Here is a 115,343-nt window from a genome sequence, read left to right on the forward strand (position 1 = left end):
GCTCGTGACCTATTGGGAGCTTACACAGATGGGTGGAATATGGACATATGTGAAACAGCTGGCTGACAGGCTAATGGCTCTTGGCGTAGAGGTGGATATTATGGGCACCAACGGAGCCAAAAATGAAGTGTACATTCGCAATCTCAATCGTTCTTTCTCCAAAGATAAGGTATGGCCCATGCTTCAAGCCAAACTTAATCCGACAGATTTGCCCCAGTTCACTGCCGATTCTCTCGTGGCTTATTATGAATTGAACAGGTATGCCTTTGAAATGGGAGCCGCCTATCTGGGCGTTGACCATTACGATGTCATCCATGCGCAAGATCCGGTAGCAGCCGTCGCGATGAGACGTATTTTAAACCGCAACACACCAATGGTAACCAGTTACCACGGAGCACTTGCGCGCGAAACTTTCTATGATGCTCAAAACACTGACCCGCAACTTACTCTAACTGCTTATTTACAATCCACACGCGGTCGTTACTTCACCTCTTTGGAAGAGCGTAGCGCTGCACAATCGGAGCTCATCTTGGTTTCCAGCCATTGGATTAAAAGCACACTGACCGAACTCCATGTTCCTGAGTGGAAATTCCGCTTGATTCCGTATGCTATTGATCTGCCAGCCTACCGCGCTCAAGCAGCGGTCAAGTTTCGTCAGCGTAAGCCAGCAGGCAAAAAAGTAATTGCTTATACAGGAAGGCTAGAGTATATCAAGGGAGTACACGTATTGATTAACGCGCTCTCCAGTCTGAAGAAAATCCGTTCGGATTGGGTCTGTTGGATTGCTGGTGAAGGGAATCTAAAAAATGAATTGTATGTGCAGGCCATGAAGGCAGGTATAGATTCTGATATCGTATTCTGGGGCAAACTGGCGAACATACCTTCGTTCCTGCGCCATGCCGACATTTATGTACAGCCCAGCTTACAGGATACGCAGCCCTTCTCCGTCACAGAGGCGCAACTTGCCGGACTGCCTGTCATTGTAAGCGGTACGGCAGGTATGCCCGAGATGGTCCAGCCTGAACATACCGGCTGGGTCGTGCCACCACAGGATGCAGAATCACTTGGCGCATTGTTAAATGCTCTTTTGCAAGATAAAGCCACCCGTACAAAGGTAGGCGCAGCAGCCAAAGCTTGGGCTGAGCAACATCGTTCGCTGGAAGAGATGGGATTGCGTACACTGCATGTCTACCAGGAAGCCATTCAGTTGGGAGGTCAGAGAATATGACATTACTTGTCCCCAGTGATTTGTATAATCGTTGGTTCTCCACCCCTGTGTCTACAACGCATATCGAGGTGGATTACGCTGTAATGAACGAATTAATGAGGAAGCTGCCCAAAGGGTATGTTTTCCCTGATCCGGCAACCATGCACGTTCTCACATCTGAGAAAAATTAGAGTCAATTAACTTAACAAACAAAATAAACAAGAGGATATTCGTTCGTGCCGCACTCCCTTAACGGCAACCGAATACCCTCTTTTTTGCGGCGGTTCATTGTCTATCATTCGCGCTTCCAAGACTTCTAGCCTCTACTTCCAGTAACCACCAACCTGCAGCAGATTGAGCAATATGGGCCGATGCTTAGCCTGGACAAGTTCCATCTCAGCTTTCAAAGCTTTGAAGTGTTTCTTGGTTCCCATCGATTCATGAACCCGATAACACATCAGAGGCTCATCGTAATAGAACAACTCATAGAGTGGAAAAAGACGAAGCCACATCTCATAGTCATGCGTGTAGCGAAATTCGGTGTCAAACATGCCGAACTTTCGAAATGCATCCATCTCAAGCATCACGGTGCAACCATTTATTGGGCAGCCTTCGGTCAGCACCTGAAGCATCTCCAGACGACTCCCTACTTCTGGTCTCACCGTGTCCATCCATTCGCTGTTCGCATCTACATAATGATAAGCCCCGTGACAGAACGAAGCCTTAACGTCAAGCATGAACTTCAGTTGTTTCTCTACCCGGTCCAGCAACATCACATCATCGGAGCTGAGCCAGACAAAGTAATCACCTGTCGCTCGCTTGATTCCCTCGTTTAACGCGGTTGCCGTTCCACCATTCTTTTTTCGAATATAGCGAATGCGATCCATGAATGGTTGAAGCCGCTCCACATGCTTCTTAGAGCCATCATCCACCACAATGACCTCAATATGCGGATACGTCTGGTGAATGGCGCTGTGCACAGCCTGATCAATGTACGCGCAATTATAAAAAGGAATGACAATTGATACTTTCGGCTCCATCCGGTCCTCCCCTTTCTCCGCGTGAATAATACCATTCTCCCTATTATATGAGGATTGCTTCTTGAGGTATCAGGCATCTGCTGCATAGCGACGTATAAATTACGCACATGGAGTATTTTGCATCAATCCAAAAAGCGGCTTTCAATCAGTAAGATCTAGATCGAAATGCTTATAAATAAAGAGGGCGTTATTCGGCCAGCTCGCGGCCTCCATAACCCCCACCAAAGTTCTTTACCCTCCCATGGCAGCGATCCGCTGCAACAAGGGCTCCCGATATCTGGACCATACCATGGAGGCCTCCCGGCCGATGGCATCCGAATGGCGTAACGTGCCCATTCCCCCATGCCGTCGATATGCCGTAAGCGATTCGTTCAGATATGGAAAACGGTGACCGTTCAGCAGAATACGCATCCATAGATCCAAATCATGCGTATAAGGCAACAGTTCATTAAACAAGCCCACTCCACTAAAGAGATCCTTGCGAATCATCACAGTACAGCCGTTCACCGGATTGCCGTATACGAAGAGGCGCAGCCAATCCGGTTCGGCCATCGGTTCTGCTCCCCCGTTTAACTTGGTCACCGCTGAGTGCTCATTAATGTAATTAAAGTTGGTATGTGAGATAAGCACATTCTCCCGTTGCATAAATTCAACCTGATGACGAATCTTATCCGGATATAAGAGGTCATCTGAACTCAGCCAGGCGATGTAGTCCCCGGAGGCATGACGGATGCCATGATTCAGAGCCGAAGCTGTGCCGCCATTACTTTTGCCAAGAACATAAATGTAGGGACGATAAGGCTTAAGCAGCTCTTCATACCGGGTAGATCCATCATTGACGATAATGATCTCCACATCGGTATATGTCTGGTTCAGTGCACTCTGGATCGCTTGAGGTACATAGGGATCATTGTAAAACGGAATGACAATGGACACGCTCGGATTCATGTAGTCGCCCTCCCCTGCTGAGTACGAACATCGCTCAGAATATCTCGAAGAGATTGGGTAAATGGAATCAGCGGCTGCCAGCCCAACTTGCGCAGTGCCGATAACTCCTCCTGATTTCTAGCCCCGTCCGGACCGGAAGAAGCTCCGTCCCAGCGTACCGGCACCTCCGCTTCGGTCATGGTTAGCAGCGTATCCGCAATTTCTCCGAGACTGCGCTCCGTGCCCGATACAACCGGATATACGTTTCCCGTTGTGCCTTGAACAAGCAAGGTTGCATAGGCCCGGACTGCGTCCCGCACATCTAGAAAATCACGGGTATTATCCCGGCCGGATAGACGAAAGGCCTCCGTCTTCCCCTGATGTTCACAAGCAACAATATGACGTGCCAGCAGCGAACATATGCCCGTTGAAGGGCCAGCCCCGATCAGATTTCCCGGCTCGGCCAGCATAATCTGCTGTCCAAACAGAGACATCCACGATAGAGATACCATTTCCTCTAATGCTTTGCTGAGACTATAGGGGTGCGGAGGCTGCGGTGGCCGACCGGGTTCGGGAGTATACTTTAATCGGGAACCCACAATAACGGTCCGTGCCGCCGGACAGCTTCTTAATGCATCCAGCAAATACAGAACAGCCATCACATTGGTTTCAAGCACCAGCAGCGGATCGGACCACGAATCAGGCACGGAATTTTTGCCTGCAAGATGCAGCACATAATCCGGTTTCACCTCTTCAATCAGATGACGGACTTGCTGTTTATCATTAAGATCACAGACATGTACAGCCACGCCATCGCCAAACGAATGTATACCTGCCCGCCTGACCACTGCTGCAACCGCCGCACCGACTGTCTTGAAATAAGCAACCGCATGCCGTCCAGTGAAGCCAGAAGCACCTGTGATCAGTACTTTTTTGCCTGTTAGCTCTGCTCCATCCATAATGCCAGCTCCTTCAGCATCGTAGAATAATCCGGAAGGTCTGTCTTCACATCCTCACGTGTGGAAACTAACGTGCGATCCTGCACAACGCTATCATCAGGTACAACAACAACATCCTGTTTATTCCATGTCTGTTTGAACAGCACAAGCAGATCATGCTTGCTTACAGGCACCGGATGAGCCAGATGGATTAGACCACTGACTGGCGATGCCAGATAATGATCTACCCATTTGGCCAGTTCAAGGGTAGTTACTCCATTCCAGAAGACGCGTGTATACCCGCCAACCTCACCTGTGCAGGACATGAACCAATGCATCAGACCAATGCCGCCTTTCCGAATTTCGGGTCCTATAATGGACGTACGGATCGTCAGATGCCCGGCATCATGGACTTCACCGAGTGCTTTCGTGATTGCATAGGCCGATGTTCCATCGGTAACATCATCCTCCCGGTACGCCCCCCGGTCCCCACTAAACACACAATCTGTACTGATGTGAATCAAACGTGCACCGATCGTGTCAGCGACCCGCCGCAAACGATGCGGCAGAAATCCATTAATATGATAAGCGGTAATTTTGTCTTCATCTGCAAAGCTGTTCAAAACACCCACCGCGTTAACGATGACATCCGGGTGCACCGCCTCCACCAGACGGTCGACCATAAAGCAATCATTTACATCCAGCAATAGACCGTTAGGATCAGACACATCCCGGGTAGTATAGAAGACGCTGTGAACGCCTTGACGGCGGAAATAGTCGACCAAAATATGGCCGGCCATTCCGTTTCCCCCAAGTATCATCAACTTCATGACAGAAATCCTCCACGTTTCAGAATGTCACGAATCTCCTGTTTGTTCATTAGCTGATGCTCGGAACTGAAGCTGCTGAAGGATACTGGAGGACAGTTCGTATAATGCTCCTTCAACCCCGGTATGCCGAGTGTAGGCAAAATCACCAAGTATTGCTCATCGTATACCACTGTGGTCATACTCTCGAATTCACTCATCAGAATCTCGTGAATCTTCTCGCCAGGCCGAGTGCCACGCTCCACAATGGAGACATTCTCTACACCCGAATCCTCAATCAGTACTTCTGCCAGGTCTACGATTTTGCACGTTGGCATCGTCATGACAAAAATCTCACCACCGACACTTTCCACCGAAGCTTTGAACAGCAATGTGATCGCATCTTTCAGCGTGAGAAAGAATCGAGTCATTTTCATATCCGTGATGGACACTTGACCTTTGGATCGAATCTGATTTTTGAATAAGTGTACAACACTGCCGTTTGTTCCAAGTACATTCCCACCACGTACGGTTACAAACCGCGTATTGCTATGAAGCAAATTGGCATATACGATCAACTTCTCACCAATCGCTTTCGTCATGCCATAGAAGTTGGATGGATTGGCAGCCTTGTCGGTTGAGATATATATGACCTTTTCCACCTGATTTTCAATCGCAGCCTCGATGACATTCTGTGTGCCGATCACATTGGTTTTGAGAGCTTCATACGGTTGATCTTCACACACCGGCACATGCTTGAGCGCTGCGAGATGAAATACATAATCCACATGCTGACATGCAACGGTTAAGGCATCCTTGTCTCGAATATCACCAATGCGAAAATGAAGACGCGGGTCCTCGAATTCACGACTCATTGCCACCTGGCTGGACTCATTCCGGGAGTAAACAATAATCTCCTTAGGCTGCTGGGGCAGCAGTTGAGCCACAAGTTCATAACCCCATGATCCCGTACCGCCAGTCACGAGTATACGCTTATTTTCAAACATGCAATTTCCCTCCAAGCAGAAATTTGACCACTTTACTGGATACATCGGTTGCTTTGTAGCCTTGTGGACAATCCCAGTCGTTTGACATTTCGATCATGACTTTCACACAGCCCGCAATACGCTCCGCATCCAAACCTGAGACCACGTTGCTGCCGCAATCCACCGTCTCCGGTCGCTCTGTCGTGCGACGCATGGTTACCGTAGGCACCCCCATGATGCAGCACTCCTCCTGTACGGTACCACTGTCCGTAAGTGCACAGCGTGCATGTCGTTCCAGCATCACGAAGTCGAAAAAACCGAATGGTTCGTGAAATTCCACCAGCGGGTGCATCTCCAGTTGCAGATGCTCGGCGATTCGAATAGCCGTTCGAGGGTGAATGCTGCATATGACTCGCATGGCATGTTCTTCAGCAACCTGGTTCAAGCCTTTCATGATTTCCAGCAAATGAGGAGGATGATCCACATTCTCCGCCCGATGGGCCGTTACCAAAAAATATTGCCCGGACTTCAGCTTCAATTTCTTCAGTATTTTGCTGGAATTCACCTGTGCGTCGTAGTGACGCATTACTTCATAGATCGGGTTGCCTGTCAGCACAATTCGGCGACTGGGCACCCCTTCATTAACCAGATGTTTCTTACTCTGTTCGGTGTACGGCATGTTAATCGTGGAAATGGCGTCGATAACCCTGCGATTTTTCTCTTCGGGCACATCCAGGTCAAAGCATCGATTGCCTGCTTCCATATGAATGACGGGTATGCCCATCCGTTCAGCCAGAACAGCACATAATGCACTGTTCGTATCACCGAGCAGCAGCACTTTATCCGGTTTCTCCTGATTTAATAAATCCTCCATTTGCGTAAACATCGAGGATAACTGTCGACCTAACGAGGCCGCTTCATCCTGAAGGACGTAGTCCGGCGCCCGCAAGCCCATTTCCTTGAAGAAAAGACCGCTGAGACTTTCCGTGAAGTTCTGTCCCGTGTGTACCAGAATATGTTTGGACGCGTACTGGTCCAGCTTGGAAATGATCAGACTGAGCCGTATAATTTCAGGTCGCGTACCCAGCACCGTCATGATCTTCATCGTAATCCCTGCCTTCATCGTCTATTGGATAATCTCCGGCGTGCCCGGCTTCGTTTGGTTTTGCCAGGCGTACGTTTGCGAACAATTGGTTGCCCCACGCGCACACGTTGTTTCTTCTTTTTGCTTGCCTTCAGCTTCCTTCCGCCTATTCCCGTTCCTCGTTGTTTCATTCGGTTACGAACCCTGCTGCGGTGGGTTGAATGCGGGGAACGACTTCGTCCCGTTCTGTGGCCTGAGCGATGTTCTGTTCCTTCATGAACAGGCTGACCTATGGCAAGCGGAGGCAAGGGCGAGATTGGCAGCGCCTGAATCACAGTCAATGGGAACAATCGTGCCCGAACCGAAGCCGGTTCCAGAATCAGCACGGTTCGCAAACGGCCCTCACCCCATGCGTACACAGGACCATTAGGAGGCTGAATGTACGGAAACCATCCAGGAAAACGCATCAACCACTGTGTCACCATCGTATGCAGCTTTGCCCTGTAGGTTTCAATGCCGTACAGCTTTTCCGCTTCTGTCCGATTACGCCAACCGGTGTCTGAGGCCAGTTCAGGATCATTCAGCAGGGTTGTTGCCAGAGTAGCAAGTGCCTGGGAATCCCCGGCCGGGGCCAAAAAAGCACCACTGCCTACCGATTCCAGCAATTCCTCGAGTCCGCCCTGGGCAAAAGCGATAACCGGTTTGGCGAAATAAAGCCCCTCCAGCGCAGTCATGCCGAATCCTTCTTTGACCATGCTCGGAATGATCACCATATCCATGGCCGTATAGGCCGGAGATACGTTTTCCTCAAACGGCGTAAAGGTAAATCTTCGATAATAACCGGATTTTTTCACCCGGGATACACATTCGTCATAGTACTTTTTGTCCGCTGATGTACCAATAATCCAGAAGCGACAGCGCGGATGGGTTTCACACAATTGCAGAGCCATATCTACAAAAGGTTTTAGACCTTTGGCATCATATATGAAGGAAGAGATGTAACCGATACAGATCTGCGATGGCTTGAAACCAATCTCTTTGCGTTTGCGTTCCCTCAAGTGCACCCATCGTTCGGGGTCCGGCAAGGCCGGGTCCCAGGTTGGGGAGATCACGGTCAACTTGGCACTCATGCCGGCTTGCTTGAAGGGTGCTGCTGCACTTTCGGATATGCCTATGATCCAGTCGGAGTAACGTCCAATCATCTGCACAGCTTCGTTGGTATGTTCATTCAACTGAATAATTTCGGTAATCTTCCAGATCACCGGAATTTGCAATGACTTCGCTGCTACGGCAGGCATTACATTAACACAGGTATTCGTCAACACCAGATCAGGTGCAGTCTCCCGGATGAGGGAGACCACGTCCTGATATGCCGGATTATGGCGAAGCTGTTCTGCATCTGTTGCAATCCCCCGGTAAGGTGTGTACACACCGTGAAGCATCGGCAGGAAGCATACTTTGACCTGAATATCGAACCTCCGTGCAAGTCCGGCAAGCTTTCCTTCCTGAGGAACCACGAGTACACAATCGAAGATGGAACCCATCTCTCTCATAAAATGAAGCAACAGCTTCTCCGCTCCCGTAATGCTGCGGGTGTTGCACACATGGGAAAACAACATGAGCTTGGGTTTAGTCGCCATGGCTGCACGGACCCTGAATACGAATATGCAGGGTTCTGTGCACACCTCCTTCCGGTCAGGATTAAGGGAATATAATGCTTAACATTTCGTTGATTCTTTTGCCATACGTGTGATCCTTTAATGTCCGTTCCAGCCCTCGAAGTGCAATCTCGCGGCGCTCTTTCTCATGAGTGAGATAGTATTCAACCTTATCCAGCAGCTCTTGAGGGGAAGAGTAGGTCTCGATTTCTACACCTGGTTTATAGAAACGTGCCAAGTCATCCCGCGCATCGGTCAATTGAAGGGTTGTAGAAGCGGCAATTTCAAATGTTCTTGGATTCGGGGAGGCTGGTAGAATTTTGACATGGTTGTTGTTAACGGAATCATCTTCGTGGGAGCGGTGCAGGTTGATGACAATTTTGGTGCCGTTATAGACATCGTTCGTTTCCTGCGGACTCATCCAGCGACCCAATTCGATCTTCTCACCGTAAGCAGCATAGTCGGGCAGGCGATCCCACCAGATACCATTAAATACGGTATTGTGTGACATCAGCTGTGCCATGATCGGATTGAAGAAGTACACCCGGTTCCAGTAGGCCGAACCGATAAAGCTGACGTCCCGGTGTAATGGAGAAGGTGTGGTGATCGGGAAGTAATGGTTAGTGAATGCAGCAAAGGGCAGGTAGTGAACAGAAGGGCAGCCGTTTTGTCGATACAATTCAACACAGTTCAGTTCCAATGTAAATACATGATCGAAATGGTGTACTCTTTCCAGTGTCATATCCGTATAGTACGGATCATCCGTGAGCCAAATTGCCGTCTGAATGCCTGCTTGGCGGATCGCATCCAGATGTTCCAGCGGAATATCCATGCCATCCAGCACAAGCACCAGGTCAGGGCGGGTTTGCAGTGCAATTTCGGATACAGGCTGACGCGGATCGGAAAGAGTTACCTGGGCAACCATGCCCTGCAATGTTGCCATGACGGCTTCGTCCAGTGGGGAATATGGGAATCCTTTACCCGAAGATACATAAAGTACGTGAAGCTGCCGGAAAGGCAATGGCTCCTGTGCACAATTGACGATATAGTTGGCACGGCCACGCAAATATCCTTCTTCCTTGCCCGCATCATATCCGGCATGCTGCCCGTTTTTGCGTGCTTGGTCAGCCAGACTGAGCACTGGTACATGAGTCTTTCTCGTTTTACGGTGTTTGAGAGACATACCGCCACTCCTTTTATTTTTGGGATAGGGTTCTCTAACTCTGCCTAAACGGTGCTGTCCTGCAGAAAGAGACTTACACGTGCTCCAGCAGCTGAGCGATACGACGGGTGAATGTATGCTGGTTCAACGTGGTGAGCAGCCCGCGCCAGGCTAGGGCTCGCCGCTCCTCTTCATGTTGCAGATAATATTTGATTTTGTGCTGAAGTTCAGCCGCGGTTGTAAAGGTCTCGATGTCATATCCAGGCCGGTAGTAGCGTGGCAGATCATGGCGTGCATCCGTAATCTGCATCGTGCCACAGGCGCTGATCTCATACGTCCGCGGATTAATGGAATGACCTTGGAGGTGATGCGTATTGCGATTGTCTTCCCCGTTCTCGCAAGTCCGGTGAACGTTAATCACGATTTTGGCGCCATTGTAATAATCGACTGTCGCTCCCGGATCAATCCAGCCATCGTGGATGAATCGGCCCAGAATGTCATAGCGTTTCAGACGGTTCCACTGGCTGCCAGCAATGAATACCTTTTTGTCCGCCAGAAAAGGAGCCAGCTCGTCGAACAGTGCAATTCGGTTCCAGAATCCGGTGCCGATAAAACAAATGTCATACTGATGCTGCGGTGCCGTACGCCTTGGTTGAAACATCCCCGGGTTCACTGCCAGCGGCATATAGATCACCCGACCCGCACCATGTGCAGTATAGAACGGCACGGCCGCTTCCTCATGTGTGAACACAACATCATAATGCTGGCAAATGCTTGTCGTATCTTCGGTAAAATACGGGTCATCCACAAACCATACTGCTGTTCGAATTCCCAGCCCTTTTATGCCATTCACCTGTTCCAGATGATCGGGAGGAAATACGTGTAGTCCATTCATAACCAGCACCAGATCGGGCCTATGCTGGCTGGCTTCCTGCAGCATGTTTGCCGGCGATCCGACAACACATTCACGAACAGATTGCTGCAAGGCTCCAATGACGCCTTCATCGATGGCATCGAATCCCTGCGGAATGTACAGCACCTTCATATTCCGCACGGTCGGCTCAAACAGCTGCACTCGCTCCATCATTGCCTGACAGCCGCCAAATCTGCGGCCTTCTGCATACCCGCCACGGTAAGCCGTCTCCGCTTCTGTAGGCGGTCGGTGTCGTCGTTTTGCCACATCCTTCACCCTGTCTTCCTTCAGGAGATATCACTTTCAGATTCTCCCCGTGATTGGTGTTCCCTCTAAAGGATATGCCCCGGGGTCAGATGCATCATGGACGGGTGTCCTGCAAGGCGCAAAATTGGCGTCTGCCCTCCACATCCGCCTGCACGGGCATGTCCGCTTTTGCGGTGATACAAATAACCCGGAGGGATCTTTCCCCCCGGGTTATCGTTGTACACTGGACATGCATCTATAGTCATCCGAAAATGTACACCTATTCTGCTATTGCGCTTTGTAAGCCAATTGATGTCCGTCCTCGAATCCCTTGGCGAAACCCGCGTTGAATCCCTCGTTGTACGCCTCGTTGTACCCCTGGCTGTAGGCGCTGTCCGGGTTCGGATCGGTAGGGGTAGCCGGGACGAACGGTTGTGCAGGCTTCAGACTCCGGTGCCGTCGTACCGCACGTTTCTTTTTTTTAAGCCACGCACTGCGTCCTTTGAGGGTACGTTTGTGCAGTACACGTTTGCCTTTGAGCGCACGCAGTTTACGGAGTTTACGCAGACGGGCCCCGCGAGCAAGCAGCGCTCTTTTGGTTCTCAGACGTATTTTTTTCTTCTTTAACATGTCAACATTCCTCCTGTATATTCCGGACTATGCGTATTGCATATCCAGGATCTTTGAGCCATGGCACACCAGGCTCCCCATGCTGGATTCGGGCCAATGGAATCCCCGTAACCATCCGTGACATCTCTTCTTGATAACGGCTCAGCAAACGAATGTTCTCAGCCAGACTGCGGGCGGATACTTCCGAGTGGGCAGACACGCTGGCCACACTGTCCAGAATGCGGGCGAGCGCCTGCTGACTGTGTGCAATGGACTCAATGAGGGACAGTTTCGCTTCCTGCTCACGCCGCAACAGACTCATTTTCCGAGATCCCCCATATCCATACCGCCAAACATGCCACCATCCATGCCGCCTTCTTCACCATCGTTCTGCACCATGATAGCCTTCAGGTTGTTGCATAATCCGGTTTCCATTCGGGTCAATCCTTCCAGTATTTCCACCAGCTGATCATGCATTTTGAGAGGCTCTGCCACCTGATCGCTATGCGTCAGAAAAGCCTCACCATTCAAATGATTTAACGCCCAGTTCCTTACCTTCTCGGCTTCAATCGCCTTGGCCTCCAAAATGAGGGCAATATTCCACTGCATCTTGGCGGCTGCATCCAGCATCAGTATGAGACTTTGTTCTCTGCTCATGTCCATTCACCCGCCTTCCGGGCTTATTCTTCCTCTTGACTCGCCATCTCCCGCATCACCTGGGTCAGCGTTTCGGCTACGGCTTCTTCCAGGTCTGCCAGGCCTCCCAAATAGGAGATGATGCTTTTGTTGATTTGTCCCGAGCTATCCAGCAGACCGTCAACGCCATCCAGCTCCGGTTCAATATCCGGCAAATGATTGATGATTTCAGACATGCGCACAGCGACTTGACGTTTGGCATCCAGTACACGCGCAACCTGCTGGTGAGAATGTGCAATATGTGTGAGTATTTCATCGATTTTGCTCTGCATGGTCCTCCTCCTTACCGTCACGGCCTGCTTCACCCATAGAAAAACCCGGCCTATCAGCATTTGCCTGCTACAGCATATGCCGGGCCGGGATCGTCAGTTACTCCAGCTTGCGCCTATATCGTCAGATGACGTAACTCCAATCGGATGAGTAACGGCTGAGGAATTGGCGAGTACGTTCCTGTTTGGGCCGCACAAATACGTCCTCCGGTGTCCCTTCTTCCACTACGGAACCCCCATCCATGAATACAACTCGATTCGCCACCTCGCGGGCAAAACCCATTTCATGGGTGACAACAATCATGGTGATGCCTTCCTGGGCAATCGATCGAATGACCGACAGCACCTCACCTACAAGTTCTGGATCAAGCGCCGAGGTTGGTTCATCGAACAGAATGACCTCTGGATTCAGTGCCAGCGCCCGAGCAATGCCTACCCGCTGCTGCTGTCCACCTGACAGCATGCTGGGATACTCATTGATTTTGGCGGACAGACCTACTTGTTCAAGTACACGCAAGGCTCGTTCACGAGCATCGGCTTTGGACATTTTCTGGGCGATGATTAACCCTTCCGTTACGTTATCCAGCACTGTTTTATGTTTGAACAGGTTATAATGCTGGAACACCATCGCCGTTTTTCGCCGCAACTGCACAATGTCATGTTTACGGGCATACTTACAGTCTACGGTTAATCCGCTGATCTGTACCTTGCCCTCATCGGCACGTTCAAGAAAATTCACACAGCGCAGCAATGTCGTTTTGCCGGACCCGCTCGGTCCAAGAATAGCAACAACATCCCCCTGCTCCACAGTCAGATCAATACCTTTCAACACTTCCTGCTGACCAAAAGATTTGTGTATATTCGTCAGTGATATCATGACACTCCTCCTTTGCTGTACACGGCAACTCTGCGTTCCAGCAAAGCTGTAATCCGTTCGACAATCACCGTCAGACCCCAATAGATCAATGCGGCAGCAATGAAAGCCTCCAGAAATTTCAGACTAACCGAAGCCACCACGTCCGCTTTCCCGAGAATATCCATCTGTGATACGGTAAATGCAAGTGTTGATCCATGCAGGAAACCAACAAACATGCTGCACAGATTCGGCAGAACCGCACCCACCGCCTGCGGTAAAATAATGCGTCTCATTGCCTGGGAGGTACTCATGCCCACGGCATGTGCAGCTTCCATCTGCCCGGTATCCACTGCAAGAATACCGGAACGAATAATCTCCGACATATAAGATCCCGCAGTCAACGAGAAGGCAATGAGCACGAACACCAGAATCGGGATGGAAGAAGACTGAAAGGCCCAGCCGTACCTGGCAGCCAGCTTGTCGATGATCAACGGAATCCCGTAATAGATTAGAAACAAGTGCATCAGCATCGGTGTCCCCCGAAAAAACGAAACATAGAAATCAGCGATCCGGTAGACCCAGGGAACCTTATAGATTCGGATTAAAGCAGTAGCCAGACCAATGCCGAAGCCTGCGATCAACGGTACAATCGTAATGACGAGTGTCAGTGGCAATGCCTTTAGAATCTGGAAGAAAGAGGTGTAGATAAAGTTGAAATCAATAGACATGCGCTCACCCCGCTATTCGTTTCAGGCGTTCAGCTCTTACCGCTGGCCCGCGGACTTCCTTCTTACGTTCGTGACGCTGGAGTCTGCGTTCTGCGAGAGCAAACCCTTTTTCAAGTACAAGCACGATAACATAGTAGACAACCGACAGACTGATATACACTTCAAGAGCATGCGATGTAGCCGAGATCAGGGTTTGGCCCCTGCCCACCATGTCCATGACCCCAATCGAAAAAGCAAGTGACGTATCCTTTAACGAGCCAATCAACGTATTCGCCATATTCGGAAAAGCAACAATGAGTGCCTGCGGGACCACAATGCGCCGAAAAGACTGAAACGTGGTCAAGCCCGCAGCATAAGCTGCTTCCGTCTGGCCCTTGTCCACACTGCGCACAGCTCCGCGAAAGATTTCGGCAAAGGACGCTGCATCACTTAGCGCATAAGTCACGATGACGAATACCAGCGGATCGGTCCTGGATAGATCGACTCCTATTGGCTTGAGCAGTTCGGGTAATCCGTAATAGACCAGAAACAACTTGATGAGAATCGGTGTGCCCCGCATGAAAGAGACATACAGGGTAGCGAGCTGGCTCAGCACCGGAATCCGGTATAACCTCGGAACCGCCAGAAGCACACCGCCCACCAGACCGAGCACAATGGAACCACCCAGTACAATCAGTGTAATATGCAAATATCGCAGCAGTTCAGGGATGAAATCCAGAACCAATGACAGATCGAATGATTTACCCATAACTGTCGCTCACCTTTCTCAACGAACTATTCCTCAACCGTGTAATCGGCTCCCAGCCACTCTGTGCTCAATTTGCTCAATGTCCCATCTTCCTTGATTGATTTGAGCGCTTCATCCACTTTAGTTTTGAGCTCTTCCTCATCCTTGTTCAGAATGAAATACACTTTGGAGTTGGAGAGAGCTTCTCCGACAGTTTTCAACTGTGCATCCACCACTTTATTCTGATAATCGATGGCAAACTGCGTGCTGATGGTTGCATCCACCCGCCCTGTTTTGATCTGGGTATTCGTATCTTCCCCTGCTCCGGAATACACAATGTCAATGGCGTTACCGTTCGCTGCATTCCATTTCTCAGCCAGTACAGCCGCATTACTCGTCGCGCCAACAATCAGTTTTTTACCTTTCAGATCCTCGATGGATTTTACATCCTGGTTTTTCTCGCTTACAACGATTTTATTAGGAAAAATGTTATATGCCTCGTCATTAAAGAGGAACTTGGCCTGTCTCTCTTCATTCACTTCCATCTGGTGAGCGATCAGGTCTATTTTCTTCGTTTCAAGACTGAGCAGCAGATTTTTGAATTCCATTGTACTGAACTCAAATTCATATTCTGGCAATCGTTTATCAATCTCGCGGATCAGCTCTACATCGTAGCCCGTCAGCTTGCCATTCTCATCAATAAAGCAAACATTAGGGAATTGAGTGCCTGTACCCACAATGATCTTCTTTACTTTATCCTGACCGGACGCAGATGCGGAATTCGATTCATTCGATGCATTGCCTGAACTGCAACCCGCCAGTACCGCCAACATAGTAATGAACAGCAATGCTGTCCGAAATTTCTGAATCCCCCAGTGATTAACCATTCCCGATCTCCTCCACAGGCTGTCATTTCAGCCAATATGATGTGTACTCCCATTCCTCATTTTTGATTTAACTAACCATTCACACTTGTATAGTCGGAATTAGGTTGAACAAAGAATAGCACTGGATGTCATGCCCAGGCAATATATATGCTAATAGGACATCCTGATAACGTTATAGAACTTCTCTATGCTTCACCCGTTCCCTGATCCAAAAGTAAACCAAAAGAAGCGATCCTCCGACGGGGCTGGGGATCGCTTCTTCAATTATAGATCATATTAAATTCAATTACGCATCTATCTGCGACTAGCCCATTTAATTTTACGAGCTACTTCTATACGCTGCAGTTGCAACAGTCCGATTCGTTCTTCAAACTTCTTGCGTTCATCCGTTGAATGGGCCGCGTGAATCTGGTGGCAGAGACCTGTCAGTTTGCTGTTGATATAATCAAATCTCATCCATAATTCTTCTTCAGGTGTGCGCTGCTCCGCTTCCGGCTGAAATATTTTGAGCTGGTGGATAAGGGACTGCTGCCATTCCTGATCCTCGATTTGGATGGCAAAATGCAAAAGATCCAGATAGTCGTCGATTTGCAACGATATACCGAAATCAGATTTCGTATTCATTAGTCGTCTCTCCTTATTTCAGTTCTTGGCTGGAATCAGTTAGTTCTATTTTACAGGATAGAGCATGGTTTAGGCGAGTCCTGAAACGAGTAAAATTGGAAAAAGTTTTGTCATTTTGACATATAGAAGCTTTCGATGGACTTATAGACAGATCTGATTCGAGAATTATATTCCAACCCTGAATTTCATGATAAAATAACACCAAAATATTTAAACCAACTTAACAGGTTGAAATAGTTAATTTTCATAGAAGGGATTGATCGATCATGACCGAACAATACCGATTGGCTACACTTGAAGATGCCGAACAATTGCAGGCTGTTACCGTTGATGCCTATGAGACAATTCGAGCCCTGAACATTCCTTTTCCAGCCGGACACGCTACACTGGAAGTCATCCAGAATAATATTGTACAGCATGAATGCTATATTCTTGAAAAAGGGGGAGAAATCATTGCCACGGTTACCCTTGATCGAGCCGAAGATGAACAGCGGAAAGCCATCAGCCCCTATCCTTTCATCCGCTGGTTCGCGGTAAGTCCGGCCCATAAAAGCCAGGGTTACGGCTCCAAACTACTGGATTGGGTAGAGCAACATATCATTCTGCAAAAGCTTGATGCTCCTGCCGTATTTCTGGCAACAGCGACTCGCCATCCCTGGCTTGCTCCCATGTATGAACGGCGGGGATATGAACCTTTTCATCATAAAACGGTACAGACACCTGAACGACAGGAAGAGATTGTATTTATGATCAAAACGCTGGACCCTGCCCGTTATAAGACACCTTCTGTTCAAACAGGCTGAACAAAAATCGGCTGGATGAACGTAAACATACATGATATCCCATATATGCGGCCTGCGCAAATGAAAACCCGCTCCGAGGAAAGATTCCTTGAGCGGGTTTTTTGAATGCTAATGCTAATGCTAATCCTTATCGCTTTCACTTTAAATAGCCCACATCATGCCTTTCCGTCGCGGGGCTGTCTGGTTAAGAGCAGCATGATAAACGAAATGATAATAATAGAGCCGGTCCACATCCAGGCCATCGTCTGATTGCCCGAATCCACAGCAACATAGATTGCAGTGGGTACGGTTTGCGTTTTGCCCGGAATATTACCTGCGATCATGAGCGTAGCCCCGAATTCCCCCAGTGCACGCGCGAAACCCAGGATGAATGCCGTCATCAACGCTCTCCCTGCAAGCGGAAGTGAGATATGACGAAATACCTGCCATTCATTCGCTCCGATGGAGCGGCCTGCATCTTCCAGATCCTTATCAATCCCGCTAAAACCGGATTTCATCGTCTGATATACCAATGGGAACGCAACCACCACCGAGGCAATCACAGCTGCCCACCAAGAGAAAATGACAGGTGCGGAGAAGATGGCTTCAATCCACCGTCCGAGCAGGCTCTTACGCCCCAGTAACACGAGCAATATAAATCCGACCACAGTCGGCGGAAGCACCAGTGGGAGCATAAATGCCGTTTCCAGAAAAATTTTGCCACGGAACGAGGTACGCGACATCTTCCAGGCCACAGCGATGCCAAACACTGCTGCGATCACACTGGACAACAGCGCAACTTGAAGGGAAAGACGAACCGGTGGCCAGAATACCGCCCAGTCTATTGCGCTCACATTCATTCCGGAATGGAGAACCCGTACTTGGCAAATACATCAAGCACTTCAGGCGTTTGCAAATACGTGTAGAATTGTTCTGCTTCTGTCCGGTACTTCGTACCTTCAATAATCCCTACTGGATAATTGGCAGGTGTATAGCTTTTCTTGTCCACTTCAAATGCAATTTTCACCTGATCAGAAGTGAGCGCATCCGTTTTGTACACAAATCCCGCATCCGCATTGCTTGTTTCTACATATTGCAGAACCTGTCTGACATCCTTGCCTTGTACAAGCTTACCTTCCAACTGATCCCATAGTTTGGCATTGGTCAATGCTTCCTTAGCATAGGTTCCCGCAGGCACACTTTCCGGTATACCAATCGCTACGGTTTGGATGGAATCCGCCGTCAGATCCTTCTCGCTTGTTACGGTATCTGAACTGTCCGCTGGAATTATGGCTACCAATGAATTTTGCAGCAAATTCTTCTGATCACCGGAGGCAATCAGTTTCTCATCCACGAGCGCGTTCATATTTTTGGTCGCAGCCGATACAAAAACATCTGCTGGCGCGCCTTGTTCAATTTGCTGTTGCAATGCACCGGATGCACCAAAGTTGAAGTTAAGCTCCACATTGGGATTCGCAGCTTCAAAATTCGTTTCAATTTCCTTCATGGCATCCGTCAGACTGGCTGCCGCTGAGATCGTTAGCTCCACCTTTTCCTGAGGATCTGTTGCCCCGGACGTTGAACTCTCACCTGATGTCGCTGGTGTTGAACCGGTTTGTTCCATTGCTGTGGATGTATCTTTACTGTCCGTACTTGCACCGCAACCGGCTAATACAAGAGCCAGTCCAAGTGACATACTCCCCAACACATATCCAATATTCTTTTTCATCCACTTCTCCCCCGATGTTATGTTTAGTTATAACTAGATATAATTAATTATATTTCATTATACATAAGATCATTGAAATAGGAAGGTAGTCTTTGAAGCATTCGTTGAAGGGCAAGCCATCTATAGCTGAATTATGTTGGTCGAGTTTATCCCCTCTGGCTGTTAATGGTATAGTACAAGAGACGCCAGCGTTTATCTGGGACGATGAGCGTTGATGAACGAATATAGTTTAAAATCTGAATATATATGTTCAACTAACATTTACACCATAACGGAGAGGACAGAAATAATCTGAAGAAGCGAAGCTACAAGCTTTCTGAAAGAAAGCTACTTCGAAAGCATACACTTCGCCTACAAGCTTTCTGAAAGAAAGCTACATCGGAAGCATACGCTATCCCCGGATTTCCCCTTTTGATAAAGGGATCAAAGAAATCTGGGGATAACAGCGATCGGAAGATTGTTCTGTCATTGGAGTGCCAGTGTAAATATCCATTAGTTGAGGTTATATAGTTATGATCTGTACCTTGAAGGAGGATCTTCACTGATGACGGAGGAGCAATCCTATACCACCGAAGAAATATCCAAGCTACTCAAAATATCTAAACTGACGGTCTACGATCTAATCAAAAAGGGAGACCTCGTCGCGTATCGCGTCGGTAAACAAATGCGAGTGGACGCCACCGATCTGGAAGCGTATAAACAGCGCTCCAAGCAGCTTCAATCGCCAGCGCACCGGGCCGCTGTGGATTCAGTTCTCCCCGCTGAATCTTATTCCGGGACGGAAAATGATCCGACGACTCCCCATGCCGTTCATTCCGCTGCAAATACTTCGCCTCTATCCAGAGAGACATTCGCAGCTCCAACCTCCATGGCGGGCAACCCTTCGGCAGCGCATTCGGCACGTCATCTGGTCATTACGGGACAAGATGTCAGCCTCGATATTCTCATGCGACATATGGAGAAGCAAACTCGGGATATTCGTCCGCTGCGTTCGTTCATGGGCAGTCTCGACGGCTTGATCTCCATGTACCGTGGGGAGTCCGATCTGGTCAGCACCCATCTGCTGGATGGAGATACAGGGGAGTATAATCTGCCCTACATTCGCAAAATCCTGATTGGCTGGTCGTATGTCGTCGTGAATCTGCTGACACGACCTGCTGGGCTGTACGTTCAACGTGGTAATCCGCGCGGCTTGCAGAACTGGACAGATCTGAAGCAGCCTGAGCTGCGATTGGCTAACCGGGAGAAAGGTTCGGGTGCACGTGTATTGCTGGATGAACAATTGCGTCTGCATGGTATCCCTGCTTCCCATCTGATTGGATATGACGTGGAAGAAACCAGTCATATGGGTGTAGCTGCCAAGGTCAGTTCCGGTGAAGCCGATGTAGGAATCGGCAGCGAGAAGGCTGCACGACTTGTCGGTCAGGTTGATTTTATTCCACTTGTTCAGGAACGTTATGATCTGGTAATGCTGAAGAAACAAGGGAACGAAGGGTGGATCGAATCGGTACTGCGCATTCTGCAATCTCCGGAATTCAGGCAGGAACTGCAATCATTTGAAGGGTATGATGTATCCCGAACGGGTGAAATTTTGTACGAAGTCTAGCGCAATGGTGCCTAAATCGCTCATAGAATCACAAAAAAACAGAAGAACCGCCGCTGAAGCTCTGACGGTGGTTCTTCTGTTTACTCTTCATTTTGTAATGTGATATAAAATGAAATGAATTCCTTAGCCCTCATACTATCGTTATCTCGACTTGTCATATACGATACGAGCTACGGCATCATGCTGATGAATGGACTCTTCATTTTTGCAATCTACCTTAAATTTATTTACCCAATGCTTCTCATACAGATCTGCCGCCACCAGCCGGACGATGTCTTCCACAAACCGCGGATTCTCATATGCACGTTCCGTGACCCGTTTCTCATCAGGCCTTTTGAGTATGGGGTAAAGACAGCTGCTTGCATTGGATTCGGCCACATTCAGCAGTTCTTCCTTCCAATAGCCCGGCAGCGCGTCTCCCGGGTTGGCTTGTACCTGGATACGCAATGACCCCCGCTGGTTGTGCGCGCTATATTCGCTGATCTCCTTCGAGCATGGGCATAATGTCGTGATCTGTATATGTAAACCTGTTCTCAGAACAGGGGATTTTCCAGCTTCCCAGATGACATGAACCGTAGCCAAAGAATGATTTAGTCCAGACAAACCGGTTACGGGGGCGGTTCTTTCGTAGAACCAGGGATAGGTCACTTTCAGCTCTGCCTTCGCCTGATTCATCTGTTCGGCCATCCGCTGCGTCAGCGCAACCAGATCCGGAATCCGGTCACTTAACCCTTCTCCGCGACTGTGCTGAAGCTGCTCCATCAAGCGGCTCATGTTAATGCCTTTTGATTCGCGATCCAGCGAAGTCGTCAGCCGGAACGTTCCGATGCTGGACAATCGAACGGGATCTTTGGCCGAAATGACATCCAAAGGATACTTCACCTGATCAATACCGACTTGCTGCAGCTCAAATAGAAAATCATTTTTGCTATTCTGCAAATCTTGCATCTCTTCTTTCCGTACAGGCTTATCTCCCTGTATCGGATCAATGGAGCCGAATAACCGCAAGCGCTCAGCTTTATCCGGCATGATAAAAGAATCGTTCACTACTCGGCTAATCCTGCTATTCTGTTGTACCTTTTGCATTGCAAACCCTCCCTCCAGCACATATTTGCGTTAAAAACCACGCATTCAGCGCCAGAACAGACCCGCTTCGTCCCGCTCAACCTGCTCCAGCAGATCTTCAAAATCCGGACAAGGCTCAATAACGTCTACCACATTCCAGCTGCTGTGTTCGTCTTTGGCATATACCTTCCACTGATTCTCTTCCCAGTAAAATCGGGCAATATGCAGTTTGTCCCACTGATATCGTTCTTCAGCGGGTCTTTCCTCGGTCAAAATCAGTTCATTATCATTCATCTCATACGTTAATTTCACCATGGTGCGCAGTGGTGCCGGGACCTTCTCATGGATATAACCGTTCATCACCGATTGAATTCTCCGAATGGTAAACGAGTCCAGCATGGAGATCACACCCTTTCATCAACATCGTTATGCAATCCAGTTCCATAGCCATGCCAGTATAAATGCACTGCCCAGTGATGTTACGAGCTGTTTGCCTGCCAGTTGCATGCCAAAGACTGTTCCCAACTCCTTGCGAATGGTCCACATCGTCACCAGACATGCCGTTAACGTTGAAGCCAGGTACACAAGAATAAACAGCTGCCCGCCGCTCAAGTCTTCAACGAAGGAGCCCTGATCCTGATTCAGCACCAACAACCCGTCTTTTCGCAAAATGGAAAACAACATACCGCCCGCGGCATCACCCGGCAGACGAAAGATCGCAAGTGCCGGCGTCAACGCGCCAGTCAGGGCAGAAAGTACCCCCGTCTGCTCCAGCCACCGCGTTCAGATCCATCATGCCGTAGGCATTACTTGTGAACGAAGGGGTGATCAGACGCATTTCCTCCGGCCACGCCAGAAAAGTTGCCCCCACCTCACTGCGTTCCAGCACGGTAAAACGAGGCATTCCCAGATCCTGCAGGACAGAGGCCATGCCGATCCCGGCTGGCCCCCCTCCAACAATTACACAAACATAATCAAATACATCATGCATGCGTCTTACCAGCTTGACTTCGTGACGCCCGGAATTTGCCCTTGATGAGCCAGCTCACGGAATACAATCCGCGAAACCTTGAACTTGCGCAAATATCCTCTCGGGCGGCCTGTCAGTTCGCAGCGATTTTTCAATCGGGTCGGAGAAGCATTGCGCGGCAGTTTCTGCAGCGCTTCATAATCCCCTTTTTCTTTCAGTTCCCGGCGCAGCTCCGCATATTTCGCTACGATTGCCTGACGTTGTTTTTCACGTACCACTTTTGATTTTTTGGCCACGGTTTACAGCTCCTTTTATAAATTAGTTTTTATACGGCTTCAACTGGCCACGGCAGAGGATTGTCGAAAAGTCCCCAGTCGGCCTGCATTTCTTCATCACTGAGCAGACATTGGTCCAGTTCTTCTTCAATGATGGCGCGCTCCATTTCAATCCCGATCATGACCAGCTCGGTCTGACGGTCTCCCCACTGTGCATCCCACTTTTCCAGTACATCTGGCTCTGTACGCAAAATTTCTTCCTTGTCCGCATCCGGTAATGCCGCAACCCAATGCCCGGCAGGGCCAAACTGAATCGACGATCCCGCCTGACTCAGACTTGCAGCCAGATCCCCTTCAGCCGCGAGCCAGACCAGCCCTTTGGCACGCACCACTTCTTCCGGCCAGCAGCTCATGAATTCAGCCAGACGAGAAGGGTGGAATGGTTTTCGACGACGATACACGAAGGAGCCAATACCGTATTCCTCGGTCTCCGGTGTATGTGATTCCTTCTCCAGCTCCTGAATCCATCCGGCGGACATGCTTGCTTTCTCGAAGTCAAAGAGACCTGTATTCAAAATTCCAGACGGGTTGACCTGTCCGTTCAAAGTCCGAATGATTTTGGCATTAGGCTGAAGCTTGCGGATGACACCTTCAAGCTTGTTCAGCTCCACGTCATCGACCAGATCACATTTGTTCAGCAGCAGGACATCACATGTCTCAATCTGATCAATCAGCAGGTCCACAACATCACGGGTATCTTCCTCACCCGTGGCCTGGTTCCGATCCAGCAGGCTCTGCCCTGAGGCAAAATCATGCCAGAATCGATGGGCATCCACAACGGTTACCAGACAATCCAGCTTTGCCAGACTTGTCAGATCAATACCCGACTCCTCGTCGGCATATGTAAAGGTCTGCGCTACCGGCACAGGTTCACTAATGCCTGTGGATTCAATCAGGATATAATCAAACCTGCCTTCATTCACCAGCTTCTCAATCTCCTGCATCAGATCATCTCGCAAGGTGCAGCAGATGCAGCCATTGGACAGCTCCACCAGCTTTTCTTCGGTACGAGACAATGTCGCCTCACCCTTCACCAGAGCGGCATCAATGTTGACCTCACTCATGTCATTAACGATGACCGCGACCTTGAGCCCCTGTCGATTGTGCAGTACGTGATTAAGAACGGTGGTTTTACCTGAACCGAGGTAACCGCTAAGAACTGTTACCGGAACCTGCTTTTGTGTCATGTGTATCTACTCCTTATGGTTGTGGTCAATATGCTTTCGACCTTAATAGTAATTTTTACGATTAACAACAATGACTATAATCCTGTTGCACGCTGTTGTCAAATCATTTTTAATGTATAATCGAAAAAAACAGCCAAAAGAAGGCCTATGACCTGACTCCTGCAGCTTCGTATCATAATGCTACGTCTCCAGAAAGTCAGTCCATATGCCTTTAATTTTTGTTCTTATAGATGCCGTATAATTAGGTTGCCACCACAGATTTAGCCCTATTGCCCGCTTCCATCCTTTGCCTGAAAGCTACAACGAGAATCATGGCGGCAACGGATAGCAGCGTACAGATCGTAAACATGGTTGAATACGAGCTTATTTGTACAATTAGCCCCATCGCAAGCCCGCCCAGTGAGAAGCCCAGATCATACGAGGACATGAAAATGCCCATCAGTACATATCGGGAATCGGTCGGCAGCACAAATGACAAATACGTGGTTAATGTCGGGTACAGCAAGGCCACGGCAAACCCACTGAACACCGCAGACAGGTATACCATCGGACCGATCGTCTCCGACAGAGCAAGCAGCTGGGTTCCCAGTGCCGCACATAACAGCAGCCCCGCCATCAGCCACGTATTCCAGCTGCCGTCGGAAGGGATTTTTTTACGCAGAATGAATCTGCACAAGATGACGACCAATCCCTGGATAGTTAAGAACACCCCCGCGCTCGCCTTCCCGGTCGATACCAAATACAGCGGAAGAAAGGTCGCCGTGGCTCCAAATACACATGAAGCAAACAGCATAACTATGCTGCTAATCAACAGTGGTGTGCTGCGCCAGATGCCGCCGAATGACCGCACCATATCTCCGAGCGTATACGATTTATTCTGTACCGTGCTTCGGGGCAAGTCCACGTTATAGCCGATCAGGAGTGGAAGGGCCGCCAAACCGATCATTAGCATAGTAAACCAGATGTCGCTGGCATTTTCCCAGATCTGGATAGCGAGTATGGGAATAACCAGAGACGGGACCATCGTAAAAAGGGTATACATGGACAATCCCTGAGCGCGGTCCTTATCCTCCAGCTTTTCGACAATGCCCGCCTGCATCGTCATGGAAAAGAACGCCGTAGCTACACCTTGCAGCGCCCGCAGCCACAAATACACCTCCACACCAAAACCAACAAACAGCAGCAGTGTTGCGGCATGCAAAATCAACAGCCACTGCATCACACGCAGCGGGCCATAACGTCCCAGAAGCTGCGCTGCAAAAGGCCTTAGAAGCATACACGTAAACATGTAAGCCCCCATCATCAGGCCAATCTCGGCCTGGTTCAATCCTGCAGCTTCACTCCGCAAAGGGAGAATAATCGTCAAAGTCGAATTGGCGGCAAAAAATAAAAAGGCCAACAGATAAAACCGGATAAATGAAAAGGATACCGGGTTTAGTTTGCCGTTCGCCGTTACAGATGACTCCAAACCGTTACCCCACTTTCTTCTGGCAGTTAACCCACAGACATATCTGTGACGGGTTTTCTTCGTTGATAGGCAAAAGCAATCATTACCGCCCCTAGGATAGCACAAATCATGTACATATACGAATAGGAGGATAAATCAGCGACCGGTCCCATCAACACACCGCCCAGAGATACGCCCAGATCTGCTGTCGCAATGAATAAACCAATTAACACATTCCGATTCAACTGCGGCAGCACAAAGGATAAATAGGTGGTTAACGTTGGATAGAGAATGGATTGAGCGATACCCATCAAGATGGCCCCCACATACAAAAGGACAGCTCCTTCTGTGATTGCCCAGCTAACACATAGTGCGGCTATTGCCAACAGCAGCATCGTTCCCATGATAAAAGGTGCATGCCATTTGCCATCGGAGGGGATTTTTTTACGTAACAACATCCGGGTAAGCACCACAGTTCCTGCCTGAAGCATCAGATAGACACCCGCATTGCCGCTTGGCAATTGACTGGCGTACAGCGGAATAAAGGTCGTGATAGCACCAAACACAACGGAAGCACTTAGCATCAACACACTGCATCTAAACAAGAATGGATTTTGCACCAATTGACGAAAGGATTGAAGCATACTTACGCGCTGCTCCAATGGATTTCCAGCAGGATGCTGCTCCCTGATCTTGTCCATTTTGGCGGTATATCCGAAGACGCCTGTGCAGATCGCAATACCGATCAGAACCACTGTAAAATAATCCATCCCGCCTGTCTGCCAAATCCCTAGCGCCAGGACAGGTCCCACAATGCCGGGAATATAACTGAACAACGAATAATAGGAAATGCCCTGGGAACGGTCTTTCTCCGGCAGGGCATCAATAATGCCAATCTGCAGCGCCATGGAAAAGAAAGCGGTTGATACCCCCTGTAAAATACGAGCGAGCAGATAGCCTCCAAGCCCTGTAAACGTGTATAAAATCAGGGCGAATCCATTGATAATCAGAATAAAACGAAGGACTTTAATAGGTCCGCGCTTTTGAATGATATGACCTGCCCATGGCCTGAAAAACATGGTCGTGAACATATAGGCCCCCATAATCAGCCCGATGGTTGTACTGCTCGCACCCAGGGATTCACCCTGTAAAGGAATAATGACATTAAGAATTGCATTTGCACTAAAATACAGAAGAACCAGGATGTACAAACGCAGAAACGGCCATGACATCGCTCCACTCATCCCTGATCCTCCCCCCGAAACGTAATTAAATAGGTTAATAATCTCCTCGCATAATCGGACTGAACATGCTTCAGCTGCTCAATAGGCACCATTTCCTCAATCTGACCGTCCCTGAAAATAATAACTCTGTCGCAAATATAAGCTGCCGCCTGAATATCATGCGTAATGAACACATAGCTCATCTGATAAAATTGCTTTAATTCTTTTAACAATCGCAGCACCTGAATCTGCACAGACACGTCCAGAGAACTAATGGCTTCATCGAATACAATGCATCGGGGTTCAGTCGATATGGCTCTCGCAATACATACTCTCTGAGCCTCTCCACCGGATAATTCATGCGGATATTTGAGCCTGTAGGACGAGTCTAATCCCACTTGATGCAATAACGTATCCACCTTGACTTGCTTATCCGCTTCCACTTTTTTTTGAGCTTTCAAAGGCTCCATGATGGCTTCCTCCACCGTAAGAAACGGATTAATGGAGGACGTATAATTTTGAAATACGGCACTGATGCTGCCCCTTCTCACGCGGCGATCATTCACGTTTTTCCCCTCAAATAAAATACGCCCGCGATCAGGCTTCTCGATGCCCAGGATCAAACGTCCCAACGTGGACTTGCCGCTCCCACTTTCGCCGATGATGCCGAGACATTCGCCATGCTGGCATTCAAATGCCACTTTTTTCAGCACCTGCTGCCTTTGTTTGGAGAATAATCCGCCTTGTTTATAGGACTTTTCGATCCCATCCACCTTGAGCATCTGTATCCCCTCCCTGCATCAATTTCCTGAAATGATTGCTCAGCTCCAATCGGGTGGAAATCAAATATTGAGTATAGGCATGCTTCGGCTTCGTAAAAACAGAACGAATATGCCCACTTTCGACAATGGCACCGTCTTTCATGACCATCACTTCATCTGCAATCTTCTGGACCACACCGAGGTCATGGGATATAAACAGCATGGAACAACCCATTCGCTCACGCAGTCGAATCAATTGTTCAACCACTTCATATTGAGAGATCGTATCCAGCGCCGTTGTGGGTTCATCCGCAATGATCAGATCCGGCTCCAGCACAAGTGCCAATGCAATCATAATGCGCTGCAACATGCCCCCGGATAGCTGATGTGGATATTGATTCAGGATTTCCTGCGGATTCTTTAACATGACACTTTCCATGGCGCTCATGATCTTCCGTTCGCTTTCTTTGTTGCTCCAGTCAAAATGCGTCTGTAGCGTCTCCCGGATATGGACACCGATTACACAAGAAGGGTCAAACGCACTCATGCCATTTTGCAGAATCATACACAGGTTTTTGCCTCTTCTTCGTCTCATCTCTTGTTCAGAAAGCCGGCCCATGTCCTCGTCTTTGAAGAGAATCGTTCCGGATTGGCGAATCCAGGGTTTATTCAAACGCATAATGGACCTGCATGTGACGGACTTGCCACTTCCGCTTTCTCCGACAATCGCCAGACAGCTTCCTTGTTTGACCTGAAATGAACTGTTATGAATAATGACCTTGTCCGTATGGGCGTCCCAGATCTTCAAATGTTTAACCTCTACTATATTCATAAACGGCTTTTCCCACCTCTTTTTTACGAAGCTTACCTTGGGAAGTCATTAATTTGGGGTCCAACGCGACCTGAAGTGCATCCGATAAAAAATTAAAGGCCGACACCACAATCACAATGGCTAGTCCAGGTGCCAGCATTAACTCCGGTCTGGAGAACATGACTTCCCTTGTCTCATTCAACATCATCCCCCATTCGGCATGAGGGGCCTGAATTCCCAAACCCAGAAAAGAAAGTCCCGAGATCTGCAGCATCATCGAACACATGGAACCACTGGCAATCACCGCAATATCGGCAAATGTTACCGGAACGATATGCTTGGTTATAATTCTGAAGCTGCCAATGCCAGAGGCTTTGGCGAATTTCACATACTCCATCTCGGAGAACTGCATCACGGATGTGCGAATAACGCGGGCAAACCACGCCCATTTCATGACTACAAACGCGATCAGAATATGTTCAAGTCCCGCACCCAAAATACCGACCACCGCCAGTGTCATGACGTATCCCGGGAAAGACAGCATGACATCACAAAGTCTCATGATCCAGGCATCTGTCTTCCCCTTGAAGTACCCTGCGATAAATCCGACAACAGCTCCGACCAGAACAGATATCATCAGGGCAACCAAAACCCATAGCACACTGGGACGAATACCATAAATGAGTCTGGATAACACACATCTGCCCAAGTGATCATTTCCTAGCCAATAACTCCAGGAGGAGGAAGCATATCGAAGCTTCATATTCACTTCCTCCGGGTCATGGGGTGCACACAACGGGGCAAATACGCCCACAGCAATAATGATCACAATAACAGCGAGCGATGTCATCGCAAGCTTGTCTTTACTCAAATTTCTTAATAATCGCATTAGAGATCCTTTCTTAATCGGGGATTCATCGCCGCATTGATCACGTCAGAAATCGTATTAAACAGCACAAAGGTTACGGCCAAAATAAGAACATACGCCTGAATCATCGGGAAATCCCGATTGAGGATGGACCGCACGCTCAACCTTCCAAGTCCCGGCCAGGCGAACACATTTTCAATCACAACGGTACTGCCGAGCACGATGGGGATCGCCATGCAAAATATGGATACCGCCACTTGCAGCGAATTTCGCAAAATATGCAGGGTCACCTTCCGCTCAGTTAAGCCGCTTGCCCTTCCATAGAGCACGTAATCCTCATTCATGTTGCTTAACATGGAACTCCGGACCGTCCTAAAATAAATGCCTGTATAACTCACCGTGATTACAATCACCGGCAAAATGTAGCTTTTCAACGAATCCATTCCGCTCGTAGGCAGCAAGTCCAGCTTGACGGAAAAAGTCGAGATCATGATGGCTGCGAGCCAGTAAGATGGCATGGCGGTCAGGACAAACGAGAGGCCTCTCACCGATTTATCAACGGCTTTACCTTCTCTCATGGCACAGATCACACCCAACAGGATGGAGAATCCAATAATGAACACCGACGATACCAGTGTTAATTTTAATGTGTTCAGGAATGCAGGACCAATCAGGGACAACACCGGTTCACCGGATACATACGAGCTGCCAAAATCCAACTGCATACAGGCCATCAACCAATTCACATACTGAATAACGAACGGTTTATCGAACCCCAATGCTTCATTCGTTTGGGCGATTAATTCGTCCGTGATCTGAGGAACCTCCTGTGCCTGTAATACAACTACGGCGGGGTCCAGGGGCGAAAGATTAATGAGTACAAACGTTATCAATGAAATGACGAACAGCAAGGGTATGGCGAGCAATATCCGTTTGACTATATAACTTCCCATATCCATCCCCGCTCTATTTAAATTTCATTTGCTCAAATGGCAATTCATATTGCGTCTGTTTGAATGAGATGCCATCCAGATTTTTGGGAGCCACGACTGTAACCCGCCCATTGGTGATCGGAATAAATACCGCTTCATCATGGACTATTTTCATAATGTCGGCGTACAGGGATTGGCGGGATGCCTCATCTGTAGAAACCATGACTTCATCAATTTTCTTATATAGTTCATCCGCCTGAGCTATGCCGCTTGTTGTATGTTTATAGGCGGAATCCGAGGTAAACGCTGAAATGGTGCTCTGTGGATCGTACGCCAGTCCCCAGGTTTGATTAAACAGCAGATCATATTCCCCGGTTGCCCTTCTATTCGCGATGGAAGTGGATTCCTCCCCAACAATCTCCAGCTGAATTCCTAATCCTTTTAAGGCATGCTGGATCAATTCCGCCTGTGTTTTTTGCGAAGATGAATTGCTGTCATAATACAATGTCAGAGCTAATGGCTGACCGTTCTTCGATCTCACTGTCTTACCGTTTGTTAATGTCCAACCTGCTTTCTCCAAAAGCTCTTTCGCGGTCTCGGGATTATACTCCCGCTTCTTCAATTCAACATGGGCATAATTAACGTTCGACGAGAATAAGGTGTCCGCTGCGGTCTGCGTTCCGTTAAAAATGTCATTGCTGATCGTTTCCCGATCAATGGCAACCCATATCGCTTCACGAACAGCCGTTTCGTGGACAGGATTATCCATCTTGCTGCTGTTGGCTACGATCATATTCGTATTCATCGCTTCACTTCGGACCACTTGAAAATCACCCGAGTCAGCCAATTGATTCATGGCTTCAACATCAATGCTGTCGGCACCCCGATCATCGGTGAAGATAAAGTTAATTTCGCCCTTCTGTAATGCCAGCAATGTCGTTTCCCCTGCCGGGAGAACCTTGGACGTGATTTTTTGGATCTCAGGTGCGCCGCCCCAGTATTCTTCATTGGCTTCAAATGTCGCATTCTCATCGATTTTATGTCCTGTCAGCTTGTAGGGCCCTGTGCCGTGATAGCCGCTCACCCCGTCCTTTGTGCCACCATTCGTAAAATCTTTGGGTGATATAAATACATACGGTCTGGTCATGGACAGTTCCACCAGAGCTGGATAATAGGGATCGGAAAGCACCAGTTCAAATGTATATTCATCTATGACTTTTGTACTTACAATTTTGGTGGACAGCTTGATCCATGCATGTTTTTCGGCATTCGCCTGAACCGCATCGATATTTTGTTTGACCGCCTCAGCGTTAAACGGTTCACCATCATGGAATTTCACACCCTGTCGCAAATGGAACGTATACGTTTTCCCGTCCTCGGAAATATCCCACGATTCTGCCAGTAATGGCTTGATTCCATCGACCGTGTTTTCGACCAGGGATTCATAAACCATCCCTTGTGCGGGCATGGAACCGGTGTATAAATGAGGATTCATATCATTAATATCCTTGGCGGATGCATAAATGAGTTCCGGTTTGACCTCGCTAATCGCAGACTGCGTTGTTGTCTCCTTATCCTGCGCGCATCCTGCGAGCACGGTAATAACAGACAATAACAGCAGCATTAAACCAAAAGCACTACCCTTTTTCACAACATTTCCTCCTGATAATAAAAGATATATAAATTGAGATGTAATTAAACCGTGCTGTTCGCCAGCCCTGTGCAGATCATCCGAATGTCCTCATCGAAGGTTTGAACGACAAATGCATCGGATAAATGCTGATCCGGGTGAGCGCGAGCGATCTCTTGAATTTTCGCCTCATAGGTGGCAATAAACGAATCGATGGTTGGGCAGCTTACCTGCAAATATCTCGCAATGCCCTGAATGATTTTGATTCGGTAATAATCCTCCTTGGGCATTCTGGGAATGTCCAACGCTCCATCCTGATTGACAAACATTTTTCTGAAGGGAACGGCCGAAAAGTCAAAATACTTGCCCTCGGGGTTGGGCTCCGAAAAGGGATCAATCAACAACGAGGTGTACCGTATGTATAATAAGTACTCTTGATGAATGTCCTGCAACTGATTGAAGTTCTCTATATCGTGGCGTGATAAACTCTCCAATCGCACCGGATAATTATCATCCGTCATGAATTGAAGCAGATTGACACCCTGGATACGGAGCCTATCCGTGATCGTCATCATTTCGTTCCACAATGTCCGCATGTCCCGAATCAAATATTGCGTTACAGGGCCTTCGGGGTAAATTTTATATACATATTTCCGAGTGTCTGATACTCCGAAGATCGCATCCAATGAGAAGTCATTCATGAACAATGGCGGGTGCACATATAAAGAAATATTTCTCGTTTCCGCCTCGAGTGCAGATGGCATAACTTCCAGCGCAATGCCCAATCGCTCGTACATCCTGCACAGTCTGCCCACATGCTCAGAGGGCGTTGAAGTAGAACCGATATAGACCTTTTTCTTGACACCTGTTGTAATGACATGGTTGGACGGTTGGTCAGTCATCCATCGGGTATCCCCCCAATAGGTAGAGAAACTGATCACTTCCGTATCCGCATGCAGCTGCCTCACATAATGACTTACCAGCAGGTTGGAGCCAAAGGTTGGAGAGACCAAAACCATGCATTTCACTTGTTTGATGAAGTTATCCTTCATTTGCTTCAATACATCGATATAAGCATCGGTTGTCACAGCAAAAATAAGCGTATCCCATTCGCCTTCAATGGCCTCATATCCCTGAAACACCTGATCGACAAAGCATTCACCTGCCAACGGTCGATGCTTTTCATTTTGAATGCTTGCTGCAGTGAATCCGTCGCTTTGCCGAACTGCTTCATAAAAAGATTGTGAGCGCACCGATTCTCTTCCCGCTATGCCTACGGTGCATCTGAATTCCTGTTTGAGCGTTACTGCCAGCTGAATGGATGCAGGGCCTGTTCCGAGCAACAGCACTCGTTGAAATCCGCTCATATGGACCTCTCTTTCCCAAGCTCAAGCGAGCTATGCTTTTTGGTATAACGCAATATCGAACACATCATCCGGACGCAGAATATTGTCGACCATTTTCCACTTGCTGCTGTCGGTCTCTCTCATCGGATAGTTGAACAACGACTTTAACTGGTTACCGTACCTCATCGCCACCACCACATGTTCATTCGTCAATGCGTGCAATTGATCGAGCAGATCATATTTATTGGCCACCGTGGAGCTGAAAATGATATGTGTTGCTTTTCTTGTAAAAGCAAGGTCCTGTACCAATGTTTGCTCCAAATGGATGTTCAAGCCCGCACCCAGCTTCTTCACAACCTGCTGCCCGAGTGTAATGGCTTCTGCGTCAATATCGATGCCCATCACCTCTGCCCCTGTTCGCTTGGCAATAAACAGAGGTGTCATCGGAAATGAGCCGGAGCCTACCAGCAGCACTTTGGAATCCGAGGTGACATGAAAGCTGCCAAACTCTTTTTCAATACATTCTTCTATATTTCTGAAATAATCGGCGATTTCAACCTCTCCGTCTTGCAGCTTCAATGCCCGATATTTCTCCATGATCGCCACACACCGTGCAGATTTGTCTCGCAGATCAAGGACAAGTTGATGCATGCTGGCTGATTCCTGCTGATCGAGCTGTTCCCAGATTCGTTCATTTTGCTTGTCCGTTACAAACGTGGAATAGTCATCAATTAAAGCCTCCAGCTCTGAGCTGTGCTGAACCGTATGATCATATCTGCCTGCCAGCTCATCGAATTTCTCAGAAAATTCACTCAAGCATGCTTGAAAATCAATCAATGTCTCCATTCCTCTTCCTCCTCTAACTCGTCATGATCATGCATCTATAAATGCCTTGCCCTGGGCCACGATTCCGACCGATCCTTCGATTGTAATTCGTTCAAGGTCTGCTCCATTCCACTCAGCCATCACTTTAATCGCACCACCAGGCTGCTTGATATGCTGAACGATCTCCCTCTGCCTGCTCCAGGCCAGATAGGCTCCCACCGAGGCTGTACCCGAACCGCACCCCCTTTCCCAGATCAGACTATCCAGCTGCGGGACAAATATGAGCGGTGCCAGCTCCTCCGATTGGGAGTTGTATAATAAAATGCCAATCAGCTTATCCCCCAAGGTTAAGCCTAATAATCGCGCCAGTGCCTGTGCCCTCTTTCTCATCGTTTCATCAAACGCTTCCACTTCGATGACGATATGGATGAACTCCCGATATCGCACGATCACCATATCCATATCGATTCCCTCATATTTGACGGTTCGTTGTTCAATCTGCTCAGGCATTGGCATCGTTACCTGGCAAAAATATTCATTCTGCTGCTGCTTCACCTGACACCTGATTAATTGATCTGTCCCGGAAACCTCCAAGACGATTTCTGTGAAATCAGTGGATTCCAGCTCGTTCTCGGATGCGATATACGCAGCCAGGGCCATGCAGGCATTCCCGCAGAACTCTCCACCGGCCATTTCCAAATGGGCAGCCGCCTCCGGTTTTATCGCTCCGCCAATGAACCCCACTTGTTCGGCGTATACGTTGTCATAGGACATAATTTGGGCGGCGATGTGTGGATATGTCTCTGTTGGATGATGCGTACTCACCAGAACCGTCATATTTTGTGTGGGATTAAACTTGATAAAATCAATCTCCTGTTTCATCGCAGCCGCTACTCCTATTCTTGGGATGGAATTAAGCCTGAGCTCACTTAGCTTATATAAATTGAACTAAAGAAGATTTACACTTGCCACTCCGATGACAGAACAACCTTCCGATCGCTGTTATCCCCAGATTTTTTTGATTCCCTTTTTCAAAGGGGAAAATCCGGGGATAAAGGCGAGGTGTATGCTTGCGATGCAGCTTTCTTTCAGAAAGCTTTTAGCTCCGCTTCTTCAGGTTTTTTCTGTCCTCTACGTTCATGTAAATGTGTAGATAATTTATAAAAAATTTTAATAGTAATAATTACGATTAACAGTCGAGAAAAATATAGCACATCCCACTTGGGAGCGTCAACAAATATTTCCATACCAAAAAGTGAGCATTATGACTGTAATTTCATGCGTAAACGGGAATGGATCTGACGTATTTGCGTCAACTCAATTTAGCCCAACGTTTGCAATTAGAGATACATCAGTGACGATTAAAAGGCATAACGGATGCCCGCAATGCTTTTGCATATTCATTCTTTGCATCCGAGAGACAATTCCGTTCAAGCTCCTCCACGATCGTTCCCCGATACAGAAAAAGTACCGATCACACCGATTCACCACGGCCCGAAGATCATGTGCGACAAAGAGATAGGTCATGTTCATTTCATGCTGAAATTAAAAATACGGAAACAACAAAAAACGGTCACCTGGTTAAGGTCACCATTTTTTGCGTCCATTCGCTATTGTATTAGCATATTATCTCATTAATTAACCATTAAATTAATCACTTATTCACGTAACGGTTATCGGTTACTCGCCATTTGACTGCAACTTCTGCAATGACTGTTCAGCCAGCGCTGCCAGAAGGTGTGCGCCAAGCGGCAGTGCCCGTTCATCCACATCGAATGCAGGATGATGCCATTCGTGTGGGCCTGACGTTCCGAGGAAGAGGAACAGACCCGGAACCTCCTTTTGGTAAAAGGAAAAATCTTCGCCCGCCGGGGAAGGTATCGGCCGGATACTGTTCAACCCCACCTCGCTCGCGACCTGCTCCGCCGCAGCAGCCAGTGACGCATCATTGACCACGGCAGGTGGTCCCTGAATCCAGCGCACGGTAGCCCGTGTCCCGTAGGCTGCTGCGACACCGGTAACCACCTGATTGAAACGCTCACGAATCCGGGCACGAACCTTCTCGTCAAAGGTACGTACGGTGCCGTCCAATATGGCTTCTTCCGGAATGACGTTCCAGGCGGTGCCGCTGTTAATTTTGGTCACACTGATCACGGCGCTCTCCTGTGCTCCGACATTACGACTCACGATGGCCTGTAATGCAGTCACAATATGAGATGCCACCACAATCGGGTCAATGCCCGCTTCCGGCACTGCCGCATGGGTTCCGACACCCTCCACTTTAACCACAAAACCATCTGCCGCTGCGAGCAGCGCTCCTTCACGGATACCTACCGTACCAACCTGCAGATCCGGTTTGTTATGCAAACCAAAAATAGATTGAACTTCGGATAACGCTCCGCTCTGGATAACCTGTCGTGCCCCCGTCGCTTTCTCCTCCGAAGGCTGGAAAATCAAACGGACCTTGCCCGGCAGCCGGGACTCAATCTGTTTCAACAATCGTGCTGCACCGATCAGAATGGCGGTATGTGCATCATGACCACAGGCGTGCATTCGCCCAGCGACTTGCGAGGCATACTCCAGCTTCGTTTCTTCCTGGATCGGCAGGGCATCAATATCTGCGCGCAAGGCCACTACCGGGCCATCGCCCTGCCCAATTTCAGCGATAAGGCCCGTTCGCAGTGAATATTCATCTGCAATCCGAACCCCTTCCTCCACCAGCCAGCCCCGAATGGCTTCTGTCGTTTCCCATTCCTCTCCGGATAGCTCGGGGTTACGATGCAAATGTCGCCGAATCGCGGTTAAGTGCTCTGCGAATCCTTCATCCTGCCCAACGTAAAGTTCATGCTTGCGGCTCTGTTCTTCTTGCTTTGCCTGTTGCTCAGGCTGTTTCAGATCACTGCTCACGACATTGCCTCCTTTTATCATCGTCTGTGCCATGTAAGATGGATTAATATAATACACGGGGGTCACTTCACTTCAAAAGGTATGCTCTATACCATGTATATGCCTAACCGATCACTGCTTGCGCAGGTGTCGACTCATTCGCAAATTCGCCCAGTCCCTGCTCATCCAGCGCTTCACGCAATAATTCAAATGAACGAATTCGTTTGGCAAAATCACGTGTGGCCGTGGTAACAATCAGTTCATCCACGGCAAAATCCTGCTGAAATTTCGCTAGTGCCGAACCAACCGTTTCCTTCGTACCTCTCGTCACACTTGGCTCCAGAATCTCGATCCGATACTTCTCGTTCGATTGCCGTCCGAATTCTTCTGCCTGCTCAACGGAACCAACCGTCAATACCTTGCCATTCTCCAGATGGATCTTGACCAGCATATGTTCACTTGCCAGTCCTTCGGCTTCTTCCGCACTCTCCGCCACAATTAATGATATAGCGAGGATGGCATATGGCTCCCGTCCATGTGAGCGGTCGAATTGTTCCCGGTAAGTACGCAGAGCCTCCAGAGCAACCTCCGTGTTGCTATTAATAAACAATGAAAATACATAAGGCAGTCCCAGTTCTGCTGCCATGCCTGCACTATCAATACTTGCCCCAAGTACGTATAGCTCGGCCGGGTTTTTGGATACGGGCGCAGCGCTCAAGCCGGCCAAAGGATGTGTTTCATTTTCATGCGGTTCATTATAGATGAACTGCTTCACCTGATTGATTTTCTCCTTCAGTGAAGCGGCCTCCTGAATCCCTTGCTGTAGTGCCTGTGTTGAGCGGGGTAATCCTCCAGGTGCACGTCCAATACCCAGATCAATTCTCCCCGGACCAAGTGCCGAAAGCACATTGAAGTTCTCGGCTACTTTGTAGGGACTATAATGTTGCAGCATCACCCCGCCAGAACCGAGACGAATCCGCTCCGTATGCGCCAGCAAGTGGGAAATGAGCACTTCCGGTGAGGAGCCGGCAACATGACCTGAATCATGATGTTCCGATACCCAGAAACGATGAAATCCAAGCTGTTCAGCCCGCTGTACCAATTCAATCGTATGCCGAAAAGCATCAATCGGCGTCTCCCCTTCATAGATCGGGGTTTGATCCAATATGCCAACACGAATACCCATCACATTCTCCTCCTTCGATCATGCCGAACCTGACTTTTTAAATCTGTGCTTACTTCATTAATAAGTCTCTATAGCTGCCGCAGCAGTTCCCCGAAAGGCTCTGCAAAAGGCGAATGTTCTTCTTTTAACGTAACGACGCTGATCTGCAACGATACACCTGCAACCTCATGTACCTGAATGGGGAACAGCTCCTGATCCTGCACTTCCTTTTGCACTGTCAGACCTGGGAGAAACGCAATACCTGCTCCTTGCTTCACCAGCTTCTTCGCCGTTTCCGAATTATCCACGTGATATGTAATATCCGGCGGGTGTTCCAGCGAGTCAAAGGCCCGGTGAATGCGCAGCCAGTCCAGTGAACCACATTCAAAAAAGACCAGCTGCTCATTCCTGATTGCCTCCATGCTCACATGCCCGCGTTCAATAAATGGATGGCCTTTGTACACGTATAGCTGGATTGGATCTTCGTAAAAAGCAACCGTACGGATCGCCGGGTGCATGACTTTCCGCACAAAAGCAAGATCGATTTCCTGACCCAGCAGCTTGGCAACGAGTTGATCCGTCGTCGCTGTAGTCAGTTTGATGTTCACCTCAGGGTAAGCTTCCTTGATTTTGGGCAGAAAGTCTGGAATGACATAGTTGGATACGGATACCGTACTGCCGAGTCGAAGTGCATCGGGCGTTGTACGACGCTGCTGTATCTTCTGTCTGCCCTTCTGAATCACTTGCAGCACCTGCTGGGCGTAGGGAAGGAACTTTCTCCCCTCTTCCGTGAGCACAATCTGTTTGCCAAGACGGTCAAACAATTTGCAGCCGAGTTCACGTTCAAGGGACTGAATACGAGCGGTGACAGAAGGTTGGGACAAAAAAAGTACCTCGGCAGCCTTATTGAAGCTTCCGTAATGATTGATATATACAAACGCTTCAATGTTCTCAATATTCATAAGCGCCCCCCGAATCCACGTCCGCAGACGTTATTTATATCTATTTATCCAATGTATTTACTTGGTTTTATCATATCGTAATACCATTCTTTTCCAGAGTCAATATCAATTCTTCCAGAGAACGATCCAATCGTGTAGTGATATCTGCCGAAAGCGCATATTTTCCATCATCGAGTCGATCAATTCCCTGATCAACTGCGTATACTCCGCCGAGAATATGCCTTCCGCCAAGTGCTGCCAGAACAGGCTTCAATGCATAATCGATGGCGAGCAGATGGGCAATCGAGCCGCCGATGACTAATGGAAGAGCCAGCTTGCCCCGCAGTCCTTCCTGTGGAATCAGATCCAGGAACAGCTTCAGCACACCGGAGTACGATGCTTTGTATACAGGTGTTGCCACAATGACTGCATCCGCGGCTTCGACAACAGCGAGCGCATCCCGAATGAAAGAGCTATCAAACTTCGCCTGTACCAGATCTTCCGCGGGCAGGTCGGCTACATGAATTACCTCAACGGTAATGCCAGCCTCTCTTAATTTATTGCTGCTGTAATCCGTAAGGCCTGTCAGACGCGAACGTTTGGAAGGCGATCCGGCAATAATAACGACATGTGACATCATGATTCCTCCTTGGAATAGCGGTCAATCCGCTCCATTTACTTTGGGGTCCAGCCGATCGCGAATATCGTCTCCAATCAGATTAACCGCCAGTACAAACATGGTAATTGCGAGTCCCGGGAAGGTACAGATCCACCAGGCAACCGTCAGATAACCTCTCCCTTGCGAGAGCAACGCTCCCCAGTCCGGAATTTCCTTCAACACGCCAAGTCCTAGAAAGCTGAGTCCCGAGCCTGTCAGAATGGAGGTACCCACGCCCAACGTCGCCATAACCAGCAACGGTGACAACGAATGAGGCAGTACATGCTTCCAGAAAATACGGGCATTGGAGCCCCCAAGTGAACGTGTAGCTGTAATAAATGGCAAACCTTTAACGGACATGACCTGCCCACGCATCACCCGTGCATATCCCGGAATGGAGGATACCGCAACAGCCAGTGCAATGTTAAGTAGTCCAGGCCCCAACGCTGCCGCAACGGATAATGCCAGTAACACGCCTGGAACAGCCATCAGAATATCGACGGCCCGCATAGTGATGGTATCCAATACACCTCCGGCATAGCCGGCAATAATGCCAAGAGCACTGCCCACAAGACCACCCACCAGCACCGAGGCAAATCCAATCAGCAGTGAGTCCCTGCTGCCATGCACAACCACACTGAAAATATCCCTGCCAAAATAATCGGTCCCAAACAGGTGCGCAGCAGAGGGAGCCTGCAGGATGGCATCCGTCATCATCTGAGTTGGATCATAAGGAGCAATCCAGCCCGGCACGATTGCACAAGTGACGGTAAACACCACGACCAGCAAAGCTGCATAAAAGAATAAACGGGACACCGCGAATGAGACGCGGTGACGCAGGGGACGGCGACTCCAGAGGCGTAAACGCCCTGTTCTGGCCGTCCAACCTTTTTCATCACCCACCAATGGTTTCATGCTCATAAGACTCCTCCTTCCTCACTACGCGTTCAGATGTTTCAGACTGTTCCATCCGTCCTCACGTTCGGACTGCACGCCTAACTCTGGGATCAATGTACGCATAAGAGATATCCACCAGTAAATTCAACACGACATAAATAATTGCTGTAAAAAAGACTACGCCCTGCACAACAGGCAGGTCTTTGGCCATCAATGCATCCGCGATAATTCTGCCGATGCCCTGTCTGGAGAAGACCGTCTCCACCACGACGGTTCCTGCAAGCAAATCACCAATCAACATGCCGATGACCGTCACCGCAGGAATCAGTGCATTACGCAGCGCATGACCGTACATGATGGTCCGCTGTGAAAGACCTTTTGCTCGTAATGCCACGATAAAAGGTTCGTTCACCACTTCCAGCATGCTGTTACGCACCATCCGTACGATGAAACCCGCACCTACGAGGCCCAGTGTTGCAGCAGGAAGCACCAATGAACTGAATCCGTCGGAGCCCATCGCCGGGAACCAGCCAAGCTGAACCGAGAACAACAGGATCAACAGAATGCCGGTCCAGAAGGTAGGCATGGAGATGCCAAACAATCCAACGAGCCGGGCGATAAAATCAATCACGCCATTACGATGAATGGCCGACAGTACGCCGAGCGTAATGCCAATGGTTATCGCTATGATTGAGCTGAGCGCGGTCAGCGCCAGTGTGGCAGGGAAATGTTCCAGTATTTTGGGCAGCACCGGGTCGGAATTGATCATTGATTTGCCGAAATCCCCACGCAGCATGTCTCCGAAATAGTTGGCAAACTGGATATAAAACGGCTGATCCAGACCCAGCTGGACCCGCAGGTTCTGAATCATCTCGGGTGTTGCCGATGACGGGTCCAGCATAAGCAGGACCGGATCACCCGGCAGCAGATACATGATGCAGTACACCAGCACCGAAGCTCCGAAAATAACCAGAAGCGATGTAGCAAGTCTTGTCAGTATCGTTTGAACCATACCGGGTCGTCTCCTTCCTGTCTGCATAATTGACATTTCGTGTTATGGCTGAATCCGAACATCATTGAACAACGGATACCCAAGTGAATCAAACTTGATACCCTGCACCGACTTGGATGCAGCCACCGTATAAGGGAACACATAGATCGGTAGAATTACAGCCTGCTCGATCAGATATTGTTGAATCTGATTATAGATATCCACGCGTTTATCCGAATCAGTCTCCACCGCTCCCTGTTCCAGCAGTTTATCGATCTTCGGATCGGATAGGCCTGATAAGGTCGGACGTTCACCTTCTGCACTTGTATGATAGAAAGCATAGAGTGCATTCGGATCAGAGTTAACCTGGCTGTTGCCATAGAGATCATAATCCCAGTTCTGATAGATGACCGTAGCAACGTCCTTCGTAATTTCAACCTCAACAGCTATACCCACCTGCTTGAGCTGCTGCTGAATAATCGCTGCAATGTCGTTGCGTTTCTCCCGGTTCGGCGAACCGTCCACATAATGCAGAGTCAGCTTCTTACCATCTTTTTCACGAATGCCATCTGCTCCCTTGATCCAACCTTGCTCATCAAGCAGCTGATTGGCCTTGTTGATATCCGGATTGATGCTTCCTTCCAGGGAGGCATCATAACCGAGGATTCCCGGAGACAGTGCAGACCACGCGCGTTCGTAGTTGCCCAGATACAGTGTCTTCACGATGGATTCCACATCAACTGCAGATTGCACCGCCTGTCTGACTTTCACATCATCCCAAGGCGCTTTGCGCAGATTGAAGAAGAGGGTATATGGCAAACCAACGGTATTGGCCTGCAGCAATTGCTGGTTCGGATCGTTCTTCAGGGCTGCAATATTTTGCGGCGGAACGGTCTCGGCGGCAAGCACCTGCTTACTCTGTACACTGCCGATGCGCGTTGCTTCTTCCGGTACAATTTTGAACGTAATCGTATCAATATGAGGAGCACCTTCATTTTCAACGGTTGCAGGAGCCCAGTTGTAATCCCTGTTTTTGGCGACAACGATATCCGCATTTTCATCCCATTTCACGAAAGTATACGGACCGGTCCCCACCGGATTTTTACCCAGTTGATCGCCATACTTTTTGGCGGCCGTAGGAGATACAATCCCCAGCAGGGCCTGACTCAAGTTACCGAGAAAAGCTTGCGAAGGCTGTTCCAGATTCACCTTGATGGTGTATTCATCAATAACCTCCGAGGAGCTATAAGGTCTAATCAGGGCAAGGGAATTGGCGGCTTTGGTGGTCGGATCGATTACCCGATCCAGATTGAACTTCACAGCTTCCGCGTTAAATGGTGTGCCATCATGGAACTTCACATCTTCACGCAGTTTGAACGTATAACTTTTGCCATCCTCCGATACACTCCACTCCTTGGCGAGCCAAGGTTTGATGGAGCCATCCGGCAGCTGTACCACCAGATTGTCATAGATCGTTCGGATCGCACGTACGGTTACGGCAAGGCCACTTCGATGCGGGTCCAGCGTATCCGGCGATGTGGCGAGTGCGTAGGTCAGGTTCCCACCTTCTGCTTGCCCAGCCGCCTGCTCCCCACCGGAAGCCTGAACTGCACTGTTCGAGTTACCTGCCGCTCCGCAACCGGATAATACCAGCACCAATACTGCCGCCAATGCCATATATTTCATCCATGAGATAGACCTGTTCATATAGCTTCCCCCTCTGTGTATACAGGTGTCATTGATTCATTGAATTAATGATTTGATGATTTGATGATTTGATGAATTATAGATTATTAACATAACCTATCTGTTAACTTGGTTTTATAGCGTCATTCGGCACCTTCCGCATTTGCAATCCGAGTAGTTCACCCGGACGCCTCATTCCTTGACTGTGCCGAATTTCAGCTTCCCAGTTTCTTAAGCCTCGGTTCCCACTTGCTCCCGGGCTGCCGTGTAACGATTCACCGGAATTTGCACACCCAGATTGCCACGCAAGGTGTCATGCTCGTATTCGGTTCGATAGATGCCGCGCTCTTGCAGAATCGGAACAACCAGTTCCACGAAATCGGCCAATCCACTTGGCAGTTCAGAATGAATAATGAATCCATCCGCCGCTTCAGCTTCGAACCATTCCTGGATCTTGTCAGCCACCTGCTCCGGTGTGCCAAGGAATTTGCTCTTTGGTGTTGCTGCCCGCAGGGCTACTTCACGCAGCGTCAATCCTTGCTCTTTGGCATCCCGCTTGATTTTGTCCGTACCACTGCGGAAGCTGTTGCTGCCAATGCCATTCAATTCAGGGAATGGTTCATCCAGCGGATATTGGGAGAAGTCATGATGCTCGAAGAAACGTCCAAGATAGTCCAGCGCTTTATCAATAGTCACCAGGCTGGCAATCTCCTGATATTTCTGTTCTGCTTCTTCTTCTGTCCGTCCGATGATTGGATTGATCCCTGGCAAAATGACGATATCCTGTGTGGAACGTCCATAGGTTGTTGCGCGGGTTTTGACATCTTTGTAGAAGGCCTGTGCATCCTCAATTGAATCATGTCCTGTGAAAACAGCATCCGCTTCTTTGGCAGCAAGGGTCTTGCCATCTTCTGAAGAACCTGCCTGGAAAATAACAGGTTGCCCCTGCTTTGAACGTGCAATGTTAAGTGGACCCTGTACGGAGAAGAACTCTCCTTCATGATTGAGTGTGTGCAGCTTGGAAGGATCGAAGAAAACGCCGCTTTCTTTGTCTCTTACAAAGGCATCGTCTTCCCATGAATCCCATAAGCCCTTGGTCACCTGCAAATATTCGGTTGCAATCCGGTAACGTTCGGGGTGGGTAGGATGGTTGCTTTTACTGTAGTTTTTGGCTGAACCTTCAAGCGGGGATGTAACCACATTCCAACCCGCACGGCCATTACTAATCAGATCAAGAGAACCGAACTGTCTGGCAACTGTGAATGGATCACTATAGGAGGTGGAGAGTGTTCCAACCAGACCAATCCGTGACGTAATGGCGGCCAGGGCGGACAACAAGCTGATTGGCTCAAATCGATTCAAGAAATGAGGTATGGATTTCTCGGTAATATAAAGACCGTCAGCGATAAAAACGAGATCGAATTTGCCTTCTTCTGCCTTCAACGTCTGGCGTTTGTAAAATTCAAAATTCACACTGGCATCCGATTGAATCTCCGGGTGTCTCCAAGTCGTCATACTGCCTCCGACACCGTGGACAATCGCTCCAAATTTCAAACTGCGCTGAGCCGTCATATTACATTCCGCCTTCCTTGGATTAGGATATATAAGAATTTTCTAAAGTTCGATCTGATACGGATTACGAATGAAGAAAAACCAAAAAGTTAACTATTCCTATGAGTTTGGTCAGCTTTAATTTCACAAATCTTATCACTGCCCCGCACATCGGTCAACAGCGTTACTTATAGAACTTTTCTATATAAGGATTGGATATCTGAATAAGAGGATGAATTATGGCTTATAAAAGTCCCCAGCTGCTGCACACTGATATGACAGCCTTTAGCAGCCGGAAACTGCTTTATCAAGAGATCCGCCAGGTCCGGTCAGACTGCTGCTTCATCGGGCTGGGCGAGAAGCTCCGCCAGTTTCTCCAAATCAGGCTCCAGCAATGCTTCATACTTGCCGTCTCCACCCACCTCAATAACAGGTACATGTCGAATGCCGTATTTGGCTTCAAGCACGTCCCTCAGCACATCGTTGCCTTGCACTTCGATGTTCTCAAAAGGCTGGTTGCGGGCCGTTAGGAATGCCTTAACCTCCCCGCAGAAATGACAGCCTGTTTTGCTCCAGAGCACTACTTTTTTCGATGTAGAAGACATCGGCATACCTCCTGATTGATTCATTGTCAGATCAGGATGGATTACCACCCAGACCATTAATTCCTATCTGTTAAATAAGAATTATGGCTATAAATGTACTCCTCACCTCTTCAAGCGTCAATGGATCTCCCAATAGAATAAACCTATAAGAGGATAGAAAGATTAAATTTAAATCACCCTATCGTTACATTTCATGATTCGTGATATATGTAAAGTTCTGATGCGGAAAGATGTATAGCATTACGATACGCTGTACATCACATTCCGCATCATGCTGTCGTGCCGATATACAAGGCAGCCGAACCCAGTCATTACAAATCTTCGTTCAAGAGCTGGGGAGGAGCAATAATGGGCCAGCCCTCTTCGATTGTACGCAATTGGTTCGCAGATACATGAACGACGTGCCCGGATTGCACTCCCCATCGTTCCGCAGCATAAGGAGTTGCAAACCTCCTGCGTTTACTGCCACTAATCTGATACCATATATCCCGCTCATTCGTCGCGGCAACAATCATGCCTTCCTCCAGCGCATCGCGGTTGCTCTGAACGGGCTCAGCATGAACATGACTTTTTTCCAGAGGCCAGCCCTGTACCTCATTCGCAGATATCAGTGGCTCACCTGCCGATACGCCGAGCAGATCCGGTTTCGCAACCAAAACAGGAGAAATGCCGCGTGGAACCGGGATATCCAGCTTGCGTCGCTGTCCACGCATCAGTCGATACACATCACCCTTAATATCAGAGATGTAACAGCCCTCCGGGTAAAAGTCCGTGCTGCGTCTCAGCTTATGCGTTACATCGCTGCTGCCCTTGGTGGAAATGCGCTGTCGCAGGTCAGGGGAGTCTGTCTTGCCTAGGGACGTCTTGTTCTCCTGCTGACTGGTCGACTCCTTGGCACGCAGCGAGAGCCGGGAAGTATCGGCAATCAACGCATGGGGATCTCCCCATTTTTGAGTATAAAACTGTTCGTTATCCTTGTTCACGACTTCATAATCCTGTTCTCCCAGCGACTTCATGCTTACACTTCCGTAGTGATGTATGAAGGCATCCCCGGCTACCCCCAGCCTGTATCCCGCCAGCTTCGCCCGAATGATCCAGTCGTCATCTTCAAAATTCCCCACGGCGTAACCTTCATCAAGATAACCTACCCGCTCCAGCAATTCCCGGGAGAACAGCCAGCAAAATCCGACCAGCCTGTCGGTCTCCCTATGTTTCGTGGCATCCGGGCGATTATGTCGGGCAGCAAAAGACCACATGTCCTCCACGTCCCTGTACGGGACTTCAATCTGCTGATCCCCTCCGATGTAATTCGTAACCGGACCCACGACTCCCATCTCGGGATGACTGTCAAGACAGGTCATCATGTTTTCCAGCCAGCCCGGGGTGACCAGTGTATCGTTGTTCAGCACCACGATATGTCGTCCCCTTGCCATCATCAGTCCATAATTGACACCGCCGGCAAAACCACGATTCTTATCCAGCGCAGCGACCCTTACCATGCCACCTTTGCGAAGCATGGCTTCCGCCGTGCCATCCTTGGACGCGTTATCCACAACAATGATTTCAAAGGGGGCCGGTGTATGCTTTTCAATACTGGATACACATTGCAGGACATATTCGCGCTGGTTGTACGTCGGAATAATAATGCTGACGCCTTCGAATACCAGCCCGAATGAGCTTTCCCCCTGTCGCACGCCCTCATCATAGCCTCTATGGTACCCCTGCTTATACAGTTTTGCGTTCTTGGCTGCCCGTTTACCTGAGCCTTGGCGTCTCATCTTCCCTCCACTACGGCTTCGAGCTGAGTGCAAAACAACGGTTTCGGATGACGATGCTTTCCGCTGTCTTGAATTTCTGCCTGATGTGCTCATGTTGCTTCCTCCGTTTCCCCTCATCCAAATGCGCGTTACGATGAACGTCGCACCAGATCGTCCATTAGAGATGAAGCTCTCCTGTAACCAATTTGTCAGCCAAATGTCCAAAATCTATGGCAACCCGCCCCAGCTCACCAGCAATTCGGCGACACAGAATGACAGCCGGAATTCCCGCAGCTACCAGAGCGATATCGAACGAATGCTCCGCAGTTTGCTGCATCACTCTCGGGATATCCGCAACTCCCTCCACTGTACCTATGATGCCTGTGACATGAACGCCGCGGCCGATCAATAACCCCCCAAGCTCTGCAGCTCGGCTTCCAATCAGCAGCACCCGACGCCCCTGTACCACAGGCAACAACAGACCCGAATGATGCAGGCTGTAGTTAATCGTGGAACTGGTCAGATTCAGACGGGACCAGTCGATGCCGAAATGGCGTAATACTGGAAATAACAGCCCCTGAAAAGTAGGCGCACGCGAGATGGGGACACCGATCCAATCTGCGCCGCGAATGGCTTCCGCGAGCTCAGCGCGGATGTCCGGGGTGGAGCGTGGCACCCCTGCATAAGGCAGAAACGGTGCCAGCTCCTGCACTTGCTCGCCAGGCAGCACCGTATCCGCTGCCAGGGTCAGCAGTTCGCCATCTCCGAGGCGAACGACGGACAGGGGGCGCTGCGCATCCAGCGCCCCCAGGATATGGCCAGCCATCTCATGAGGGCTGGCCAGCCGGGTAAGGGTGGGCGCATATTGGCGGAATCCCGCCTCGATCAGATCTGCCGCCGCCACATCAGGCAGAATATGATCGGGCGGGATGTGCTGCGCCACCAGCGCCTCCCCGCCCGCGAACACGCCGTCGCGGAAGCCCTCGGCGTAGCCGCTCTCGGGCGCTGCAGCCGGCTGCGCAGGCGCAAGTGCCCTTGCGCTGCCAGCATGCGCGACAGCGCTTTCCCGCCCCGCGGGGGCGACACCACCGTGCCGGTGTGTCACTTGCGGCGGTGCTGGCCCGGGCGCACGCTGCACAGCCGTGCGCGGTTTGGCGCGGGCGCCTGTGGCCCGCCCGCCCCGCGGCGCAGCATGCCCGCGGCCCGCAACTGCGCGCTTGCCCGTTTTGGCTCGCGCTCTTTTACGGCCACGGCTCACACCTGCACTCTCGCCTGATTTCACGCGGGTGCCTGCAATGCCACGCCCTTCGCCTGTTTTCGCTCCCGTTTTGGTTCGTGCTCCAGCGCTCGCACCACGTATTGCGCCGGTGCGCCCGCTGGCTTTGCCTTTCGGTTCTGCAAGAAGCTTGCGCTCTATTCCTGCGAGTTCCACATTCCCCTGCTTCGCGCCTTGGTTTCCCCATTCGTGATTCGAACTTGCTTTGGGCTGCACTCCCACAGATACGTACAAGGAGCCGGCATGACCGCCCAGTGTCTTCTTCCTGCCCAAGTCGCTGCGTTTTGCTACTCTCACGGCATTCCCTCCCTTGGCATGCACGAGGAGTGCCGCCGCTGCACAAAGCGCCGGAGCATTCTTCCGGCTCCGGCGCAGGTTGTTCTGCTCTCATGGGACCTCTCACAGCGGCAACATCAGGCGCATATATTTTAGGGCAATTGACCCTTCATGCGGATGGCTGCATCCTGAAGCGATTGGAACGTCCCTGCATCACTCCAATATTTTTGCAAAATATCGTATTCCAGTCCTCCAGCTGCTGCATAATGATTGTTCACGTCCGTAATTTCGAGTTCGCCGCGTGCAGAAGGTGAAATGTTCTGAATGAGGTTGAATACATGGTCATCATACATATATATGCCAGTAACACAATAAGAGGTCTTCGGATCAGTCGGTTTTTCCTCAATGTATGCGATTCGTTCCGGATGCTGTGGATCAAACACCGGCACCCCATACCGCCGTGCATCGTCCACTTCTTTGAGCAAGACACGAGCTGTACCCGCAGGCTGCTGCATATACCGATCCACATAGGGCTTCAAATCGTCGCTAAACAGATTGTCTCCCAGCAGCACAACGAACTTCTCTCCAGGAAGGATAAACGATGTCGCCAGATCCAATGCTTCGGCAATCCCGCCTGCCTTTTCCTGAATCCGATACGTCAGCTTGACGCCATGATCTGCTCCACCACCCAAATACTCCGTGTATAACCCAGCGGAATGTTTGTTGATCACTATCAATATCTCTTCAATGCCTGCCTGGCGGAGTCTGTCGATGCCATACATAATCATCGGATGCTTGCCGACTGGAATCAGATGCTTGTTAATCAGCCGGGTCAGAGGATACAGTCGTGTTCCTGTTCCGCCAGCAAGAATTACACCTTTCATTCCACTATCCCTCCTTCATCGGATGTCTCAATATATTTAAGGGGATCGACATGCCATTTGTTGATAAAAATGGATCGATTGCGCTCAAGCAACTGTTTCCAAGCTACAGGATCGGTCTTCAGAAAACTCGCGCTGCCGCGATGATGTACCAGGACATCCCCGCATACCAGCAAACGATACCCTCTCTGGCAGGCCCTGTAGCAATAATCGTCATCTTCATAGTGTCCCGGCGAATAGACTTCGTCAAGCACACCAATGTCCTCCATCACACTTCTCCGCATGAGCATGCATAAGCCGACAATGCGTCTGACTTCCTTCCATCTGGAAGAATCGACTATATTGTTGGCAGCAGCCAGTTCCTGAAAATGTGCCATGTCCCGGAACTCAAGTTCCACCTGCTGGATACCACTTGCATAGTTGGTCACCGGACCTGTAATGCCAATGTTTGCTTCACTGTAGAGGGCTGCCCGCAGATTTTCGAGCCAGCGGGTGGTAACTGTAACATCATTATTCAGCAGCAACAGCTCATCGCCACAAGCTGCACGGAGCCCGGCATTGCAAGCCGCGGGGAAACCCCGATTGTCCGGTAACCGGACAAAACGAATTCGTTCCCGGGCACAATAAGCTGCTGTTCCATCAACCGAGCCATTATCCACAACGATGATTTCATACGCTGTATGTCGATCGGTATATTTTCGAATGGCATCGATACATGGCTTCAGCAGATCCAGCCCGTTGTACGTCGGAATAATAATACTCGTCAGTGTCATCTGGCGTTCCTCCTGTAGGCCACTTCAGCACGGGAAATAGATCGGGCTTGTGACTTGTTACCACCCATATCCAGCCAGGTTGCAATCGCCTCCAGATGGTCGCCAATGATCAATCGGGCCACTTCGTTGCCGCTACCCGTATTGGTGGAACGCAGGCGGTTGGAACGAATGACATCCACCTGACTGGGCGCAGTCACTTTTAGTCCGTGCTGAATGGCTAGACTTTGCGCCTTGGGAGGAACGGCCAGCGCCTCCGGTTTTACGATCTGGATCATCTTACGCGAGAGGGCATGAGGTACAGCCGTCAACGAATTGGAACCCAGATCCGAACGATTGAGCACACGGTTGAGATAGGCCTTGATCCGGCTCACTTCATCCTGGCGGGCAAATGGAGGCAACAGGGATGAAAGATTGTTCAGTGCGACATCATCTCCCCGGTCGACCGCATACAGAAACGGTGCAAGCTGCTCTGCCGGGACGACCATATCCCCATCCACAAAGAGAAGGGTCTCCGCCTCCGTCATTTTGGCCCCCAAAGCGCGGCCTACATCATGTCCCGCCCGGTCAGGTTCATAGACCAGCGTGATACCAGGCTGTTCAAGCACCTGTGTCAGACTGTTGTCCGTTGTTCCATTCAACACCACAACAATATCCGTCAGGGGTAACCGTTTCAGTTGCACAAGCACTTGCCCCAGCGTAAGTTCCTCATTGCATGCACAGACGACTGCAGCCGCAGGTTTATTCAGGGCAAGGGGAATGATGTTCAATGAACGTCCCGCAGCGTGAGCATAACCCTGCATGAATGCTTTCCCTGCCTGCATCGCAGCAGAATAACTCCTTAGCTCCGCTGAGATCGCAGCCTCAAGCTCCTGCCACGATGAACGTGCATGTTGTTCGATTGATTGCTCATTTTCCATCGCCTTGCGTCCTGCCCGCTGCCCTGCGCGGAATGCTTCTTGCAATACGGAGCTGTTCGTAGCCGACCGGCTCGCTGACGAACTCTTTAACGGCGATTTAGTCAGGCTCCTCCTGCCCATCGTTCTGGTTCTGTTCCTTGTTGTTCGTCTGCCTGCTGTCCGTTGACGACGGACACCCCCTGAACGCTCCTTCATTTCCTCACCTCCAGCATGCTGTATCTTTTGACGAGGTTTCTTTCTGTTTTAAGCAACATGCTCACCTCGTCAGGATACGAACACGCTGCAGATCGGAGTGTCCTCCGCGCGGGCCAAGCGTATCGGTTATCCACCTGATCGCTGTCAGATGATCATTCCATACCACTTGACTGAGCGGGTCAGGTCCTTTTCGTTTCTTGACTCGAACTGCGTTCATTTTACCTACAGGCACATGATGAACGGCATGCACCTTTAACCCGCTGGTAACCGCCTTTGCATGTGCCAACGGTGGAATCTCCAGTGTGTCCGTACCAATCACTTCAAGTGCTTTGCGACTTAATGCATGCGGTATGGCTGTCATGGAGGCCCCTTGCAGATCAGGTCGGGCGAGCATGCTGTTCAGCGCATGTTTGGCCTCTATGACAGGGTGAACAGGGATACGCGCCACCGGTCCGTTATAATCATTAAGCGCCACATCCGTCCCATCCAGAATCGCTCGCACATAAGGCGCGAGATGTTCTGCCGGAATTGGAATGTCTGCATCCGTGAACAACAGCACCCTGCCACGAGCTGCCGCTGCACCCATTCTTCTTCCTCCATCATGTCCCAAAGCTTCGGCATAACGAAGCACCTGTGCCCCCGCCCTTTTTGCCGCTACTGCCGTCCCATCCGTTGAACCATTCACAATAACAAGCACTTCAGCATCACGGCATATACGCAGCGCCTGACGGACGACTGCACCGATGGTTCGCTCTTCATTCATGGCAGGTATAATGACCGAAAGCAGTGGTTTATCTGAGTCCGTCGAACCCTGTGCAAGTGTATCTCTCATCGCATGCTCAGCTCCGAATGCTGGCAATTCCGTTTGCTCCACGGGTGGAATTACGTACTTGTAGGCCTTTGTACCCTTTTTGTAAGCCCTTTTCAAACGACGCTTCTTTAATTGCGCTTTTCTTTGTGCCAGATTCAATTTGGCTGCATAAAAAGCTGTATTGCCGCGTTTTTGCAACACAGTCACCTCCCGGGTGTACATCATCGCCATGCAAAGGGAGTACACGTTATTCTATGTATTCATGAAGCAGTGGAAACGGCGTATGTCCTTGAACCGAGCAGGTTCTGTCTGCTAACAGGCTCAGTCAATCCATTTATTTAGACAATATTCGTCAAAATATGCGAAATATGCTACGGCTCCCCTACTTCAGACACAATTTTAAAAAAATTTAAAATTGCATCTTTTCCAAACTTTGGCATTGTGATAATATACGTTGCAAAGCAGTGGATTGACAAAAAAATCCTTTCAAGGAACGTACGTTCCTTATAAATCCTTTTTCATTCCTGTTAATTGACCTTAGGTTAATTATGCATGCAGGATGATGCAGGAGACTGTTTTTGCTTTGTTGCATGTACCTTGAGAGGAGTGATGCCGTTCAATACGTAATTCAGCTTTTGTTATGTGAACCCGGAACGAACACCCCGGCTCCGTAAGAACATCTTCTGCTTCGCAAGTGGACAAGACCCCTGGCTTCTGAAAGAGGAACCACAATGAACGATGAAGCCTCTTGGCTGAACCGGATAAACGGTACTCCTTGGACACGCCCTACCACAGGCATACAGGCTCTGCCGACTTTGTTCCTTATCGTTTCTTGTCATATTCCGCATTTCAGATTCAGCCTCACACTCCGCGCTGCCCAAGTTGCAGACGGAACTCCAACCGAGATTGGCATAATGATGTGTTTTCCAAAAAAATCATATTGAGAATGGGAGAGTTTACTATGAAATTTGCTAAAGTTATGCCAACGATTCTTGGAGGAGCTCTTTTGCTCGCTTCCGTATCTTCTGCTGCTGCAGCTCCATTGTCTGATCAGTCCATTCCATTGCAGGCCCCTTATGCCTCCGAGGAGGGTATCCAGTTGAACAGCGGCTCTGACGAAACGATCTTCAATTTCCTTGGACAACAGGAACAATTCCTGAATTCCGACGTGAAATCCCAACTCAAAATTATTAAAAGAACTACGGACACCTCTGGTGTACGACACTTCCGCCTGAAACAGTACATTAAAGGAATTCCAGTTTACGGTGCCGAGCAAACGATCCACTTAGACAAAACAGGCCAGGTTTCATCCGCACTTGGAGATCTCCCACCGATTGAAGAACAAGCTATCCCTAATGACGGTATCGCTGAAATTAGCGCAGAAGATGCGATCAAGATTGCATCGGAAGAAGCCACTACCCGTGTTGGTGAGCTTGGCGAACCACAGAAAACCCCTGAAGCCGAGTTGAACATTTACCACAATGAAGAGGACAACCAAACCTACCTTGTTTACATTACCGAAGTCAATGTGCTTGAACCAGCTCCATTGCGCACCAAATATTTCGTGAATGCCGTTGACGGCAGCATCGTATCCCAGTTTGACATCATCAACTTCGCAACAGGAACAGGTACAGGCGTACTAGGTGATACCAAAACTCTTACAACTACCCAATCCGGCAGTACCTTCCAACTGAAAGATACCACTCGCGGCAATGGCATTGAAACTTACACTGCAAACAATGGCTCTTCCACTCCAGGTACACTCCTGACAGATTCAGATAACGTATGGACTGATCGTGCCGGCGTAGATGCTCACGCCCATGCTGCTGCCACATATGATTTCTACAAAAGCAAATTCAACCGCAACGGTATCAATGGCAACGGTTTGCTAATTAAATCCACGGTGCATTACGGCTCCAACTACAATAATGCCTTCTGGAACGGAGTACAGATTGTATTTGGTGACGGTGATGGAACGACTTTCCGCTCCCTATCTGGTGATCTGGATGTAGTTGGCCACGAATTGACTCACGGTGTCATTGAGTATACAGCCAATCTGGAGTACCGCAATGAGCCAGGTGCATTAAATGAAGCCTTCGCTGATATTTTCGGAAATACGATCCAAAGCAAAAACTGGTTGCTTGGCGACGATGTCTACACCCCTAACATTGCAGGTGATGCACTGCGCTCCCTATCCAACCCTACATTGTATGGACAACCTGACAAATACGCTGACCGTTACACTGGAACATCAGACAACGGAGGCGTTCATACCAACAGCGGTATCATCAACAAAGCGTACTATCTTGCAGCTCAAGGTGGCACGCATAACGGTGTGACTGTAACTGGAATTGGACGCGATAAAGCCATTCAAATCTTCTATAGCACACTCGTGAACTATCTGACGCCAACATCCAAATTTGCTGCTGCCAAAACAGCCACCATCCAAGCAGCCAAAGATCTGTACGGTGCAACTTCCGCTGAGGTTACTGCGATTACCAAAGCTTATCAAGCTGTAGGACTGTAAGAATCCATTTGTTGTTGAACTCATATCAAATTCGTTCAGGCACCCCTCATCGTCCGAACGGAGCAAGCTTATCTATGAAAAAAAGCGGTGTCCCGGGACATATCCGGGAACCGCTTTTGTCTATTTAAACATGTGAAATCATTCTTCTACAGTTATCTTGAAGAAGGACACATGATCTCGCATTCTTACAAGGAAGGCCCAGCGGCAATCCATGACAACAATCCGTAGGTGTGTGTAGAGCCCGCAGTACGTGACACTTCCAGTACGGCTTCATCTTCACTCTGGGAGAGGAGCGACACCTGGAATCCCCGATCATTACACATGGCTACAATCACATAATGCTCCGATATAAACGACTCCTCAAAGGCTACCGTTACTTCCACACACTCTTCATCCTCAGGCAATATAAAGGCCTCCATACCGAACTGCTGCACCACAGGCTGACGGCTGACACTTCGTACGGGCTGGAATGACAGGTGTTCAGGACCCACAGATCCATGCTGCAACTGGCTGCTTCCAACAGCTCCATCACTCAAATGCTCCTGCTTAACTGCTTGCTCCCTCAGCTCGAACTCCTTAATTCCTTCGATCTCATGTGAAAATTCAGACTGTGGTTGCGGTAGCTGTGGCTGGACCGTGCCAGCTGTCGTCAATGAATCTCCAAGCTGGTTAGCTTGCAATGGATCCTCTTGTTGTAGCCCCAGCTCCTGACCCGACGTCTGGATAAACTGCGTTTCCTCCAGATCGACACTTGAGGGTTCCAGGACAATTGCCGGTTGTGATGGCGGTACAGCCTCATTTTCTGTTTGAAGCAATGCCTCTTGTTTTTTGATCGCTGCCAGCTGTTCGAGCGTTTCTCCACTGAACTGACGAATCGCATTCCATATCTCTTCGCTCAAATGGGCCGGACCTACAATTCCCGCATTCAAGTGATTGGAGGTAATGCTTTGTTCACTCAGTTTGCTGCCATTCACGCTGCCATCGGCCAATTTGGCACTTGTTACCGATCCATTCTGCAGATGGATTCCGCTTACTGCTTCCTCTTCCAGATGGGTTGTGCGAATACTGCGTTCTTGAATATGATCAGCATGAATCGTTCCTTCTTGAATATGCCGAGATTGCACACTTTTGTCTGCCATGTGGATAGCCGATACCGCACCTTCAAGCAATTTATTACCGTTTACACTGCCGTCCGCTATTTTGGCACTTGTTATGGAACCATTGTGCAGGTGAATCGCACTTACCGATTCCGCTTTGAGGTGGGAGATCCCAATGCTGCGCTCCTGAATATGGTCAGCATGTATGGCTCTCTCTTGGATATGACGGGATTGCACACTTCCATTGGCAATATGGACATCCGACACCGCATCTTCAAGCAGTTTACTACTGCTCACACTGCCATCGGCCAGTTTAGCACCCGTTACGGATTCATTTTGCAAATGAACCGCACTTATGGCTTCCTCCTCCAGATGGGACGTACCAATGCTGTGCTCCTGAATATGATCAGCAAGGATCGCTCCTGCCTGGATATGGCGAGTTTGCACACTTTCCGATGCGATATGGCTCCCCAATACAGCATCTTCGAGCAATTTGCTGCCGTTAATGCTACCGTCAGCCAATTTGGCACTTGTGACGGACCCATTTTGCAAATGAACCGCACTTACTGCTTCCTCTTCCAGATGGGTTGTGCCTATGCTTCGCTCCTGAACATGATCAGCATGAATGGCTCCTGCCTGAATATGCCCGGATTGCACACTTTCCGATGCGATATGAATCCCCGATACCGTACCTTCAAGTAACTTGCTGCCGGTTATACTGCTATCCGCCAGTTTGGCACTCGTTACAGATCCATTTTGCAAATGAATAGCACTTACCGATTCTTCTTCCAAATGTGCAGTGCCGATGCTCCGCTCTTGAATATGATCAGCAAGGATTGTTCCCTCTTGAATATGACGGGATTGCACACTATCGTCTGCAATGTGGATATCCGATACTGCTCCTTCAAGCAGCTTGCTGCCGGTTACACTGCCGTCGGCCAACTTGGCACTTGTTACAGATCCATTTTGCAGATGAATGGCACTTACTGCTTCCTGTTCCAAGTGTAACATGCCAATGCTGTGCTCCTGAATATGGTCAGCAAGGATCGCTCCTGCCTGGATATGGCGGGGCTCCACACTTCCAGACGCGATATGGATTCCCGACACCGCATCTTCGACCAACTTGCTGCCGGCTACACTGCCGTCGGCCAGTTTGGCACTGATGACGGACCCATTTTGCAGATGAACGGCACTTACTGCTTCCTCTTCCAGATGGGTTGTGCCGATGCTTCGCTCCTGAATATGGTCAGCATGAATGGCGTCTGCCTGAATATGCCCGGATTGCACGCTTTCGGATGCAATATGAATCCCCGATACCGCACCTTCGAGTAACTTGCTGCCGTTTATACTGCCATCCGCCAGTTTGGCACTCGTTACAGATCCATTTTGCAAATGAACCGCACTTACAGACTCCTCTTCGAGATGAACTGAGCCAATACTGCACTCTTGAATATGATCAGCAAGGATTGCTCCTGCTTGGATATGATGGGTTTGCACACTTTCGCTTGCTATGTGGGTAGCCGATACTGCACCTGCTGCTAATTTGCTGCCATCTACACTACCACTCGCAAGTTTGGAGCGTGTTACAGATTCATCCTGCAAAATAATCGTACTTACCGCTTCTTCTTCCAGATGAGACGTTCCGATGCTGCGTTCATGGATATGATGAGGAAGAATTTCACCATCTTGAATATGACGGGAATGCACAGCTCCTTGCTGCAGGTGAACAGCACTTGTTGACTCTGCCTGAAGATGCAAACCACTAATCAAACCTGGCTGAAGGTGAGCCGCTGTAATGGATAAAGGTGCCAGATGGTCTGTTTCAACAGATCCAGGTGCCAAGTGATGCGATGTGACCACCTGTTCAGCAATATGCTCCTCACAAATGATGTCTGCCTTCAGATGCTGTGAGCTCACGACTTGCGTTCCCAAATGTTCAGATTTCACGCTTCCGTCTGCCAGATGGACGGATTGTACAGCGGATGTCTGCAAGTGCTCGCTACCTACAGCAGCCTGTTGTAGTTCTGTCCCGGATACCGAGTCTGCTGTCAAATGGTCCGCACTTACGGACCCATGCCGAAGTTTGTTGCCCGTAATACTGCCATCAGCAAATAATTCCGGTGAACGTACTTCCTCCGACAAATGTTCCAGTGAAACGGCATGCTGCTTCAGGTGATACCCGCGAATGGTTCCTGCTGGAATATGCTTGGCATTAATGCTCTCTGCCATAATCTTGGAAGAAGTCACGCTTCCGTCTGCCAGTTTGGCTGACGTGACAGCAAAATCCGCCAGTTTATCCGTAGCAACACTCTCTGGTGAGAGCTTGGGGGAGGTAACCGCATGATCTGTTAGATGAGGCGGAAAAATGGACCCGTCAGCCAACTGGGCTGAAGTTACACTATCCAGAGCCATTTTGTCTGTTGTGACCGCAGCCCGTGCAATAGCATCCGTTTCAACACTGCCTGGCTGAAGATGAGGTACACCCACGGCATGTTCTGTCAGGTGTTCCGATTTCACTGCATAAGGTCTCAGGGCCTCGGAACCCACGCTGCCTGGTGCCAGATGTGTACTTGTGACTCCACCACTCGCAAGATGCGAGGATATAACACTTCCCGGAGCAAGCGCTCTGCTGCTAACCGATGCCGTTCCAAGCTTTTCTGCTGTCACACTTTCATCCGCGAGCTTGGCGTCTGTAACGGCAGCATCCTGCAATTCATACGTACCTACAGCTGACTCTGCCAGATGCCGCTCAGTTACCACGCCATCTGCGAGAGCATCTCCGGACACACTTCCGGTAGACAAATGAGTTGCCTCGATGCTTCCACTTGCAATGTGAATGGAGTGAATTGCGGAATTATCCACATGTACCGGCGTGATTCCCCGATTCGCAATGTGTTCCCCTCGAATGGACCCTTTGGCAAGATGTTTACCCTGTACAGCCTCATCCGCAATTTTGGAAGAAATGACGCTCTGATCAGCGATTTTGGAGGCCGTAATGGACTGCTCCAGCAATTTTGCTGTTCCAACCGACTGGTCTGCCAGTTTGCTGCTGGTTACTGCACCTTCTGTCAAATGCTCACTGCCCACTTCTCCATTGCCAATCTGCTCCTTGCCCACTGCATGAGCGCGAATCTGGCTTGAACCGATTGAACCGTCCAGCAGATGTCTTCCGCTTAGCGAACCCTCAGCTAAATGTCTTGTTTGTATGGATCCATCCTCGATCTGGTCACTTCCAATACTACCAATAGTTAGTTGTGAACGACCGACAGACCCTTCTGCCAGATGTGTCTGTTTAACAGCACCTGCCTGAATATGGTGAGACTCGATGGAGTGTTCTTCGATTTTGCTGCCTGTGACAGCAGCTTCACGAATTTTGGATGTAGTCACTGCATCGTCAGCCAGTTTGGAGGTATTCACTGCTCCTCCCGTAAGATGCCTTGTATCCACGCCGCTAATCGCGATCTTGTCTCCAGTTACGGCATGATTCTTGATTAATTCCTCCGTTACCAGCATGCGGCTGAGATGTCTTGTGCTGATGGAACCGTCAGCAATTTTGGCCGAATCGATGGCCTGGTTGCCAAGCTTCTGAGAAGTAATACTGCCATCTCTGATTTTCTCACCGGCAATAGAAGCATTTCGTATTTTGTGACCAGACACAGAGCCATCAATCAGGTGCTCCTCAGATACAGACGCTTCCGCAAGTTTCGCGGAAACAATGGCCCCGTCTGCAATGTGAATGCTGGTCACCGCATAATCCTGCAATGCTTCACTGCCAACCGCATCCGGTTTCAGCTTGGAGGCATCCACAGAGAAAGGAGCTAGTTTGCTCTCCGTAACAGCAAATTCACTCAAGTCGTCCGTGTAGATATAGTGTCCGGTATGACCAGGCATCTGGTTCTGGTTCAGGATCTGCAGCCGATCCCTGCTTGCTGTTTCTTGCTTGATGATACCCACCTCTTCTTCCAGAACAAGCGGAGCCACGCTGCTGACCTGTATCTGCTTTTCCAGGCTATCTTGCGTCTCGACGACTTTCTCGTTATCAGACTCTACGGGTTCCGGCTTGATGACTTTGGTTACGATCTCCAGGTCTTCCAGCTCGTTCGTTGAAGCAGGTAGCTCCATTGATTCGGATAGGAATTCTTCGGATACCTGAATGGCCTTCGAATACCGTTTATTTGTATTCAAGCGTTCTTCCCTATTCGAAGTGAAACCTGAGTCCATTGTGTCTGACCGTCGATTGGCCAGATCCAGTTCCTTAAATTTGGGACTCACATGCCGCAGTTTTGGCGTAGGAACCTTCTTATTGCCTTTTTTACTCATGCAGCTAGCTCCTTCCTCTAACGTTCGTCTCCGGCATCATATGCTTCGATATAGGCATCTGCCACTTCAAATCACGACTTTTGCCGATAACATTGGATGAGTGTAGGAGTCAACATACGAGTGATTTACTTGTCCATGGCGAAATAGGCTGTGCACGGCTTTAGATGAAAGGCGGCTGTCCACGCCCCTGATCCAGCAATGTCATACGATAATCCATAAGCATTTGTATAAATCCGTAAAATGACTTCCATCCGCACAGCGACCCACCTCTACCTGGATTGCATGGAAGCGGAAGGCTAACAAGTACATGTCGATGCATATCGATGCATCATGATTCCGGTCTGCGTTATCGTGATGTCCATCCATGCGGTGACAGGCCGGCATTCCATGGATGGACATCCATGATTGCGATAACATCGAAGGAGGAACGGTCATGCTACAAGAAACGATCGGTATTATGTTCGATTCACGCATGTACCGGGGGATACCGGCTGGAAGAACGGGTCAGGAATCACTCGAGAATGTTGAACAGGCAGCGGCCTGTTATGGATTAACTCCTTGTTTTTTGCGGCTGGAAGACGTGGATTTAGATACCAAAACCTGTATGGCCTATGTTAAAAAAGAGGGCATATACGTTCGTCAAAGGATGCCATTGCCCCCCGTTATTCATAACCGTGCTCTCCAGCTTCGCCGTTCGGAGCAGCACCAGGTGACCAAACTGCTGTTGCAGGGCATACAGGTATATAATGTTCGCAATCGATACCGCAAAGACCACATTCACGAGATCCTTTATCAGGACCCCGGTCTCAGGCAATATCTCCCCCGTGCGGTCAAAGCTACACCTGATTCTTTGGCATATATGATGGAACATTACGATGATCTGGTGATCAAGCCATGCAGCGGAAGCATCGGTCACGGCATTATGCGGATATTCCAAAAGGACGGTCAATGGAAACTGACATGTGAGGCAAGAACTTCACGCAAGGGATGGGCCACCTTTCGACTGAATAAGGGACAACTGCCATCAGCCACCTTGCGCCGTATTTTTCGGCATGCCTATCTCATTGAAGAGCGCATCCCCCTGGTTCGTTATGAAGGAAGACCTGTAGATCTGCGGGTATCCGTGCAACGTGGAAGTGACGGTTTGTGGGGGATCACGGGTATATTCGCCAAGGTGGCTCCTGCGCATACGTTTGTCACGAATATCGCTCAAGGCAGCAAAGTCATGACGCTGGCCGAAGCCCTTAACTTGCCGTCAACCGACTGGTATGTTCTTGAACTGGATACCAGAATCCGGTCTGTCGGGCTACGAATCGCACGGACGCTGGCTTCGAGCCTGCCTCATCTTGCAGACCTCGGACTTGATCTGGGGATAACAGAGAAGGGCCAGATTTATTTTATCGAATGCAACGGAAGGGATCAGCGCTACGGTTTCCGCAAGGCCGGAATGACGGAGACTTGGAAAGCCAGCTACCGGCATCCTATGGCTTACGGACGTCTGCTGCTGGAGCAGAATTCGCGCATACCAAGGCAACCCCAGACGTATGATCGCGGCCTGTATTGATTTCGTGGGCATTCTGTGTCAATATTATGCAGAACGGCCGGTCCTGCCGGCCTTGAAGTTCGCACTAACCCTAAGGGGGATATTCATGGCAAAAACGCTGTTGCGGTTAATGACCGAGCTTTCTTCTCGCAAATGGATCTCCCGGACTGTGGGAGCCTTCTCCAAGAGCCGGGGAAGCAAGGCATTTATCCCTTATTTTGTCCGGACCTACGACATCCCTGTTCAGGAAGCTGAGAAAGACTGGAAGGAATATCGTTCTTTGAATGATTTCTTTACCCGTAAACTTAAACCGGGCATGCGCCCGCTTGAACTTTCAGAACATGCACTGATCAGTCCGGTAGATGCCAAAATCACGGCAGCCGGTCCTGTATCTGCTGGAACACTCCTGAATGTTAAGGGACAAAATTATACACTTGCTGAATTATTAAACCACTCACCACATCTGGAGAAGTACAAGCACGGTTATGCCTTTGTCCTGTATCTCAGCCCACGCGACTATCACCGCATTCATGCGCCTGTTAGCGGTCGCCGCATTGAGAGTGAGCATATTAAAGGCAAGGTTTATCCCGTAAATGATTTTGGTCTGACCCATATGAAATCAGTGCTGAGTCGAAACGAACGGCTCATTACGTATATTGCTCATGATTTTGGAGAGGTTGCTGTCGTGAAAGTAGGCGCAATGAATGTGAGCAGCATACAATACGCAGGTGCGGATGTAAGTTCATGGGCACAAGGCGATGATCTCGCATATTTTGAATTCGGTTCCACCGTCGTACTGTTAACGCAGAGCGGTACATTCGAACCGAAACCAGGCTTGCAGCCTGGCGACTCCGTCAAAATGGGAGAATTGCTCGGTCGGTTAAAACCCATCCATTGAGCAATACACAGATGATTCCTGAATAACAGGAGTCATCTTTTTTAATTTTGATCTCAAGAAAGAGATCACATAGAACTTTGTGGCCTACATAAAAAGGTACTCGCAGCCGGAACACCTTTTTAGGGTAAAGTGTCCAGGCTATGAGTACCTTTTGCTAATCAGAGAATCCAATTATCCGCTTCAGAGCGATGTAGAAGTCAGGATGATGTCCATTCTCATTTCATGTATACATGCAATACGAAGCTAAGCTTCGTCATATTGGTTTTCTAACCATTCCTTAAAACCATACATCCTGCATTTCCTCTGCCGGTTTGGAGCGGCGCAGGCGGTTCCGGAAAATATTAAAGCCCTTGGTAGAGCATCCCCGGTTGCGGACGCGACGTTTTCCGTTCATCACAAGTTCCCCCTTTCGATCGTCTGGAATGCTACATACTTACCCCTGCTTCCCAGAATTGAAACGTTGCCATATTCTACCGGACAGCGAGATGTCCTATCGAATCTCGGACGGACTTTTGCCGGTGTACTGCTTGAACTGACGACTGAAGAAAAAGATATCGCGGTACCCAAGGGCATCTGCCACTTCGGTCACATTCATGCCAGTGTGCACCAAAAGATGCTCGGCCCGCTCAATGCGCATGCGAATGATATAGGATTGCACGGATGAACCAATCAATTCCTTGAACTTAATCGAGAAGTATCGAGGCGATAATCCAGCCCTTGCAGCGAGGTCTTCCACGCGATGTGTTATCCCCGGATGCTGACGTACATAGTTAGCAACCTCCTGGATGACATCAGACAACTGATTGCTTACCTTTTTCTCCACAGGAGCTTCCGTGTCCGCGCGCAGCAAATGAATCATCAGCTGTTTCAGAATCAACCGGCTCTCCTCATCCCGCCCATATACATCGGATAGGAACAGTCTTACATACCGAGCCAGCAAGTGCTCGAATTCCACCGTTTCCAGTACCTCACGATAGGACTGGGGAACATCATTAACGGGTATATCTACATCAAAATGAATATACGTAAGTACCAACGGTTTTTGCTTATTATGTGTTGCAGTAGGATGATCACCTGGCCTGAACAGAAAACAACTACCCTTGCCTACTTCATACGACCGGTCATTCAGCACAACGGTCCCTTCACCACTCCATACATAAAATAAGTCATAGTTTTGCATCGGTTTTTCCCGCTTCTGCCACTTCCATCCCGGTTCGCAGACAATTTTGGCGACGGCGGGCAAAATAACAAAAGATGACGGCGATGCCTGCAGCATGTCGCCACTCCCCCTTGAAAGTTAATCTCTTTTGCATACTGCATCCATCATGATGCGATATGTGTTTATATAATATGATTTCTGCTCCTGCTGGAGCGAAACGTCTTATCCCATTATACAGCGGAATTCACCGAAACGAAAATGTGCACTTCTCCCATGCTAACCGCATTCGCCTTATCCCCTCTTGAATCTCCTCTTTCTCCAGATGTGCAAAGCCAAAACACGCAGCCGGGGGACTTGGAGTCAGCCAATAACGGACCGCATCGCGGAATATGACACCTTCCTCCTGAGCCAGTGCCTTGAACCGCTTGTAACTGTCGATATCCCCTTTCCACGAAGCATAAATATGCAATCCAGCATCCCCAGGCTGCATGAGGAAGGGTTCCGGTAATTCCCGCTTCATCTCATTGACAAAATAAGCATGCCGTTCCCCGTAGAGTCGGGTTAGCCTTCTTAGATGGCGCAAATACCCTCCTCGGGACATAAATTTCGCGAGTGCACGCTGCTCCAGAAGGGCAGGAGGTACGGGTTCGTACAATGCTTTTGCAGCGATCAGTGGCTGTACCAGACTTGGTGGCAGAACCGCGTAACCAAGCCGAATGGATGCAACCATCGTTTGTGAAAATGATCCGACATAGATAACCCGTTGTTCACGATCGAGTACTTTGAGCGGTTCAATCGGCCTGCCTCCCCAGCGAAATTCACTGTCATAATCATCTTCAATAATGACGGCATTTCGCTCCGAGGCCCATTCAAGTATGGTTCTCCGTCTGTCCAGACCAAGGACAGCTCCTGTAGGAAACTGGCGGGTTGGCGTTACAAATAACGTCTGTGCTTCCCAGGACTGCGGAATAATTCCTCCGTTATCTACTTCCGCTGGAATAATTTTTCCTCCGCAGGACTTAACGGCATGGGCAATTCCCTGATAACCCGGGTTTTCCAATATAACTGCAGCCCCTTCAGGGATGAGCAATTGTGTCAGCAAAGTGATGCCCTGCATGGAGCCACTAAACAGCACAATCTGTGATGCCTCAGCCTGAATGCCCCGCGTCCACCTCAGATGTGAAGCGATGGCCTCACGCAGTTCAGGGTCTCCGGCAGCACCACTTTGTTCATGCGACCCGCTCCGATGAACGGCGGCCAGCGCACTTTTCCATTCCGCTTGTGGAAAATGCTCGGCAGGCATACGCTGTACGTGGAAGTTGATGACTCGTTGCTCGGGTGCAAGGGCTGACGGTTGTTGCTTTTGATTCTGAATATTCAGCGTACTCACCCGCTCTCCCCATGGAGAAAGTTGAATGATTGCCTCCCGCTCTGCATGTTCCTGAGCTGTTATGGTATCCGAAACAAAGGTTCCTCTTCCCCTATGCGCTCGCACGTAACCATCGGCGAGCAGCATGTCATATACCTGGGCCACGGAGCCGCGTGACATTTCATATTGACGTGCCAGCTCTCGGGTGGAAGGCAGTCTTGTGCCTCCAACCAGCGTCCCAGCATGAATGGCGTCACGCAAAGCATGGTACAATGCCTCGTATTTGTAGCGGTGTTGAAGCTCGTATGAATCCATAGGCAGCCACAATTCCATCGTGCACCTCTTTTTCCAAATAAATTGGTCTATTAAAGTGAATGTAAATTGGATCTTTTTATATGTCAATGTAGGTTCTATTGTTATGGCTAAGGTACAGCGATTTATTCCACATGCCATTCAAGGGGGAACACCGATGAGAAGAAAAGAATTCAATGTAGATGAAGAGCAGGAAATGATAACATTTCTGGCCCAGTGCTCCTTTGGTTTTCTGGGAACGGTCAGTCCGGACGGGCAGCCGCGGGTGACACCGCTAAACTTTGTATATATGGATGGTTGTTTTTATTTTCACGGCAGTCTTGCCGGAGAGAAGATGAAGCAGATCAAGCAGGATTCCTCCGTCAGTTTTACCGTAGCAGAAGAGTTTTCCCTGATTCCATCTTATTTCAGTGATCCCGAGTTAGCTTGTCCGGCAACGTCTTTTTTCAAAAGTGTAATGGCATTCGGACAGGCAGAGCCGGTTCAGGATCTGGATATCAAGGGCAAGGTTCTGCAACGTTTTATGGAGAAACTCCAGCCGCAGGGCGGATATCTCCCCATTGATGCAGATGATCCCCGCTACAAGGGTAATCTCAAAGCCGTGGCTGTGGTCCGCATTGTTCCTGAACGGGTCACTGCCAAATTCAAATTTGGACAGAACCTCTCGGCTGAACGCTTTGATCATATTAGCGGTGAACTGGAACAGCGTAACGAAGGACGCGATGCTGAAACTGCCGAAATGATGCGGAAATACTGTCCTTTTCATCAGAAATAACATTCATTTTCCATCGTATAATCAAAAGGGAGAAGTGACATTAACCTAACCCAAAAACACCCGCAACAACGCGGTGAAGTGATAAAACTGTCATTATGCGTAATTTCCGTGACGGGGGCAAGGCAAGGTGTTATAATGTTAGGCAGTTGAATCCCAAAGACTTGGAAGGATGAAAAGAATGAATCCACTGGCTGAACAGTTGAACGAAAGTATTCAGGCAGGCAGCAGTCACGTCTACTCCATGCTGTCGCAGCTCGGCAAAGAAATCTATTTTCCAAAAGAAGGTATCTTGAGTCAGTCTGCTGAAGCAGCAAGTCTGGCCAAAACCTACAATGCTACGATTGGTATTGCTCTGGAGGACGGTGTGCCGATGCACTTAGCTGTTATTCAGGATAAGCTGTCCGCATACCAACCGAAGGATTTGTACCCTTACGCTCCGCCTGCAGGGAAGCCTGAGTTGCGGACCGTATGGAGAGACAAGATGCTGAAGGAAACACCTTCCCTTGAAGGTAAAACGTTTGGTAACCCCATTGTGACTAACGCATTAACGCATGGACTGAGTATCGTAGCCGACCTGTTCGCCGAAGAAGGGGACGCTGTTATATATCCGGATAAAAACTGGGAAAATTATGAGCTGACCTTTGGAATTCGTCGCCACGGCGAGTTAGTTCATTATCCCCTGTTCGATGATCAATTGAATTTCAACAGTGCAGGCCTGCTCGAAGCGTTGCTTGCGCAGAAGGACAAAGGCAAAGCCATCGTGCTGCTGAACTTCCCGAACAACCCGACAGGTTATACGCCTGGAGCGGAAGAAGCAGATGCAATCGTGGACACGATCCGTCAAGCGGCTGAGGCTGGTGTGAACGTCGTTGCTGTGACAGATGATGCCTACTTTGGTCTCTTCTTCGAAGATTCCATTCACGAATCCCTGTTTGGCAAGCTGGCGAACCTTCACCCACGTGTGCTGACTGTCAAAGTTGACGGTGCTACGAAGGAAGAATTCGTATGGGGCTTCCGCGTTGGATTCATCACGTACGCCCATGAAGATGCTGCGGTTCTCCATGCTCTGGAGCAAAAAACACTCGGTATTATCCGGGCAACCATCTCCAGTGGCCCTCATCCTTCCCAAACGTTTGTGCTGGATGCGCTGAAAGCACCTGAGTTTGAAGCACAGAAGCTGGAGAAGTTTGAAATCATGAAAGGCCGCGCCAACAAAGTAAAAGCCATTCTCGATAGCGGTAAATACGGTGAAGTATGGGATTACTATCCGTTCAACTCCGGTTACTTCATGTGCCTGAAGCTGAAGGATGTGGGCGCAGAGCAGCTCCGGACCCATTTGCTGCAGCAATACGGCGTAGGTACCATCGCGCTGGGTGAAGCTGATCTGCGAATTGCCTTCTCCTGTATTGAAGAATCCGGACTGGAAGATTTGTTCGATACGATCTATCGTGGCGTTTTGGATCTACAGACTACTTAATTCATATGCAGTAATGCTTACCCAAGTAAATAAGTCAGGGAGCGGACTTGCGTCCGTTTCCTGACGAATATGATCCCCTTTGTATCCTGACGAATGTCTCTCGATATAAAGGGGTATTTTGTGTTCCGCTTTGAAGACGTATGGCGATCTTGACGGGCATATGCCCAAAACGATAATTTTCAGGCTCTACCGGGCAACGGCCCAATCAGCCTATCCCCAAGGCACATAATATACGATGTACGCAAGGGCGTGCCCAACACCACTTGAAAAGGGGAATGACCATGTCTGGAGTAGTTGAAGAAACAAGAGGCGGTTATGGATGCGGCGGTTACGGTTACGGAGGATTTACAAATACAGGTGCCATTCTCGTTCTGTTTATCCTGCTCGTCATTATCACTAAATCGTTCCTCTGTTAGTCCATACGTCCTCACCAGGAGTCGGAACAAGGTAAGCTGACTGCAGCACAAAGAAGGGTATTCCGGGATACAGCTCGGAATACCCTTCTTTGGTTACGTTACGCAAGAGCCCTGGTCAGCGCTGCCATTGAACACTAAGTGGTCAGACGTCCGACCGTTCATTCATCCTCTTCTTCCTTCAACCACTTGTTGCCCTGAGAACGTCGCATTAAGTAGATGACCAGCACACCAAGGACCAATGCTGCTCCGGTCATGCTCAGTCCACTCCATCCCGCAGCCAGCATCGGCAGCCACATAAACAAGGCAGCCAGTGCATGCAGATTCGAAATGAATCCCAGTACCTGGGAGCGACGACTCTCTCCCGAGATGGGATAAATCATAATCCAGAACGATTCGCTATGACTGCGTCGCAGCGCACCCAGCTGCACACCCACAAGCAGCAGGAAGAACAGGTATACACCAATACCGAAATAACTGCCTGCCGTCCACCAGGACAGCAGCATGCCCAGTACAACCAAGCGCACAACGATGGAGAACACTTCAGTTCGGATGAACGTTTTGGTAATCAGATAGCGATAAGCTTTCCCTGCATTCCACGGGAGACCACTCCCCCATTTGCTGAGCCAGCGGCGAGAACTTACTTTTTGGCCTGATGAAGGTACATCGACGAACCATCCTAGCGTGCGCATCACTCGGCCAGCCTGGCCCTGCTCCACCTGAATGAGACGGTCCCATGAAACCCGATGTTTCAGAGGGATACGCAGGGCAACGATATAAACGACGGCCAGCAGCAGCAGGAACCAGATGCTGCGCTGTGGAGGCTGCCACAACCAGGCGGCAATCGCCAGTACAGCCAATGCCCATCGAAGCAAACGATATCCTCTGGCGGCGCCGATTTGCACCATGCGCAGTTCTTGCCAAGCCCCATAGCTCGATAGCCCTTTCCACAACAGGAGAAGCAGGATAAACCAGCCAAATGGCCTTGCATCCTGATCTGCTCGAACATAGAGCGGCCATAACGTTACAAATACGAGCAGCATACCCAAGGTTTTATAAATCATGCCACGAGCGAAGCTGTTTTTCAGATATTCGTGCATCCGATATTCCTGCGGACGTAAAAATACGATGTCTGCCGGATGCAGATATGTACGATAACTGCTAAACAGCACCAGTGGTGCCAGCAGCAGCAACGTAATCCAACGAATCGGAAATCCCGCCGGGATGTGCTGTACAAACGATGTATACCAGGCGGAGAACGCAATGACGAGAAATAAGAACACCATGGCTACGCCGCTCTGAATGACATAACCCAGATAAGGAAGAATTCCATTCCAGAATCCCGTGCGTCTTTGCTTCCATAGCTGCTTGAGATCCATGCTTAATCCCTGCCTTGTACAAGGGAATAGAACATATGCTCCAACGTGGCATCCGATTCCCCGAATTGAGTACGCAGCTCATTCAGCGTCCCTTGAGCAATGACCTGTCCTCGGTGCAGGACAATAAAACGGTCACAGTAATTTTCAATGGTGGACAGAATATGTGAACTGAGCAGAATGGATGATCCCGAAGCCTTCATTTCAAGCATAAAATCAAGCAAAGAGCGGATTCCGAGGGGGTCAAGTCCCAGGAAAGGCTCATCAATGATATAGAGTGGCGGACCTGCCACAAAAGCACACATGATCATGACCTTTTGCCGCATCCCTTTGGACAGGTGGGTCGACAGACTTGTACTTTTCTCATTCATGCGGAACAAGTCCAGCAGTTTCTCCGTACGCTTTTTGAAATCAGCCTCAGAAACACCATAGGCTCTGGCCGTAAACTCCAGATGCTCCATGACCGTCATCTCGTCGTACAGTTCAGGTGATTCCGGTACAAAGGCCATGGCGGATTGATATACCTGTGGGTCTTCGTCACGCTTCTTGCCCATGACTCGCACTTCTCCCTGCTGAGGGGTCATCAATCCTAAAATATGCTTCATTGTAGTACTTTTTCCAGCACCGTTTAATCCGATCAGTCCGACCATTTCTCCGCGTCCAACTTCCAGATCGATGCCGTGGAGGACTGGCCGCTTGGCACTGTATCCTCCGCTTAGCCCGTTGATTTTCAGTACGGGTGGTTGAACGTTATCCATCTATCCCTGCACCTCTTTCGTCAGGTTTTATTCTTCAGAGCGTGGCTCTTTACCTTTGCTCCATTTGGGAGCGCCCTTGTTCTTGCGATCCTGGTCCCGTTCTGTTCTGCCTGTATTGCCAGCTGGCTTGCCGCCCCCCGGACGTTGATTCGAAGCAGCCGTTCTGGCGCCGCCATTGCGGCTGGCCTGACCAGGTTTACGATCCCGGGATTGTCCTGGTTTTCTGGAGAAAGAATGTCCTTCAGGCCGCGTATCCGGACGCGGATCAGCCTCCAGCACTTTCCCCCCAAACAATACACGTTCCGGCAATTCGATTCCAAGTTCCCGCGCAAACTTGCGCATAATGAAAATTTGCGTTTCGTCCACGATCGACAACACGATACCGCTGCGACCCATACGACCTGTTCTTCCTGCACGGTGAACATAGTGTTCCGAATCAAATGCAGGGTCATAGTTAATGACCATCGGTAAACCTTCAATATCCAGCCCTCTGGCTGCAACCTCGCTCGCGATCAGCAGCTGCAGTTTCCCGTTACGGAAAGCGGATAGCACGTTGCTGCGGGTCACCTTGTCGGCATCTCCATACAGTGCAGCTGCGGAGAATCCAAGGTGATTCATTTTCGCTTCAACCTCGCCAATATCCTCGGTAGCATTCACAAAGACGATGGCGCGATCCGGGTTATACTGTCTAACTAGACGGCGAAGCATATCAATTTTGTTGCGATTTTCTTCCACAAAATAAAAATGCTCCAGTCCCGCCGCAGTTGACCGGTCCGGTTCGATTCCGATCTGTACCGGCTCTTTCATCTCCCGCTTCGCAAGTCCTGCAGTATGTTCATCGATCGTCGCTGACAGGAAAATGAGCTGACGGTCGCGCAGGGCACTGCGCAATACGAAGTCCACATCACTTACCCCGCCGAGCTGAAATACCTGATCTGCCTCGTCAATAACGATCGTGGAGACGTTGTGCATTTTCAGCTTTTTCAGCGTGATCAATTCCTTCAGTCGTCCTGGTGTACCCACGACCAGTTCCGGGTGTTCACGCAGCTTCTCGATCTGACGTTTTACAGCTGCGCCGCCAATTAACCCCAGAACGCCAATTTTGCGTTCTTCTCCATAGCGCTGTGCCTCGCGGACAATCTGCATCGCCAGCTCTTGAGTAGGAGCTATGATGAGCTTCTGTGTCCCTTTTACGTCACTTTTAATGGATTGCAGCAGTGGCAGCAGATAAGCGAGCGTCTTGCCTGTTCCCGTCTGAGATTTCGAAACCACATCGCGACCTTCCAAAATAACCGGGATCGTCTGTGCCTGTACCGGTGAAGGTTCGTTGATGCCATGTCTGGCGAGTACAGCCTCAAGATCCTGTTCTACGCCAATTGAAGCAAATGTTTGATTCGTCATGTATGTCCATCCTTTAAATTTATTCGTTATGACGCTATATACATTCAACTAAACAATATTTACACTAACACTCCAATGACAGAACAACCTTCCGATCGCTGTTATCCCCAGATTTTTTTGAATGAATCCTTTTTTGAAAAGGGGAGATCCGGGGATAGCGTATGCTTCCGATGTTGCTTTCTTTTAGAAAGCTTTTAGGCGAAGTGTATGCTTTCGAAGTAGCTTCGCTTCTTCAGATTATTTCTGTCCTCTCCGTTATCGTGTAAATGCTTAGTTGAACATATATATCCATGCTTGTACTAATAAAACCGAAGCCTGTCATCACATTACCTTTCATTATATGCGAAAAAAGCCTGTGGACCAAATCTTATTCAGGGACAGAAATTTTTGTTTTAGAATGATTCTTTAAATTGGAAAATATAGTATTATTTATTTGATATAGTTTTTAGAGGTGCTTATATTTAAAGTCATATTATCTTTCTAAAGGAGGTATACCTATGTTTAAGAATCGATCCTTGAGCTTAAAGAAAAGAAAATGGAAAATAACAACATCTTTTGTTCTTGCACTACTGTTATTTGGCTTGTCTGTTCTGCCTGCAATGGCCGCATCTCCGGGAAAAACCGTAAACGCCTCGGCAAAACTGGCATACCATCTCAAAGGACTCAAGCATGACCGTGTTGTGCAAAAGGCATACATCGCGGATAAATACGTGTACGTTACGCAACGTGTGGACGGGACATGTCACCTCTCCAGATTACTCATAAAGGGCAGCGACGCTGTATACGTGGATAAAATGACCATCACGAACAGCGGTCATTGCCAAACGCTGGATATGTATACGTACAATGGGTCCAATTATTTTTATTTTAGTTCAAAAGCCGATCCTTCGGAACCTGAATTTTGGTCACTACAGGTAGCCAGACTGCAATACGCGGCAGGCAAAACCGTGGATTATACCGATCTACATCGGTTCACGTATATGAATTACGCCAACAAAACCGGTTCGAAATTGGGTGAAACCCGGCGTGTGGACGGAGGCGGCAATAGCAATTATACCGTTTTTCGCGTACAAACGAAGGACAAAACCACCGTCACCTGGTCCATTTATGACACGGTCGCTTTAAACAAACTTCTGGATAATAACAAGCAGGTTCGAATGGACAGCGCAGCTGCGGTGAAGGCCGCTGTTTCCAGCTTCACGCAGTCGGGCAGTGGCATTATCAGACCCAACGGATCGTTTCAGGGAGTAGACCTGCTGGGCAAAACGCAAATATTTACATCAGGCGGGGGAGAAGGGGAAACTCCTCAGATTGCCAAGATTTCAAGTTCAGGTGCTTACCAATCCCTTGTGAAAATAACAAATGTCGGGAAACATGAAATTGAGGGCGTACAGACCAAGAACGGGAACGTATACTTCACCATCGTTACCGATCCAGGCAATAAAGCGAACGGGCAGAAAATATACTACGTTCCCGATAGCATTTTCTAACGGACTGCTGAAAGAGGCATAACACATAACCGTTGGTCACTCCGCCAAGATCCTCCCCAACCGCCGTCCTTGCTCTGAATGATGAAGAGCAAGGCGGCGGTTTTTCACATTTAACAAAAAAAAGAAAAGCCCCTCGGCGGAGCCCTTCTCTTATCCGATATATGATGCCCATTGTTGCATCTTACTTCTGATTCATTACACCGTGCGACAGCCTGTCAGCAAGACGCGGAAATAGCTGATACAGCCACACTCCAGCCGAAGCCAGTCTGGGCAGATTCACTTCTTCCTTGCGCTTCTTCATCGCCCGGATCATATGCCCTGCAACCTCTTCCGGCTTCAGCATCATCCAGCGTACATTATTAACATAGTTACCGGAGGGGTCAGCCCGTTGGAAGAAAGGTGTATCGATGGGTCCGGGATTAATGGTCGTTACCGTGATTCCGGTCTTGCGAAGTTCCTGGCGCAGGGCATTGCTGAAGCCAAGTACGGCGTGTTTGGTTGCCGTATATGAAGCAGATTTTGCAGTTCCGATCTTGCCAGCCATGGAAGCTACATTCACGATCTGTCCTCTGCCTCGTTGTAACATCTGCGGCAGCACTGCCTTGGTACAGCGAACAATGCCCATGTAATTAACGTCCATCATCTCATCGAATTCCTGCACAGACATATCCGTCATGGCCGCAAATTTTCCGTAACCAGCGTTATTCAGCAAAATATCGATTCGTCCGTATTTCTGCAACATCGCATCCACGGCTATCTGAACTTGCTCATTATTCGTTACGTCTAACGTGAGTAGTTCATGCTGCCCTTTCAGCGAAGCACCAATCTCTTCAAGCTTGTCCCGCGAGCGGGCAGCCAGAATCGGGATGGCTCCTTCTTCTATCAGCATCTGTGCACAGAGCGCACCAATTCCGCTCGACGCACCCGTGATAAAAACAACCTGATCTTTTAGCATACCCGACGTCCTCCCGTATTGAACACATATTGCCCCTAGAGGCGTATGGTTCTATTCTACGAGATCATCACTTGAATATCCATCTCACCGATTCCGTCCATCATCAAAGGAATGCTCAATGCCTTCGTTGCACTAAAGGAAGTCAGATATTCAGAATTCATCACTTGTGGAGGTGTAATATCAACAACGACACCCTGATTGGACAGGATGGTACTTGCATTGCCGCTAATCATATTGCCAAGTTCCGAAATAGCACTTTTACTCATTTCGTCCATTTCAGTAATGACAAAGCCGCCCATCATGGCAGAAACGATTTTCAATGCAACCGACTCTTGTATTCCAAACACGATGTTTCCGCTTAGTTGTCCAGTCATTCCGATCACGATCCAGACATGGTCTGCAATGTACTCCACATTTTTCACGCCAAGACTCCCGGTGGAAGGCGAAACCTGGATGAGCTGTTCGAATACGTTCCGTGCGGATTCCAGGAAAGGATTAATCACTTCCGCTTTCACTGTCTATTGTCCCCCTTACACTGGGTTATTGGTCACACACCAAAAGTCCCATATTCAATAAATTTATTATACTTTATCACGTACAAGAATTCACCAAGAATTCGGCAAGGCATGTGTACTATAATTTATCGTCATCCGCGGAGCAAATGTTTATAGCTGATTCTAGCGAAAAATCGAGGCTTTTCGCATCTGTTGCAAGAACCATTGCCATGAAGAGGCATGGCAAAAGGCATTTAGGACTTTTTTACTGTTTCTTAAAATGTTAAAAATTTAATTTCTTGAAATAAAATTAATTTCTCGTTCTAATGGACCTCCCCAAATCCATGATGTTCCCTTCATTGCCCTGCTGTCCTGAATCACCTATAATTTAAGGAACGGAATAATGACCAGTTACGGGATTCCACCTATGGATAGACAGAAGACATTTTGCGTGCAAGGAGGCCATACATGAATATCAGTCAACTGGAGACGCTGATTACCATCTCGAAAACGATGAGTTTCCGCAAAGCCGGAGAACTCCTAAATTTGACCCAGCCCGCCGTCTCGGCCCAGATCAAGAGCCTGGAGGATGAATTCAGCACCGTTCTTGTCGATCGGAACCAACCGGTCACCCTCACAGATCGAGGACAGGTATTTCTTCAACATGCCGAACGAATGCTGGACATCGTGGGAGAGCTGAAACAGAAGCTGATGGATCTCGATGAGACCCCTCAGGGACATATCAGACTCGGTACAACCACATCTATTGCCATTCAGATTTTGCCACGGGTCTTATCCTACTTTCAGGATCAATTTCCACTCATCAAGACCAGTATCCAATCCCTGCCTTCTTCACAGATCTATACCCAGGTCGAGAATGGTATGGTCGATATCGGTATCGGTTATCTTACGGAGCGTAATCCTAACCTGAATACGTCCGTGTTGTATTATGACACTTTCGAGCTTGTGGTATCTCCTTTCCATCCACTGGCGAAGCAAAAGCATGCCGCGGTGGATGTTCTGCGCAGCACACCTCTGATTTTGCTATCTCCGGATACGGTGGGGCGCCGCTTTACGGAAGGCATTTTCAAAAAACATAATATTGAGCCCAATATCGTTATGGAGTTGTCAAGCAGCGAGGAAGTGAAACGGATGGTTGAGATCAATCTCGGGGCAGCCGTTATATCCAAACAATCCGTTGCCCATGAGTTGCGGCAAGGCACACTGCGCATGATTCCACTCAGTGAACTGGAGGTCAGTCACCCTGTCGGAGTCATCTACAAATCAAGTCGTTATGTGAATTCGGCCATGCAGCAATTCCTGAGCGATCTCAAAGGCATGCCGGAGACCCAGTTCATCAGTTCAGAATGATAAATGAGCCATGAGAAAGGAAGGATTTCCATATGAAATTTGATCTTCACACCCATCATTTTCGTTGTGGTCATGCAGACGGCAATATTCGCGACTATATCGAGGCAGGTATTCAGTCTGGACTTCAGGTCATCGGTATCTCGGATCATACACCTTACTTCGGCAGTGACGAGGAGCAGGCATTTCCCCGGATCGCGATGGGCAAGTCGGAATTGCGTCATTACGTGGAAGAAGTACTGGCTCTGAAGGAAGAATACGCGGGCAAAATTGATGTGCTGCTTGGCATTGAATCCGACTATTTCCCTGTGCATGCCGAATTGTATCGCAATACACTGGGGCAATATCCTTTTGATTATATTATTGGTTCAGTTCATCATACGGAAGATGTCAGCATATTCAACAAAACCCGCTGGAACGGATTAAGTGCTGCACGTAAGGTTGAAGTGAAAGAGAGTTACTATGCATTGATTCGGCAATCAGCCCGAAGCGGCATGTTCCAGATTCTCGGACATATTGATGCCATGAAAGGAAATTACCCACCTTTCTCGGACATTATCGCAGATCAAGCCATTGATGAAACGCTGCAGGTCATTGCAGAATCGAACGTGGCTATTGAAATTAATACGTCGGGTAAAACCAAGCTTAGTGGTGGCTGGTACCCGTCCGATGCCATTCTGGAGCGTGCGCATCATTACGGAGTGAAGGTGACCTTCGGATCAGATGCCCACAAACCGCAGCGTGTTGCCGATGAACTGGATGACGTTCGTACACGTCTGCAAGAGATTGGATTCACTGAATGGGTATACTTCAAGCAGAAACAAATGCAAGTTGTACCGTTTTAAACATAGAGCACCAAAATAGCCCTCACGGCGTAAAAACGCTGTGGGGGGTTTTCTTTGTATCCTAATATAAAAAAAAGATGTTATATAAGTTCTGTCATCGGAGTGTTGGTGTAGAAATTCCATAGTTAAACTTATATAGACAAAAAAAATGAACCCGCTAAGCGCGGGTTCCAACAGCATAATCTATTATCAAAAAGGGGGTCATGAGATAAGTTTACCCGCTGTCTGTTAGAGTTCAATTGCAGCTATATTTCAATTGTGTAACAAATGATTGAAGTTCGTTTCAAACCTCTGCTGTTTCATTTTATTCGGCAATAGAAACATTTCGATCTATATTTTTCTGATTGAAAGGCGCTCTTTGGATTGATGCAATATGCTCTATTCTATGTTACTCGTGCTTGTCGGATACCAACGTTTGCAGGCGATTTTCCCAATGAGAACGGATATGCTGTTCACGATACAGACTATACACCTTAACATCCAGCAGAGTATCCGGCGTCTCACCATCCTCATGATTCAAAACAAACGAGGGCAGGGTCCGTTCATAAATCATACCGCTTTTGCAAAGAACCCGTTCGGATGATACATTTGCCTCGTAACAGCGGGCTTCCACTTTGCACAAATTAAGCTCGGCAAAACCGAATTCCAGCAAACGCTGTACGGCCTCAGTCGCGACTCCCTTACCCCAGGTGGACCTGTTCAGAATATATCCGATCTGTGCGGTACCGTTCTGTTCGTTCCAATGCTGGAATGAAGTGATGCCGATGATCTGTTCGCTGCCTTTCCAGCAGATGCCGTAATGCAGTGAATCCAGCTTGGCACTGCTGCTGCGAATCTGATTCAATAATCGCCGAGCCCGGATTGGTGTGGGCTGACTCCCCCTGTTTACATAACGGATCACCTGCGGGTCGGAAAACAGCTCCGACAATGTGCTGTAATCACTCTGACGTAATGATCGAAGAACAAGGCGCTCTGTCCATAAAGCAGGCAATCCTTGGCCCAGCATTTTTCGGGTCAGCATGACAATCGCTCCTTTTGCCTAACGGGTTCTAGTCCGGTAAGACAAGCATGCTCTGAGGTAGATCCGGCGCAAATAAAATACATGGATAAACGATGAAACATCACTATGCTCTACAATACTACGCTCAGTAGCCCGAACATTAGTATGCCAATTCATTACAGCGGTTTATTCCTGACCTAACTAATCCGTTTGCAGCCCGCGATAAACGCCTGTACGAAGCTCTCGGATATAGAAATCAAGCGAAGGCACCTGAGCCTGCTGAGCAGCCTTTACTTCCTGCTCAATATCATAAGGAACCCTTACAAATTGAAGATTGAACGGGGTATTCCGATCATTGCTGTCCTCTCCTTCAAGGATACAATAAGAAGCCTGGGTAAAATCAAGCGGGTTACCCACACTGCCTGCATTGAACAGCATTTTCCCATTCATAAACTGCAAGTATGCGTTATGCACATCCCCATATCCCACGACATCCGCCACACCGAACTCAGGCTCATCTGCCGGAGGCTCGAACATCGCTAACCTTTTCTCGATCTCATCCCACGGCTGTACACGGTGATATACACTTTGAGGAGAGGCATGCACCAAGCGGATCGTACGACCACTCAGCTCTAATTGGTGGCTAAAAGGCAAGCTCTCCAGATATGCCAATCGCTCCTTACCCAGCCGCTTCGCTTGCCAAGTAAAATTCTCGTTGTCCTGATTAACCGCAACCAACTCATCCCAGTTGCCACGGATGACGTGCTCACATGTCTCTCTCACCAGATCTACAACCTGTACCGGATCAGGCCCCTTGCCAACGAGGTCGCCAAGACAAAAGATTCGCTTCAATCCGCGACTTCGAATATCTTTTAATACCGCTTCCCAAGCAGTCATGTTGCCATGAATATCGGATACAATCGCAATTCGTTCCATCTGGCTAACCTCCCTTTATGCTCTATATTCTTTATGTTGTTAACCCTTTAGTTCAAAAACAGTCAATTCCGGCCTGCACAAAAAGCGAATCGGCAGTTGGGTCATGCCAAAGCCACGGTTCACATAGACAGGCATATGCTTATCCCCTGCGTAATATAACCCTTGAATATACTTTAGTGAACCTCTTGGTGTAGTCAGTGCCCCAATCCAGGGAAAACGCACCTGCCCGCCATGACTGTGTCCAGAGAGCTGTAGTCCGAAACCATAAGGTGCTGCAATGTCTGCATAATCGGGCTCATGCATAAGCAGCAGTTTCCAGACCTCTCTACTCAATCCCTTCATGGCTGCAACAGGATCAGGTCTGCCCGTAAGCGCGTCATCCAAACCTGCTATCGCAATACGTGAATCCCCTCGCTCAATCAGAACATGGCTGTTTCGAAGAAGCGTGAACCCGGCCTCTTTAAACATCAGCTCCACTTCATGCTGCTGATGGCCTCGGTAATCATGGTTCCCCAATACGGCATATTTGCCATACTTCGCTTGCATTGAAGCCAGTGCAGGAATACATTCACGCATCGGTTCTGCTTCCCGTTCAACCATATCTCCGGTAAAACAAATCAGATCAGGCTGCTGCTCCCGTATCGTTTCAGCCAGCTTCTCCATTTGTTTCAGCCCCGTATGGAATCCAAGATGTGCATCACTGAACTGAATTACACGCAGTCCCTCGAATGCTTTTGGAAACTTGGGCAATTTCAATTCAACATGCTTGATCTCCAGGTGACGAGGCTCCCATAACCAGGCGTATCCTCCTGTGAGCAAACTGGCACTCGCCGTCATGAAGATCATGCGCAGCAAAAAACTTCGCCGGGAGGGATCATGATCCTTTTCCTCCCCGGGAAAAATGGGGTTCTCCGAATCAGATCCATACTGTGAGCGCTGGGGCGGCGAGATCTTGCTGCCCTCACGCGGTGTTTCTCCCATGCGTCCCCCTCCTTCTTCCGCTCCAAATCCATCCCCTTAGTATACCATATTCTATGTGACTAGCCCGGATCCTTTGCGAGTACAGAAAAAGAAGCCGTAATCTTAGGCTTCATGCGCCCAGGATCACGACTTCTTGTAATGGTGCAGATTGGATGTTCTGCAATGGATATGAATAGATTACACGCCCAACCAGCGTTTAAACATATGTTTGGTCGTTTGTTTGTTCATTTCGGCAATGGAAGTTGTCAATGGAATCCCTTTTGGACAAGAGCGTACGCAGTTCTGCGAGTTACCACAGCCCTCAATACCTCCGTCTTCCATAAGTGCTTCCAAGCGGTCTTCAGCGTTCATCTCCCCTGTTGGGTGAGCATTGAACAGACGTACTTGAGAAAGAGCAGCCGGACCGATAAAGTCTGTCTTTTCATTGACGTTCGGGCAAGCCTCGAGGCATACACCACATGTCATACATTTGGACAGCTCATAAGCCCACTGACGTTTCTTCTCAGGCATCCGCGGACCTGGACCGAGGTCATAGGTACCGTCAATCGGAATCCACGCTTTAACCCGTTTCAGGGCGTTAAACATCCGGGTACGGTCGATGACGAGGTCACGAACCACCGGGAAGGTTTTCATCGGTTCAATGCGAACCGGCTGTTCGAGCTTGTCGATCAGGGCAGCACACGCTTGACGCGGTTTGCCGTTGATGACCATGGAGCATGCTCCACAGACTTCTTCGAGACAGTTCGATTCCCAGCAGACAGGGGCAATGGACTTGCCTTCTGTATTAACCGGGTTCCGCTGGATCTCCATCAGGGCGCTAATAACGTTCATGCCGGGACGGTACGGAAGCTCAAACTCTTCGTTGTACGAAGATGACTCCGGGCTGTCCTGACGGGTGATGATAAACTTGACGGTTTTTTTTGCTGTAGCTGTGTCCGTCATATCGTTGTCCCCTCCTTTGAGTGACGATGATTGGTGTTGCTGATGCGCAAAGTTACTCTTTTGGTGCACGGGTGGCGCTCCGGCAGCGGAATGCCCTTCTGATCGCTGTTATCCCCGGATTTTTTTGATCAACCCTTCCCAGGGTTAAAATCCGGTGATAAAGGCGAGCGCTTCGCTTCTTCTGGGCATTTCCGCTTCCTCCGCTACGTCGTGCAAGCAGGGTCACTTTGCTGGAAACTGCACTCCATTCATACTGGATGCAGTATTTAGTTTCTAAAGCATCGCAAGGCGCTTTACTGAAAATAGCCATAATTCATTCTGGTTAGTAGTAACATTGAGAAGCTCCGCGTACGCTTTGCCTCTATGTGTCTACTTCTTTTCCGTTAAGTTGCTAAGTCATTAACTTTATTAATAGACCGAAATTTCGCTTTACTTAATCCTTCGAGTAGTCCCGGATCCGTGGTGGGATCAGGGAAACGTCTACAGGCTCGTATGAAATTTTTGGACCTTCCTTCGACCAACTTGCGATCGTTGTTTTCAGGAATTCCTCGTCATTCCGTTCGGTGAAATCCGGTTTGTAGTGCGCTCCACGGCTTTCGTTACGCAGCAGTGCGCCCAACGTCATCGCTTCTGCCAGTTCAAGCATATTCCACAGCTGGCGGGTAAATGCTGCACCCGGGTTGTTCCAACCGGAAGTATCGTACATGTTGATTTTGCCGTAACGCTCTTTCAATTCCTTGATTTTGCCGATAGTCGCTTCCAGCTTATCGTTGTAGCGTACCACCGTCATATTCGCCGTCATCCACTCGCCAAGCTCTTTGTGAATGACATAAGCATTTTCATTGCCCTGCATGTTCAGGATGCCTTCGTATTTATCAGTTTGGCGCTTGGCATAACCATCGAATACAGAAGAACTGATATCTGCGGACGATTTTTTGAGTCCTTTAATATATTCAACCGCTTTCGGTCCAGCCACCATACCACCGTAGATTGCCGATACCAGGGAATTCGCACCGAGACGGTTCGCACCATGATATTGGTATTCACATTCACCAGCTGCGAACAGTCCTGGAATGTTGGTCATTTGGTTATAATCTACCCACATGCCGCCCATGGAATAATGCACTGCCGGGAAGATTTTCATCGGGATTTTGCGTGGGTCATCACCCATGAACTTCTCATAGATCTCAATGATTCCGCCGAGCTTCACATCCAGCTCCTTCGGATCTTTGTGTGACAGGTCAAGGTAGACCATGTTCTCGCCGTTCACGCCGAGGCCCATATCCACGCAGACGCTGAAAATTTCGCGCGTCGCGATATCACGCGGAACAAGGTTACCGTATGACGGATACTTCTCTTCGAGGAAGTACCAAGGTTTACCGTCTTTGTACGTCCAGATCCGTCCACCTTCACCACGAGCCGATTCGGACATCAGACGCAGCTTGTCATCGCCTGGAATGGCTGTCGGGTGAATCTGAATGAACTCACCGTTCGCGTAATTTACACCTTGCTGATACACCGCACTTGCGGCAGTACCTGTATTGATAACCGAGTTGGTTGTTTTACCGAAAATAATGCCAGGGCCGCCGCTCGCCAGAATAACTGCTTCTGCCGGGAACGTTTGTACCTTCATCGTTTTCAGATCCTGTGCTACAATCCCGCGGCAGATGCCTTCGTCATCAATAACTGCCTGCAGGAACTCCCAGTTCTCATACTTGGTCACGAGACCGGCCGCTTCCCAGCGACGCACCTGCTCATCCAACGCGTAGAGCAATTGTTGTCCTGTCGTTGCACCGGCAAACGCTGTACGGTGATGCTTCGTTCCGCCGAAACGACGGAAATCAAGCAAACCTTCCGGTGTCCGGTTAAACATTACGCCCATCCGGTCCATCAAGTGAATGATGCCTGGTGCCGCTTCACACATCGCTTTGACTGGAGGCTGATTCGCCAAAAAGTCACCGCCATATACGGTATCGTCAAAGTGTACCCATGGGGAGTCGCCCTCACCCTTGGTATTTACAGCACCGTTGATACCGCCCTGGGCACATACGGAGTGGGATCTTTTAACGGGAACCAGTGAAAATAAATGAACATGGACTCCGGCTTCAGCCGATTTGATCGCCGCCATCAATCCCGCGAGACCTCCGCCCACAATAATTACATTAGATGATGCCATTGCTGTTCACTCCCTTATAAGTCAGCATTTAAAGTCCAAATGCTTAAATCAGAACTGTTTTAACTGCGTCAATCATCGAAGTGGCTACCTGGAAATCCATGCTCCGGAAAGCAAGCAGCGATGCAATAAACATGAGAGCTACAATAGCAAACAAGCTCATGCAAATGTAGGAAGATACACGCTGCGCACGCGGACCGACGGTAATTCCCCAGCTAACCAGAAACGACCACAAACCGTTGGCAAAGTGATAGGATGCCGCAACCACACTGATCAGATATAAAATAAACGTTACCGGGTTCATCACGATGCCGTGTATGACACCGCCAAGCTCTTCGTGTGTGACATTCCCCAACGCAACCTGGAAACGAGTCTCCCAAATATGCCAGATGACGAACACAAACGTAATGACACCGCTGACGCGCTGCAACGTATAGCGCCAGTTGCGCTCATTGCCAAAACGTCCCACGTTAGGCTTGGCCTGATAGGCAATGTACAAACCATATACACCGTGATAGAACAGCGGCAACCAGATGAGAAGCGTTTCAAGTACAATTACGAGCGGCAGGCCATTCAGAAATGCAACTGCATCGTTAAAGCCTTCTTTGCCGCCTTCAACTGCCGAGAAGTTCGTCACCATATGCTCAATGAAAAACAGACTGAGCGGAATGACGCCAAGCAAGGAGTGCAGCTTTCTGGAGTAAAACCCTTTCATAAAATGTCGATCCCCTTTCGCTAAATACAACGTTTTCATAAATAAAATTCGCTTATCATGACACAAACCTTTCCCAAGGAAAGGTTCGACAAATTGTTCCGTTTTCTTCAGGTGTGAACAACTTGTGTCACGATTCATGTTACTCCTTTTTTTCTTATAAGGGAATTGCAATATAATTATTAAATGTTATAACCTATAGGTATAAGTTATAAACATCGGTCGTGCAGGCCATACAACATGAAGAAATATTTGACAAGGAGATGCCTCACGCAAAGTACATTCATACGTTCATTAGAAAAGAGGTTAGTGCTCATGTTCGAGGAATTAAACGCTTTTGCGGCGGTTGTAGAGCAGTCCAGTCTGAACCGTGCATCGAAATTGCTGAATCTGTCACAGCCCGCGCTGTCTCGCAAAATCTCCAAATTGGAGGATGAGCTCGGCGTAGCGCTCTTTCATCGCCGTGGTAAACGACTCGAATTAACCAGCGTAGGCCAGTTCGCCTACACTTTCGCGGTAGAGCAGAAACAGCAGCAACAAAAATTTCTGACCATGCTGGCCCAGTACAAGGACGAAGAACAAAGCTCCATTACACTTGGAGCCAGTCTGACAACGCTTCAAACCACGTTGCCGCCGCTGGTAAATGCCTTTATGGAGAAACATCCGAATGCGGAAATCAAACTGGTGACGGGGAAAACGCATGAAATTGTCTCTTTTGTGCGGGATAAAAAAGCTGATGTAGGCATCGTTGCCTCTTCTATTAGTGAAGCCGGGCTGAACTGTGTGCCGCTCTTTGATGATCATCTGGAGCTGGTTGTGCCTTTAACGCATCCCCTATCGGGTAAAGAAGCCGGAATGGAACATTTGCAAGATCTGCCGATGATTACGTTCTCCAAAGGAACCTGGTATCGCAAATTAACCGACGACCTGTTCCAGCGCTGCGCCGTAATGCCGGATATTCGCATGGAGATTGACTCCTTTGAAGCGATTGTCCGTCTTCTGCCTACCTGCAAAGCAGCAGCCCTGTTGCCCAAGTCGTACCTCCGCCCTCAATTGCTTGCGGACAATGACCTCGTCTCGGTATATCTGCCGCAACTGCAACAGACCCGGCGCACAACCTGCATGATCTATGGGGAAAAGGAAAACCTCAGCCAGACCTCCAGACAGTGGGTCAGGGAAACGGCTGCCCTCTTTACAGCAAAGGCGCCGCTGCCCTCACGGAGGACAACGACGCCTTAGCATTCATATCAATCAGCCGAGTTCAACGCTCTGCTTTCATTTAATAGACTCAGCTCTAGCTCTCTTGGCTGATCACTTCTTCCTCAAAACGGTCAATGTCATCATTCATGCCGATAATCACCATGATGTCACCCATCTGAAGCGAGTCCAGTGCAGTCGGGGCAATAATGACCCCGGCTTCCTTTTGCAAGGCTACAATGCTGCAGCCAAAGCGTACCCGTGCATTCAGAGTGGATAGCGTTTTATTATGCAGACAAGCTGGAACCTTCATCTCCACAATACTGTAATCATCGGACAATTCGATATAATCCAGCAGATTCGGGGTAACAAGCTGATGGGCAACCCGGATTCCCATATCACGCTCAGGATAAACCACACGATCGATTCCCAGCTTGTCCAGTGCCCGTCCGTGAAGAACGGAAATTGCTTTGGCCACAACAGTTTTTACACCGAGTTCCTTCAGTAAAATAGCAGTGAGAATGCTGGTCTGGATATCAGCCCCGATGGCAACGATACAGCAGTCAAAATTACGGATGCCGAGGGAGCGCAGCACTTCCTCATCAGTGGAATCCGCGACGACGGCATGGGTGACCAATTCACTCATGTCTTCGACGACTTCTTCATTTTTATCGATCCCCAGCACTTCATACCCAAGCTCCATTAATTCCTGTGCCAGACTGGAGCCAAAGCGCCCAAGCCCAATTACCGCAAACTGCTGTGTTTTCATTGTTCTTCACGAACCCCTTATCCAATAATCATTTTGCCTTCCGGATACCTGTACAATTCTTTACCCTTTTTCTGTCCGAGTGCATACGCGAGCGTAATCGGTCCAAGACGCCCTGCAAACATGGTGAAACAGATCAAAAGTTTGCCGATCGTGGTCAGCTTCAGTGTAAGCCCCATAGATAAACCTACAGTACCGAAGGCGGATGTCGTCTCAAATAATATCATCAAAAAACTGCTGTCTTCCGTCGTACTAAGCACCATCGTAACGGCAATAATGAGCAACAGAGCAAGCAGCGTAATCGTCAGTGCTTTGAAAATGCGTTCCTGTAGAAGCCGATATCTGAAAAAGACGATATCTTCCCGTCCCCGCATCATGGCAATAACAGCTCCGGCCATAATCATGAACGTGGTTGTTTTAATGCCGCCTCCGGTAGAACCGGGGGAAGCACCAATAAACATCAATATAATAATGAAAAATTGCGTTGCCTGCCTCAGGCCAGCAATGTCTACCGTATTCGCCCCTGCTGTTCGCGGGGTTACCGACTGGAAGAACGAACCGAGAATTTTGCCCCCCCAGTTCAGACCACCCAATGTCCGGGGATTGCTGAATTCAAACACAAAGATCACCAGTGCTCCAAATACGATCAACAAACCGGTTGTCAACAGCACCACTTTGGAATGCAGCGACAGCTTCTTCGTCCTCCGATACTCCACCAGATCGGACAGAACGACAAAACCGATACCGCCTGAAATAATCAGGAACATGGCTGTAAAATTCACGAGCGGATCATACACATACCCGGTTAAGCTGCGGAATTCTCCGAACATGTCAAACCCGGCATTGTTGAACATGGAGATAGCATGCCAATATCCATAATAGATGGCCTGCCCCATTGGCATATCGAACGACCAGCGAATGGCGAACAACGTGCCACATATGCCTTCCAATATGAGCGAGTAGATCACAACCTTGCGAATAAGGCGGACGATCCCCTCCATCGTACTCTGGTTCATTGCTTCCTGCAAAATCAACCGCTCACGTAGAGAGATCCGGCGTTTGAATGCAATCGCCACCAGTGTCGACATCGTCATAAAGCCAAGGCCGCCAATTTGAATCAGGATTGCAATTATGATCTGACCCAACGTCGAAAAATGAGTACCCGTATCCACTACAACCAGCCCCGTTACACAGACTGCGGAAGTCGCAGTAAAGAGTGCGTCAATAAAAGGAAGGCTGACTCCGCTTCGACTGGATGCCGGGAGCATCAACAGAAGTGTCCCGAGCAATATAATACCCGCGAACCCCAGGACCAGAATTCGGGGTGGTGATAGACGCATCCATTGAACATTCATTTTCACTTGAGTATCATCCACCTCTGCCAAAAAGAAAATGACTCCACGATGTGGAGCCTTTCTCCGAAGCGCTTTTCCATATCACTTGACGGAATAGCCAAGCACTTGGAAAGCCCATTTCGGAGCGTAAACATGTATGATTTTCGCTGTAATACATATACATTAGGTTGGAATACCTTTGATACATTCTATTCGTTCCCTTGTTCGCCTAAAGACATGCGGAATATGGGACATTTGATTCAAAATTATAAGCGCTGTGACGTTTGTATACAAAACGATTTTTGTGTAAATAGCATCGAATTCCGTCAAAAAGGGAAAAACTCAGATATGGCGACGGATAGATCGGATTGTTTCGGTCATTTTCATTCGTTTTCATGCATTTGCACCGCTTCTCGTTTCGCCATTGGCATTCGGAGCTTGGGCTGTGCTATCTTTACTTTAATATCCATATTAATAAAGGAGGAACAACATTAAATGAATCCCTTAGGGCAGCCTTTGGTACTCAAAGCTAACTTCAAGCGTTTAGGGTTGCTTGCGGCGATTGGCCTGATTCTGTTTTTCGTTTTTCAAATCTTCCCTGCCACCTCATCGCAAACGACTGATATCCAGTCTACTTCCTTCATAAGCAAGGAGAAAGCAGCGGAGTCGGCACGATCTTTTGCAGCTTCTCTACCTGATTATACCCTTCCGACGAATACCGGAAACGAGCTTGTGACGTACCAAACCCATTCCGATATTTATGGGTATATGGCGAAAACCAAACAGTTAGAAACCTATAACAAGAAATGGGAAACAACCTATCCTTACGATGTGTACCGCGTTCGTTTGCCTGATCAGGACAAAGGCGGTTATTTGAATGTTGACGTACATATGAGAACAGGAAAAGTTGTCGGTTTCAAGCGCGAACTCCCTTCTTCCCTGTATGCATCCATTGAGGCTGAGCAGGACAAAAGCAAAGTGAATGCTGCCCAACGTTTAGCTGAAGATAACCTTTCCTTAAATGAAAAAGAGCAGCTTGCCGCTGGCGTCCTTGGCGAATTCGGGTATAATGTGCCAAAACTTCAGCTGGACACCCGTGAAGAAGAAGCGGGGCTGAAATACACGGATAATGAAAAGCAAATTGGGGATTCCAAGCTGGAACTGAACTTTACATTTGAAAACGGAGCCGTTCGCTCCTTCGAATCGGTATTCTCAGTCCCTACCTCCCATACCGACTATGTAGAAAATCAGACTCGGCAAGCCAACTGGATGACTTACGGTGGTTATGCTTTTCTTACCTTTGTGCTTGGCGTGCTCGCGATCATCTACAGTATTCTGACCAGAGCACATACCTCGTTCAAACGCGGAATCGTTCTGTCTCTGATATACTTTGCGGCTTCTGTGATTGGCACACTGAACATGATTCCGCTCTTTCAGGCGCAAGGGCTGTCTAACTTTATGCTGACCTTCCTGATGGTAATGCAGGCTGGGATAACGCTGGTCATGAGTGCAACCATCTATCTGTCACTCGTTGCCGGTGACGGCATGTGGCGCAAAATTGGTCTGAATCCTTGGCCTCGGGCCAAAGAACCCGGATACGGCAAATATGTGCTGCACAGTATGTATACAGGTTACTTATGGGCGTTGATTCTGCTGGGTGTGCAATCCGTACTGTTCTTTATTTTGGAGCGCAGTATTGGAAGCTGGTCAACAACATCGGCTGACCAGTCCACTTATAACATGAGTTATGCCTGGATCTTCCCGATTATGGCCTGGATGGCCGGGATTGGTGAGGAAGCAGTCTATCGTCTGTTCGGAATTCGCATGATGCAGAAGGTTGTACGCAATACGTTTATTGCCTGCCTCATCCCAACATTGATCTGGGCTCTGGGACACACCCTGTACCCGATCTATCCGGTCATCACACGTCCAATAGAGCTTACGGTCATCGGACTCTTGTTCAGTCTGATCATGCTGCGTCACGGCTTCATCGCCGTTGTATTCGCCCATGTTATCTTTGACAGCCTGTTGATGGGGCTAAGCCTGATCTTCATGGGTGATGCTCTGAACATTTCCGCCGGACTCTTCTGGATTGTGCTTCCGGCCATCGTTGGTTATGTCATTTACAAAATGAATCCAAAACAAAAAGAGAAGCCGTATGTCACGACTCCTCATCACGAAGTGCTGCAATAATCTGATTCGCAAGCTTGTCACCAATAGATAGAGGCCGGAAGTCTTCGACGCTGGCCTCTTTTATTTTGCGTAAAGAGCCAAAATGCTTCAGCAGCAGCTTGCGCCGCTTTTCTCCGATCCCCGGAATAGCATCCAGACGGGAAGTCACCATCGATTTCCCACGCTGCTCGCGATGGAACGAAATCGCAAAACGGTGGACCTCTTCCTGAATCCGCTGCAACAGGTAGAACTCCTGACTGTCACGCGGCAAGGAGATGACTTCCGGCGGGTTGCCGATCATCAACTGTGAGGTCTTGTGCTTCGCATCCTTCACCAGTCCACATACCGGAATAAACAATCCCAATTCATTTTCCAGAATGTCCACGGCTGCCGAAATCTGACCTTTACCTCCATCGACCACGATCAGGTCAGGCTGGGTTAAGTTTTCCTTCAACACCCGTTCGTAACGACGACGGATGACCTCACGCATCGTTTCATAATCATCCGGGCCTTCAACCGAACGTACCTTGTACTTCCGATATTCTTTCTTATCCGGTTTACCATCCGTAAATACAATCATGGCAGATACCGGATTCGTTCCCTGGATGTTCGAGTTATCAAACGCTTCAATACGGTGAAGCTGATCCAGTCCAATAAAGCGTCCCAGTCCTTCCGCAGCTTTTGATGTCCGTTCTTCATTCCGCTCAATCAGGCGGAACTTCTCTTCCAGTGCAACACGTGCGTTATCCACAGCCATGGTGATCATCTGGCGTTTCAATCCACGTTGCGGGATATGGACTTTAATTTCCAGCCATTCCTGCAATGCTGCTGCGACCTGAGAAGGATCTTCGAAGCCTGGAGGCTGTTTATCAGCCGATACATCTTCCTGAGCAACAGCGTCGTCCTGGTTAACCATCGCAGCTTCTTCCGTCGCTGCTTCGGGTTGGATATCACCATAAGATGCACGGGACTCGGCTACACGCAGCTCAACCGCAGAATCTTGCGCCAATCCCGTTGCCTCTTCTGACTCGATTGTCACCGCCGCAGGTACCGCTCCATCAGCATCGGATATATCATCCGCACCACTGTCACCCGCTGCCAGATCTTTTGGCATTTCCGGCAGTAAGATTTCCTGTGGCAACGCTGGATTATCACTGTAATACTGGGTCACGTAAGACATAAAGTCACTGTATGCCTCACCGTAAAACGGGAACGTTGATACGTGTCGTTCGATCATTTTCCCCTGACGCATATATAGAATCTGGACGCACATCCAGCCTTTATCAATGGCAAAACCAAACACATCGCGGTCTCTGGCATCCGCCATCGTAATTTTCTGTTTTTCCATCATCGCATCAATGGCAATGACCTGGTCGCGCAGTTCCTTGGCACGTTCAAAATAAAGATCCTCCGCGGCCTCCTGCATCTTACGCTGCAAGTCCTTCTTGATCTCTTCGTGACCACCGCTCAGAAATGAACCAATCTCTTGTGAAATCTGGTCGTACTGCTCCTTCTCCACTTCCTTCACACAAGGGGCAAGACATTGTCCCATGTGATAGTACAGGCACACTTCTTTGGGCATTACACCACATTTGCGTAACGGATACATCCGGTCAAGCAGCTTTTTCGTTTGGTGTGCCGCATATGAATTCGGATAAGGTCCGAAGTATTTGGCTTTATCTTTGAGCACCCGCCGGGTCACTTCGAGACGGGGATGCTTTTCATTCGTAATTTTAAGGTAAGGGAATGTCTTGTCATCCTTGAGCAACACGTTATACCGCGGCATATGCTTCTTGATCAGGTTACACTCCAGAATGAGTGCTTCCATATTACTGCCGGTAACGATATATTCGAAATCACGGATTTCGGACACCAGGCGCTGTGTCTTCCCATTATGACTGCCGATAAAATATGATCTTACGCGATTCTTCAGCACTTTGGCTTTACCTACATAGATAATGGTACCTTCACTGTTTTTCATCAGGTAACAGCCGGACATGTCAGGCAGCAAAGCCAGCTTGTGGCGGATCTGCTCCAGAGCCTTCTCTTGCTCCTGCACGTTTGTAATGAATTCATCCATAATTCGGTGGGTCCTCCTTCCCGAAAAAAGTATAAATAAAAGGTTACACTGTTACCACTCCGATTGCACTACCATCTTCCGATCGCTGTGATCCCCAGATTTTTTCGATTCCCTTTTTGCAAAGGGAACATCCGGTGATAGCGAATGCTTCCGATGCAGCTTTCTTTCAGAAAGTTTTAGGCGAACGCTTCGCTTTTCCAGGTTTTTTCTGTCTTCTCCGTTACTGTGAAAATAATTAGTTCCATTAATATATAAGGGAAAACAAGTCTTGGGATAAATACATGCACTGCGGTTCTACAGATCGGATCTGCACCCTACGTTATCATGTAAAAATAATTATACTTTATATTGTCCTATATGAAAGGTTTCGACGCAAAACGCCCCCGGCGCATAACCGGAGGCGTATGTGAAATCTTGGTTAATTATTGGTGTTTTTCGATAATTCCTTTGAGAGCATCTTTCGAGTTCAGACCAACCACTTTATCAACCGGTTGACCATCTTTGAAGAAGATCAATGTTGGAATGCTCATTACGCCGAAGCGGGAAGCAGATTCCGGATTTTCGTCCACATTGACTTTAGCAATTTTCACTGCATCTCCAACTTCGGTGGACAGCTCTTCCAGGATTGGAGCGAGCATTTTACAAGGACCGCACCAAGGCGCCCAGAAATCAACAAGAACCGTTCCTTCGCCTTCGACTTCAGCGTTGAAGGATTGATCGGATACGTTAACAATAGCCATGAAATTGTCCTCCTTATATATACTTACGGTTTATTTTAACCTGTAACGTCGTGAACGACACTTCCAGTATAACACAGGTACTCTAATGTTGTGAAATGAACGCAGCAATGTTCATCTTCCCAACATCAAATCTTCACAATTGAAGAACTTGCAGGTTCGCTGCAAAATCTTTACAAACGCTTTCTTTTCCAAGTATACTAAAATTACTCCGGGCTTCAGCTCCCTGTAAGGGCAAGCTGTTATCCCCATAAGGAGGCAATACCATGGATGCAAATGTGCGGATCAACGACCCGCGTGAACATGTGAACGAGGAACCCCGTAACGATCTGTTTGATCTGATAGCGGGTGTTGCTGGCATGGCCGGCCTGATGACGGTTATCTTTTTCGGAATGGTTATTTTCAAATTTATCACCGAATAGGAACTTCAGGCTGCACGCAGGCCAGAAAAGCCCGGTTTTCGCTACAATGCGAAAGCCAGGCTTTTTTTGGACTATAGGAGTAAAAAATAGATCAGATCGGTAACATAAATAGAAATTAACGTTTGCCCCGTTGATTCTCACCCCGAACCGAGATGACATCAACAAACGGACGAATCCGGTCCATCAAACGCTGGCCTTTGTTCATTTCCTCGCCATCCCTGCTGGTGAAGCTAAGATGTTTCTCCAGCCCATCCAAGTTATAGTTGGACGTGTAAAATGTAGGTTTGCGATTCATACGGTAGTTCAGAATGGAACCCATCACATGATCCCGAACCCATGGGTTCAGATTCTCTGCCCCAATATCATCAAAGATGAGCAGATCACAGCTTTTCAGAATATCCGTCGTTTCCTTCAGCTTGTTTCCTTCACTAATCATGGATTTCAGATCCTCCACAAAATCAGGCATGTAGATAATAACACCTGTGTGGCCCACAACCGCGAGTTCATGCAGCAGATAACACATCAGAAACGTCTTGCCCGTTCCAAATGATCCTTCCAAAAACAGTCCTTGCGGAGATAATCCATTCTCCTTGGTGTCGTTAATATAACGCAGAACCTGGTTCACCGCCGGAGCACGCATCCGATCCTTGCCCATAATTTCCACATCGTTATATCCTGCATTGAGCGCACGCTCGTCCACATAGAAACTGCGGATTCTCTGCTTGATGACATGCTCATTTTGCCGGGCGATATGTTTGGAACAAGGTGCTTTTTTATCTATAATTTCGGGTTTACCGTTAAAATGCTCTACTTCCAGTTTGCAAAAGTGACCCTGGAAATCGTTAGGACAGTTGTCGAGCCCCGGACAGTTCGCACAGTTCTTCGAATCTTTGGCATACTGATACAGCTTGCTCAGATCGGTAATAAGCTGTGCATCTTTCAGTTCAGGATGACCTGCGCGGAATTCGCGTACGTACGGATCTTCCATCAAATCCGCCGCAATCCGCCGCGACTGTTCACGAAAGGAAGGATTCAGCTGCTGAAGCAGTCCTCCCAAGGATTCCATGGCTTCAAGCCCCCTTAATAGTTTCAATATAGAATGAACAATTGAATTTTACGATGACCATCATGATGGCAGGGTAACCTTCGATCGCTTGTAATTCTACTGTTCATTCTATATAAACTTGAGGAATAACTCAACATGTTCAGCTGGAAAAAGCATTATCCATTCCATGACAGTACGCAGAACTTCGGTTAGACACTACACAAAGAATTGATCCGATCACGCTTGGAAAATTAACGACGCAATCCCACCGTAACAATCTCACAAGGTCCCGCTTGAAGAGCCCATTCTTTGCTAGTCAAGGCAGTGGAAGATTCATTTACCATCGAAGCATTCAGTTTGCCTGTCTCTTCCTCCAGAATGTTGCTCTGATATGCATCTTCAAATGCCTGCGGGATGGACTCAGAAGCAGCAAACTTCAACTCAGTTGTATTCGACCCCATATTATACCAACGCAACATCAGATCACCCGAATCCTCGTTCACTTTCAGTGAAGAAAACGCAAGACCGTCCCCTTGCCACGCAAAAGGTGTGTTGCTTGGCGTCAGGAATCCCGGATGTACGGTCGTCTGAGCCAAAGTCCATGGAATCTGGAACTGGTAAGCTTCAATGTACGCTCCGGATGTTGCTCCGTTCCCGTCATGAGGGATAATCTCCAGCTGGAAGGAATGCTCACCGAGACACTGAGCTTCCGGTGTAGGGAACAATCCCCAGTCTCCAAGTTCTCCCACGGCACGAAGCAGTGTTACGGCAATCGTATTCCGTCCATCCTCAAGAACCTCATATTCATTCAGACCCAGATTGGCTACAACCAATCCAGCCTGATCCTCACTCACATCAACAAAACTTTGCTGATGCTGGGTATTGCTCGGATTCTGCCATTCCGGTGCAGGCGTATTATCGCGAGTAGCAATTTCGAACATCGAATCAACGTGATGAACAGCCGATGTCAGATCCGTCGGGAAGAGTGCCCGTACCCGATGATCCTTCGCCTGATTGTTGAAAGTTGTTTCGAGCTTGATACCTTTTCCACTGCGGCTTAACGACACAATGGTTCGGATCTTGAGCCTAATCATTTGTTTGGAACGTTGCGCTTTACGATGTGGATAATAAATCAGTTCCCGCTGCTCACGATCAAGCGTTTCATCAGCGGATTCAGGAATTTCCCAATGATGAACAATTTCGTACGAAGCTCTGTAAGGCGCATCTTCAATAACCCGAATTTCTGCCCGAAGATCCTTCGTAGTCAATGCCACTTCATTCTCCGGTTGCTTGAACATGTACTCATTGCCGATATCACCGACATTTTCATACACGCCAAGATCTTTATACGTCCGGCCTGTCCGTTTATCTGTGAGTGCAAAAGATCCATTGTCTGCAATATTTACGATAAAATATTCATTTTCCATGCCACGTTCACCACGCAGCAGTGTATTTGAATTCGCAGCATTGCTGTCCATGCGAACCAAAGCATACGTCTTCAGGCCAAGTGCAGGCACATTCTCTGCTTCAAACGTAATGCTGACCCGACGGCAGCTATATGGCTGACGGAATCGATCATCCGGCAGATCATATCCGAATTGCAGACCCAGATCCTCTACCGTACACGGAACTGGTTTGCCTTCTTCATCCACCAAAATACGACCTGACAGGTCAATGGCGTTCATTTTGGCTGCCATATCTTCCAATGAGAAACCATCGCGGAAGTACAAACGGGCCGCATCCAGTTCAATCTGAACTACACCGCTGCGCTCCCATCCCGATGTGTTAAACACAACCACAGGCCGCGCTTCCTCACCATATCGTTCAAATGTTGAAGTATCCACAGCTGCAGCGATTTGGCTGGTGCTATCCTCAATCAGGGCCTCAGCCACATGACGGCTCTTATCAAACCGGGTGACCATCTCGCGATGCACCTCGTCTACGCTACAGCCACAGATGCTGTCATGCGGATGATTCTGCATCAACGTTTTCCACGCATAGGTAAACTGATCATGCGGATATGGATGACCTAGCAGATGCGCGAACGAAGCCAGGGGCTCAGCCACCTTTTCCAACATGGATTGGCCCAGTTGGTTCATCTGTTTCAGATAAACGCGTGCGGAAGCTGTGTTCACCAAAGTGCCCCAGCCATCGGTACGCTGGCTGCGCAGCTCTCCTTTTACAACAGAAAGCTCCTGAACCGCAGATGCTTTCAACGCTGACAGATAGTCCGGGAAGTTGGAGTGAACAAACTCGATATCGGGATACAATTGTTCAGCCATACGGATGGCTTCAGGCAGATCCTTCTGAATCGGCTGGTGATCACATCCGTTCATGTACAGCAATTCATTGGTCGATGCATATTTCTCCGCGTCAGCCAGCTTGGTTTCCCAGAACTTGCGAGCTGAAGCTTCGTCCACCGGAACTTCATTCCCGTTAGAGTACCAGTTGGCAAATAAAACACCGAGCACTTTAGATCCATCCGGACCTTCCCACATCAGCTCTGAGAAACTGGATTCGTATCCATCGTCAGACACCATGTTGTTGAAGCCCGTTGGCTTCACGCCTCGCCCGAAAAAGACATTATCGATGCCCGATTGCAGCATAAGCTGCGGTGTCTGTCCTACAAGTCCGAACGTATCTGGGAAGTATCCGATCTTTGAAGGTGTTCCGTATCGTTTGGCATCCCGATGTCCAACCTGCATATTACGAACATTCGCTTCACCACTGGTCAGGAAGGCATCCTGCAAAATATACCAAGGCCCAATGACAATACGGCCATCACGAATATGCTTCTCCAGCCGTTCCTTCTGCTCAGGTCTAACCTGAAGATAGTCATCGATGATGATTGTCTGGCCGTCCAGGTAAAAGCTTTTAAAATCCGGCCCCTGATCGAGCTGATCCAGCAAGGCATCCACCAGCTGCACCAATCGCATATGATGTTTCTCATACGGCAAATACCATTCCCGATCCCAGTGCGTATGAGAAATAATATGCGCTCTTTTCGATTTGCTTGTTGGTTTGGTCATTGTATTATTCCCCCTCTACCTCTTGTTGTACAATCTCTACTTCATCCGGTCGATATACGGCTTGCAGCTGTCCGGCCGCATCTGTGGCAAACAGCACGGAGCGATTTTTCTCCAACAGGAACGTATATATGGCTCCCGTACGTGTATCTCTGACTTTCACCTCATGATTCAAAGCGAACTCCGATACAAATACGTATAGATTGCCTTTCGGAAAGCTCAGCTTCCGTCCATAAATCCCTGCCAGATCACCGCCAGATATCCATTCCAGTTCATTTTCAATACCAGCCACTTCTGACGCATATCGATACAGGTCAGCCAGCGGCTCATCCCGGCTGTTCAGCTCCAGCGGCAGCGGGCTCCAGATCAACTTGCCGTTGCCTAATGGTAGTACGACTACTTCATCAGGTGTATGATTCTCCGCATGAAGCAACGTTTCCTTCGCCACCTCGGCAATCCGGCGACGACCATACGTGACGCGGTGATTCACCCCGTTAATATTCAGCATTTCTTCTCGCTGTACGTTGCCCAGACTGCGCTGGCCAACAAGATGATCTACCCGATCACTTGTTTTCCAATAAGCATCCAACCCGAGCGGGCCCGTAATAAGCAGCGTAGCTCCTTCATTCTCCGCGAAGTTCAATAGCTCGCTTAACGCATCGCTGTCCATGTTGTGAGGACTCGGAACCATGATCAGCTTCGGAGGTTGCTGCTTCAATGCTTCCAGATGATACTCGGATACAGCCCGGAATGGCTGCTTCAGCTCATAAGCCATCACACGCGTCAATTTTGTGGTTGCATCGTAGGCCAGGGAACGGTTCGAGAAGTCGTTGGAATACGGGAAGACCACCGCAATGTCCTCCAGCTCACGATCAGTAAACAGGTCTCGAATCTGCTCCATGAATCGGCCAAAATCGTAAGACACATCGGCTTCAGGTTTTTCTGTACCGTCCGCTCTCAGCGCTCCAATATGAGATTCATTGGCATTATCCATATAGAAGTTCGTATTCCAGATCCATTGCACTGCTCCGGCTCCGCCTGTTGAGAAGGCATAGGCGTATTTGCGCTCCAGAATGCTGTGAAGCTCTTCCTCTGTGCGTTTGGCCCGGCCATCCGGGGTTTCCACATACATGATGCCTGTCTCCTGAATGAGATTGGGTTTATGTGGTGTTTTGGCGAAAATACCGTCCCAGATCAGGTCATCGTTGAGCCACCAGGAATGCACGGTTGTATAATCCACTTCACTCTCGTAGAAGAACGGTGAAGGCCGCTGTGCTCCGAGAGCTTCATCCTGTCCCACGGTAACCAGATGATGGGGAACAAGATCCTTGATCGTGCCTACAAGCTCTCTCGCCCAAACATTATGCATCTCCATCGAGAAGAGACAGTAATCAAGCCAGCGTGTTCCTTTTTTAGCCTTGTGCATATCCTGTACATCGAAATTGATCTCTTCCGGTTCAGGAATGACTGCTGCTGTAAAGTCAGGGAGCTGCTTAGGTGACATGTTCCATGCCTCCTGCAACGCTTCAATCGTCTGATGCCGCTGCTGAAGCCACGCGATAAACGCCTGCTGCTCATATGAATCTCTTGCCGAACGTGGCCCATCGGAGAATATGCGCACAGGATCAAACATCGACGGTTCATTAATCAAGTCCCAGTCCACATGTGTGGAATGTCTGTGACGACTCACAATGCTGCGAATGAAGCGTTTCTGTGCATCTACGCTCTGCGGGTCCAAATATGGATTTGTTCCTTCCCACGTCTCGGGTGTAAAAGAGAAAAAGGTGAACGTCACTTGAAGGCCATGCCGTTTTGCCGTTAACAGGAACGCATCAATAGCACGCAGTACATCCTCGGACATATGACCATCCACCTGCATCATGTTGCGATAGGCAGTCCAAATTCCGGTCCGAATCCAGTTAATGCCGGCTTTCGCCATCTGTGCCATATCCCGATCCCATACATCCGCATTGGGAAGGAACAGGAATTTCCGTGCCACGTCCGAGGTCATGTAGGTCATACCAACAACAGGCAGCGGACGACCGTCTTTGATAAAATAATCTCTGCTGCGTGTTATGACTCCCCCTTCTGCGAGCAAAGCTGCGTCCTGACCCCAGAAGCCCTGCCGCAGTATGCGAACTTCTCCATCCGGTGCCTGAACACGACCGATGATTCGGTACAGCCCGCTCTCGATTGAAAACGGAAGAAGAATCCGTTCAAAACGCTGTTCGCCGGAAAGTTCCATCTCCAGTTGATGATTCCATACCTTCTCTACCGTGCCGTTTGTGCGATCTTCCCGTTCAACGGTTAAATCAATGGTCCAAAGTTCCGGCTCACTTCTTCTGCTGCCCGCACGCTGTAGAATTTGGGTTTGGAGGATCAGTGAGGCTCGTTCACCCAAATCATATGCAGCATAGTTCGGCTTCAGAGATAGCTCGGTTACACCTTTGGCGCAATACTGCGCCCAGTTCACCATTTCAGCTGCTCCGTTCTGTTCCCAGAAAGCAGCCGTCAAAGGCAGATGCACAAACAGCCAGCGCGAACCGGCAAACGTACTGCGGGAGTTTTCCCATAATACGATTGGGGCAGCGATGCTGCGACCATCCTTGCTGCGGCCGCGAAGCAGCGGAGAAATCTGCGTGCTCATCGGACCTGAGGAACCCATTTGATGTGGCAAATCGCTTGTTTTGGTTGTATGAGGTACCAGATTCCACGTATCCGCACTCTCGAACAGTCCCTCTTTGCCTGCAAGGAGTGAAATATCTTCTGAGGAAATTAGTGAATCCACTTTGGCTGCGGATACCTTTAATGCCTCATGAATATAAAGCTCCTGGTGATACGCCGTTTGTTCCGACTCGGAAATCCATGCCCCATTCTCCTGACGAACAGGACGTTTGAATGGTGCACCGCCAACACTGATCAGGCTTCCGCCCTGATGAAGAAAAGCTGCAATTGCGGTCCAAGCGGATTTTGGAAAATAAGGCGCATGCAGGTTCACGAAACACCCTTCACCTGCCGCTGTGCTCAAAGCCGAAGCCAATTCATCCGCGCCCACAACGATGATCTCTTCCGATGCTTTCCATGAATCAAGAGCACCTTGCGTTGGCAAAGTACCCTCCACTGGAAACGTTGGATCAGAGAAAATAATCAACTTGGTTCTCTTCACCTGTGCGCTGCTCATAGCAAACCATCCTTCATGGATTTATAGACCAACTGGGAGAACAGGCTGTTGGACCAAGCAAACCATTTTCTCGTAAAAATCGTCGGATCGTCGGCATGGAAACCTTCATGCATATATCCTGTATCCGCATCCGTTGCTTCCAGCATCCGAATGATTTCGAGCTTCTCTTCAGCAGACTGGGCCGTCAATCCTTGCATGGACAGACCCATATGCCAGATGTAATCCGGCGGTGTATGCGGGCTGCCGATTCCTTTGGCAACTTTGCCTTCATAATAGAACGGATTCTCTTTGCTGAGCGCAAAACGTCTCGTATTCTGATAAATCGGATCATCCGCTGTGACGTAACCAAGATAAGGAATAGACATCAGTCCCGGTGTACCCGCATCGTCCATCAGGCAGTAGTTGCCGAATCCATCCGTCTCATAAGCATAGATCGGGCCAAATTCAGGATGACGGTAAATACCGTACAGCTGGATACCATGATCTACTTCGGCTTCCAGATCCTTAAGTTCCTGCAGGAACTCCATATCCCGGAATACCCACTCCGCGAACTCCTGCATCTGACGCAGGGCAACGACGGCAAACATATTGCCTGGAATGTTGTAATGGAAATCACACGCATCATCACTGGAACGGAAACCAGACCAGATCATGCCTGTGTAATTGACGGGCATGCCTCGTCCGTTATTGCGGATTGAATCCGTAGCAATACCGTTATTGCGGGTAAAGCTGTATGGTGATTGCTCCATGTGATGCTGCTCCACCTTGAACAAATCCACGATTTTGCGCATGGCGGCTTTGAAGCTGGAATCGAAAATATCCGTCAGTTCGGTTTCTTTCCAATATAAATAAGCGAGACGCACGACAAAGCACAAGGAATCAATTTCGAATTTGCGCTCCCACACCCAAGGTGACATCTCGGTCACGTCGGTGGTGTTCCAGTGCCAGTCATTGGCTGTCTCGTTAAAGGCGTTAGCATATGGATCAATATGAACGTACTGGATGTGACGCTTGATCAGACCGCCAATAATGCGTTGCAGGTCTTGATCTTCCTTGGCAAATGGAATGTAATGCACCACTTGCTCCACAGAATCACGCAGCCAGGAAGCTGGAATATCGCCAGTGATGACAAAGGTTGTGCCGTCATCCATTAATTTCGTTGTTGTTTCAATCGTATTCGGGAAACAGTTCTTGAATAGTTGAAGCAGCTTCGGTCGATGCGCCAGCTTCTGCTCTGCTTCTTCCATTACAGCCTGTACGGCTTGTGGCAATGCAACAGGTGGCATCGGTATTTTGGGTAGTCTGAATTGTTCCATGAATGAGTGCACTCCTTAAACAAATTGGATGGTGTAGCTGTAGCAAGATCAGCTGAGAACATTCACACTAGCCACTACGATGACAGAATAACCTTCCGATCGCTGTTATCCCCAGATTTTTTGATTCCCTTCTCCAGAAGGTTAAAATCCGGGGATAAAGGCGAACATTTCACTTCTTCAGGTTATTTCTGTCCTCTCCGTTAACGTGTGAATAAAAAGCTGAGCTTACATAGCTCAGAGTATTTCAAAAAGGTTTACCGTAATAGCACGGTTTTTATTTCGTAAGGTTTAAAAGATAATGTAATCTGACCATTGGTGGTATCCAAAGGCTCACCTGCTTCTTCCAAAGCATTGGAGAGATAAGCTTGTTCAAATGCATGCGGCCATTGCAGCGTCACACGTTCACGCTTGCCGGAAGATTCATAGAAACGGAGCACTGTACCGTGTCCTGCCTCTGCCGGTTTGACCGTATCCAAAATGACGTGGCTGCTATCGAATTCGATCCAGGCTCCAGTTGAAGGGCGTACGCCTGCGTTCTGGTCCGCCTGATGCACAGGCACTTCATGGTTCAATTCGGCTGCCTGACGTACCGTATGTGCACTTCTCCAGTCGCCTTCATGTGGATACAGGGAATAGGTGAAATCATGTTCTCCAATATCCGCAGTCCGGTCAGGCCATCTCGGTGCACGCAACAAGGAAAGGCGAATCGTGCTTCCTTGTACGTCGTATCCATATTTGCAATCATTAAGTAGACTGACGCCATATCCGTGCTCGGCGACATCTGCGAAGCGGTGTCCGCACACTTCATACTGAGCCTGCTCCCAACTCGTGTTGCGATGACTTGGACGCTCCAATGCACCAAATGGAATTTCATAGGTTGCTTTGGAAGTCACTATATCGATCGGGAAGCCCACTTTGAGCAATTTATGATCTTCATTCCAGCTTACATGGGTTTTGAAATCGATCCGTCGATTGTCATGATAGAACACCATATCCTGTGTAATCACAGACTGATGAAGCTTCCACTGAAAACGAAGTACGTCCTTCGTAGTACCTGCCAAAACCAGTTTTTTCTCCAAGAGCTCCACTTCTCCAGCAACCTGAGCCTCATAACGGCTGTCGATATCCCAGGCATCCCAGAGCGTCGGACGGTCATGGAAAAAGTGAAATTGATTGCCGCGTTCACCTGGCTTCAGAATCTCGCGTTCTGCTGTCTTGTCCCACAAGCGGGATATCTCGCCAAGCTCGTTAAACTGAACTTGGTAATACTCGGTTTCCCATGTATCTGTAAAGTTCTTTTGCCCAGCAATGCTCGCCATTTCCCGTACATTTGTTTCCCTTGCATTTTCCGGTACGAGCCAAATCGTCTTATGACCAAACGCTGGAATTTCCGTCACCAGAACCGAAATTTGGCCATCTTCCCGATCCATGCGCAAACGCTGACCTTCAACATCTATAACGTAGCGATCCAATCCATCGTGCATATGAAGTTGAACGACTTCACTTCGATTCCAGCCAAGGCTGTTGAACACAACATAAGGAACAGAACCCTCTGGCCCCTGCGTATTAATTCCCCTCGTTAATGCAGCAACACCTTGATTCAGTCCTTCTCTACCCAATTCGAATACCCGAATATACTCCTCATCCGACGTTACATAGGATTCCGTTATGGCCGAACCAGGGATAATATCATGGAATTGATTCAGCAAAATCAGCTTCCATCCATCATGCAGCGCCGAACGTACTTCAGCATCCTGCTGCGGCTCCATATCCGGTAGGGCAAGTGTGTTCCAGAGCTCCGCTTCGCGATAAAGCACCTCAGCCTTCCGATTGTTGCGCTTATTGCGGCCATGGGTCGTATAGGTACCCCGGTGAAGTTCCAGATACAAGTCGCCATGCCACTTCGGAAGATCAGGCTGCGCCTTCTCGATTCCGTCAAAAAAGGCTCCGGCGGTACTATAACCATTCTTCGGTTGGCCCACCATCAACTCGGAACGGTCCACGTACTCCAACATCTCTCGCGTCACGCCGCCGCCACCATCGCCATGCCCGTACAGAAGCATATGCTCAGGATGCGCCGCCTTCTCACGGTATGACTGCCAATGATCATGAATATCCTTCGGCAAGGTATGCTCGTTAACACCATGATTGAGATAAGACAGGATGGACGTGCCATCAATGCCTACCCAGTGGAACAGATCATATGGAAATACGTTCGTATCATTCCATCCGAGCTTGGTCGTCATGAAGTACTCCACATTGCCATGCTTCAGGATCTGAGGCAGGGAAGCACAATAACCAAATGTATCTGGCAGCCATTCAATCTGTGATGTTTTGCCGAACTCCTCCATATAGAAACGCTGACCATATAACATCTGACGAATCAGGGATTCCCCGCTCGGAATGTTCAGATCCGGCTCAACCCACATCCCGCCAACCAGTTCCCAGCGTCCTTCCGCAATGCGTTTCTTCACCCGTTCATACAGCTCGGGATCATGCTCCTTCAGAAAAGCGTACAGCAAAGGCTGGCTCTGGGAATAAACATAATCCGGATATTCATTCATGAGTGCATCCACCGTGGAGAATGTACGACTGGTCTTGCGCACCGTCTCACGTACAGGCCACAACCAGGCAATATCGATGTGCGATTGCCCCACCATATGCTCCAAGCCTTCGGCGTTTCCACCAATCTCCCGCACTTCATGGATCAATCTATCTTCGATACTGCGGATGTCATTCCCCTGCTTGACAGCCTCTTCTGCCAGGCCTACAAATTGATCCATCGCCCGATAGATCGCTTCCAGCAGGCGCACCCGGCGAAAATCACTTTCCGGCAGCAGCACCGCGGAATCACGCACAATGGTGACCGTGTACATCAGACTGCGAACAGGTTCATTCGGTCGCACCAGCAAACTTCTGATCGATGTAATCGGCGGCTGAATAACCGCCTGTTGATTCAATGGATCAACAGGTTCGGGTACCGGATCGAATAACTCAATCTCAAGTTCAGGCTGAGCCCCTATTCGGGAAGGGTCGAGTGTGACATACGTATGATTACGATCCAGCCCCTGATAGGAATGTCCATTCACCCGAAGCAAGCCTTCCCCACCGGATTCAAATACAAGTCCGTAAGGTTCTTTCTGCCAGGAGGCAGGTACATCCAGCCGTGTACGGAAGAAATAAGTCGTTCCCTGATCACTCGGGAAACGATTCAATCCCTCCCCTTCTGGATAAGCCTTCTGATGGTCGTATTGTGCTGGTACTTTATAATAAGCGCGGCTGATGTCCCAGCTGCGCAGCTCCATTTGCTCCAACCACTGACGTTCGGACAACTCGCGAATAAATCGTCTGATGCGTTCCATTTCCTTACGCCTCCTCTACCGTCAGCTCGGCGAACTGCGTATCGTTCACATGTCTTCCGATATGAATATGGAATTGTCCTGGTTCAACGACAGGCGTGAGATCACGACCAATATATTGCAGCTGCTCCGCTCCAATATGGAAGGCTACCGTCTTCGTCTCTCCAGGTTCCAAAATCACTTTTTCAAACCCCTTCAGTTCTTTGGCTGGGCGTGCTACACGGCTGACCACGTCAGATACATACATCTGAATGACTTCTGCACCTCTGCAAGAACCCGTATTGGTGACTTCCACTGATACGGTGACAGTCTCGTCGGCCGTCATCGATTCTGTACTTAGCTTCGGCTCACTGTAATCAAAAGTAGTATAGCTAAGTCCATATCCGAATGGATAACGAGGCTCCAGATCCTCTTCCAAATAACGCTTGCCGCGTGAACGTTTGCCATTGTAGTAGATCGGTAATTGACCCACATGCTTCGGAATAGATATCGTCAGTTTGCCGGACGGATTCACTTCACCGAACAAGATGTCCGCAATGGCATGCCCACCCTCTTGGCCTGGGTACCATGCTTCCAGAATGGCATCGGCATGTTCATCCACCCAAGGCTCGGTGATCGGGCGACCGTTGATATAAACAATGACAAGTGTTTTGCCAAGCTTGTGAATCTCTTGAATCAGCTCCAGCTGGACTCCTGCAAGCCCAAGCGTCATGCGGTCAATGCCTTCTCCACACTCCATATCATTCCATGAGTTATCGGACACATTGGAAGCACCTGTCTTCAGATCGATCGTTCCTTCACCAAAATCACGGGCACTCGAGCCGCCAACGACCATGATGACCGTATCGGCCTGACGTGCAGTTTCTATTGCGTGCTCGAACCCTTCTCTTGAATCACCCTTGATGCGACATCCCGGTGCATAGAGCACCTGATCACCAACATTCGAATGTCCATCTGAGTCCTCCTCTTCTTGCCCACTCTCACTTATAGCAAGCTTACTGCGGATGCCATCCAGCACCGTAGCCACTTTGGACTTCGGTTGGGGGGAAGTATAATCGCCCAACTGGTTGTAGGCTTGGTCTGCATTAGGACCAATAACAGCAATTCGGCCCGCTGTTGCCGTCGACAGAGGTAACGTTGCAGCTTCATTTTTGAGCAAGACCACACCTTCTGCAGCCAATTGGCGTGCCAGTTGAATATGTTCTTCACTGCCAATGACTTCTGCCGCTCGATCGGCATCCACATAAGGCTGCTCGAATAATCCCAGCTTGAATTTCAGTGCCAGCACACGGCGGACAGCCTGATCCATTACATGCATTTCAAGTTTGCCTTCCGAGATCGCTTGCACCAGATATTGTCCAAACATCTCACCGGACATTTCCATATCAATACCTGCCTGAATGGCCTGTACGGATGCTTCCAATCCATCTGACGCCACATCATGCCCACTTGCGAGCATGTTGATGGCACCGCAGTCCGTAATCACCAGACCGTCAAAGCCCCAATCTTTTCGCAGAACGTCATCCAGCAGCTCCGTATTAACCGTACACGGGATACCGTCGATTTCGTTATAAGCCGGCATAATGGATTGAGCGCCTGCTTCAACAGCTTTGCGGAACGGATACAGATCTACTTCCAGCAGCTCACGCCAGCCCATATGCACCGGTCCCGCATTGCGTCCACCTTCCGAGCTGCCATAACCGACAAAGTGTTTCAGTGTAGCCGCTACCGCATCCTCTTGGTCCAAACGCTCGCCCTGAAGTCCTTGCACGGAAGCAACAGCTAGCTCACCAATAAGATACGGGTCTTCGCCAAAGCATTCCTCGGTACGCCCCCAGCGTGGATCACGTACAACATCCAGCACCGGAGAATACGTTACCGCACCACCTTGAGCACGCGTCTCGCGAGCGACCGCCCGGCACATGTCACGGTACAGATCCACATTCCAGGTACTTCCCAAGAGCAGGGGGACCGGATAGACCGTACCATCAATCGCCATATGTCCGTGCGAGCATTCCTCTCCGATCAGAATGGGAATCCCCAGTCTGGACTGCTCTACAGCATGACGCTGAATAAGGTTTACTGCTTCTGCCCCTTCTCTGGCAGACAGTCCATTTTCAAGCGTAACACCCGTCCATGGATCTGCACGAAGTGCACCGTACAGGGAGCCTACGCCCCCGTTTTCCACCTGCTGCTTAAAGGATTCATTCAGCGTAATGTTCCCCTGATCATTCGTATATGTCTGCCAACCAAAAGGCTGGATGAGCTGACCCGCCTTTTCTTCCGTCGTCATTAAGCTCAGCAGATGTTCTACTCGCTCTTCTACGGATTTGCTTTTGTCCTTATATATCATCATCCTTCAACGCCTCCACCCTATAGAAGTGATTCGGTTACTCTTTGACAGCTCCGACCGTCAGACCTTGTACAAAGTAACGCTGGAAGAACGGATATGCGAAAATAATCGGCAACGTGGCGAGAACCACCATGGCCATCCGTGAAGTATCCTGCGGGATGGATTGCATCGCCGCCAGACTCATCGAGCTGTTCGCCGAGTTCTGCTGGATGAACTGGATGCTGGACTCGATCCGCATCAGCATCGATTGCAGCGGTACGAGGTTGGGATTATCGATATATAACAGTGCATTGAACCAATCGTTCCAATAACCGAGCGTACTGAACAATCCGATTGTCGCCAGCCCTGGCAGCGATAATGGAATGACAATTTTCATAAACGTATAGAATTCTCCGGCTCCATCAATTTTCGCGGATTCAATGACTGCATCCGGCACACTGGTTGAATAGAACGTACGCAGGATCATGATATAGAAGGCATTCATTGCGAGCGGCAGAACCAGTGCCCATATGCTATCTTTTAAATGAAGAAGCTGGGACACGACCATATAGGTCGGAATCATCCCGCCATTAAACAACATGGTCAGAATGGCAAATATGGAGAAAAATCTCCGATAACGGAAGCTCTTGCGGGAAATTGCATAAGCATACAGCGACATTAGAATCAGACTGATGATGGTACCCAGCACCGTCACGAGAATGGTTACCCCATAAGCACGCAGCAGCGTGTCTCCACTCTGCCACACAAACTGATAGGCTGCGAGACTCCATTCCTTCGGAATCAGTCGGTACCCGTCACGGGCCAGTGCTTTCTCGTCCGTGAACGAGATGATCACTACAAACACGAAAGGAAATACACAGATTAAAGCGAATAGTCCGGCCAAAATATTCATAATGACGTTCCAGCCATTGGATACATGATGGAAGTCGCGTTTTTTTACGATTTGAGCCACAGTGGTTCACTCCTTTCTCTTATCCTAGAATAGGCTGCTATCTTTATCGATTTTGCGTACTACGTAGTTGGAAATGATAACGAGCACGAAGCCTACAACGGATTGATACAATCCGGCAGCGGTACTCATGCCAATCTCACCACTTGTTTTCAAGCCACGATACACATACGTATCAATAACATTGGTAACGGCATACAACGTACCCGAATCCCTTGGAACCTGATAGAAGAGACCAAAGTCGGCATAGAAGATGCGGCCCACAGCCAGCAACGTCATAATAATAATGATCGGTGAGAGCAAAGGAATCGTAATGTTGCGAATCTGCTGCCACTTATTGGCTCCATCGATCATGGCTGCCTCATACAGCGACCGATCAATCCCCAGAATGGAAGCGAGATAGACAATGCTGTTGTACCCGATCGTTTTCCACAAAGCTACAAACACCAGGATATACGGCCAATACTTCGCTTCCGAATACCACTGAATCGGTTCCACACCGAACCACCCAATAATCTGGTTCAACATCCCCCGGTCCATGCTCAGGAAGCTGAACGCGAAATAACCGACAATAACCCAGGATAGGAAATACGGCAGGAACATACCTGTTTGATACAATTTGGCCAATCGTTTATTGACCAGCTCCGAGAGCAGAATCGCCAAACCTACAGCGAATACCAGCCCCAGAAATATAATCGCAAGGTTATAAAAAAGCGTGTTTCGAGTAATGAGCCAAGCATCGTTGGTGCTGAACAGGAATTTAAAGTTATCCCAACCCACCCATTCGCTCTTCATCAGACTGGCCCAGAAGCCTTCGCGGCTGAAACGATATTGTTTGAATGCTGCTACTGTACCCACCAATGGCAAGTAGGAGAAGAAGAAGAACCAGATGGCGCCTGGCAGCACCATGAACAGCATGACTCGGTTTCTAATCAGATTTTTCAAAAATGCGGTCATATGGAGATCCTCCTTCAGGCTTGAATGAAAAAGGATCGGGCGCAACAAGCAGCGGCCCGATCCCTGAATTTACCCTTACTTATTTGCCGCTCTCCAGGCATCAAGCTGGGTTTGGGCTTCAGCCATCACTTTTTCAAGTCCGGCTTGATTGAACTTCTCAATCACTTGCTCCAAATTGTTCTCTGGGTCCAGCGTACCTGTCATCAATGCGGCCCAGTATTGCTCTTTGACATTCTGCACTGCTGTCAGTTCCGACGACACTTTGCTTGAGTCAAAGTTAAAGCTCAGAATTGGGGAATTTACACCCTCTGCATTAAACTTCTTAAACTCATCCCATTTGTTATCCGGGTCATTGTTGTTCAGATACAACAACATGTTGTTGCCGAGGGAGTAAGAAGGCATATCATAGTTCTTGGATTCAGCCAGATTTTCCATGTGCGTGTCATCCACTTTTTTGTAGTGAACGCCCTCAATACCGGAATCAACCATATTGCGCAGCACTGGATCTGTATTCAACAGGTTCAGGAACTCCATTGCTTTCTCCGGATATTCAGAGTTGGCCGAGATAGCCATGATCGAACCTTGTACAGACGTGTTGGTGATGATCGCGTCACTAGCTGGTGTGGAAACTACCGGATATCCGTAGCTTGCTGACCATTGGTTGTCCGCGAGCGGTTGTGTCTGTGCACGATCCAGGAACCAGTTGCCTGATGTGGTCAGGTCATTGGTGGAGCCTGTTGTTGCTGCCTCTGGTGATACATAACCAGCTTTGTAGTATTTGCTCATCGTTTTGAGTGCTGCTTTCATTTCCGGAGTATCCAGAATGTTCACGATCTTGTAATCCGTCGTATCCAGTTTGATTGCCATTGGCAAGTTCTGAATGACGTAGTCGTAAGGCACATAAGGAACGAAGTTTTTATCCATTCCAAATGGAGTCACGCTTGGCTCATTTTCCTTGATCGTTTTGAGCAAAGGCTCCAGACTGTCCAACGTACGGATATTGGAGATGTCCATTTTGTATTTATCAAGCAGCGTTTTGTTGAAACGCCATACCTCTTGTTGAGGCAGCTCTTTGTTGGCCGGAATACCGTAATTGTGTCCGTCTACTTTCGAACCGCTCAGGAATGCAGGATCAATCGTTTTAATAAGGTCCTGACCATATTTAGGGAGCAAATCATCAAGCTCAAGGAATGCGCCCTTTCTAGCATTTTGAACATAATCGAATCCGCCTGAAGAGGTGAACAGGATGTCCATTGGCTCACCGGATGCTACGTTAACTTGCATCTTTTGCGGATAGTCACCCCAGTCAACCATTTTCATTGTAACTGTGGCATTGATTTTTTCTTTCGTGTACTTGCTGACTTCTTCCATCACTTTATTAACATCTTTCTGAGGGGTACCAATGGTGTACCAGATCAGCTCGACAGGAGCCTCTCCTGCTTCCCCTGATTCTGAAGCATCCTTGCTTCCTCCACAGGCGCTAAGAACGAGTGTAACCGCCATCAACAATGCAAGAACGAGAGAAAAACTTTTTCTTTGTTTACTCATTTCCTTGATCCTCCCTTTTCGTGTTCCCTTTAGCTGTACAAACTAACTGCTTTAACCTTATCGAATGAAAGCATTTTCAAAAAGAAGATAAACTTAATATTTCGAGGTACAAATTAAAGAGAAATCAGTACCGATTCATGAATTTGTACCGATTTGAATAAATCGCTTACATCAAAAAGACATGCTGAGTAACATTTGGCACCAACTCCATTGCATGCCCTCCTGTCCCCAGAATGTCTCATTTAGTTCAGTCCACTGGTCCAATCGGTGATCCACTGTAAATTATCCAAAAACCTTAAAATCGGTTGGTGAAATTCCCACATACTTGCGGAACTGTTTATAGAAATATCCGGTTTCCCAGTACCCCACATTCCTTGCGATCTCATGCACTTTCAGATTCGAATTGCGCAGCTGTTCCTTGGCACGTTCGATCCGGTATTTATTGATATATTCGGCAAAAGTCTCCCCCGTCTCCTTGTGGAACAGTTGTCCCAAATATACCGGATGAAGATGATAGTGAGCACCCAGCAGCTTCAGGGAAAGCTCTTCTGCGTAATGTTTGTCAATATGTTGAAGCACCTGGTTGACGATTGGATTCTTTAAATCCTGAAGCAGAGACTGTATCGTCTCTGTCCCCACCTGCTGCAACGCCTGAACAAGTTCATCAAACGTTCCACTGTCCAGTACAAGGCGAAGTCCACGTTGGTAAATAGCCGATTCATCCGAATGTTTGATGCCCTCCAATTCCATCTTGAAGCGAATGACCACTTCCAGTGCGATATTCTGCAACTCAGCCGGAGTAACCCCGTCGCGGTGCTGTTCAAAATCAACCCGAATTCGCTCCGCAAGCAGCTCTGCATTACGGGATAGAATGAGCTTCGCGTACTCCTTCCAATCGATCGAGAAGGAAGAAGCAGAGCTTCCACCCTTCTCCAATATGGCATGATCGATCACTTTGAGATTGGGATAGATCATCACATACTGGAGCGCCTTTTTCGCCTCCTGATAGCTTGCAGGAGCATGGTGGAGTCCGCGCATCAGACTTCCTGCCCCAATCAGAACAGCAGGATGTGTCTCACACAGCGCAGCGGATAATGCCTGAAGGCACTCCATAAATTTCTTTTTCTCGTCCTCGCCTGCATGCATATTGGCAACAATGACAATATCTCCGTCGATGTCATGGAATATATTCACATAGGACTTATCCTTCAGCATGTCCTCCACTCGCTCGAACATGCCGGATGCTTCTCCTTTAGTGCGCAGTATTGCTACTGCAACATCAGGTGCATCCAGCGAAAGATTCAAGAACTGCGCCCGTTCCTCGAATTCCGTGGCCGCGATCTGTCCCGTCAGCCATCGATGAAGGATGTTGTCTTTCAGAATCTGAACACCATAAGCATCATCTGTTTGAGGAGACAACGTATGGTCCAGCTTGGAAGCCGTATTGCGAAGCGTCGATTCCAGTTCTTCCACATTGATCGGTTTGAGCAGGTAATTTTCGATACCCAGCTGCATGCCCTCTTTCAAATATTCAAACTCATTAAAACCACTTAGAATAATTACCTTGATGTCAGGCTGCAATTGCCTTGCTTCCCGAATCAGATCCAGACCATTCATGAATGGCATGGAAATATCGGTGATCAGTATGTCCACAGGCTGCGCGGACAAGGCGTTTAATGCGGCCTGTCCATTGCCGGCATGGCTTACAATTTCCATATCGAATGACGACCAATCCAAAATATCGTACAACCCTTCAATGATGAACGGTTCATCATCCACTATAAATACCTTGTACATATTAAATACCTGTCCCTTCTGTATGAGGATAACGTACCCTGATCAGGGTTCCTTCTCCAAGTGTACTTTCTATCGTGATGCCGAATTCCGGTCCATACAGGAAACGCAAACGGGTGTGTACGCTGCGCAGTCCAAACATTTTACCCGACTCTTCCGGACGTTCCAGTTCTTCTAAAATTTCAGTCAGGCGTTCAGGCTCAATGCCTTTGCCATTATCTCTGACCTCTACCTGCAAAGCGTCGCCCATTTCTTCAACAACGATTGTTAATTGATTATCCGAACGTTCTGTCTGAATGCCGTGCACCACATAGTTCTCAATAATCGGCTGCAGGGATAGCTTGACCACCGGATGCTGGTTATGCACAGTGTCCAACTGAATAGAGTACATGAAAATATCCTTATACCGGATTCGGAACAATTCCAGATATAAACGGCAAGCTTCCATCTCATCCTTGAGCGTATAATTTTTCTTCTGTTGAACAAGGCTCTTGAATAACACGGATAAACTGTAAATCATCTCTCCAACATCCTTCGCCCCCTGCGAAATCGCCCTCATTCGAATGACTTCCAGCGTGTTATAGAGAAAGTGAGGATTAATCCGTGCCTGGAGAGCGACCAGTTCTGTCTCCTTTTGTTTGATCTCGGCTTTGTAGACGCGCTCAATATATTGATTAAGTTCATCCAGCATATCGTTGAAACTGTGCGAGATCTGTCCGAGCTCATCATCACGGGCATCATCGATACGTGCTGTCAGGTTGCCATATTTCACCCTTTGGGTGAAACGAATGATTCTGCGGGTGCGTTTGGCAAAATTAATGATGAAAAATGCCGGAACCAGCACTGCAAACAGGATACATATGATGCTAATCGAAACGATTGTATTGCGTGTACCCGCGTAGGCCTCAGCCATCTCATCCACAGGAACCGTGCCAACGACCACATATCCCTGATCCGCCGAGACAAACTTGTTCACATACATATTTCGCTCCTTTTTCATCGAGTCCATATCCGTCTGATCAAACAGGGAATCGGCCACATTGATATACGGGTACTTCTTGCCGTAATAGTTACTGTTGGAATCGAACAATACCGTACCCTTGGCTGACAGCACCACAATTTCTCCCTTGAGATTACTTTCATAACTATCCAAAGCGTTGCCAATACCTGCTGAGTCAAAGAACACAAGGAACTGTCCCAAATTTCGAAGGGTCTGTGTATCGTTGATAGGCACCCGAATCGCATACAGCGCCGGGTCCCATTGATCAATTTCTTTACGAATCCAATAGTTTGGTGCGCTGATATTCGGTGTCTCCATCGCCATCACGTCAGGAATATAGGAATGAGCAACATTGGTGTTCAGCTTTCTGAACTGCTTATGTTGATTGAAGCTGGACAGATCCTGTCGCTCAGCACTATATAACATCACTTGATTGATATCCGAATTGCGATCCATGATATTCTGAAAATGTTTCAGTACATCAGCTGAATAATCATCCTGATTCGCATAATAGCCATTCGTCAGATGCTGTACATACTCGGCGTACGTGTGATTCATCAGGTAGGTGATATTGGCTGATAAGGCCTCATTCTGATGCATATCTCTCACCATGTTTTGCACCGATTCATACTGCTGATGAATATATCGGTCAACACTCTCCATAGCCGCTTTCTGGATCGCCAGCTCTCGGCGAATCGTGGCATCGGACACTGACAGGAAAATGATATAGGACAAGGTAATAATCGTTACAATCGAAATCATGGAGAAGATGAACAGCATCTTCATAAACATATTATTTTTAAAGAAATTTTTGTAAACGCTAACAATTCTCAAGTCACATGTTCCCCCCGATGCTGTTTTCCTGTCTAAAGTATATCATCTGCCTTCTGACATTAACTTGTCACCTGGAACTTTTCTTTAGTTTATACCTGTGTTTCTTTAATTTCGCCTTATTTGAAAATGCTTTCATGCCCTATCGTTAACCATAAGTTTATTTTTGTGTAAAAGAATACCTTACTTTCTTATTCGACTTGAAGGAGGAACAGCATGACACGCAAACACAAACCCAAAGGCCTTATCCCCAAAGTAACCGCAATGGTTCTCACTTCGGCTCTACTTGGACAAGTCATTGCCACATCCGTTTATGCCGGAGACACGCTCCCTTATACAGGTGATAGCGCCAAGGGAGTAAACCAGCCTTACCAGCATGGCTACACCGCTGCCCAGATTCTGAATTGGACACCCGAAAGTGATATCCATGGTGATCTGCTTCGTGCTCATGTACCTTTGCAGCCACGTAACGATGCCTTTGCGGCCACGCAGGCTTATCCCGAACTCAGCCCGGACACCCAGCTCTTTACGATGAGTGGCGATTATGGCAATTCATTCTTTGGCAGCACTCCTTACACCAATGAATTCAGCGAATACCTCTTTAATTATTGGCAGTACACAGACTATTACAGCTATTGGCATGGTATGGCTTCTGCTGGCGTGCCTGAGGAATTGTATGACCCCAATAAGGAATGGACGGAAAAGTACTTTGAGTTTGGCATTTTGAACATTCCGAATCCAGCGTACACCAATGCTGCACACAAAAACGGTGTCCGTTCCATCGCCAACATCTTCTTCTCAGACAATGATCGTGGACCACAAACCTACAAGCAGATGCTTGTGCAGGATGAAGAAGGGAATTTCCCTGTCGCTGCAAAGCTGGTCGAGATGGCAAAGTATTATAATTACGACGGATACTTCTTCAATCAGGAAGAGGTTGCCAAAGGCGTTGCGCCTGAAGACATCTCTTCCTACAAGAAATTCATGAAGTATTTAAGAGACGAAGGACTATATGTTCAGTGGTATGACTCCACCATCAATACAACGGGCAAAATTCAATACCAAAACCAGTTTAACGGACTCAACAGTCCTTTTGTGCAAGATTCTGCATTAGGCAGAGTCTCCGATTCGATCTTCCTGAATTACGTGTGGAACCATGACATGCTGCGAGATTCGCGCGATCATGCCCTAGATTTGGGTCTTGATCCACTGGAAACGGTATTTGCCGGTGTCGAAGGTGGAAATGACCAGTTTGGTCGTTGGAAGCAGCTCTACGATCTGCGTAACAATCTGGACGAGAACGGTCAGCCTATGAACAGTATTGCAACGCTTGGTGCTGACTTTACCCACAATGCCCTGGATGAAGAAATGGGCGATGGCAGCACGAATCATAGAGCCGAAGATGAGTACCAATGGATGACCTTTGTGCGTGACCGCGCTTGGTGGTCAGGTCCGAATCAGGACCCAACCAACGCACGCCGTACGGCATCCGTCGATCTGTCCGATGTATATGCTTCTGGTGCAAAGTGGGACGGCATCGCCGCTTACCTCACCGAACGCTCCGTTATTCATGGCTCCAATTTTGTGACCAACTTCAATACAGGCCACGGTCTGAAATATTATGAGGGCGGAACCGTCTCCAATGCAACCGAATGGTCCAATATTAATATTCAGGATATCCCGGTCACCTGGCAGTGGTGGATGGATAGTCAAGGTGACAAACTCACTGTTGACTTTGACTATGGTCCAACCTATGAAAAAGGTTCTCGTTATACGTATGATTCCGTTGGTGCGTTCACTGGCGGCAGT

At 48.8% G+C, this 115,343-nt stretch carries 98 protein-coding genes (2 of these 98 cut by a window edge); 17 read left to right on the forward strand and 81 right to left on the reverse strand.

Translation table 11 applies throughout. The annotated features are described in order from the left end of the window. A protein-coding gene (locus BMY78_RS27260) for a glycosyltransferase family 4 protein (protein WP_090904437.1) crosses the window boundary here: on the forward strand, nt 1–1,228 show its 3' portion. 11 nt of this gene lie to the left of the window's left edge; 1,228 of the gene's 1,239 nt are visible here — the last part of the coding sequence; its start codon lies off the left edge, out of view; its stop codon occupies nt 1,226–1,228. Beyond that, on the forward strand, nt 1,225–1,398 hold the full coding sequence (locus BMY78_RS33005) for a hypothetical protein (protein WP_177185891.1): 174 nt from the start codon (nt 1,225–1,227) through the stop codon (nt 1,396–1,398). The genes BMY78_RS27260 and BMY78_RS33005 overlap by 4 nt, the downstream gene beginning before the upstream one ends. 132 nt (nt 1,399–1,530) lie before the next feature. On the opposite strand, the gene BMY78_RS27265 is transcribed toward BMY78_RS33005, so the two are convergent. From BMY78_RS27265 to BMY78_RS27350, 19 genes are all read right to left on the reverse strand, one after another. Next, complete coding sequence (locus BMY78_RS27265) at nt 1,531–2,247, reverse strand: glycosyltransferase (RefSeq protein WP_090904438.1); 717 nt, start codon at nt 2,245–2,247, stop codon at nt 1,531–1,533. Between the two features lie 231 nt (nt 2,248–2,478). After that, the gene (locus BMY78_RS27270; protein WP_090904439.1) at nt 2,479–3,195 is read right to left on the reverse strand and encodes a glycosyltransferase; all 717 of its coding nucleotides are present in this window, start codon (nt 3,193–3,195) and stop codon (nt 2,479–2,481) included. Then, nucleotides 3,192–4,133 carry an NAD-dependent epimerase/dehydratase family protein gene (locus BMY78_RS27275; RefSeq protein WP_090904440.1) on the reverse strand — a complete coding sequence of 314 codons (942 nt, stop codon included), beginning with the start codon at nt 4,131–4,133 and terminating at the stop codon, nt 3,192–3,194. Before BMY78_RS27275 ends, BMY78_RS27270 begins: the two co-directional genes overlap by 4 nt. Further along, on the reverse strand, nt 4,115–4,942 hold the full coding sequence (locus BMY78_RS27280) for a dTDP-4-dehydrorhamnose reductase family protein (RefSeq protein ID WP_090904441.1): 828 nt from the start codon (nt 4,940–4,942) through the stop codon (nt 4,115–4,117). Before BMY78_RS27280 ends, BMY78_RS27275 begins: the two co-directional genes overlap by 19 nt. Next, nucleotides 4,939–5,925, reverse strand: a complete 987-nt coding sequence (locus BMY78_RS27285) for a polysaccharide biosynthesis protein (protein WP_090904442.1) — start codon at nt 5,923–5,925, stop codon at nt 4,939–4,941. The genes BMY78_RS27280 and BMY78_RS27285 overlap by 4 nt, the downstream gene beginning before the upstream one ends. Beyond that, nucleotides 5,918–7,009, reverse strand: a complete 1,092-nt coding sequence (gene wecB, locus BMY78_RS27290) for a non-hydrolyzing UDP-N-acetylglucosamine 2-epimerase (RefSeq protein WP_090904575.1) — start codon at nt 7,007–7,009, stop codon at nt 5,918–5,920. Before wecB ends, BMY78_RS27285 begins: the two co-directional genes overlap by 8 nt. Before the next feature lie 14 nt (nt 7,010–7,023). Beyond that, nucleotides 7,024–8,628, reverse strand: a complete 1,605-nt coding sequence (locus BMY78_RS27295) for a glycosyltransferase family 4 protein (RefSeq protein WP_090904443.1) — start codon at nt 8,626–8,628, stop codon at nt 7,024–7,026. 61 nt (nt 8,629–8,689) lie between these two features. Continuing rightward, complete coding sequence (locus tag BMY78_RS27300) at nt 8,690–9,829, reverse strand: CgeB family protein (protein WP_256222474.1); 1,140 nt, start codon at nt 9,827–9,829, stop codon at nt 8,690–8,692. Nucleotides 9,830–9,902: 73 nt separating this feature from the next. Further along, nucleotides 9,903–10,997, reverse strand: a complete 1,095-nt coding sequence (locus BMY78_RS27305; RefSeq protein ID WP_256222475.1) for a CgeB family protein — start codon at nt 10,995–10,997, stop codon at nt 9,903–9,905. Between the two features lie 56 nt (nt 10,998–11,053). Continuing rightward, nucleotides 11,054–11,233 (reverse strand): hypothetical protein, encoded by a 180-nt coding sequence (locus tag BMY78_RS32665; RefSeq protein WP_143067090.1) that lies wholly within the window; start codon nt 11,231–11,233, stop codon nt 11,054–11,056. A 22-nt stretch (nt 11,234–11,255) separates the two neighbouring features. After that, nucleotides 11,256–11,597 (reverse strand): hypothetical protein, encoded by a 342-nt coding sequence (locus tag BMY78_RS27310; RefSeq protein ID WP_090904444.1) that lies wholly within the window; start codon nt 11,595–11,597, stop codon nt 11,256–11,258. Nucleotide 11,598: 1 nt separating this feature from the next. Beyond that, nucleotides 11,599–11,898, reverse strand: coding sequence for a hypothetical protein (locus tag BMY78_RS27315; protein ID WP_090904445.1), 300 nt, complete (start codon nt 11,896–11,898; stop codon nt 11,599–11,601). Beyond that, a complete protein-coding gene (locus tag BMY78_RS27320; protein WP_090904578.1) occupies nt 11,895–12,233 on the reverse strand; it encodes an alpha-helical endospore appendage domain-containing protein in 339 nt (112 codons plus the stop codon). Before BMY78_RS27320 ends, BMY78_RS27315 begins: the two co-directional genes overlap by 4 nt. 23 nt (nt 12,234–12,256) lie before the next feature. Then, nucleotides 12,257–12,544, reverse strand: coding sequence for a nucleoside-diphosphate sugar epimerase (locus BMY78_RS27325; RefSeq protein ID WP_090904446.1), 288 nt, complete (start codon nt 12,542–12,544; stop codon nt 12,257–12,259). Between the two features lie 121 nt (nt 12,545–12,665). Next, nucleotides 12,666–13,418, reverse strand: coding sequence for an amino acid ABC transporter ATP-binding protein (locus tag BMY78_RS27330; protein WP_090904447.1), 753 nt, complete (start codon nt 13,416–13,418; stop codon nt 12,666–12,668). Then, the gene (locus BMY78_RS27335; RefSeq protein WP_090904448.1) at nt 13,415–14,125 is read right to left on the reverse strand and encodes an amino acid ABC transporter permease; all 711 of its coding nucleotides are present in this window, start codon (nt 14,123–14,125) and stop codon (nt 13,415–13,417) included. Before BMY78_RS27335 ends, BMY78_RS27330 begins: the two co-directional genes overlap by 4 nt. A 4-nt stretch (nt 14,126–14,129) precedes the next feature. After that, nucleotides 14,130–14,873: an amino acid ABC transporter permease gene (locus tag BMY78_RS27340; RefSeq protein ID WP_090904449.1), complete on the reverse strand. Its 744-nt coding sequence runs from the start codon at nt 14,871–14,873 to the stop codon at nt 14,130–14,132. A 26-nt stretch (nt 14,874–14,899) separates the two neighbouring features. Continuing rightward, nucleotides 14,900–15,739, reverse strand: coding sequence for a transporter substrate-binding domain-containing protein (locus BMY78_RS27345; protein WP_090904450.1), 840 nt, complete (start codon nt 15,737–15,739; stop codon nt 14,900–14,902). A gap of 294 nt (nt 15,740–16,033) precedes the next feature. Further along, nucleotides 16,034–16,363: a hypothetical protein gene (locus BMY78_RS27350; protein ID WP_090904451.1), complete on the reverse strand. Its 330-nt coding sequence runs from the start codon at nt 16,361–16,363 to the stop codon at nt 16,034–16,036. Nucleotides 16,364–16,629: 266 nt separating this feature from the next. Between BMY78_RS27350 and BMY78_RS27355 the strand changes: the two genes are divergently transcribed. Next, complete coding sequence (locus tag BMY78_RS27355; RefSeq protein ID WP_090904452.1) at nt 16,630–17,166, forward strand: GNAT family N-acetyltransferase; 537 nt, start codon at nt 16,630–16,632, stop codon at nt 17,164–17,166. A 155-nt stretch (nt 17,167–17,321) separates the two neighbouring features. On the opposite strand, the gene modB is transcribed toward BMY78_RS27355, so the two are convergent. Both modB and modA read right to left on the reverse strand, forming a co-directional pair. After that, entirely contained in the window at nt 17,322–18,005 is a 684-nt protein-coding gene (modB, locus tag BMY78_RS27360; protein ID WP_090904453.1) for a molybdate ABC transporter permease subunit, read from the reverse strand. Further along, complete coding sequence (modA, locus tag BMY78_RS27365; protein WP_090904454.1) at nt 18,002–18,874, reverse strand: molybdate ABC transporter substrate-binding protein; 873 nt, start codon at nt 18,872–18,874, stop codon at nt 18,002–18,004. The genes modB and modA overlap by 4 nt, the downstream gene beginning before the upstream one ends. 544 nt (nt 18,875–19,418) lie before the next feature. Between modA and BMY78_RS27370 the strand changes: the two genes are divergently transcribed. Then, entirely contained in the window at nt 19,419–20,480 is a 1,062-nt protein-coding gene (locus BMY78_RS27370) for a substrate-binding domain-containing protein (RefSeq protein ID WP_090904455.1), read from the forward strand. 141 nt (nt 20,481–20,621) lie between these two features. On the opposite strand, the gene folE2 is transcribed toward BMY78_RS27370, so the two are convergent. From folE2 to BMY78_RS27530, 31 genes are all read right to left on the reverse strand, one after another. Further along, complete coding sequence (folE2, locus tag BMY78_RS27375) at nt 20,622–21,566, reverse strand: GTP cyclohydrolase FolE2 (protein ID WP_177185892.1); 945 nt, start codon at nt 21,564–21,566, stop codon at nt 20,622–20,624. Between the two features lie 45 nt (nt 21,567–21,611). Further along, the gene (locus BMY78_RS27380; protein ID WP_090904456.1) at nt 21,612–21,944 is read right to left on the reverse strand and encodes a DUF3024 domain-containing protein; all 333 of its coding nucleotides are present in this window, start codon (nt 21,942–21,944) and stop codon (nt 21,612–21,614) included. Nucleotides 21,945–21,971: 27 nt separating this feature from the next. Further along, entirely contained in the window at nt 21,972–22,280 is a 309-nt protein-coding gene (locus BMY78_RS27385) for a hypothetical protein (RefSeq protein WP_177185893.1), read from the reverse strand. Further along, the gene (locus BMY78_RS27390; protein WP_090904458.1) at nt 22,243–22,536 is read right to left on the reverse strand and encodes an NAD(P)-binding domain-containing protein; all 294 of its coding nucleotides are present in this window, start codon (nt 22,534–22,536) and stop codon (nt 22,243–22,245) included. Before BMY78_RS27390 ends, BMY78_RS27385 begins: the two co-directional genes overlap by 38 nt. Before the next feature lie 5 nt (nt 22,537–22,541). Further along, entirely contained in the window at nt 22,542–22,811 is a 270-nt protein-coding gene (gene rpsN, locus BMY78_RS27395; protein ID WP_090904459.1) for a 30S ribosomal protein S14, read from the reverse strand. Nucleotides 22,812–22,840: 29 nt separating this feature from the next. Beyond that, complete coding sequence (locus BMY78_RS27400; protein WP_090904460.1) at nt 22,841–24,037, reverse strand: GTP-binding protein; 1,197 nt, start codon at nt 24,035–24,037, stop codon at nt 22,841–22,843. 241 nt (nt 24,038–24,278) lie between these two features. Beyond that, the gene (locus BMY78_RS27405) at nt 24,279–25,505 is read right to left on the reverse strand and encodes a staphylopine family metallophore export MFS transporter CntE (RefSeq protein WP_090904461.1); all 1,227 of its coding nucleotides are present in this window, start codon (nt 25,503–25,505) and stop codon (nt 24,279–24,281) included. A gap of 26 nt (nt 25,506–25,531) precedes the next feature. Beyond that, complete coding sequence (locus BMY78_RS27410; RefSeq protein ID WP_090904462.1) at nt 25,532–26,728, reverse strand: staphylopine family metallophore export MFS transporter CntE; 1,197 nt, start codon at nt 26,726–26,728, stop codon at nt 25,532–25,534. After that, nucleotides 26,725–27,489, reverse strand: coding sequence for an ABC transporter ATP-binding protein (locus tag BMY78_RS27415; RefSeq protein ID WP_090904463.1), 765 nt, complete (start codon nt 27,487–27,489; stop codon nt 26,725–26,727). Before BMY78_RS27415 ends, BMY78_RS27410 begins: the two co-directional genes overlap by 4 nt. After that, nucleotides 27,455–28,300, reverse strand: a complete 846-nt coding sequence (locus BMY78_RS27420) for a staphylopine uptake ABC transporter ATP-binding protein CntD (RefSeq protein WP_090904464.1) — start codon at nt 28,298–28,300, stop codon at nt 27,455–27,457. Before BMY78_RS27420 ends, BMY78_RS27415 begins: the two co-directional genes overlap by 35 nt. Continuing rightward, nucleotides 28,281–29,168: a staphylopine uptake ABC transporter permease subunit CntC gene (opp1C, locus tag BMY78_RS27425; protein ID WP_090904465.1), complete on the reverse strand. Its 888-nt coding sequence runs from the start codon at nt 29,166–29,168 to the stop codon at nt 28,281–28,283. The genes BMY78_RS27420 and opp1C overlap by 20 nt, the downstream gene beginning before the upstream one ends. Next, a complete protein-coding gene (gene opp1B, locus BMY78_RS27430; protein WP_090904466.1) occupies nt 29,168–30,100 on the reverse strand; it encodes a nickel/cobalt ABC transporter permease in 933 nt (310 codons plus the stop codon). The genes opp1C and opp1B overlap by 1 nt, the downstream gene beginning before the upstream one ends. Before the next feature lie 13 nt (nt 30,101–30,113). Continuing rightward, nucleotides 30,114–31,703: a staphylopine-dependent metal ABC transporter substrate-binding lipoprotein gene (nikA, locus tag BMY78_RS27435; RefSeq protein WP_090904580.1), complete on the reverse strand. Its 1,590-nt coding sequence runs from the start codon at nt 31,701–31,703 to the stop codon at nt 30,114–30,116. A gap of 71 nt (nt 31,704–31,774) precedes the next feature. Beyond that, the gene (locus BMY78_RS27440) at nt 31,775–33,076 is read right to left on the reverse strand and encodes an opine metallophore biosynthesis dehydrogenase (protein WP_090904467.1); all 1,302 of its coding nucleotides are present in this window, start codon (nt 33,074–33,076) and stop codon (nt 31,775–31,777) included. 30 nt (nt 33,077–33,106) lie between these two features. Next, nucleotides 33,107–33,901 carry a nicotianamine synthase family protein gene (locus BMY78_RS27445; protein WP_090904468.1) on the reverse strand — a complete coding sequence of 265 codons (795 nt, stop codon included), beginning with the start codon at nt 33,899–33,901 and terminating at the stop codon, nt 33,107–33,109. A gap of 27 nt (nt 33,902–33,928) precedes the next feature. Then, nucleotides 33,929–34,762 carry a histidine racemase CntK family protein gene (locus BMY78_RS27450; RefSeq protein WP_090904469.1) on the reverse strand — a complete coding sequence of 278 codons (834 nt, stop codon included), beginning with the start codon at nt 34,760–34,762 and terminating at the stop codon, nt 33,929–33,931. A 798-nt stretch (nt 34,763–35,560) separates the two neighbouring features. Beyond that, nucleotides 35,561–36,787, reverse strand: coding sequence for an amidohydrolase (locus tag BMY78_RS27460; protein ID WP_371129198.1), 1,227 nt, complete (start codon nt 36,785–36,787; stop codon nt 35,561–35,563). Between the two features lie 103 nt (nt 36,788–36,890). Further along, complete coding sequence (locus BMY78_RS27465) at nt 36,891–37,952, reverse strand: LLM class flavin-dependent oxidoreductase (protein WP_090904470.1); 1,062 nt, start codon at nt 37,950–37,952, stop codon at nt 36,891–36,893. Nucleotides 37,953–38,020: 68 nt separating this feature from the next. Then, entirely contained in the window at nt 38,021–38,893 is an 873-nt protein-coding gene (locus BMY78_RS27470; RefSeq protein WP_063566647.1) for a LysR family transcriptional regulator, read from the reverse strand. A 70-nt stretch (nt 38,894–38,963) separates the two neighbouring features. Then, a complete protein-coding gene (gene ssuE, locus BMY78_RS27475) occupies nt 38,964–39,509 on the reverse strand; it encodes an NADPH-dependent FMN reductase (RefSeq protein ID WP_090904471.1) in 546 nt (181 codons plus the stop codon). 24 nt (nt 39,510–39,533) lie between these two features. Then, complete coding sequence (locus BMY78_RS27480) at nt 39,534–40,451, reverse strand: ABC transporter permease (RefSeq protein ID WP_090904472.1); 918 nt, start codon at nt 40,449–40,451, stop codon at nt 39,534–39,536. Nucleotides 40,452–40,506: 55 nt separating this feature from the next. Beyond that, nucleotides 40,507–41,439 carry an ABC transporter permease gene (locus tag BMY78_RS27485; RefSeq protein WP_090904473.1) on the reverse strand — a complete coding sequence of 311 codons (933 nt, stop codon included), beginning with the start codon at nt 41,437–41,439 and terminating at the stop codon, nt 40,507–40,509. A gap of 42 nt (nt 41,440–41,481) precedes the next feature. Further along, nucleotides 41,482–43,125: an ABC transporter substrate-binding protein gene (locus tag BMY78_RS27490; RefSeq protein ID WP_090904474.1), complete on the reverse strand. Its 1,644-nt coding sequence runs from the start codon at nt 43,123–43,125 to the stop codon at nt 41,482–41,484. 210 nt (nt 43,126–43,335) lie between these two features. Further along, nucleotides 43,336–44,676: an LLM class flavin-dependent oxidoreductase gene (locus tag BMY78_RS27495; protein ID WP_064635749.1), complete on the reverse strand. Its 1,341-nt coding sequence runs from the start codon at nt 44,674–44,676 to the stop codon at nt 43,336–43,338. Between the two features lie 308 nt (nt 44,677–44,984). Continuing rightward, nucleotides 44,985–45,260 (reverse strand): glutaredoxin family protein, encoded by a 276-nt coding sequence (locus tag BMY78_RS27500; RefSeq protein WP_063566643.1) that lies wholly within the window; start codon nt 45,258–45,260, stop codon nt 44,985–44,987. A 311-nt stretch (nt 45,261–45,571) separates the two neighbouring features. Beyond that, entirely contained in the window at nt 45,572–47,131 is a 1,560-nt protein-coding gene (locus BMY78_RS27505; protein ID WP_177185894.1) for a glycosyltransferase family 2 protein, read from the reverse strand. A gap of 64 nt (nt 47,132–47,195) precedes the next feature. Beyond that, on the reverse strand, nt 47,196–47,960 hold the full coding sequence (locus BMY78_RS27510; RefSeq protein ID WP_256222482.1) for a GT-D fold domain-containing protein: 765 nt from the start codon (nt 47,958–47,960) through the stop codon (nt 47,196–47,198). A 761-nt stretch (nt 47,961–48,721) separates the two neighbouring features. Continuing rightward, nucleotides 48,722–49,453, reverse strand: a complete 732-nt coding sequence (locus BMY78_RS27515; RefSeq protein ID WP_090904476.1) for a sugar phosphate nucleotidyltransferase — start codon at nt 49,451–49,453, stop codon at nt 48,722–48,724. Beyond that, nucleotides 49,450–50,223 (reverse strand): glycosyltransferase family 2 protein, encoded by a 774-nt coding sequence (locus BMY78_RS27520; protein WP_090904477.1) that lies wholly within the window; start codon nt 50,221–50,223, stop codon nt 49,450–49,452. The genes BMY78_RS27515 and BMY78_RS27520 overlap by 4 nt, the downstream gene beginning before the upstream one ends. Continuing rightward, on the reverse strand, nt 50,220–51,335 hold the full coding sequence (locus BMY78_RS27525) for a glycosyltransferase family 2 protein (protein WP_256222483.1): 1,116 nt from the start codon (nt 51,333–51,335) through the stop codon (nt 50,220–50,222). The genes BMY78_RS27520 and BMY78_RS27525 overlap by 4 nt, the downstream gene beginning before the upstream one ends. A gap of 61 nt (nt 51,336–51,396) precedes the next feature. Then, entirely contained in the window at nt 51,397–52,347 is a 951-nt protein-coding gene (locus BMY78_RS27530; RefSeq protein ID WP_256222484.1) for a glycosyltransferase family 2 protein, read from the reverse strand. 760 nt (nt 52,348–53,107) lie between these two features. Here BMY78_RS27530 and BMY78_RS27540 point away from each other — a divergent pair. Beyond that, nucleotides 53,108–54,673 carry a M4 family metallopeptidase gene (locus BMY78_RS27540; RefSeq protein ID WP_090904480.1) on the forward strand — a complete coding sequence of 522 codons (1,566 nt, stop codon included), beginning with the start codon at nt 53,108–53,110 and terminating at the stop codon, nt 54,671–54,673. 185 nt (nt 54,674–54,858) lie between these two features. Here BMY78_RS27540 and BMY78_RS27545 read toward each other — a convergent pair whose 3' ends face one another. Further along, nucleotides 54,859–60,090, reverse strand: a complete 5,232-nt coding sequence (locus BMY78_RS27545; protein ID WP_090904481.1) for a WIAG-tail domain — start codon at nt 60,088–60,090, stop codon at nt 54,859–54,861. Between the two features lie 433 nt (nt 60,091–60,523). Here BMY78_RS27545 and BMY78_RS27550 point away from each other — a divergent pair, with 433 nt between their 5' ends. Continuing rightward, nucleotides 60,524–61,654 (forward strand): YheC/YheD family endospore coat-associated protein, encoded by a 1,131-nt coding sequence (locus tag BMY78_RS27550; protein ID WP_090904482.1) that lies wholly within the window; start codon nt 60,524–60,526, stop codon nt 61,652–61,654. An 85-nt stretch (nt 61,655–61,739) separates the two neighbouring features. Further along, entirely contained in the window at nt 61,740–62,531 is a 792-nt protein-coding gene (gene asd / locus BMY78_RS27555; RefSeq protein ID WP_076290875.1) for an archaetidylserine decarboxylase, read from the forward strand. Between the two features lie 490 nt (nt 62,532–63,021). On the opposite strand, the gene BMY78_RS27560 is transcribed toward asd, so the two are convergent. Together BMY78_RS27560 and BMY78_RS27565 are read right to left on the reverse strand one after the other, a co-directional pair. Then, nucleotides 63,022–63,807, reverse strand: coding sequence for a helix-turn-helix domain-containing protein (locus BMY78_RS27560; RefSeq protein ID WP_053783204.1), 786 nt, complete (start codon nt 63,805–63,807; stop codon nt 63,022–63,024). Nucleotides 63,808–63,934: 127 nt separating this feature from the next. After that, nucleotides 63,935–65,392: a MocR-like pyridoxine biosynthesis transcription factor PdxR gene (locus BMY78_RS27565; RefSeq protein ID WP_090904483.1), complete on the reverse strand. Its 1,458-nt coding sequence runs from the start codon at nt 65,390–65,392 to the stop codon at nt 63,935–63,937. A gap of 136 nt (nt 65,393–65,528) precedes the next feature. Here BMY78_RS27565 and BMY78_RS27570 point away from each other — a divergent pair, with 136 nt between their 5' ends. The 3 genes from BMY78_RS27570 to BMY78_RS33120 all read left to right on the forward strand — a co-directional run bounded on the left by BMY78_RS27570 (nt 65,529) and on the right by BMY78_RS33120 (nt 68,039). Beyond that, complete coding sequence (locus tag BMY78_RS27570) at nt 65,529–66,146, forward strand: pyridoxamine 5'-phosphate oxidase family protein (protein WP_090904484.1); 618 nt, start codon at nt 65,529–65,531, stop codon at nt 66,144–66,146. Nucleotides 66,147–66,324: 178 nt separating this feature from the next. Continuing rightward, a complete protein-coding gene (locus BMY78_RS27575) occupies nt 66,325–67,623 on the forward strand; it encodes an aminotransferase class I/II-fold pyridoxal phosphate-dependent enzyme (RefSeq protein ID WP_090904485.1) in 1,299 nt (432 codons plus the stop codon). Nucleotides 67,624–67,904: 281 nt separating this feature from the next. Further along, nucleotides 67,905–68,039 carry a YjcZ family sporulation protein gene (locus tag BMY78_RS33120; protein ID WP_208642755.1) on the forward strand — a complete coding sequence of 45 codons (135 nt, stop codon included), beginning with the start codon at nt 67,905–67,907 and terminating at the stop codon, nt 68,037–68,039. Nucleotides 68,040–68,197: 158 nt separating this feature from the next. On the opposite strand, the gene BMY78_RS27580 is transcribed toward BMY78_RS33120, so the two are convergent. Genes BMY78_RS27580 through BMY78_RS27590 form a run of 3 tightly spaced genes read right to left on the reverse strand, consistent with a single transcriptional unit; the run spans nt 68,198 to nt 71,571 of the window. Further along, complete coding sequence (locus tag BMY78_RS27580) at nt 68,198–69,415, reverse strand: ABC transporter permease (protein ID WP_090904486.1); 1,218 nt, start codon at nt 69,413–69,415, stop codon at nt 68,198–68,200. A gap of 2 nt (nt 69,416–69,417) precedes the next feature. Continuing rightward, nucleotides 69,418–70,170 (reverse strand): ABC transporter ATP-binding protein, encoded by a 753-nt coding sequence (locus BMY78_RS27585; protein ID WP_072735467.1) that lies wholly within the window; start codon nt 70,168–70,170, stop codon nt 69,418–69,420. Between the two features lie 27 nt (nt 70,171–70,197). Beyond that, nucleotides 70,198–71,571, reverse strand: a complete 1,374-nt coding sequence (locus tag BMY78_RS27590; RefSeq protein WP_090904487.1) for a DEAD/DEAH box helicase — start codon at nt 71,569–71,571, stop codon at nt 70,198–70,200. 497 nt (nt 71,572–72,068) lie between these two features. On the opposite strand from BMY78_RS27590, the gene BMY78_RS27595 reads away from it, so the two are divergent. After that, nucleotides 72,069–73,061, forward strand: a complete 993-nt coding sequence (locus tag BMY78_RS27595) for a helveticin J family class III bacteriocin (protein ID WP_090904488.1) — start codon at nt 72,069–72,071, stop codon at nt 73,059–73,061. 181 nt (nt 73,062–73,242) lie between these two features. Here BMY78_RS27595 and BMY78_RS27600 read toward each other — a convergent pair whose 3' ends face one another. Together BMY78_RS27600 and BMY78_RS27605 are read right to left on the reverse strand one after the other, a co-directional pair. Then, the gene (locus BMY78_RS27600) at nt 73,243–74,016 is read right to left on the reverse strand and encodes an SDR family NAD(P)-dependent oxidoreductase (protein WP_090904489.1); all 774 of its coding nucleotides are present in this window, start codon (nt 74,014–74,016) and stop codon (nt 73,243–73,245) included. A 56-nt stretch (nt 74,017–74,072) separates the two neighbouring features. Then, entirely contained in the window at nt 74,073–74,531 is a 459-nt protein-coding gene (locus tag BMY78_RS27605; protein WP_090904490.1) for a chemotaxis protein CheX, read from the reverse strand. A gap of 447 nt (nt 74,532–74,978) precedes the next feature. Between BMY78_RS27605 and BMY78_RS27610 the strand changes: the two genes are divergently transcribed. Both BMY78_RS27610 and BMY78_RS27615 read left to right on the forward strand, forming a co-directional pair. Continuing rightward, nucleotides 74,979–75,881, forward strand: a complete 903-nt coding sequence (locus BMY78_RS27610; protein ID WP_053783212.1) for a LysR family transcriptional regulator — start codon at nt 74,979–74,981, stop codon at nt 75,879–75,881. A 32-nt stretch (nt 75,882–75,913) separates the two neighbouring features. Next, nucleotides 75,914–76,723: a histidinol-phosphatase gene (locus BMY78_RS27615; RefSeq protein ID WP_090904491.1), complete on the forward strand. Its 810-nt coding sequence runs from the start codon at nt 75,914–75,916 to the stop codon at nt 76,721–76,723. 388 nt (nt 76,724–77,111) lie between these two features. Here the strand turns inward: BMY78_RS27615 and BMY78_RS27620 are convergent, their stop codons facing one another. The 6 genes from BMY78_RS27620 to BMY78_RS27645 form a co-directional block, all read right to left on the reverse strand. Beyond that, a complete protein-coding gene (locus BMY78_RS27620; RefSeq protein WP_090904492.1) occupies nt 77,112–77,744 on the reverse strand; it encodes a GNAT family N-acetyltransferase in 633 nt (210 codons plus the stop codon). Nucleotides 77,745–77,924: 180 nt separating this feature from the next. Further along, the gene (locus BMY78_RS27625; protein WP_090904493.1) at nt 77,925–78,659 is read right to left on the reverse strand and encodes a metallophosphoesterase family protein; all 735 of its coding nucleotides are present in this window, start codon (nt 78,657–78,659) and stop codon (nt 77,925–77,927) included. 39 nt (nt 78,660–78,698) lie between these two features. Further along, nucleotides 78,699–79,640, reverse strand: a complete 942-nt coding sequence (locus BMY78_RS27630; protein WP_090904494.1) for a metallophosphoesterase — start codon at nt 79,638–79,640, stop codon at nt 78,699–78,701. A 177-nt stretch (nt 79,641–79,817) separates the two neighbouring features. Continuing rightward, entirely contained in the window at nt 79,818–80,582 is a 765-nt protein-coding gene (gene sdhB / locus BMY78_RS27635; RefSeq protein WP_053783217.1) for a succinate dehydrogenase iron-sulfur subunit, read from the reverse strand. Nucleotides 80,583–81,015: 433 nt separating this feature from the next. Continuing rightward, nucleotides 81,016–82,758, reverse strand: coding sequence for a succinate dehydrogenase flavoprotein subunit (gene sdhA / locus BMY78_RS27640; protein ID WP_090904495.1), 1,743 nt, complete (start codon nt 82,756–82,758; stop codon nt 81,016–81,018). Nucleotides 82,759–82,801: 43 nt separating this feature from the next. Further along, entirely contained in the window at nt 82,802–83,470 is a 669-nt protein-coding gene (locus tag BMY78_RS27645; protein WP_076290972.1) for a succinate dehydrogenase cytochrome b558 subunit, read from the reverse strand. A 312-nt stretch (nt 83,471–83,782) separates the two neighbouring features. Here BMY78_RS27645 and BMY78_RS27650 point away from each other — a divergent pair, with 312 nt between their 5' ends. Further along, entirely contained in the window at nt 83,783–84,706 is a 924-nt protein-coding gene (locus BMY78_RS27650; RefSeq protein ID WP_090904496.1) for a LysR family transcriptional regulator, read from the forward strand. 55 nt (nt 84,707–84,761) lie between these two features. Here the strand turns inward: BMY78_RS27650 and BMY78_RS27655 are convergent, their stop codons facing one another. Both BMY78_RS27655 and BMY78_RS27660 read right to left on the reverse strand, forming a co-directional pair. Then, nucleotides 84,762–85,433, reverse strand: a complete 672-nt coding sequence (locus BMY78_RS27655; protein ID WP_076290888.1) for a potassium channel family protein — start codon at nt 85,431–85,433, stop codon at nt 84,762–84,764. 17 nt (nt 85,434–85,450) lie between these two features. After that, nucleotides 85,451–86,785: a TrkH family potassium uptake protein gene (locus tag BMY78_RS27660; protein ID WP_371129200.1), complete on the reverse strand. Its 1,335-nt coding sequence runs from the start codon at nt 86,783–86,785 to the stop codon at nt 85,451–85,453. A 474-nt stretch (nt 86,786–87,259) separates the two neighbouring features. On the opposite strand from BMY78_RS27660, the gene BMY78_RS27665 reads away from it, so the two are divergent. Continuing rightward, nucleotides 87,260–88,957, forward strand: coding sequence for a CPBP family intramembrane glutamic endopeptidase (locus BMY78_RS27665; protein ID WP_090904497.1), 1,698 nt, complete (start codon nt 87,260–87,262; stop codon nt 88,955–88,957). On the opposite strand, the gene uvrC is transcribed toward BMY78_RS27665, so the two are convergent. After that, on the reverse strand, nt 88,926–91,016 hold the full coding sequence (gene uvrC / locus BMY78_RS27670) for an excinuclease ABC subunit UvrC (RefSeq protein WP_090904498.1): 2,091 nt from the start codon (nt 91,014–91,016) through the stop codon (nt 88,926–88,928). The two genes, BMY78_RS27665 and uvrC, sit on opposite strands and share 32 nt — an antisense overlap. 422 nt (nt 91,017–91,438) lie before the next feature. Next, on the reverse strand, nt 91,439–91,756 hold the full coding sequence (gene trxA, locus BMY78_RS27675; RefSeq protein WP_036605788.1) for a thioredoxin: 318 nt from the start codon (nt 91,754–91,756) through the stop codon (nt 91,439–91,441). Between the two features lie 263 nt (nt 91,757–92,019). On the opposite strand from trxA, the gene BMY78_RS27680 reads away from it, so the two are divergent. Next, complete coding sequence (locus BMY78_RS27680) at nt 92,020–92,175, forward strand: YqzM family protein (RefSeq protein WP_090810527.1); 156 nt, start codon at nt 92,020–92,022, stop codon at nt 92,173–92,175. 115 nt (nt 92,176–92,290) lie between these two features. Here the strand turns inward: BMY78_RS27680 and dnaI are convergent, their stop codons facing one another. The 11 genes from dnaI to BMY78_RS27735 form a co-directional block, all read right to left on the reverse strand. Beyond that, nucleotides 92,291–93,241, reverse strand: a complete 951-nt coding sequence (gene dnaI / locus BMY78_RS27685) for a primosomal protein DnaI (RefSeq protein ID WP_090904499.1) — start codon at nt 93,239–93,241, stop codon at nt 92,291–92,293. 230 nt (nt 93,242–93,471) lie between these two features. Then, nucleotides 93,472–96,249, reverse strand: a complete 2,778-nt coding sequence (locus BMY78_RS27690; protein WP_090904500.1) for an alpha-mannosidase — start codon at nt 96,247–96,249, stop codon at nt 93,472–93,474. A 4-nt stretch (nt 96,250–96,253) separates the two neighbouring features. Then, complete coding sequence (locus BMY78_RS27695; RefSeq protein ID WP_090904501.1) at nt 96,254–99,427, reverse strand: beta-galactosidase; 3,174 nt, start codon at nt 99,425–99,427, stop codon at nt 96,254–96,256. Next, entirely contained in the window at nt 99,424–100,743 is a 1,320-nt protein-coding gene (locus BMY78_RS27700; RefSeq protein WP_090904502.1) for a glycoside hydrolase family 125 protein, read from the reverse strand. Before BMY78_RS27700 ends, BMY78_RS27695 begins: the two co-directional genes overlap by 4 nt. A gap of 254 nt (nt 100,744–100,997) precedes the next feature. After that, nucleotides 100,998–104,105 carry an alpha-mannosidase gene (locus tag BMY78_RS27705; RefSeq protein WP_090904503.1) on the reverse strand — a complete coding sequence of 1,036 codons (3,108 nt, stop codon included), beginning with the start codon at nt 104,103–104,105 and terminating at the stop codon, nt 100,998–101,000. 4 nt (nt 104,106–104,109) lie between these two features. After that, a complete protein-coding gene (locus BMY78_RS27710) occupies nt 104,110–106,458 on the reverse strand; it encodes a glycoside hydrolase family 3 N-terminal domain-containing protein (protein WP_177185895.1) in 2,349 nt (782 codons plus the stop codon). Nucleotides 106,459–106,492: 34 nt separating this feature from the next. After that, nucleotides 106,493–107,347, reverse strand: a complete 855-nt coding sequence (locus BMY78_RS27715; RefSeq protein ID WP_205525065.1) for a carbohydrate ABC transporter permease — start codon at nt 107,345–107,347, stop codon at nt 106,493–106,495. An 84-nt stretch (nt 107,348–107,431) separates the two neighbouring features. Further along, nucleotides 107,432–108,361 carry an ABC transporter permease gene (locus BMY78_RS27720; protein WP_076290895.1) on the reverse strand — a complete coding sequence of 310 codons (930 nt, stop codon included), beginning with the start codon at nt 108,359–108,361 and terminating at the stop codon, nt 107,432–107,434. 75 nt (nt 108,362–108,436) lie between these two features. Next, on the reverse strand, nt 108,437–109,909 hold the full coding sequence (locus BMY78_RS27725) for an ABC transporter substrate-binding protein (protein ID WP_076290896.1): 1,473 nt from the start codon (nt 109,907–109,909) through the stop codon (nt 108,437–108,439). 282 nt (nt 109,910–110,191) lie between these two features. Continuing rightward, nucleotides 110,192–111,706: a response regulator transcription factor gene (locus tag BMY78_RS27730; protein WP_090904504.1), complete on the reverse strand. Its 1,515-nt coding sequence runs from the start codon at nt 111,704–111,706 to the stop codon at nt 110,192–110,194. Nucleotide 111,707: 1 nt separating this feature from the next. Beyond that, the gene (locus BMY78_RS27735; protein ID WP_177185901.1) at nt 111,708–113,495 is read right to left on the reverse strand and encodes a sensor histidine kinase; all 1,788 of its coding nucleotides are present in this window, start codon (nt 113,493–113,495) and stop codon (nt 111,708–111,710) included. A gap of 255 nt (nt 113,496–113,750) precedes the next feature. Between BMY78_RS27735 and BMY78_RS27740 the strand changes: the two genes are divergently transcribed. After that, nucleotides 113,751–115,343, forward strand: the 5' portion of a protein-coding gene (locus tag BMY78_RS27740; RefSeq protein WP_090904506.1) for an endo-beta-N-acetylglucosaminidase. Its footprint extends 1,164 nt past the window's final position; 1,593 of the gene's 2,757 nt are visible here — the first part of the coding sequence; it begins with the start codon at nt 113,751–113,753; the stop codon falls past the right edge of the window.

It is taken from the genome of Paenibacillus sp. OK076, assembly GCF_900110055.1.
Lineage (GTDB): Bacteria > Bacillota > Bacilli > Paenibacillales > Paenibacillaceae > Paenibacillus.

Bases quoted from the DNA above. Each gene is read 5' to 3' on its own strand.
- BMY78_RS27565 (WP_090904483.1), bottom strand. From the start codon at position 65,392: ATGGAATTGTGGCTGCCTATGGATTCATACGAGCTTCAACACCGCTAC.
- BMY78_RS33120 (WP_208642755.1), top strand. From the start codon at position 67,905: ATGTCTGGAGTAGTTGAAGAAACAAGAGGCGGTTATGGATGCGGCGGT.
- BMY78_RS27690 (WP_090904500.1), bottom strand. From the start codon at position 96,249: ATGACCAAACCAACAAGCAAATCGAAAAGAGCGCATATTATTTCTCAT.
- BMY78_RS27680 (WP_090810527.1), top strand. From the start codon at position 92,020: ATGGATGCAAATGTGCGGATCAACGACCCGCGTGAACATGTGAACGAG.
- BMY78_RS27550 (WP_090904482.1), top strand. From the start codon at position 60,524: ATGCTACAAGAAACGATCGGTATTATGTTCGATTCACGCATGTACCGG.
- modB (WP_090904453.1), bottom strand. From the start codon at position 18,005: ATGAATGTGAGCGCAATAGACTGGGCGGTATTCTGGCCACCGGTTCGT.
- BMY78_RS27500 (WP_063566643.1), bottom strand. From the start codon at position 45,260: ATGTCTTCTACATCGAAAAAAGTAGTGCTCTGGAGCAAAACAGGCTGT.
- BMY78_RS27570 (WP_090904484.1), top strand. From the start codon at position 65,529: ATGAGAAGAAAAGAATTCAATGTAGATGAAGAGCAGGAAATGATAACA.
- BMY78_RS27505 (WP_177185894.1), bottom strand. From the start codon at position 47,131: ATGAGCACATCAGGCAGAAATTCAAGACAGCGGAAAGCATCGTCATCC.
- sdhB (WP_053783217.1), bottom strand. From the start codon at position 80,582: ATGACGGACACAGCTACAGCAAAAAAAACCGTCAAGTTTATCATCACC.
- BMY78_RS27525 (WP_256222483.1), bottom strand. From the start codon at position 51,335: ATGAAGGAGCGTTCAGGGGGTGTCCGTCGTCAACGGACAGCAGGCAGA.
- BMY78_RS27480 (WP_090904472.1), bottom strand. From the start codon at position 40,451: ATGAGCATGAAACCATTGGTGGGTGATGAAAAAGGTTGGACGGCCAGA.
- BMY78_RS27270 (WP_090904439.1), bottom strand. From the start codon at position 3,195: ATGAATCCGAGCGTGTCCATTGTCATTCCGTTTTACAATGATCCCTAT.
- BMY78_RS27520 (WP_090904477.1), bottom strand. From the start codon at position 50,223: ATGACACTGACGAGTATTATTATTCCGACGTACAACGGGCTGGATCTG.
- trxA (WP_036605788.1), bottom strand. From the start codon at position 91,756: ATGGCTATTGTTAACGTATCCGATCAATCCTTCAACGCTGAAGTCGAA.
- BMY78_RS27600 (WP_090904489.1), bottom strand. From the start codon at position 74,016: ATGCTAAAAGATCAGGTTGTTTTTATCACGGGTGCGTCGAGCGGAATT.
- BMY78_RS27325 (WP_090904446.1), bottom strand. From the start codon at position 12,544: ATGCAGAGCAAAATCGATGAAATACTCACACATATTGCACATTCTCAC.
- BMY78_RS27340 (WP_090904449.1), bottom strand. From the start codon at position 14,873: ATGGGTAAATCATTCGATCTGTCATTGGTTCTGGATTTCATCCCTGAA.
- BMY78_RS27280 (WP_090904441.1), bottom strand. From the start codon at position 4,942: ATGAAGTTGATGATACTTGGGGGAAACGGAATGGCCGGCCATATTTTG.
- BMY78_RS27300 (WP_256222474.1), bottom strand. From the start codon at position 9,829: ATGTCTCTCAAACACCGTAAAACGAGAAAGACTCATGTACCAGTGCTC.
- BMY78_RS27715 (WP_205525065.1), bottom strand. From the start codon at position 107,347: ATGAATATTTTGGCCGGACTATTCGCTTTAATCTGTGTATTTCCTTTC.
- BMY78_RS27590 (WP_090904487.1), bottom strand. From the start codon at position 71,571: ATGACGAATCAAACATTTGCTTCAATTGGCGTAGAACAGGATCTTGAG.
- BMY78_RS27470 (WP_063566647.1), bottom strand. From the start codon at position 38,893: ATGAATATTGAGAACATTGAAGCGTTTGTATATATCAATCATTACGGA.
- BMY78_RS27695 (WP_090904501.1), bottom strand. From the start codon at position 99,427: ATGAGCAGCGCACAGGTGAAGAGAACCAAGTTGATTATTTTCTCTGAT.
- BMY78_RS27350 (WP_090904451.1), bottom strand. From the start codon at position 16,363: ATGAATACGAAATCTGATTTCGGTATATCGTTGCAAATCGACGACTAT.
- BMY78_RS27450 (WP_090904469.1), bottom strand. From the start codon at position 34,762: ATGAAACAGGAGATTGATTTTATCAAGTTTAATCCCACACAAAATATG.
- BMY78_RS27650 (WP_090904496.1), top strand. From the start codon at position 83,783: ATGTTCGAGGAATTAAACGCTTTTGCGGCGGTTGTAGAGCAGTCCAGT.
- BMY78_RS27580 (WP_090904486.1), bottom strand. From the start codon at position 69,415: ATGGATCTCAAGCAGCTATGGAAGCAAAGACGCACGGGATTCTGGAAT.
- BMY78_RS27625 (WP_090904493.1), bottom strand. From the start codon at position 78,659: ATGGAACGAATTGCGATTGTATCCGATATTCATGGCAACATGACTGCT.
- BMY78_RS27665 (WP_090904497.1), top strand. From the start codon at position 87,260: ATGAATCCCTTAGGGCAGCCTTTGGTACTCAAAGCTAACTTCAAGCGT.
- BMY78_RS27330 (WP_090904447.1), bottom strand. From the start codon at position 13,418: ATGATATCACTGACGAATATACACAAATCTTTTGGTCAGCAGGAAGTG.
- BMY78_RS27390 (WP_090904458.1), bottom strand. From the start codon at position 22,536: ATGCATGATGTATTTGATTATGTTTGTGTAATTGTTGGAGGGGGGCCA.
- BMY78_RS33005 (WP_177185891.1), top strand. From the start codon at position 1,225: ATGACATTACTTGTCCCCAGTGATTTGTATAATCGTTGGTTCTCCACC.
- sdhA (WP_090904495.1), bottom strand. From the start codon at position 82,758: ATGGCATCATCTAATGTAATTATTGTGGGCGGAGGTCTCGCGGGATTG.
- BMY78_RS27620 (WP_090904492.1), bottom strand. From the start codon at position 77,744: ATGCTGACCCGAAAAATGCTGGGCCAAGGATTGCCTGCTTTATGGACA.
- uvrC (WP_090904498.1), bottom strand. From the start codon at position 91,016: ATGGATGAATTCATTACAAACGTGCAGGAGCAAGAGAAGGCTCTGGAG.
- BMY78_RS27370 (WP_090904455.1), top strand. From the start codon at position 19,419: ATGACGGAGGAGCAATCCTATACCACCGAAGAAATATCCAAGCTACTC.
- BMY78_RS27735 (WP_177185901.1), bottom strand. From the start codon at position 113,495: ATGTTTATGAAGATGCTGTTCATCTTCTCCATGATTTCGATTGTAACG.
- BMY78_RS27545 (WP_090904481.1), bottom strand. From the start codon at position 60,090: ATGAGTAAAAAAGGCAATAAGAAGGTTCCTACGCCAAAACTGCGGCAT.
- BMY78_RS27415 (WP_090904463.1), bottom strand. From the start codon at position 27,489: ATGCTCAAGGTGGATGGGATCGAAAAGTCCTATAAACAAGGCGGATTA.
- BMY78_RS27440 (WP_090904467.1), bottom strand. From the start codon at position 33,076: ATGAGCGGATTTCAACGAGTGCTGTTGCTCGGAACAGGCCCTGCATCC.
- BMY78_RS27420 (WP_090904464.1), bottom strand. From the start codon at position 28,300: ATGAATATAGTAGAGGTTAAACATTTGAAGATCTGGGACGCCCATACG.
- BMY78_RS27720 (WP_076290895.1), bottom strand. From the start codon at position 108,361: ATGACCGCATTTTTGAAAAATCTGATTAGAAACCGAGTCATGCTGTTC.
- BMY78_RS27485 (WP_090904473.1), bottom strand. From the start codon at position 41,439: ATGGTTCAAACGATACTGACAAGACTTGCTACATCGCTTCTGGTTATT.
- BMY78_RS27490 (WP_090904474.1), bottom strand. From the start codon at position 43,125: ATGAACAGGTCTATCTCATGGATGAAATATATGGCATTGGCGGCAGTA.
- BMY78_RS27410 (WP_090904462.1), bottom strand. From the start codon at position 26,728: ATGAGTGGAGCGATGTCATGGCCGTTTCTGCGTTTGTACATCCTGGTT.
- BMY78_RS27660 (WP_371129200.1), bottom strand. From the start codon at position 86,785: ATGAATGTTCAATGGATGCGTCTATCACCACCCCGAATTCTGGTCCTG.
- BMY78_RS27645 (WP_076290972.1), bottom strand. From the start codon at position 83,470: ATGAAAGGGTTTTACTCCAGAAAGCTGCACTCCTTGCTTGGCGTCATT.
- BMY78_RS27495 (WP_064635749.1), bottom strand. From the start codon at position 44,676: ATGACGGCTCAGCGCAGTTTGAAATTTGGAGCGATTGTCCACGGTGTC.
- dnaI (WP_090904499.1), bottom strand. From the start codon at position 93,241: ATGGAATCCTTGGGAGGACTGCTTCAGCAGCTGAATCCTTCCTTTCGT.
- BMY78_RS27315 (WP_090904445.1), bottom strand. From the start codon at position 11,898: ATGAGTCTGTTGCGGCGTGAGCAGGAAGCGAAACTGTCCCTCATTGAG.
- BMY78_RS27285 (WP_090904442.1), bottom strand. From the start codon at position 5,925: ATGTTTGAAAATAAGCGTATACTCGTGACTGGCGGTACGGGATCATGG.
- BMY78_RS27560 (WP_053783204.1), bottom strand. From the start codon at position 63,807: ATGCTGCAGGCATCGCCGTCATCTTTTGTTATTTTGCCCGCCGTCGCC.
- BMY78_RS27335 (WP_090904448.1), bottom strand. From the start codon at position 14,125: ATGTCTATTGATTTCAACTTTATCTACACCTCTTTCTTCCAGATTCTA.
- BMY78_RS27345 (WP_090904450.1), bottom strand. From the start codon at position 15,739: ATGGTTAATCACTGGGGGATTCAGAAATTTCGGACAGCATTGCTGTTC.
- BMY78_RS27275 (WP_090904440.1), bottom strand. From the start codon at position 4,133: ATGGATGGAGCAGAGCTAACAGGCAAAAAAGTACTGATCACAGGTGCT.
- BMY78_RS27610 (WP_053783212.1), top strand. From the start codon at position 74,979: ATGAATATCAGTCAACTGGAGACGCTGATTACCATCTCGAAAACGATG.
- BMY78_RS27730 (WP_090904504.1), bottom strand. From the start codon at position 111,706: ATGTACAAGGTATTTATAGTGGATGATGAACCGTTCATCATTGAAGGG.
- BMY78_RS27265 (WP_090904438.1), bottom strand. From the start codon at position 2,247: ATGGAGCCGAAAGTATCAATTGTCATTCCTTTTTATAATTGCGCGTAC.
- BMY78_RS27355 (WP_090904452.1), top strand. From the start codon at position 16,630: ATGACCGAACAATACCGATTGGCTACACTTGAAGATGCCGAACAATTG.
- wecB (WP_090904575.1), bottom strand. From the start codon at position 7,009: ATGAAGATCATGACGGTGCTGGGTACGCGACCTGAAATTATACGGCTC.
- BMY78_RS27585 (WP_072735467.1), bottom strand. From the start codon at position 70,170: ATGGATAACGTTCAACCACCCGTACTGAAAATCAACGGGCTAAGCGGA.
- BMY78_RS27380 (WP_090904456.1), bottom strand. From the start codon at position 21,944: ATGCTGGACTCGTTTACCATTCGGAGAATTCAATCGGTGATGAACGGT.
- modA (WP_090904454.1), bottom strand. From the start codon at position 18,874: ATGAAAAAGAATATTGGATATGTGTTGGGGAGTATGTCACTTGGACTG.
- BMY78_RS32665 (WP_143067090.1), bottom strand. From the start codon at position 11,233: ATGACTATAGATGCATGTCCAGTGTACAACGATAACCCGGGGGGAAAG.
- BMY78_RS27615 (WP_090904491.1), top strand. From the start codon at position 75,914: ATGAAATTTGATCTTCACACCCATCATTTTCGTTGTGGTCATGCAGAC.
- BMY78_RS27710 (WP_177185895.1), bottom strand. From the start codon at position 106,458: ATGATGATATATAAGGACAAAAGCAAATCCGTAGAAGAGCGAGTAGAA.
- BMY78_RS27515 (WP_090904476.1), bottom strand. From the start codon at position 49,453: ATGAAAGGTGTAATTCTTGCTGGCGGAACAGGAACACGACTGTATCCT.
- BMY78_RS27630 (WP_090904494.1), bottom strand. From the start codon at position 79,640: ATGGGAGAAACACCGCGTGAGGGCAGCAAGATCTCGCCGCCCCAGCGC.
- BMY78_RS27575 (WP_090904485.1), top strand. From the start codon at position 66,325: ATGAATCCACTGGCTGAACAGTTGAACGAAAGTATTCAGGCAGGCAGC.
- ssuE (WP_090904471.1), bottom strand. From the start codon at position 39,509: ATGTCACATGTCGTTATTATTGCCGGATCGCCTTCCAAACGTTCGCGT.
- BMY78_RS27725 (WP_076290896.1), bottom strand. From the start codon at position 109,909: ATGAGTAAACAAAGAAAAAGTTTTTCTCTCGTTCTTGCATTGTTGATG.
- BMY78_RS27295 (WP_090904443.1), bottom strand. From the start codon at position 8,628: ATGGCGACTAAACCCAAGCTCATGTTGTTTTCCCATGTGTGCAACACC.
- BMY78_RS27540 (WP_090904480.1), top strand. From the start codon at position 53,108: ATGAAATTTGCTAAAGTTATGCCAACGATTCTTGGAGGAGCTCTTTTG.
- BMY78_RS27655 (WP_076290888.1), bottom strand. From the start codon at position 85,433: ATGAAAACACAGCAGTTTGCGGTAATTGGGCTTGGGCGCTTTGGCTCC.
- BMY78_RS27445 (WP_090904468.1), bottom strand. From the start codon at position 33,901: ATGGAGACATTGATTGATTTTCAAGCATGCTTGAGTGAATTTTCTGAG.
- BMY78_RS27400 (WP_090904460.1), bottom strand. From the start codon at position 24,037: ATGACACAAAAGCAGGTTCCGGTAACAGTTCTTAGCGGTTACCTCGGT.
- BMY78_RS27310 (WP_090904444.1), bottom strand. From the start codon at position 11,597: ATGTTAAAGAAGAAAAAAATACGTCTGAGAACCAAAAGAGCGCTGCTT.
- BMY78_RS27465 (WP_090904470.1), bottom strand. From the start codon at position 37,952: ATGGGTATTCGTGTTGGCATATTGGATCAAACCCCGATCTATGAAGGG.
- BMY78_RS27320 (WP_090904578.1), bottom strand. From the start codon at position 12,233: ATGAGCAGAGAACAAAGTCTCATACTGATGCTGGATGCAGCCGCCAAG.
- BMY78_RS27700 (WP_090904502.1), bottom strand. From the start codon at position 100,743: ATGGAACAATTCAGACTACCCAAAATACCGATGCCACCTGTTGCATTG.
- asd (WP_076290875.1), top strand. From the start codon at position 61,740: ATGGCAAAAACGCTGTTGCGGTTAATGACCGAGCTTTCTTCTCGCAAA.
- opp1C (WP_090904465.1), bottom strand. From the start codon at position 29,168: ATGCGATTATTAAGAAATTTGAGTAAAGACAAGCTTGCGATGACATCG.
- opp1B (WP_090904466.1), bottom strand. From the start codon at position 30,100: ATGGGAAGTTATATAGTCAAACGGATATTGCTCGCCATACCCTTGCTG.
- BMY78_RS27595 (WP_090904488.1), top strand. From the start codon at position 72,069: ATGTTTAAGAATCGATCCTTGAGCTTAAAGAAAAGAAAATGGAAAATA.
- nikA (WP_090904580.1), bottom strand. From the start codon at position 31,703: ATGCTGCTGTTATTGTCTGTTATTACCGTGCTCGCAGGATGCGCGCAG.
- folE2 (WP_177185892.1), bottom strand. From the start codon at position 21,566: ATGCAAAAGGTACAACAGAATAGCAGGATTAGCCGAGTAGTGAACGAT.
- BMY78_RS27705 (WP_090904503.1), bottom strand. From the start codon at position 104,105: ATGGAACGCATCAGACGATTTATTCGCGAGTTGTCCGAACGTCAGTGG.